Source organism: Myroides guanonis, assembly GCF_900114085.1.
Classification (GTDB): Bacteria; Bacteroidota; Bacteroidia; order Flavobacteriales; family Flavobacteriaceae; genus Flavobacterium; species Flavobacterium guanonis.
Window position 1 is genome coordinate 134,410 of the sequence record NZ_FORU01000004.1, and the last position, 107,656, is coordinate 242,065.

Annotated in this window: 86 protein-coding genes and 1 tRNA gene; 46 read left to right on the forward strand and 41 right to left on the reverse strand. The window is 32.7% G+C overall.

The features are described from left to right. Positions 1-260: 260 nt before the first annotated feature. From BM024_RS05215 to BM024_RS05225, 3 genes are all read right to left on the reverse strand, one after another. Positions 261-707: a hypothetical protein gene (locus BM024_RS05215; protein ID WP_143077723.1), complete on the reverse strand. Its 447-nt coding sequence runs from the start codon at positions 705-707 to the stop codon at positions 261-263. 158 nt (positions 708-865) lie between these two features. Next, positions 866-1,810, reverse strand: coding sequence for a YeiH family protein (locus tag BM024_RS05220; RefSeq protein ID WP_090678405.1), 945 nt, complete (start codon positions 1,808-1,810; stop codon positions 866-868). A gap of 67 nt (positions 1,811-1,877) precedes the next feature. Further along, positions 1,878-2,774 (reverse strand): LysR family transcriptional regulator, encoded by an 897-nt coding sequence (locus tag BM024_RS05225; protein WP_090678406.1) that lies wholly within the window; start codon positions 2,772-2,774, stop codon positions 1,878-1,880. A gap of 366 nt (positions 2,775-3,140) precedes the next feature. Between BM024_RS05225 and BM024_RS05230 the strand changes: the two genes are divergently transcribed. The 8 genes from BM024_RS05230 to BM024_RS05265 all read left to right on the forward strand — a co-directional run bounded on the left by BM024_RS05230 (position 3,141) and on the right by BM024_RS05265 (position 11,283). Next, complete coding sequence (locus tag BM024_RS05230) at positions 3,141-4,097, forward strand: Fic family protein (RefSeq protein ID WP_090678407.1); 957 nt, start codon at positions 3,141-3,143, stop codon at positions 4,095-4,097. 333 nt (positions 4,098-4,430) lie between these two features. After that, positions 4,431-4,955 (forward strand): hypothetical protein, encoded by a 525-nt coding sequence (locus tag BM024_RS05235; protein ID WP_090678408.1) that lies wholly within the window; start codon positions 4,431-4,433, stop codon positions 4,953-4,955. 172 nt (positions 4,956-5,127) lie between these two features. Beyond that, the gene (locus BM024_RS05240) at positions 5,128-6,036 is read left to right on the forward strand and encodes a hypothetical protein (protein WP_090678409.1); all 909 of its coding nucleotides are present in this window, start codon (positions 5,128-5,130) and stop codon (positions 6,034-6,036) included. A 178-nt stretch (positions 6,037-6,214) separates the two neighbouring features. Next, complete coding sequence (locus BM024_RS05245; RefSeq protein ID WP_090678410.1) at positions 6,215-7,270, forward strand: hypothetical protein; 1,056 nt, start codon at positions 6,215-6,217, stop codon at positions 7,268-7,270. A 339-nt stretch (positions 7,271-7,609) separates the two neighbouring features. Further along, positions 7,610-7,894, forward strand: coding sequence for a hypothetical protein (locus BM024_RS05250; RefSeq protein ID WP_090678411.1), 285 nt, complete (start codon positions 7,610-7,612; stop codon positions 7,892-7,894). A gap of 173 nt (positions 7,895-8,067) precedes the next feature. After that, entirely contained in the window at positions 8,068-9,129 is a 1,062-nt protein-coding gene (locus BM024_RS05255; RefSeq protein ID WP_090678412.1) for a linear amide C-N hydrolase, read from the forward strand. 401 nt (positions 9,130-9,530) lie between these two features. Beyond that, the gene (locus BM024_RS05260) at positions 9,531-10,334 is read left to right on the forward strand and encodes a hypothetical protein (protein ID WP_090678413.1); all 804 of its coding nucleotides are present in this window, start codon (positions 9,531-9,533) and stop codon (positions 10,332-10,334) included. A gap of 565 nt (positions 10,335-10,899) precedes the next feature. After that, positions 10,900-11,283, forward strand: a complete 384-nt coding sequence (locus BM024_RS05265) for a helix-turn-helix transcriptional regulator (protein WP_090678414.1) — start codon at positions 10,900-10,902, stop codon at positions 11,281-11,283. A 399-nt stretch (positions 11,284-11,682) separates the two neighbouring features. Here BM024_RS05265 and BM024_RS05270 read toward each other — a convergent pair whose 3' ends face one another. Beyond that, positions 11,683-12,066, reverse strand: coding sequence for a winged helix-turn-helix transcriptional regulator (locus tag BM024_RS05270; RefSeq protein WP_090678415.1), 384 nt, complete (start codon positions 12,064-12,066; stop codon positions 11,683-11,685). A gap of 146 nt (positions 12,067-12,212) precedes the next feature. On the opposite strand from BM024_RS05270, the gene BM024_RS05275 reads away from it, so the two are divergent. Further along, positions 12,213-12,890, forward strand: coding sequence for a YceI family protein (locus BM024_RS05275; protein WP_090678416.1), 678 nt, complete (start codon positions 12,213-12,215; stop codon positions 12,888-12,890). Positions 12,891-13,035: 145 nt separating this feature from the next. On the opposite strand, the gene BM024_RS05280 is transcribed toward BM024_RS05275, so the two are convergent. The 3 genes from BM024_RS05280 to BM024_RS05290 all read right to left on the reverse strand — a co-directional run bounded on the left by BM024_RS05280 (position 13,036) and on the right by BM024_RS05290 (position 15,202). Beyond that, complete coding sequence (locus BM024_RS05280; protein WP_090678417.1) at positions 13,036-13,872, reverse strand: GNAT family N-acetyltransferase; 837 nt, start codon at positions 13,870-13,872, stop codon at positions 13,036-13,038. Positions 13,873-13,972: 100 nt separating this feature from the next. Further along, positions 13,973-14,704, reverse strand: a complete 732-nt coding sequence (locus BM024_RS05285) for a beta/alpha barrel domain-containing protein (RefSeq protein WP_090678418.1) — start codon at positions 14,702-14,704, stop codon at positions 13,973-13,975. A 243-nt stretch (positions 14,705-14,947) separates the two neighbouring features. Continuing rightward, positions 14,948-15,202 carry a TFIIB-type zinc ribbon-containing protein gene (locus BM024_RS05290; protein ID WP_090678419.1) on the reverse strand — a complete coding sequence of 85 codons (255 nt, stop codon included), beginning with the start codon at positions 15,200-15,202 and terminating at the stop codon, positions 14,948-14,950. A gap of 313 nt (positions 15,203-15,515) precedes the next feature. Here BM024_RS05290 and BM024_RS05295 point away from each other — a divergent pair, with 313 nt between their 5' ends. Further along, on the forward strand, positions 15,516-16,424 hold the full coding sequence (locus BM024_RS05295) for a sterol desaturase family protein (RefSeq protein WP_090678420.1): 909 nt from the start codon (positions 15,516-15,518) through the stop codon (positions 16,422-16,424). A gap of 46 nt (positions 16,425-16,470) precedes the next feature. Here BM024_RS05295 and BM024_RS05300 read toward each other — a convergent pair whose 3' ends face one another. Further along, entirely contained in the window at positions 16,471-16,890 is a 420-nt protein-coding gene (locus tag BM024_RS05300; protein WP_090678421.1) for a PH domain-containing protein, read from the reverse strand. A 30-nt stretch (positions 16,891-16,920) separates the two neighbouring features. Continuing rightward, positions 16,921-17,829, reverse strand: coding sequence for a class A beta-lactamase, subclass A2 (gene bla, locus BM024_RS05305; RefSeq protein ID WP_090678422.1), 909 nt, complete (start codon positions 17,827-17,829; stop codon positions 16,921-16,923). A gap of 309 nt (positions 17,830-18,138) precedes the next feature. Between bla and BM024_RS05310 the strand changes: the two genes are divergently transcribed. Continuing rightward, on the forward strand, positions 18,139-18,579 hold the full coding sequence (locus BM024_RS05310; protein WP_090678423.1) for a KTSC domain-containing protein: 441 nt from the start codon (positions 18,139-18,141) through the stop codon (positions 18,577-18,579). A gap of 129 nt (positions 18,580-18,708) precedes the next feature. Here the strand turns inward: BM024_RS05310 and BM024_RS05315 are convergent, their stop codons facing one another. From BM024_RS05315 to BM024_RS05325, 3 genes are all read right to left on the reverse strand, one after another. After that, positions 18,709-21,279 carry an SEL1-like repeat protein gene (locus BM024_RS05315; protein WP_090678424.1) on the reverse strand — a complete coding sequence of 857 codons (2,571 nt, stop codon included), beginning with the start codon at positions 21,277-21,279 and terminating at the stop codon, positions 18,709-18,711. A 99-nt stretch (positions 21,280-21,378) separates the two neighbouring features. Continuing rightward, the gene (locus tag BM024_RS05320; RefSeq protein WP_090678425.1) at positions 21,379-23,685 is read right to left on the reverse strand and encodes a tetratricopeptide repeat protein; all 2,307 of its coding nucleotides are present in this window, start codon (positions 23,683-23,685) and stop codon (positions 21,379-21,381) included. A gap of 167 nt (positions 23,686-23,852) precedes the next feature. Continuing rightward, positions 23,853-24,671 carry an alpha/beta hydrolase gene (locus BM024_RS05325; RefSeq protein ID WP_090678426.1) on the reverse strand — a complete coding sequence of 273 codons (819 nt, stop codon included), beginning with the start codon at positions 24,669-24,671 and terminating at the stop codon, positions 23,853-23,855. 511 nt (positions 24,672-25,182) lie between these two features. On the opposite strand from BM024_RS05325, the gene rsgA reads away from it, so the two are divergent. After that, on the forward strand, positions 25,183-26,241 hold the full coding sequence (gene rsgA, locus BM024_RS05330) for a ribosome small subunit-dependent GTPase A (protein ID WP_090678427.1): 1,059 nt from the start codon (positions 25,183-25,185) through the stop codon (positions 26,239-26,241). Between the two features lie 66 nt (positions 26,242-26,307). Here rsgA and BM024_RS05335 read toward each other — a convergent pair whose 3' ends face one another. After that, positions 26,308-26,835, reverse strand: coding sequence for a GNAT family N-acetyltransferase (locus tag BM024_RS05335; protein WP_090678428.1), 528 nt, complete (start codon positions 26,833-26,835; stop codon positions 26,308-26,310). Between the two features lie 1,078 nt (positions 26,836-27,913). Continuing rightward, positions 27,914-27,988: transfer RNA gene (locus tag BM024_RS05340), tRNA-Pro, on the reverse strand. A 164-nt stretch (positions 27,989-28,152) separates the two neighbouring features. Between BM024_RS05340 and trxB the strand changes: the two genes are divergently transcribed. From trxB to BM024_RS05365, 5 genes are all read left to right on the forward strand, one after another. Continuing rightward, positions 28,153-29,094, forward strand: a complete 942-nt coding sequence (gene trxB / locus BM024_RS05345) for a thioredoxin-disulfide reductase (protein WP_090678429.1) — start codon at positions 28,153-28,155, stop codon at positions 29,092-29,094. Positions 29,095-29,242: 148 nt separating this feature from the next. After that, a complete protein-coding gene (locus BM024_RS05350) occupies positions 29,243-30,199 on the forward strand; it encodes an ABC transporter ATP-binding protein (RefSeq protein ID WP_090678430.1) in 957 nt (318 codons plus the stop codon). Positions 30,200-30,696: 497 nt separating this feature from the next. Next, complete coding sequence (locus tag BM024_RS05355; protein ID WP_245753862.1) at positions 30,697-31,536, forward strand: alpha/beta fold hydrolase; 840 nt, start codon at positions 30,697-30,699, stop codon at positions 31,534-31,536. Beyond that, the gene (locus tag BM024_RS05360) at positions 31,537-32,007 is read left to right on the forward strand and encodes an RNA polymerase sigma factor (RefSeq protein ID WP_090678432.1); all 471 of its coding nucleotides are present in this window, start codon (positions 31,537-31,539) and stop codon (positions 32,005-32,007) included. Continuing rightward, positions 31,997-32,599, forward strand: a complete 603-nt coding sequence (locus BM024_RS05365) for a hypothetical protein (protein ID WP_090678433.1) — start codon at positions 31,997-31,999, stop codon at positions 32,597-32,599. Before BM024_RS05360 ends, BM024_RS05365 begins: the two co-directional genes overlap by 11 nt. 100 nt (positions 32,600-32,699) lie before the next feature. Here the strand turns inward: BM024_RS05365 and BM024_RS05370 are convergent, their stop codons facing one another. Continuing rightward, the gene (locus tag BM024_RS05370) at positions 32,700-35,135 is read right to left on the reverse strand and encodes a S9 family peptidase (RefSeq protein WP_090678434.1); all 2,436 of its coding nucleotides are present in this window, start codon (positions 35,133-35,135) and stop codon (positions 32,700-32,702) included. Positions 35,136-35,275: 140 nt separating this feature from the next. On the opposite strand from BM024_RS05370, the gene BM024_RS05375 reads away from it, so the two are divergent. Together BM024_RS05375 and BM024_RS05380 are read left to right on the forward strand one after the other, a co-directional pair. Continuing rightward, the gene (locus BM024_RS05375) at positions 35,276-36,283 is read left to right on the forward strand and encodes a 3-oxoacyl-ACP synthase III family protein (RefSeq protein WP_090678435.1); all 1,008 of its coding nucleotides are present in this window, start codon (positions 35,276-35,278) and stop codon (positions 36,281-36,283) included. Positions 36,284-36,320: 37 nt separating this feature from the next. Beyond that, complete coding sequence (locus BM024_RS05380; RefSeq protein WP_090678436.1) at positions 36,321-36,998, forward strand: sterol desaturase family protein; 678 nt, start codon at positions 36,321-36,323, stop codon at positions 36,996-36,998. 68 nt (positions 36,999-37,066) lie between these two features. Here BM024_RS05380 and BM024_RS05385 read toward each other — a convergent pair whose 3' ends face one another. The 5 genes from BM024_RS05385 to BM024_RS05405 form a co-directional block, all read right to left on the reverse strand. After that, positions 37,067-38,122: an endonuclease gene (locus BM024_RS05385; protein ID WP_090678437.1), complete on the reverse strand. Its 1,056-nt coding sequence runs from the start codon at positions 38,120-38,122 to the stop codon at positions 37,067-37,069. Between the two features lie 6 nt (positions 38,123-38,128). Next, complete coding sequence (locus tag BM024_RS05390; RefSeq protein WP_090678438.1) at positions 38,129-39,343, reverse strand: RsmB/NOP family class I SAM-dependent RNA methyltransferase; 1,215 nt, start codon at positions 39,341-39,343, stop codon at positions 38,129-38,131. A 106-nt stretch (positions 39,344-39,449) separates the two neighbouring features. Then, positions 39,450-39,887 carry a hypothetical protein gene (locus tag BM024_RS05395; protein ID WP_090678439.1) on the reverse strand — a complete coding sequence of 146 codons (438 nt, stop codon included), beginning with the start codon at positions 39,885-39,887 and terminating at the stop codon, positions 39,450-39,452. 2 nt (positions 39,888-39,889) lie between these two features. Beyond that, positions 39,890-40,309, reverse strand: coding sequence for a hypothetical protein (locus BM024_RS05400; RefSeq protein ID WP_090678440.1), 420 nt, complete (start codon positions 40,307-40,309; stop codon positions 39,890-39,892). A 45-nt stretch (positions 40,310-40,354) separates the two neighbouring features. After that, positions 40,355-40,894: an RNA polymerase sigma factor gene (locus BM024_RS05405; protein WP_090678441.1), complete on the reverse strand. Its 540-nt coding sequence runs from the start codon at positions 40,892-40,894 to the stop codon at positions 40,355-40,357. Between the two features lie 100 nt (positions 40,895-40,994). Here BM024_RS05405 and BM024_RS05410 point away from each other — a divergent pair, with 100 nt between their 5' ends. Both BM024_RS05410 and BM024_RS05415 read left to right on the forward strand, forming a co-directional pair. Continuing rightward, a complete protein-coding gene (locus BM024_RS05410) occupies positions 40,995-41,654 on the forward strand; it encodes an HAD family hydrolase (protein WP_090678442.1) in 660 nt (219 codons plus the stop codon). A 104-nt stretch (positions 41,655-41,758) separates the two neighbouring features. After that, complete coding sequence (locus BM024_RS05415) at positions 41,759-42,274, forward strand: hypothetical protein (protein WP_090678443.1); 516 nt, start codon at positions 41,759-41,761, stop codon at positions 42,272-42,274. A 65-nt stretch (positions 42,275-42,339) separates the two neighbouring features. Here BM024_RS05415 and BM024_RS05420 read toward each other — a convergent pair whose 3' ends face one another. The 3 genes from BM024_RS05420 to BM024_RS05430 all read right to left on the reverse strand — a co-directional run bounded on the left by BM024_RS05420 (position 42,340) and on the right by BM024_RS05430 (position 45,375). Further along, positions 42,340-43,695 carry a DEAD/DEAH box helicase gene (locus BM024_RS05420; protein ID WP_090678444.1) on the reverse strand — a complete coding sequence of 452 codons (1,356 nt, stop codon included), beginning with the start codon at positions 43,693-43,695 and terminating at the stop codon, positions 42,340-42,342. A gap of 122 nt (positions 43,696-43,817) precedes the next feature. Further along, positions 43,818-44,714 (reverse strand): lytic transglycosylase domain-containing protein, encoded by an 897-nt coding sequence (locus BM024_RS05425; protein WP_090678445.1) that lies wholly within the window; start codon positions 44,712-44,714, stop codon positions 43,818-43,820. Next, positions 44,707-45,375, reverse strand: a complete 669-nt coding sequence (locus tag BM024_RS05430) for an alpha/beta hydrolase family protein (RefSeq protein WP_090678446.1) — start codon at positions 45,373-45,375, stop codon at positions 44,707-44,709. Before BM024_RS05430 ends, BM024_RS05425 begins: the two co-directional genes overlap by 8 nt. Before the next feature lie 178 nt (positions 45,376-45,553). Between BM024_RS05430 and BM024_RS05435 the strand changes: the two genes are divergently transcribed. Then, entirely contained in the window at positions 45,554-45,835 is a 282-nt protein-coding gene (locus BM024_RS05435) for a GNAT family N-acetyltransferase (RefSeq protein WP_090678447.1), read from the forward strand. A 207-nt stretch (positions 45,836-46,042) separates the two neighbouring features. On the opposite strand, the gene mtaB is transcribed toward BM024_RS05435, so the two are convergent. Next, positions 46,043-47,359: a tRNA (N(6)-L-threonylcarbamoyladenosine(37)-C(2))-methylthiotransferase MtaB gene (gene mtaB / locus BM024_RS05440; RefSeq protein ID WP_090678448.1), complete on the reverse strand. Its 1,317-nt coding sequence runs from the start codon at positions 47,357-47,359 to the stop codon at positions 46,043-46,045. A gap of 95 nt (positions 47,360-47,454) precedes the next feature. Here mtaB and BM024_RS05445 point away from each other — a divergent pair, with 95 nt between their 5' ends. The 3 genes from BM024_RS05445 (at position 47,455) to BM024_RS05455 (ending at position 50,979) form a co-directional block, all read left to right on the forward strand. Continuing rightward, the gene (locus BM024_RS05445; RefSeq protein WP_090678449.1) at positions 47,455-49,059 is read left to right on the forward strand and encodes an ABC transporter substrate-binding protein; all 1,605 of its coding nucleotides are present in this window, start codon (positions 47,455-47,457) and stop codon (positions 49,057-49,059) included. Between the two features lie 338 nt (positions 49,060-49,397). Continuing rightward, complete coding sequence (locus tag BM024_RS05450) at positions 49,398-50,021, forward strand: chloramphenicol acetyltransferase (protein ID WP_090678450.1); 624 nt, start codon at positions 49,398-49,400, stop codon at positions 50,019-50,021. 331 nt (positions 50,022-50,352) lie between these two features. Then, on the forward strand, positions 50,353-50,979 hold the full coding sequence (locus tag BM024_RS05455; protein WP_090678451.1) for a 2OG-Fe(II) oxygenase: 627 nt from the start codon (positions 50,353-50,355) through the stop codon (positions 50,977-50,979). 179 nt (positions 50,980-51,158) lie between these two features. On the opposite strand, the gene BM024_RS05460 is transcribed toward BM024_RS05455, so the two are convergent. Continuing rightward, entirely contained in the window at positions 51,159-52,544 is a 1,386-nt protein-coding gene (locus BM024_RS05460) for a glycosyltransferase family 2 protein (RefSeq protein WP_090678452.1), read from the reverse strand. Positions 52,545-53,043: 499 nt separating this feature from the next. Between BM024_RS05460 and BM024_RS05465 the strand changes: the two genes are divergently transcribed. Both BM024_RS05465 and BM024_RS05470 read left to right on the forward strand, forming a co-directional pair. Continuing rightward, on the forward strand, positions 53,044-58,905 hold the full coding sequence (locus BM024_RS05465) for a choice-of-anchor J domain-containing protein (RefSeq protein ID WP_090678453.1): 5,862 nt from the start codon (positions 53,044-53,046) through the stop codon (positions 58,903-58,905). A 341-nt stretch (positions 58,906-59,246) separates the two neighbouring features. After that, entirely contained in the window at positions 59,247-60,287 is a 1,041-nt protein-coding gene (locus BM024_RS05470) for a Spi family protease inhibitor (RefSeq protein WP_090678454.1), read from the forward strand. Between the two features lie 515 nt (positions 60,288-60,802). Here BM024_RS05470 and BM024_RS05475 read toward each other — a convergent pair. Continuing rightward, positions 60,803-61,027, reverse strand: coding sequence for a CDGSH iron-sulfur domain-containing protein (locus BM024_RS05475; protein ID WP_090678494.1), 225 nt, complete (start codon positions 61,025-61,027; stop codon positions 60,803-60,805). A 413-nt stretch (positions 61,028-61,440) separates the two neighbouring features. Here BM024_RS05475 and BM024_RS05480 point away from each other — a divergent pair, with 413 nt between their 5' ends. From BM024_RS05480 to BM024_RS05540, 14 genes are all read left to right on the forward strand, one after another. Then, a complete protein-coding gene (locus BM024_RS05480) occupies positions 61,441-62,337 on the forward strand; it encodes an Rpn family recombination-promoting nuclease/putative transposase (protein WP_090678455.1) in 897 nt (298 codons plus the stop codon). A 199-nt stretch (positions 62,338-62,536) separates the two neighbouring features. Next, entirely contained in the window at positions 62,537-62,659 is a 123-nt protein-coding gene (locus BM024_RS13850; RefSeq protein WP_262493021.1) for a hypothetical protein, read from the forward strand. A 532-nt stretch (positions 62,660-63,191) separates the two neighbouring features. Beyond that, positions 63,192-63,857, forward strand: coding sequence for a hypothetical protein (locus BM024_RS05485; protein WP_090678456.1), 666 nt, complete (start codon positions 63,192-63,194; stop codon positions 63,855-63,857). 400 nt (positions 63,858-64,257) lie between these two features. Further along, positions 64,258-64,977 carry an Rpn family recombination-promoting nuclease/putative transposase gene (locus BM024_RS05490; RefSeq protein ID WP_090678457.1) on the forward strand — a complete coding sequence of 240 codons (720 nt, stop codon included), beginning with the start codon at positions 64,258-64,260 and terminating at the stop codon, positions 64,975-64,977. 524 nt (positions 64,978-65,501) lie between these two features. Next, the gene (locus tag BM024_RS05495; protein WP_090678458.1) at positions 65,502-66,131 is read left to right on the forward strand and encodes a DUF6266 family protein; all 630 of its coding nucleotides are present in this window, start codon (positions 65,502-65,504) and stop codon (positions 66,129-66,131) included. A 720-nt stretch (positions 66,132-66,851) separates the two neighbouring features. After that, positions 66,852-67,139, forward strand: coding sequence for a helix-turn-helix domain-containing protein (locus BM024_RS05500; protein ID WP_090678459.1), 288 nt, complete (start codon positions 66,852-66,854; stop codon positions 67,137-67,139). Then, the gene (locus BM024_RS05505; RefSeq protein WP_090678460.1) at positions 67,132-68,325 is read left to right on the forward strand and encodes a DNA cytosine methyltransferase; all 1,194 of its coding nucleotides are present in this window, start codon (positions 67,132-67,134) and stop codon (positions 68,323-68,325) included. Before BM024_RS05500 ends, BM024_RS05505 begins: the two co-directional genes overlap by 8 nt. Then, the gene (locus BM024_RS05510) at positions 68,315-69,835 is read left to right on the forward strand and encodes a DNA cytosine methyltransferase (RefSeq protein WP_090678461.1); all 1,521 of its coding nucleotides are present in this window, start codon (positions 68,315-68,317) and stop codon (positions 69,833-69,835) included. Before BM024_RS05505 ends, BM024_RS05510 begins: the two co-directional genes overlap by 11 nt. An 11-nt stretch (positions 69,836-69,846) precedes the next feature. Next, entirely contained in the window at positions 69,847-70,530 is a 684-nt protein-coding gene (locus BM024_RS05515; RefSeq protein WP_090678462.1) for a hypothetical protein, read from the forward strand. A gap of 2 nt (positions 70,531-70,532) precedes the next feature. Then, the gene (locus BM024_RS05520) at positions 70,533-71,870 is read left to right on the forward strand and encodes an McrB family protein (protein ID WP_090678463.1); all 1,338 of its coding nucleotides are present in this window, start codon (positions 70,533-70,535) and stop codon (positions 71,868-71,870) included. A gap of 25 nt (positions 71,871-71,895) precedes the next feature. Next, positions 71,896-73,575 (forward strand): hypothetical protein, encoded by a 1,680-nt coding sequence (locus BM024_RS05525; protein ID WP_090678464.1) that lies wholly within the window; start codon positions 71,896-71,898, stop codon positions 73,573-73,575. Between the two features lie 157 nt (positions 73,576-73,732). Next, positions 73,733-74,398, forward strand: a complete 666-nt coding sequence (locus BM024_RS05530; RefSeq protein ID WP_090678465.1) for a hypothetical protein — start codon at positions 73,733-73,735, stop codon at positions 74,396-74,398. A 114-nt stretch (positions 74,399-74,512) separates the two neighbouring features. Further along, positions 74,513-77,008, forward strand: coding sequence for an AAA family ATPase (locus BM024_RS05535; protein ID WP_143077724.1), 2,496 nt, complete (start codon positions 74,513-74,515; stop codon positions 77,006-77,008). Further along, complete coding sequence (locus tag BM024_RS05540) at positions 76,995-78,053, forward strand: HNH endonuclease (RefSeq protein ID WP_090678467.1); 1,059 nt, start codon at positions 76,995-76,997, stop codon at positions 78,051-78,053. Before BM024_RS05535 ends, BM024_RS05540 begins: the two co-directional genes overlap by 14 nt. A 384-nt stretch (positions 78,054-78,437) precedes the next feature. Here BM024_RS05540 and BM024_RS05545 read toward each other — a convergent pair whose 3' ends face one another. From BM024_RS05545 to BM024_RS05600, 12 genes are all read right to left on the reverse strand, one after another. Further along, positions 78,438-79,262, reverse strand: a complete 825-nt coding sequence (locus tag BM024_RS05545; RefSeq protein WP_090678468.1) for a hypothetical protein — start codon at positions 79,260-79,262, stop codon at positions 78,438-78,440. Between the two features lie 191 nt (positions 79,263-79,453). Then, a complete protein-coding gene (locus tag BM024_RS05550; protein WP_090678469.1) occupies positions 79,454-80,113 on the reverse strand; it encodes a hypothetical protein in 660 nt (219 codons plus the stop codon). Next, positions 80,097-80,816: a hypothetical protein gene (locus tag BM024_RS05555; RefSeq protein WP_090678470.1), complete on the reverse strand. Its 720-nt coding sequence runs from the start codon at positions 80,814-80,816 to the stop codon at positions 80,097-80,099. Before BM024_RS05555 ends, BM024_RS05550 begins: the two co-directional genes overlap by 17 nt. 1 nt (position 80,817) lies before the next feature. Beyond that, positions 80,818-83,367 carry an ATP-binding protein gene (locus BM024_RS05560; protein WP_090678471.1) on the reverse strand — a complete coding sequence of 850 codons (2,550 nt, stop codon included), beginning with the start codon at positions 83,365-83,367 and terminating at the stop codon, positions 80,818-80,820. A gap of 5 nt (positions 83,368-83,372) precedes the next feature. Continuing rightward, positions 83,373-84,590, reverse strand: coding sequence for a DNA cytosine methyltransferase (locus BM024_RS05565; protein WP_090678472.1), 1,218 nt, complete (start codon positions 84,588-84,590; stop codon positions 83,373-83,375). 113 nt (positions 84,591-84,703) lie between these two features. Further along, on the reverse strand, positions 84,704-85,216 hold the full coding sequence (locus BM024_RS05570) for a hypothetical protein (RefSeq protein WP_090678473.1): 513 nt from the start codon (positions 85,214-85,216) through the stop codon (positions 84,704-84,706). Between the two features lie 63 nt (positions 85,217-85,279). Further along, positions 85,280-85,645, reverse strand: a complete 366-nt coding sequence (locus BM024_RS05575; RefSeq protein WP_090678474.1) for a hypothetical protein — start codon at positions 85,643-85,645, stop codon at positions 85,280-85,282. A 50-nt stretch (positions 85,646-85,695) separates the two neighbouring features. Continuing rightward, positions 85,696-86,169 carry a hypothetical protein gene (locus BM024_RS05580; RefSeq protein WP_143077725.1) on the reverse strand — a complete coding sequence of 158 codons (474 nt, stop codon included), beginning with the start codon at positions 86,167-86,169 and terminating at the stop codon, positions 85,696-85,698. A 755-nt stretch (positions 86,170-86,924) separates the two neighbouring features. After that, positions 86,925-89,273, reverse strand: a complete 2,349-nt coding sequence (locus BM024_RS05585) for a DGQHR domain-containing protein (RefSeq protein ID WP_090678476.1) — start codon at positions 89,271-89,273, stop codon at positions 86,925-86,927. An 11-nt stretch (positions 89,274-89,284) separates the two neighbouring features. Further along, entirely contained in the window at positions 89,285-90,094 is an 810-nt protein-coding gene (locus BM024_RS05590) for a DNA adenine methylase (RefSeq protein ID WP_090678477.1), read from the reverse strand. Between the two features lie 66 nt (positions 90,095-90,160). Then, complete coding sequence (locus BM024_RS05595; protein WP_090678478.1) at positions 90,161-90,460, reverse strand: hypothetical protein; 300 nt, start codon at positions 90,458-90,460, stop codon at positions 90,161-90,163. Between the two features lie 49 nt (positions 90,461-90,509). Next, on the reverse strand, positions 90,510-90,890 hold the full coding sequence (locus tag BM024_RS05600; RefSeq protein WP_090678479.1) for a helix-turn-helix transcriptional regulator: 381 nt from the start codon (positions 90,888-90,890) through the stop codon (positions 90,510-90,512). 2,008 nt (positions 90,891-92,898) lie between these two features. Between BM024_RS05600 and BM024_RS05610 the strand changes: the two genes are divergently transcribed. Genes BM024_RS05610 through BM024_RS05625 form a run of 4 tightly spaced genes read left to right on the forward strand, consistent with a single transcriptional unit; the run spans position 92,899 to position 100,527 of the window. Next, positions 92,899-93,579, forward strand: a complete 681-nt coding sequence (locus BM024_RS05610; RefSeq protein ID WP_090678481.1) for a carboxypeptidase regulatory-like domain-containing protein — start codon at positions 92,899-92,901, stop codon at positions 93,577-93,579. Positions 93,580-93,637: 58 nt separating this feature from the next. Continuing rightward, positions 93,638-96,637: a SusC/RagA family TonB-linked outer membrane protein gene (locus BM024_RS05615; RefSeq protein ID WP_090678482.1), complete on the forward strand. Its 3,000-nt coding sequence runs from the start codon at positions 93,638-93,640 to the stop codon at positions 96,635-96,637. 10 nt (positions 96,638-96,647) lie between these two features. After that, a complete protein-coding gene (locus BM024_RS05620; RefSeq protein WP_090678483.1) occupies positions 96,648-98,015 on the forward strand; it encodes a RagB/SusD family nutrient uptake outer membrane protein in 1,368 nt (455 codons plus the stop codon). After that, a complete protein-coding gene (locus BM024_RS05625; protein ID WP_090678484.1) occupies positions 98,005-100,527 on the forward strand; it encodes an alpha/beta hydrolase family protein in 2,523 nt (840 codons plus the stop codon). The genes BM024_RS05620 and BM024_RS05625 overlap by 11 nt, the downstream gene beginning before the upstream one ends. Before the next feature lie 47 nt (positions 100,528-100,574). Here the strand turns inward: BM024_RS05625 and BM024_RS05630 are convergent, their stop codons facing one another. The 3 genes from BM024_RS05630 to BM024_RS05640 form a co-directional block, all read right to left on the reverse strand. Continuing rightward, the gene (locus BM024_RS05630) at positions 100,575-100,928 is read right to left on the reverse strand and encodes a hypothetical protein (protein WP_090678485.1); all 354 of its coding nucleotides are present in this window, start codon (positions 100,926-100,928) and stop codon (positions 100,575-100,577) included. Positions 100,929-101,626: 698 nt separating this feature from the next. Then, the gene (locus BM024_RS05635) at positions 101,627-102,493 is read right to left on the reverse strand and encodes a helix-turn-helix domain-containing protein (protein WP_090678486.1); all 867 of its coding nucleotides are present in this window, start codon (positions 102,491-102,493) and stop codon (positions 101,627-101,629) included. Positions 102,494-102,633: 140 nt separating this feature from the next. Continuing rightward, complete coding sequence (locus BM024_RS05640) at positions 102,634-103,302, reverse strand: hypothetical protein (protein WP_143077726.1); 669 nt, start codon at positions 103,300-103,302, stop codon at positions 102,634-102,636. Between the two features lie 407 nt (positions 103,303-103,709). Here BM024_RS05640 and BM024_RS05645 point away from each other — a divergent pair. Then, positions 103,710-107,656 (forward strand): BspA family leucine-rich repeat surface protein (locus BM024_RS05645; RefSeq protein WP_143077727.1); only part of this gene is annotated, 3,947 nt, incomplete at its 3' end.

Sequence of the window (107,656 nt, forward strand, 5' to 3'; positions counted from 1 at the left end):
GATTTATATGATGAATTGATTTTTATGATTTGACAAGATGGTGAATAAGATTCTCTTACTTTACATGGTAATTTTAGACATTTTTAGATACTCTAGGAAAAGGATTAAGTATATTAGATATAAGATAGTTTGTTATGATTGATGATACCTATAAGTACTCGATTCTAACTTCTCAGATAATAGGGTGTGCTATGACGGTGCATAGAAGGCACAAGCGTGCTGCTTGCGCCAACGGGGGCTGTTCAAAGCTTTCGGCTTATTTATTCTGATAAGTCATGAGCTTTCTCATAATCATCTTGTGTGATTTCGTAAGTATATACATTCCCTTTTATAATAAATCCAGTTGGATTTTCTGAGTATAATGGACTGCCTTTAGTAGTAAAGCATAAGTTGGTAGTTTCCGTTTTGTCACAGATATACCCTTTTCCATTGTCGAAAGTTACTTGTATAAAGTCTCCATGAAAGTAACCTTTAAATTCATTGTTAATTTTGCTGTGAACATATTCAGGTGTAGTTTCATTAGGCAATATTGTTAGAGAATCTATTAGTTGTTCAAGGTTTTTGAGTTTTAGAGTTAAAGGGTGTTCAGAGTTGTTCTTAAATTTGACAACATATAAATCTTCGTCTTCAACGGATGTACAGCTGAACATAAAAAGCATTAGAAATGTTAGTAATATGGGGTACTTGTTAAAAATTAGATTTTTCATGTTAACTTGTTTAAAGCGTCTTGTATGTTGAGTTTTAGCTTAGGTAAATATACTATTGTTTCAGCTTAATAATTTTTATTTTTGGGCTAAAGTAAATTGGCGATATCGGGTTTTATATTCAATAAGTTATATAAAATATACTTGAGATTGTAAGAGAATTAATTGATGTACACTATATACAGCAAAGAGCTAAGTGAGATGAGAAGCCAAAGTCCAACTCCTTCTAAAAAGGGTCTAATGCCTACTGATTTTACTTTTTTATAGGATAATGAGGTACCTATTAAAAACAAAGTTAGTGTTAACATGGATTTGGATATTTCTACAATGTATGGACTAATTAATCCTATAATTGAAAAATACGAATTCAATATCATAGCTAATATAAAAAATCCAATAAAATAAGGGAGTTTAACCTTAGTTCCTTTATTCTTGAAAATCAAAGTTGAAAGAAATGCTACTGGAATAATCCACAATGAACGAGCAAGCTTTACGGTAGTGGCTACTTCTAATGCTTTATCGCCATATTTTGCTGCTGCTCCTACAACAGAGCTCGTGTCATGAATTGCTATAGCAGACCAAAGTCCAAAATCTACTTGACTTAATTCTAGTGCATGACCGATAATTGGGAATAATAGTAAGGCTAGTGAATTTAGTATGAATACAATTCCTAATGCCACTGATATTTGTTTTTCATCTGCTTTTATGACGGGAGATATTGCTGCGATTGCACTCCCACCACAAATTGCAGTTCCGGCAGAAATCAAGAAAGAAATCTTTTTATCTATTTTTAATTTCTTACCTATTAGGTATCCCGAAATCAATATGAATAATAGTGAGAAAACAGTTATAATAAACCCTTCTTTTCCCGCCGAAAGCGCGCTTTCTATATTCATTCCAAATCCCAATCCAACTACCGATATTTTCAATAATAGTCCAGTAGCCTTTTCAGATTGTTTGACATATGGATTTTGAAAAATTTGTGCATAAATAATACCCAATATTAGGGCAATTGCTGATGATATAAATGGAAATAAGCTAAGCAAGGCCAAACCGATAAATATTGTTTTCTCAATTGCTGTGTAATTACGTTTTTCTATTGTCATCTCTATTGTTTTAAAATACAAATGTCTCATCTATATCTAATAAATAGAAATACATAATTGTTATGACCTATAACTTTAAATTATGGGATTTTAGAAACCGAATAAATATCTCTTCAAGCGCACTTTCCTGACCTTGACGACCAACAATCGAAAATGTTCGACGAATATCGAGTCCTTCTACCTCCACGATTCTTAATTCATTGTTTTTTAGCTCTTTTAAAACAGCATGAATAGAAAGAAATGCAACACTATTAGAGTGCATCAAATACATTTTGATACTTTCTGTACTTGATAAACACATCTCGTGGTTAAGATCGTTTAAAGCTATTCCAATCTCTTTTAAGTTTGTTTCCACTACATCTAAAGTCCCAGATCCTGTTTCTCTAAATAGCAATGGTAACTCTTTTAATTCAGAAGGTGTTATAGAGTCTTTATTGATCAATGGGTTGTTGCTACCACAAACTAACACAATTTCATCTTCTATAAAATTAGTGTATTTAATTAAAGGATTCTTAGAATTACCTTCAATCAATCCAATATCTATCTTTTTTGTGAGTAAAAGATTCTCTATTACTGTAGTATTTTCAGAGACAACATCTAGGTATAAACTAGAGACTTTGTTTTTAAAAGCTGCCAATAACGGTGGTAAAACATATTGGGAAATAGTTGTACTTGCACCCACTTTTAAACTTCCGTTTACCTTCGCTTTTAGAGCGTGCATATCAAAATCTAGGTTTCTATAGACAGAAAAAATTTCTTCGGCATAGCTGTTTAGTAGTTCTCCTGCTTCTGTAAGGGATATTTTCATTCCATCTCTTGCAAAAAGTTTGGTTTGATAATGAGATTCTATTTCTTGGATATGTTTGGTTACAGCGGGTTGTGATATCATTAAATCATTCGCAGCTTTTGTAAAACTTCTTCTTTTAGCAACCGTATAGAAAACCTTTAATCGAAAATCAAACATATCATTTATTTATTAGAAATAATTTTTAAAGAAACTACTTGTCTGTTTTTTAGATAAACAGTTAGTTCTCATAAACGAAGTGTTACAAATATAATGGATGTTTAAAAGAAATTCAGGATATTAATTAGGCTATTTTTTAAAGTTATTGGATCTGTTTTTAAATTGACAGAAGGTTATATTTGGTTTTGATTGGTGATTTGTATCTTAATAATTTAAGATCGACTTGTTATTATGCCTGTAAAGATAATTGTCTAGAAAAAGAAGTGGTTTATAGGAAGTAAAAGTCTTTACTAAAATAGGAGTGCTTTTCTTTGTTAAAATTAAAAACTATATATTTGTGATAGTATCAAATGATAGTAAGGAATAATGAAACCACCCTACGAAATAACTTCAGAAATTTTAAAGTACATCGCTTCCATTTCAGAAAAAATAGGGGAGATTAGTGCGCGATATTTAATTAAGAGTGATCCAATATTAAGGAAACAAAATCAGATTAAAACAATTCATTCTTCATTGAGTATTGAGGGAAATACACTCACGGAAGAACAAATAACCGCTATTCTTGAAAACAAACGTGTTATTGGTCCGCAAAAGGATATTGTTGAGGTTTTAAATGCGCTAGAGATTTATAAAAACATTAGAAAATTGAAAGCGTCCAACGAAAAGGATTTTTTAAAAGCTCATAAATGCTTACTTAAAAACTTAATTCAAAATCCTGGAGAATATAGAAAACAGGGTGTTGGTATTGTGAAAGGTACAAAAGTTGAGCATATAGCCCCACCGTTTGAAAATGTGCCTTTTCTGATGAAAGACTTATTTGAATATTTGAAAGATAAATCAGAACTGACCTTAATTAAAAGTTGTGTCTTTCATTATGAATTGGAATTCATTCATCCTTTTATTGATGGCAATGGAAGAATGGGAAGATTATGGCAAACATTACTATTGATGGAAACCTATCCTATTTTTGAGTATTTATCTTTCGAAACGTTAATTGCCCAAAATCAAGATGCCTACTATAACGCATTAGCGTTATCTGACAAACTAGGGAAATCGACGAAGTTTATTGAATATATGTTATCTGTAATCGATAGATCTTTACAAGAAACGATAGCAAATTCTGGAAAAAAGCTTACTGTAGAAAATCGAATTGCCCTATTCTTGGAGCAAGATGTTTTCGAGTTTACAAGAAAGGATTATTTGAGTTATTTTAAAGAAATTTCTTCAGCAACAGCAAGTAGAGATTTAAAAAATGCCGTTGAGAATAATCTGATTATAAAGATTGGTGATAAAAAAACCACTATATATCAGAAATATAAATAGAGTTAAAGAAGTTCCTATGAATATTGAATGAATTGTTCAAAGAGAATTTTTAATATCTGAAAAATATAAAAATGAATAAAATAACGATAACTATATTTTATAATAGCAAAGTCTCAAGGATTTGAATATTAAAAATACTTTGAAATTCAATATGGTTTATTGAATAAAGACCCTAAAAAAAACAGAAAGGAAAGAAGGGAAGGGTAAAGGGAAATTGAAAAGCAGCACGGATTAAGTGAGTAAGATTCTCCTCTTGTAATTCTTTGAAAATTAGACTATCTTAATGAAATTATTAATTATCCTTTTCCTAGAGGGGATTTACAAGATGTGGCTATGTATAAACTATCAAATAATTATAAGCAGTTTGTTGATTATGGAAACGTCATCAACCCAATTATTAATGAAATTGAGTGTATTTTAGTGTTAGATGATTCTAAGTCACAAGATCTAAATAAGGTTCTACCTGCTGAAAGTGATATTAGAGAAATAAAAATGGAAGCGCTGGATTACTTGATTTCATATGCTAATTTCGTTTTGAAAGACAATGTTATATCAGAGGAGGAGTTGTATGATTTCACAGCCTTAAAACGCGTTTTTAGAATCGAGGAAGGGGATTTTATGAAATTTAAAAGCCTTGAAGTATTGGATGTTTTAAAACAGCAATTCTTAATGATGTATTCAGATAATTTTATTGATAAAAAAGAGGCTATTACGAACGTTAAGCTTCAAATTATGTTTGACTTGAGTTTTGATGAGTTCGAAAAACTGAAACAAGATGAAGTTATAAGTGCACTTATTGAAGGGGCTGACCCAAGGAATTTAGATATTTCAAAGCTTCCAAAGGGATTTGAATTTTAAATCAAAACGTTGTTTTAAATAGATTAAAGGAGGGACATTTTCCTGAGAAATAATAAACAACTATTTTTGAAAGCATCTATAAAATCACGTTTTTTTGATTAATTTCTGTCGATTAAAATTGGCATATTGAAAAGAATAAGTATTTTCACATTCGTGAATTAAAAACTTATTTATGAGGACTTCAATTTTTATTCTTTTTACTTTTTTATTTTTTTCGAAAGTTACCTCCCAGACACGACGAGATACTCTTGCAAATAACATCATACATTTTTATCCTGACTCTAAAGAATCATACTTTGAGTTGAAGGAGGAGATTGCAAAATTAAAATTATTAGAAGGAAAGAATAATCCTGAAATCCTATACAATAATCTAGAACGAATGTACGACTTCAAGGATTTTAATTATTTTAAAGAAATCTTGACTTTGCTTACAAAGGAATATGGTTTTAATATTTCTTATATGTCTGGTTATGAAAATTATTACAAATCGATTACTAAAGGAGATTTAGCGAAGTGGTTTAAAAAAATGTATGTTAAGAACCATTCGAAATGGTTAAGTAAGAATCTTGATAAACAAATTACTATTTATCAATTAAACGGATTGCATGCTAAGGATCAAGCAACTCATGTGGCATTGATAGATGTAATAAACAGTTTGAAGCTCAATAAGGAGCAAAGAGAAATCGCAATAGAATTGGATAAGGCTTATTTTCAAGAAAATGGAGAGATTCTATTAGAGATAGCCTCGAAAATTGGTTCTTTACCAACAGGAAACTCTTTTGCACTTATTCAAAAACCTTACAACATAGTTGAAACTCATAATCTGCAAGTAGACTTTTCTTCATTTTTAAGCAAAATATACCCTTATTACCGACAATCATATCTCAACAAGGATATATCCTCTATAAGATTTAGAAATGTAGATTCATTTAAATTTCTTGAAGATGAGAACCAAATTTTTGGATTGCTCAAACTTGAAAATATTCCCGAATATTTAAAACAAGAATATTCTGTTGATTCTATTCCATTAGAAAATCCAGAACAAACAGAAAAATTCAAAGAAGAGTTAGGATGGTTTTAAAGAATTTTATGTAGCTGTAGGAAGGGATATTGAGAGAGGCTAAGAATCAAGGTTTTATTTAAACATCTGTTCTTGAATTAAAGAGAATAAGAGATTTTAAAATATCCCTTTTTTTTGAAAAAATCTCAAAATAAATTGTCATTTTAAAAAGATTTATTATTTTCACTTTTTTTAAAATATGAAAACATTTCTTTTTACTTTCTTTTTTTTCATTGTATATCACAATACAATCTCACAATCTTTAAACTACAAGGTCTATCATGAAAAAATAAATCATGCTGAAGAACTTTATTTTGTTAAGAACGAAACCGATTCTGCATTGACAATATACGATGAGGTGTTTTTAGAGTTTAATGATTTCATCTTTTTGAAAGATTTTTTAAATGCTGCACAGATTTCTATGTTTGAAGGTCGTAATCCTGAAAATTATATTATTCCAGCTTTCAGATTTGGTTTCAAAATTAATGATTTAAAACATTTTCCTATTTTAAGTAAACTTGGAGTAGAGTACAAGAAGAACAAACTTATCATTAAAAAAGAAGAGGAATTTCGAAAGCTATATCTAGACAATATTGATGTGGATTATTTAGCTTGGATCTATACACTTGCAGAGGAAGATAATAAGGCTAAAAACAAAAGAGATAAATATTTCGATAAAGTTTTTATACCGAGAAACATTAAAGCTTTAGAAGAAAAAATTAGTACTATTGGTTTTCCTGGTGAAAAATTTTTGGGAATCGTAGAGGATTCTATTTTTAAAGAGTTAGGTAATGAACGTTATAAGGATTTCCCAGAGTCGCAAGTACTATCCAACATAATGAGCGATACTTCTTACTATGAAAAAATGGCTTCTATATTGGTATATCCGTTCTTACTTCATAATAAATGTTCCTTTGCTTATTTTAGAAAAACTTTTTTAAAGGAAATTGAAAAAGGAAATATGCACCCTAGAGATGCTGCGCATATTTTTGATGATAATCAAAGGTATCAGTCAAGAAGAACACCTAGTAAAGAATATAGCTATACTTGTAATAACAGTACGTTTAAGTATGAACTTTATTATGTAAACGACACAAGGACTATAAGAACGGATAGAACCCAAGCAGAGATTGTAAAGAGAAATAAAAATAGAGCTGCATTATATTTATGCTCTATTGAGGTAGATGAAGCTAAACAGGAATTTGTAGATAAACATAATTTTAGATTATTCACAGGTCATTGGATCACTAGATAAATGGATTTAATTTTAGATGATTTCATATAAGTGGTTGAGTTCAATGTCTCCTTTAACACAGAATACAGTAAAACTATCTGCTTTGTTAATTGTAATTCTCCTGCTTTTGATATAGAACTTATACTTTCGTTGAAATAATTATTTATAGTAGGGATATTATGATGTAAAATTTATACATAGATTTTACATTCTATTTCGTTTAAAACTAGATGATTATTTAAAGTAACGAAAAGAACGAATCAATCATCTACATGAAGTTTAAAGTCATATTAGCTACTCTGTTTTTTATTTGTAAACGCAGTTTTATTTTCATAGGAAAACTATAGAATTAAAGGTTCTGTGGTCAATTCTGATAACAGTCGTATTGATGAGGCAGAAATATATATTGTCAAGACTAAAAAGAAAGCTATTACTACCAAAGACGGTATTATCAAAATCAACGTGAAAGAATCAATTTTTGAATTCTCTCCAAATTTTATGGACCTTTTACAAAAACTTCCTAGTGTATTGGTTTCTCCAGATAAAGAAGAAGTGGTCTTGACGCTTCGTTATATTTTTAGAGGGATAAAAAATTCTAAATTCAATGATAAAGACATAAATGAAAATAGTGGGAGAATTAATTAGTAATAGGATTAGAGAGTAAAGAGGCTAAGGGGCAAAGGAGACAAGAAGTAGAGGGGTTAAGAGGTGAAGAATTTTGAGTCAACAATAGTTATAACTTATTCAGATGATTTTTTACATTGATTTATTGTTTTAACATTTGTATTTTTTATAAATTTAGAAGAAAATTATGCTTTATGAAAAAATCTAATGTTTTTAAAACCGCCATTGCTCTTACAACAATTGCTTTATTTGGTACAACAGTAGAAGCAGATGCTTGTACGAGAGTTGTCTATAAAGGTCCAAATAATACAATTATTACTGCTCGAAGTATGGATTTCTCCATAGCTATACCTTCTAATCTATGGTTGTTTCCCAGAGGAATGGAACGCAACGGTAGTACAGGTAAAAACACTGTTAAATGGACTTCTAAGTATGGTAGTATGACTACTAGCTCTTGGGATATAGCAATTTCCGATGGTATGAACGAAAAGGGGCTTGTTGCTAATATGCTCTGGTTGGTTAGTTCTAAGTATCCTGATTTTTCTAAAGATGGCAAGGGTAAGGATGGTCTTGCTGTTTCTCTTTGGGCACAATACACCTTGGATAATTTTGCTACTGTTGCGGAAGCGGTTGAAGAGTTTAAAAAAGAAAAATTTGTTATCGTAACGGATTTTATCCCTGGGACTGACAAGTATACGACAGTTCATCTTTCTATTTCTGATGCTAGTGGTGATAATGCTATTCTGGAATATATCAATGGAAAGCTCGTGATTCATCATGATCCTTCTTATACTGTAATGACCAACGATCCTGTATTTGAAGATCAATTGGCGATTAATGAATATTGGAAGGGTATTCCTGGAAATATATTCCTTCCTGGTACAAACAGAGCTGCTGACCGTTATGTTCGTGCTTCTTATTATATTAAAGCTATTCCTCAAACAGACGATACTAGAATTGCTATTGCAGGGGCTTTTAGTGTTATTAGACAGTGTTCTGTTCCATATGGTATCTCTACGGAGGGGTTTCCTAATCTTTCTACTACCAGATGGAGAACGGTTTCTGATCAAAAAAATCTAGTTTATTATTATGAAGATGCTCTTAGCCCAAATGCAATTTGGGTTGATTTGAAAAAGCTAGATTTTAGTAAAACTGGTAAAGTAAAGAAGCTTGCTTTAGATAAAAACCAGATTTATGCTGGCGAAACATCTCAACAATTTGTTGACACTAAACCATTTGTTTTTCAGGGAGTTTAAGCTGTAAAAGTTTTACTTTTAAAAAGTGTCATCGCATTGATTGAATCTTTAAAAACTTGTTTTTCTTCGTCTCAAACTTTTAGATGGTAATCTTTTAAAAATTATGTCTGATTAAGGTGTCTAGATTTTCTTGCTTAAGAGTAGTTTTAAGATTGATTATTCCATGTAGTTTTTTAATTACTTAGATGTTCTTGTGATTTAAGGAAGGGGTTTTATCAATTTTAAGATTTATAGAAATCAGAATACACAGGGTGTTTAAGGTTGTTTTGTTAGTTAAGTTGTTATTACTTATTATATTATGTGTTTATTTGATTTAAACCTATATCTTTGAATTAACATTTAATTATATTTATTTTATAATAATGTTTTAACTATAGACTAACATTTAAAACAGCTTAAGTATGCTAAGAAAATTATTACTATTTACATTTTTCGGATTAATGCCTATTTGTATTACAGCTCAGGAGAATGAAACTGATTATGAATTGCGTTCAAACGAGAAAAAAGGATGGATTATTGATAAGGACGGAAATAAGATTGAGGGAATAGTGAAGTTGATGGGAGACGAAGATTCACCTTGGGAGAATCAATTGAAAGTGAGATTTATTGCTAATTCCGACATTGACTCAAGTAAAAAAAGACAAAAATTAAAAGTACTTGATGCTAATGACTTAAAGGGGTATGCAGCTTATGATGATGATGTATTACGTGAATTTGAGCTTATCAGTTATAAGAATTTTAGAGAAGCTTCTAAAAATGACGGTGGCGGTATTGGAGGAAAGATTAAGATGATTAAAAACATATCTCAATCTAGTTATATTGCAGAAGTTCTTGTTAAAGGACCAGTAACTGTATATAGGCTTTATGCTTTACCAACCTCTGTTGCTGTTGGAGAGAAAGATATTCAACAAATGGAAAAAGATATTAGAGACATTAAAGGTAATCCAAGTATTTTGGTTTCTAAAAACGGTAGTAAAGTTGAGGAATTAAATAGTAGTGATTTTAAAAAGTTCACTGAAGATTGTGACTTTGTACGCTCTAAAATGTTGAATAAAGAATATGCTAGCTATAATCCAGAGAAAGAAGAAAAGAAAAAATCAAAACTTGGGTCTTTGATTAAAAGTGAAGCTGAGTTAAATGGGTTTAAAGTTCAAAAAATGGCTTATGAAATTTTTGCGGACTACAACGCTAATTGCAGTAAGTAGTATTTTTTATAGTTGACTAAATATTCTAGCTATGGGGCTATCAATAATTTTATTGATAGCCCCATTTTTTATATTCTTTACCATACCCTCTATAAAAGATTATTTAATGCTAGATACTAGTATAAGATGTTTTTATGTTAAAAATAATTTATAACAATTTTTGGTGATTAATATTTTTTGAGCTATTTTTGACACTATATGTATTGTGTTGCTTATTATTAATATTGTTCCTGTTTTTTATATGGAATTTTTAATTTGTAATAACTGATGGTATTTAAGTTTAATTTCAAAATTAAACGAATCTTTAGGGGAATTGAGTGATTTTTTTAAAGTTTGTTTTTGTTGAATTTATAATCTTGTTTATCGCATTCATATACCATCCTTCCTAACATTTAAATAATGGTGGTTTTATAGTTTAGAAAAAGGCTATAACTCACAATTATTACTAACGTATTACGATTTATTTTATGTATCGGTAATTCATTTTTGAATCCGATATAAATAATTAATGGTTCTAATATTAATCGAGAAATTTTAAATAAAGAAATAATTAAAAAATCAAAACATGGGAGATATAGTATTTACTAATAGATTAAGAAAAATAGCTAAGTCAAAAGGAATCAGTAATAATTTGTTAGCTATTTTAATGGATGTAGATGGTACTATGATTACTAGCTGGATGAATAATATTGTCCAACCTAATGAAAAGCAAATAAAACGGTTGACCGAACTATTAGAAGTTAGCTATCAGGACTTGATATTTGATGATAGTATAGGAAAAGCTAGATCATTAGAGGATGAGTTTGATAATCTTATTAGAAATAAAAAAATGTCATTAAAGGTTTTGGTAACCGACAAAAAAACGGGTAAAGCAGAAAAAGTTTATAACCCAAAAATTATAAAGACAATGAAAACGTTAGAAGCTGAATATAAGAAGGCAAAGAAATAGCGAAGGGGGTTGTATGTTAATTCGTAAATGCGAAGATTCGTTAATTTGTTGGATTGATCATCAAGTTTTAGTTAATGGATTAATATAGTATCGAATCCAGCAATCGGGGTAGTTTAGAGCAAAGGAGTAAAGGGGCAAAGAGGTTGGATTGAGTATGTTAATCCGTTAATGCAATGATGCGTCGAATTTGTTGGATTTATCTTCAAGTTTTAGTCAATGGATTAATATAGTATTGAATCCAGCAATCGGGGTAGTTTAGAGCAAAGGAGTAAAGGGGCAAAGAGGTTGGATTGAGTATGTTAATCCGTTAATGCAATGATGCGTCGAATTTGTTGGATTTATCTTCAAGTTTTAGTCAATGGATTAATATAGTATTGAATCCGGCGGGGTGGTTTAGCTCTAAGAGGAACTTTTTGTATCGCTTTCGGTGTATAAGTTTTTTCTGTAATCGGCTCCCCATTTTGCTATTTCGTCTATAATTGGTTTTAATGTTTCACCATATTTTGTGACTTCATATTCTACTGTAATTGGTTTGGTATTGAGTACTGTACGACTTACAAGGTGGTTTATTTCTAGACTTTGTAGTTCTTTTGATAGCATTTTTGCAGCTATACCATCGACTTCACGTAAAAGGTCCATAAAACGCATTTTACCTCCCTCCATCAATGTTCCCAATATGTGAAACTTCCATTTTCCTGATAAGATTTCCATTGCGTCATTAATAGCATTGAAGTGTGCTTTGCATGTTTCTTTGTTATTTATTTTTGGTTCTTTCTTGGCCATCTCACTTATATTTATTTCAAAGTTACGAAAATAGGAACATTCTATATAGTTTCCAAGAGGAAAGTAGTTTCCAAAGGGAAACTAATAGCAATTGTAAAGTACAAGTGTAGTAAATTTGTACCACTTAATTTTTAATTTAAAGTACAATGAATAAATTTTTGATTTTAGCGGTAATGGCTTCTGCATTATTAGCTTCATGTGGTGGATCTAACGGAGATAAGGCTCAAGTTGCAACTGAACAACAAGTTGCTGAACAAAAAGGTTCAACTTATACGGTTGATACTGCTACTAGTTCAGTGAATTGGAAAGGTTACCATAAAGGTGGTTTTGATCCAAGATTTGGTACTCTTAAAACAGAAGGTGTTGTTTCTGTTGAAAATGCTGCTATTACTGGAGGTTCATTCACTATTGATATGAATTCAATTGCGACTGACGAAAGTTCTGTTGATCCAATTACTACTGGTGGGAAAACTGCTGCTGATTTAGACGGGCATTTGAAAAATGCTGATTTCTTTGAAGTTGAAAAATACCCTACTGCTAAGTTTGAAATTACAGAAGTAAAAGCTTTTGATGCTGCTACTGAGAAAAGTGTTTTAGAGGGTGCTACTAATGTAATTAGCGGTAATCTTACTATTAAAGATAAAACTGTAAATGTTAGTTTCCCTGCGAAAGTAGCTGTTTCTGAGAATGAAGTTAGCTTACAATCAAACTTCACTATCAATAGACAAGATTGGGGATTGACTTACGGTACTGAAGGTGATGCTAAAGACTGGATGATTTCGCAAGAAGTAGATATGGAATTAAACATTGTTGCTAAACAATAATTATACAATAGACTTCTTTTCTTACTAATGAAGTATGAGACTTTAGTTTATTCTTTAGTTTTTATTAATTAAAAGCCTTTCCTATTATCTAGGAAAGGCTTTTTTATGATTCTGAATGACAGTTAGTTTTAGGTTTATTATGTATTTATAAAACCTTAATCATCTCATATTGGTTGATTCTATTAACGAGTCCTTGCTTTTCGAAGAATAGTTTTACATTTTGTGCTCGTTCGTCTATATTGTTTATTCTCGCTTCTTCTTTTAATAATCTTTTTCCAACTTGTTCCATTAGTTGTGTTCCTATTCCTCTTCTTCTGAAATTTGGGGCTACTGCTATTTGAGATATCTTTTTGCCTTTACTATTGAATATAATATATCCAACTAGTTCGTCATTGACAAACGATCCAAATGCTTCTTGTTTTACAGTTTCCATACTTTGGTTGTCATTCTGCCAACTTGGTATTACATCCCAAAAGGTTTGAAGTACATCCCATGGAAGGGTTTTCATTTCTTCGATTTTTATGGGATTAGTGCTTGCTTGAGTTTTGATTTCTCCGCCAAAACACAATAATTTTCGATTTACTACAAATCCGTTTTTTTCGTAAGAACGAATTGCGGGTAAATTATTTTCTATTACTTCTAATACTATTTTTTCTGCTTGTTCTACTTTTAAGTATGGGAGTATGTAGTCATACATTTTACCTATTAATCCTTGTCCTCTATGTTTGGGTATTATCCCAGTTCCTGCGTTATAAATGGATTTTTTACTGTTTATTTCACGTACACCGTGCATAATGAAAGCAACAAGATTTTCTTCTTCAAATACTCCTATTGACCATTCTAATTGAATGTTTTCTTGGGTTATTTTGAATTCTAATTGTTCTTCATTGAGTTTGAATGGAACTATATAATCCGCAAAAGCGTCATTGAAAGTCTTTAGTAGAGATGTTTTGTCTTGTTGTGTTAAGCGACGTATGTGCATTTTTAGAAAATTACTTTGGTAGTTCGTTGATTCGTAAATTTAGTAATTTTTAGTTTGCAAAAATTGTAATCATTAAGCAAAGGGATTTAGTAGTTATAAATTATCGTTTAAAAAGCCTATCAAACCATCTTATGTTTGTTCGATATTTCGTCATAATTTCTTTAAAAAGGAGTGAGGATGATGGGGGTGTTAATACTACGGCACTCGCATTGCTTTTTATTGTTTTATCTAAGGATTCTATAGATTGCCCTGCTGTTGATATACAGGGTGTTTTCGGATAGGTTTTGCGCAAATGGTTTAATAGTTCGTTTGTTTGGTTTCCTCCTGTTACATTGAATATATCTACTCCTGAATCAATCCTCTTTTGAAAATCAAAATCCATTGTGCTGATACTTGAGATTATCGGAATGGTTATTTGTTGTTTCATTTTTTTGATGTCTTCATTTTTGAACGGCTGATTTACTATCACAGCGCAAGCTCCTAGTTTTTCTGCTTCAACTGCCATTTGTATAGAAACCGCTCCTTGTGTTACTCCACCTCCTACACCACAAATAACTGGCTTGTTGCTAAATTTTATGATGGTTTCCATTATTTTCTCTGAAGGGGAAAATGGATAAACTGCTAAGATAGCATCGCAATTACTGTTTTCTATTAGAGCTAAGTCTGTTGAGAATAATATAGATTTTACTTTTTGTCCGTTCAAGTCTATTCCCTCACAATATTCATGTATTAGTAATGGAGCATTAAGTTTTTTAGATTTTTTCTTTCTAATACCTATTCTAGTTAATAAATCAGTTTTATTGGAAAGGTTCCATATTGATATATGATTCATAACACTTCTTCTTTTGTTAGACTTTTGGTTTCCTACAAACTTATCTTATATGAGGTATTGAAAAATAGATCATGTAGTTAATGGCTTTAATTATGGAACAAACAGTGTTTTTTTTGTATCAAAGTTTTCTTGGTTGTTGTGGTTTTGCGATTTTTTGGGAATAAAAGTTATTGATTGTATTTATTAAAAAAGCCTTTCTTATTTTTAATAAGAAAGGCTTTTGATATGATTTGCTATTATATTCTAAAGGTCGAACAAATCGCTTAGAAAAGAACTTTTTTTCTTGTAAGGAGTGTTTTTGTGAGAGTTATTATCATAAGATTGATTGTGTCCTCTTTCAAATGTGTTTTTCTGTTCATAGGGTTCCGTTGAACGCTCAATGATTTTCTCAAGTTCTCCACGATCTAACCATATGCCTCGGCAACTTGGACAGTAATCGATTTCAATACCTTTTTTTTCACTCATTAGTAGCGTTTCATTACAACTTGGACATTTCATATAATCTAAGGTTTAATTTATGGTTAAGAGTCAAATATAATGTTTTTGTATATACGCTTATTTAGATTTATTAATGATTGCCGTTATTTATGAATTAAATAACATGATTGCCTCTTCATTGGAATAAATTGGTTAAATGTGTAGTTGAAGTATTCAGTAGGAAAGGTTATTAATTGTGTTTTTAATTTCTTGTCAATTAGTTTTTTGATGTTTGTTTTCTCATTTAATGACATCATTTAACATTAATATTATATCAGTAATTGAAATTTTCTAGTAAAAAGGTCGTTGTAATTATTAATCCAAAATATTATTTATGCATAGATTATTTGGCGCACAACCCATTCCTTATGAAGATATTGATAGACTAGAACAACAATCAGGTGATTTGATAGTATATGCTATTCCTCTCATGGCTTTTTTTACACTCCTTGAAATATGGTATTCTTGGCATTCTCAAAAAAGAAATTACGATACGAAAGAAAGTTTAGGGTCTTTATTTGCGGGACTGGGTAATGTTGTAATTAATTTATTTTTCAAAGTTGGTTTGATTTATGGGTCGATTTACATTTATAATTTAGTACCGTGGAGGATGGAACTAAACTGGTGGACGATGATTCCTTGTTTGTTAATGTTTGACTTTTGTAGCTATTGGGCTCATAGGATTTCTCATTTTAATCGTTTCTTTTGGGCTACTCATGTGATTCATCACAGTGCTGATAATTACAATTTGACAGTGTCTTTTAGGTTGAGTTGGGTTCAGCATTTCAAGATTTTATTTTTTCTTCCTGTTGCTTTTTTAGGTTTTCATCCTGTGGTCTTTTTTCTTGTAAATCAGATTTCTGTTCTTTTTCAGTTTTGGCAACATACTGAGTATATTGGAAAGCTTCATCCTATTGTTGAAAGGTTTATTGTTACTCCTTCTAATCATAGGGTTCATCATGGTTCTGATGAGAAATATATAGATAAGAACTTTGGTGCTATTTTTATTTTTTGGGATAGACTCTTGGGGACTTATCAGATTGAGGAGGAAAAACCTACTTATGGTATCACGACTAAAATGGAGAATAAATTGAATCCTTTGCACTTGAATTTTCATGAGTATGAAGATATGCTAGAGGATGTAAAGCAGGCAAAATCTTTTAAGGATAAGTTGTTTTTTGTTTTTGGGAGTCCTGGAAGAATCGCACAGGTTAAAAAGAAGAAACAGTCTGATGCCGCATGATAGTTTCTTTTAACTAGTTCGCTGATTGTATTTTTAGGTTTTGTAGTTATTCTACTAATCTTATATTAGGGTTAATAGATACTAATTCATTTACTAGTTCGGTGTTGCTTTTTGGAGCGATGTATAGCTCATCGTATTTGTTGTATTTGATTATCAGTCCTTTGCCAGTTAGTGCAGGTTTGGTTCCAACCCATAGGGTTTTACCTATGATAATTTCTTCTATTTTGTGAATGTCTATTTTACCTTTTAGGAAGGCTGATTTGTAGTATAATTGGTTGTTTTTTATATAATAGCGTGTATCTAGGTATATCCAAATGAGAAGTAATACGGGTAGGAGTGCAGGAATTAATATGAAGTAATTGTCTAAAATTGCTTCTTTGTCTATGAATAGAATAATCAATGGTAATAATGCAGCTATGATTATATAGACTACGAATCCTTTTTTGTTGGCTTTAAATTTTTTCATACTTGGAATGAGTGACCAGTCTAATTAGATTTAGTTTTCTGTGCTTGAAAAATAGTCCCAAGCTGATTTTGCAATATCAGCAATTATTTTTTCATTTGTTTCGGTGTCTTCTATTGAGTTTGTAATGAAAATACTGATGTAAAAGTAGTTTCCATTTGGAAGAAAAACTATTCCAATATCATTTACAGCAGCCGAAATACCTGTTTCTTCGTTTACTCCAGACCAACCTGTTTTATGTGCTACGAGAGTTCCTTTTGGCAATTGACCTTTTAGTCGGGTTTTCCCTGTTTCGGTTTCTTTCATTATATTCCATATAAATTCATGGTTTTTATGAGAGAGCTGATTTTCTTTGTTCTCATAAAAGGCTTTAAGGATGTTATTTGCTTCTTTTGGAGTTGTCCAATTTAAGAATTGCATATCCCAATTGTTTTGCATGGTTTCTTCATTAATTTTAACTTCAAAATCATTGAATCCCCTTTTATGAAAATAGTTTTCGACAGCTATTGGACCTCCCAGTTTTCTTAATAAAACGTCACAACCAACATTGTCGCTAGACATGACTGTATATCTCAAAATATTAGCTATGCTTAAGATTCCTCCCTCGGGGTATTCCTCTCTTAGTGGACTCCAAAGGGTTGGTAAAAGTTCGTTTTTAGATATAGTTATTTTTTGGTCCAGAGAGAAGTTTCCTTTATCTATTTCTGATAACATGGTTAGTGCTATGGGAAATTTGAATACGCTTTGCATTGGAAAGTGTTCTGTGCCACGAATGCTTAAAGTATCTTCTGGATTCGTTCCTTGTATAGCTAATCCAACTATTGCATTTTTTGATTTCGTTATCGCTTCTATGTTATCGCGTAAGTTCTCAATGGTTTGAGCTTTTGCTTTATTTGAAATACACATTGTTATTATAATGGATAATACGACTAACTTTTTCATTTTTATTTGTGTTGAAGTGGTGTACTTGATTTTTATAGGACTGTTATTTAGTATAAGGATATTAAAAACCGCATTTTTAATTGGTCAAAGGTAGCAATAGTTCGATTGTTACTTAGTGTTTATATTGTTTTGTCTAGGAGAAATTGACTGTATTTTTTAATCCTTTTGATATTACAGGTGTTTAAACAGCATTATTTAGATTTTTTATAGTGTATGGAAGATTTATAAAACCTAATGTAATATGATTCATAATAATAGCTTTAGTTCTAAATATATAACGTAATTTTGTGGCCGCAAAAAAGCAAGTTTATGAAACGTATTAACGAATACAAAAAACTCTTCGGGGTTGTGAATGAGATTGATTTAAAGAGTTTAAAAACAACCTATAGAGATTTGGTTAAGGAATGGCACCCTGACAAGTTTCAAGATGGAGATGCATTAAAGGAAGAAGCTGAACTTAATAGCCGCAGGATTATTGATGGTTATCATTTTTTGATTAGTATTGCGCCGGAAACTATTGCTGCTAATTTAGAGGAATATACTAGTACTATTAATGAAGTTGGTATTGATTATCTACAGCACAAAGGTTTGGTTCTAGAAATCACTTATTTGGATGGTAATACTTATGAGTATTTCGGTATTGATAAAAAGATGTATATGAAAATGTTGAATAGTGGTAATTTAAATCGCTTTGCTAAACGTAATATCTACATCAAGCATTTATATAGAAAGTCTAAACGAGGAGAATAGATTTTAATTCTATAATTTTTCTTCGATGTATTGAATAAATTACATCAAGTAGAGGCATGAGAGATTAAACTTTTGTTTTGTTACAATGGTTTAATCTCTCATTTTTTTTACATGGTCTTCTCCATGTTGTTATTTATCTTTCTTCTTAAATAGTTTGTTGAGTAACGATTTTTTAGTTTTTTGTTCTGTTTTGTTTATCCCCAATTGCTCATAGTCTAGTTCTATTTCGTTTTCTTCAGCATAGTTTATCCATTTTTCAAATTGTTGAGTGTTTTGATATTCGCTATCGGGACGGTAATGAAAGAGCAGTTGTTGTACTGCATAAGGATAGTTATTAATTGTAAGTGCTTTCTCGTAGTGATTTATTGCTTTTGTTATATTTTCCTTTAAACCACCTAATCCTCGTTCATACATGATGCCATAATAGATAGGTGAGAATTCTTTGTCGTAGTCTTTTTTCAGTAGGGATACTGCTTTCGTGTACTCTTCTTTTTGAAAATAGATGTCCGTGAGTTGTTCTGAATAGAAGTATTTTAGTTTTTGCGCTTTTAGATAATAGTCTAATGCTTTTTCATAGTCTTGATCTACATGTTCTCCATAGTAGTATAGGTCACCTAGGTTTCCAAAGCCTAAACCATTACCCCATTGTCCCGCGTTTTGATAGGCTTCTATTGCCTTTTTAATGTCTTGCTTACGTCCTATTCCATTTTGATAGTGATAGCCTAAATTATTGCTTGCTACTTTTGATTTTAAAGCTGTTGCTCTTTCAAATAATTGGAGCCCTAAGTCTAGGTTTATTTGTGGTTCTTCTTCATTGGTATAAATAATTCCTAGTTCCGTCATCATTTCTGAGTGGTTGCGATTAGCTCCTATCTTGAAGACTTCTATTGCTTCTTCGGTATTGTCTTCACGCAGTAAATTTAATCCAAGTTGGTATAGGGTATCGTTGTCAAAATGATTGAGATATTCTTGTCCGATTTGTTTTTTCCATTTTCCATAGAAGTTTTTGAATTGTTCTTGATCGGATTTGTCTAGGTATTCTTTGTTGTTATTGAATTGTCCTATTTGAGCTGGGGTTGCTTTTTCTATTTTTGCTTCTTCATCAAGATAATACAAAGTGTCTTCTGCGTATAGTAGGAGTTCGACTTCTTCAAAATTTATTGCTTCTGATATATAGTTATATAGTGGACTTAGTTGTTGTGTTGAGCCATCCCAGTAATACATTCCTTGGTTTACTTTTATTTTTAGAAATTGTTTTCGTAGATGTGCTATTTTAAGATATTCTAGATTGGGAGGTAGTAACCAATTGTTTTGTGATGCGTCGTATATCCCATTTCCATTTTTGGTTTTTAGAATGTAGAGGTTTTGAAAGTAATTGGATAAGTAATCTATGTTGACTTTTTGAATCTCTGTGTTTTCGAGTAAGTATTGTTGTTTTACGCAATCGTATAGGTACCATTTCTCGGCTTTGTTATAAGCAAGTGTTTGGTAGTTGGATAGGGTAATAATTTGGTTTATTTCAGTTTCTAGTTTTTCACCTCTTGGGTTAATGATTGTGATTTCTTTTAGTGGTTTAAAAGGTTTTAGGTAGAAATAGTTATTGGGTAGTTGATGTAATTCATTTTCAAAATATTCACCTAAAAGAACTCCATTATCATTATAATAGTTACGTTTAGCAGTGTTTTTTTGTGATGTGAAGAAGAGGTTGACGTATTCAAATTGAAATGGAGTTTCGCTTTCAATGTCGAATGTTGTTTCTTTCGCACTATTTATGATTCTATATGTCCCGTTTTTTCTTGCGTTAAAGTAGTTTGCGAAAATGTGGTTCAATTCTTCGTATTGGGTTGGGATTAGCAACTGATTTTTTTCGATTGCTACTAGTCCTTGTTTGTTTTGAGTGGTTACGATACTTGCTTTTTGAAACTCCAATGTATCGTCTGTTGTTGGAGTTATTTCATATATGTCAAATGGTGATTGTATGTTGTCATATATGCAGGGTACTATTTCTTTTCCTAAGGTGTTTATGAATCCGAATTTATTGTTTTTTTCAACGCATGCAATGCCTTGGTCGAATGTCTCAATTTGTGCATAGGTTGGGGGTAGGATAGTTTCTCCATTCGAGTTTTTGAGTCCGTATAGATTATTTTCTTGAAAGGTTTCTACGTAGTGGTATTTATAAGTATCTGGATTCCAATATCCCAATCCGTATTCTACCCAGTCGGTTTGTAATAGATCTAGAAAGGACGTGTATCCGAATGTTTCTAGTAGGGGGTGTAATACAGCTAAGTTTTTAGTTTCAATGGCTAGTAGATATAACTGTATTTGTTCTTGAATTTCTAACTTCCAGGTTTTGCATTGACTATTATTACTTTCTTCATTCATATTGAAAACATCTGTTCCGTCAATTTGAAAGTTTTCAAATGGTAGGTCATCTAAAAATTCAAACATTTTATGTGTAGCTTGTTCGAATTTCAAATTTTCTTGTAAATGATATTCATCGACTAATAAGTTATAGAATTTTCTCAATAGTTCTATTCCACCTTGCCGATTTGCATATAACTGTGTTCTTTTAGAGTGAAGATTAATTCCGAATAGTGGAAGTAGGAGTGGTGAAATGACATAATTCCATTCACCTAAGTAGGTTGGATGGATTTCGGTTAATGAGGTATTTACGTTATAGATATAAATGCGGTGTGCCATTTCCGAGTTGTTTTGGTTGGTAGTTGTAGTTTGATTATTGCCTTAAGCATAGAGCATTGTGCTCTATGAAAAAGACAACGGGGTAATTAAGTGTTATTTTTAAAATCCTATTTTTGATAGAAAACTTGGTTTTTTCCATTTTTTCTTGAGAATATGTGCTTGTGGATCTGCGTCTGAATAAGCTAAAACTGCATCTAGAAGTTGGTGTGCTGTTTTGAGATCTCCTTGGTTGTAATAGGTTTCTGCGAGTGTTAGTGTTACGGTTTCTAAATCGTTGTCATAATCCCAATTCTCCTCGTTGTAGATGGTTTTTATTTGGTTTCCAATTTGGATTACATCATTATGTTGTTCTACTTTACTTTTAACTTTAATGGCTCTCAACAACCAAGTAATTAAATCACTTCCCGAGAGAACTTCTTGCATCATTTGGTTATAGTCATTAAACATGTTAGAAGCTTCTTCGTATTCTTCACACATTAAATGTGATTTCATAATCAAGTGTATTGACTTAGCTTGGTCGAAGTCGTTTAGTAGAAATTCGGGTTTGTTTTTGAGATATTGTTGCGCTGCTTTATTACAGGCTGCGTACATTTCTAAATCGTGATAGATTTGCATAAGCATGTATTGCGGATTCGATTCACTAGAATATTTTAGTGCTTTTTTTTCATAAATCTCTTTTTTGAATATGTCTGACTCTTGTTCAAGTATATTGTAAATCACAGTTTGTATAATTGATTTGGCTGCTTCTAAATCACGTAAATCATATTCTTCTAGTTCAGGATGTGCTTCAGCATAGTCATATATTTGTTCTAATTGTTTTTCTGCGCTATTATAGATGTCTTCATCTAAGTTTAGGTGATAATCTACTGTTATTCGATTTCCTTCGAAAATTAGGTGCTTTATGCAGGGAATGTCTTCTGTGTTATAGTATGAAAAATAGCGATTTAACGCATGTTTTGCTTCTTCAAAGTTTTCGTCTTTGATAAGGGCTTCAATTAGTGTTGAATGTATTTCCCAAAAGTTAGAATAGGTTAATCCTAATTCTGCTATTTTTGCAGCTCTAGTGAATGATGCTGTAGCTATATAAGCAATGGCTAGGTTGTTACAGTTCATAGCAAACTGATGAAGATCACAGTTGTAAAGACTAAAGTATTGGTCTTCATTAAAGTAAGCTTCAAAAGCCTCGTGTGCTTGTAGATAGAATTGTTCTCGTATTTTAATAAGTGCTGGATTAGATTCTGATTGTGCAATTTCTTGTATCAGGTCATCTATTTCGGTTCCTCTGCCGTATAATTCGAGTGGGTGACTGTTGAGTTTTGGTAATGATGTAGGTAGTTCATAGTTCAAATGCATAGCGCATTCCACATATCTCCTATAGGTAATTGCTATCGGATTTAGTTGTATTGCTTTCTCAAGGTATGGGTATGCTTTTGAATATTCTCCATTTTCAAATAGGTAGGTTCCTACAAAATGATGTGGAAAGTATTGCTCATGATCACTTTTTGTTAATTCTAATGCATGATGGTAATAAGTGTCTGCTGCTACTTCTAGTGTTTCATAGTAGTTGCGTTCAATCATAAGTAGGAAATATTGAGCATCTGCTGATTTATAACCTTGATTTAGAAGGTTGGTTAGGATTTTGTGCCATTTGCAAAATTCTTCTATTACATAGATTGAGTTGTGATTGGCGTCTAACAATTGTACTAGTGTTTTTACAGCTAGGTCTATAGCTCCTTGTTTATAGGCTATTTCTGCTAATTGTATGTATTGTGATTCGTGTTGACTTACGAATTTTGGTAGTTGTTTTTCAATTAATATGACTAAATCCTTCTTATCAAATCCTTTGTATTGCTCTAATAAGTCGATTTTCTTCATGAAGAATATGGAAGTGTTTTTATCTCTTGTTTCTCGCTCACTTGAGTTGTGGTCTTCATTGAAAATGATGGCTTTTTCGAGATTTAAGAGTTGGTGTTCAATGTCCTCTAGTCCTTCGTATATATTTATTATAAAGTTATAGCCATAAATTTCAAAGCCTTCTTGTTGTTTTAAACTCTCTGCATATCCTATGAATTCTTGCTTGTTTTCTTCTGTTATATGGAGCTTCGGTCGAGCAATGCTCCACAAATTGTGTTGATTGGTTAGTGGATAGGAGAGTATTTCATAAAGGGTTTTTTGATGGTTGGGTTCTATTTCAAGTATTCGGCGTAAATAGGGTATAGTGTATTGTTTAACTGAGTCATAGATGGCTTCATGACCGTCATAAAACACTTGGTCATGGTATGCCGTCGCCATTAGAAATAGTACTTCTGTATCTTCTGGGTTTTGTTTTAGATAGTTTTCTCCTTCAATAATTAATTGTTCGAGTTCTCCTTTATAAAAAAGTTGTTCTAATTCTATAAAATCCATAACAATGATTAGTTTGATGTAATTTTGTTTTCTTGTCTATTTTGGTTTCAAAATTACATTTTATTGCCAATGCTCTTATCCCTGAAAAAAGGGATATGATCTCATTAAGGGATTTTTATTAATTCATAGTGATTGTTGATATAACTGCTATGAGAATCGAAGTGTTTTTATTCAGTTTTGTTTAGTGTCCAAATAATGGCTTTTTCTTTTGTAGCTCTGAAAATTGTGGCGTGATTTTCATCAGGTTCGTCCGAATAGGTCCATGTTAAATTTGGTAGGTTTTGTGACTTGAAGATGTTTGCTAATTCTTTGGTATAAGTGGATATTTCAGTGGTATTTGAGCTTGTAAACCAAATTCGTTTTTCATCTGCTGATAGTTGTGTCAAATGTTCTCTTGCTGTTTTTACTAAATATTGATTGTTCCACCATAAAGAGGGGTCAAAGGCTATATAATTATCAAACATTTCAGGTGTTAGAAAAAATGTCTCCATAACAAAAAGACCCGATAATGATTCCCCAATAAGACTTTTTTCGTTTGTTGTTCTGTATCGTTTATTTATTTCAGAGAAAAGTTCTTCTTTTATGAAAGCTCTGAATTTTTCTGATTCACCTACTATAGGTGCTATTTCTTTGTCTTCTATTACGTCTGTAAATCCTGTTAAATCTTTTCTTCTTTGTGTGTTCTCAATTCCAACAAGAATGATCGGTTTGATTTTTTTTTCTTTAATGAGCTTGTCTAAAGTATTTGCAATATGAGGGAAATCTTCTTTTATTCCACCGTCTGCCATATATATAACTGGTAATAAATCAGAACTTTTTTTATAATTTGAAGGTGTCCATACATTAATGACTCTTTTTTCTCCTACTTGTTTAGATTGAATTGTAAAGGTTTCGTGTTCTGGAATTGAGTCAACGGGTTGTATAGTGTTTGAATAACCTGTAAGGAACATAATTCCAGTGAATAAAATGTAGTAGACTGATTTCATATGATTTTATTTGATGATAACTTGATTAAATAGTGTTCTAAATAATTGTATGAATATACAAAATGCTCGACTAATGTATCTTGATTGTTAATTTGCATTTTTGTTTTCTATGGGATTGCGTGTCTAGCCCGCAATGACTAGGGGAAGATTAGGAGTGTGTGGCAGGGTTGACCACCTGATGTCGGTCTTCTTTCTCTCGTCCTATCTATACGTTCATTTGCTTTAGTTTAGATTGTCGCAGTTCATTGGAACAAAAAAGCTGTATAAAGAAACAGTCAGTAGATAAAAAAAGTATTGAATTAGAATTTTTAATATCTTTATGCCTTATGCAGAAACAACTATTCACATATTATAGTTTGACGATTGAAATGATTGCCTAATTCCGGGTGTCTTGTTTCTAAAATCATCAGTTTGGTAGTACACGTATTACCAAAGGTGGTTGGTATGGAACAAACTATTCGGATGACAGAGAATTAAGTAATTTTATTTCATCATTTTAAATTATTAAGCAGTGAATAACTTATCATTATATGGTTGGAACGATACCTTGTTCCAACTCAAACAAGCTTCACAATACAAACATCTTTTTCATGGTCGTGTTGCCGCAGTAAACAAAACCAATTATGAGGTCATTGCCCAGAGTGGTCGGTTGTTGTGCGAACTGGCAGGGAATGTGCTTTATGGAAAGTCATCATTTGAACTTCCGTGTACAGGCGATTGGGTCATCTTTCAAACTTTTGACGACAACAAAGGGATAATCGTTGATATTTTACCGCGCAAGCATACATTATACCGAAGAAAGAGTGGTACACAATCTGACAGGCAGGCTATAGCATCTCATGTTGACAAGGCATTTATCGTACAAAGCCTTGATGCCAATTTCAGCGTCCGCCGAACGGAACGTTTTATGGTTCAGGCAGTAGAAGAAAATATTCAGCCGATATTGATCCTCAATAAATCTGATTTGGAGTTTAATCGCCACGAAGTAGAGGAATCGCTGAAACATATTGGACATCAAATGCCAATATTTTTCACAAGCACTCTCTCTCCTGAAACAATACTTCCTGTGCAAAAATTTATCAAGCAGGGAGAATCGATTGTATTTGTAGGATCATCTGGAGTCGGAAAAAGTTCTTTGATCAATGCACTGTGTAAACGGACAGTATTTTCCACATCTGAGATAAGTAAATCATCAGGTAAGGGACGACATACCTCGACTCGGAGAGAAATGGTGCTTATGGAGGGTAGTGGTGTTTTAATAGATACACCTGGTGTTAGAGAATTTGGTTTAGTATCAGACAATTCTGATACATTATCAAATATATTTGATGTTGCTGATTTTGCGGTATACTGTCGGTTTGAGAATTGTACGCATTTGGATGAACCTGATTGTGCTGTATTAGAAGCAATAGAGAACGGGGTATTAGATACTAAAGTTTACAAGAGCTATCTAAAACTTCAAAATGAAGCATCACACTTCACTATTTCAGAACATGAAAAAAGGAAGAAAGGTAAAAAAAATGCGAAAATATTGGAAGAAGTAAAAAAGCGCAAGTCAGATTTGCAATAGCACTATTTAAAACAGTGGAGGTATTAAAAACACCTCCATTGTACTATAAACCGTCTATTGCGGTAATTATCCATAAAACTCTTTTGGATATTCAACCATTCCATGTACATTTTCCAAAGCATTTTCAGTCAATTCAATCAACATACAGTTTTCATCAGGGACATCGAAAGGTAGTTTTATCCCGTAATTTTTGATCATTTTATAACCGAACTTGGGATAATATTTTTCATGTCCTAATAAGATTATAGATCCATAATTTAAGCTTTTGGCTACTTCATGTGCCTTCCTTATCAGATCAGATCCGATTCCCTTACCTTGAAAATTTTTCAATACAGCCACAGGAGCTAAAGCTAAGGAGGATGTTTCTTTTAAATTATTATCTATAATTTTAATTTTGGTCAGTAAAACATATCCAACGATCTGTTTGTCGACTTCAGCTACTAAAGATAACTCAGGTATGAATGATTCAGAATTTCTTAATCTTTCAACTAAAAACTGTTCTTGGTGATCAGTGAATTGTTCACCCATGAAAGCATTCTCAATTAGCTTGAATACTTCATTATAATCTTTACTCTCCTCTTTTCGAATGTTCATTCTCTATATTTATTATTTAGTTTATCTCGACCAATAAATTTATTTTTTCCATGTAGAAAACATATGGCTTTAGCGATATTTATCGTTCTGTTCTCTGGGGGCTTCAGTGAATTAATATATAGGACAACTTCTTTCCTTAAATATTAAGGGTGCAAAAATTTTATATGGTTTGTGTTTCATTTTAAATTATGATTTTAGTTTAGCTAAATTAGAACCATAATTATTTCAAGAATTGTAAAAAATCAGGAATTCTTTTCTTTTCATCAGGTCATCCTTCAATAGTCTACTCGTCTTCCTGAGTGGGGTGGTGAATACAAAAGTTTTATTGTGACTTCGAGTTTTTGTTTTCTATAAGATTGCGGATCAGGTCCTCAATGACTAGGGTTAGGTGGCAGGGTTGACCTCCTGATGTCGGTCTTCCTGAGTGGGAGGGATGAATACAAAAGCTTCATCGCCACTTCGTGTCTATGTTTTTTTTTGTTTTTTAAACTTTCACACAAGCAAGCTTGGTTCAGTTATAAACACAAAAAAAGCCCTAACTTTCGTTAGAGCTTTTGTGTCGGGGTGGCAGGGTTGACCTCCTGATGTCGGTCTTCCTGAGTGGGGGAGTGAATACAAAAGCATCATCGCCACTTCGTGTCTATGTTTTTTATACTCTTTACACTCGCTCAAGTGAACTTGACTCGTTATAGTGCATAAAAAAAGCCCTAACTTTCGTTAGAGCTTTTGTGTCGGGGTGGCAGGGTTGACCTCCTGATGTCGGTCTTCCTGAGTGGGGAGGTGACTACAAAAGCTTCATCGCCACTTCGTGTCTATGTTTTTTTATACTCTTTACACTCGCTCAAGTGAACTTGACTCGTTATAGTGCATAAAAAAAGCCCTAACTTTCGTTAGAGCTTTTGTGTCGGGGTGGCAGGATTGACCTCCTGATGTCGGTCTTCCTGAGTGGGGGGGATGAATACAAAAGCTTCATCGCCACTTCGTGCCTATGTTTTTTTGTTTTTTAAACTTTCACACAAGCAAGCTTGGTTCAGTTATAAACACAAAAAAAGCCCTAACTTTCGTTAGAGCTTTTGTGTCGGGGTGGCAGGATTCGAACCTGCGACCTCCTGGTCCCAAACCAGGCGCGATGACCGGGCTACGCTACACCCCGTTTGATTCCCGATTGCGAGTGCAAATATAGAAAAGCTTTTTGTAATACCAAACTTTAGGTGTGATAAATATTAATTATTTTGGTATTTCTATTTTTGATGTTACTTTTGGACCTACCACAAATAAAAACGGTATTTTTGTGCCAATAAAAAAAGAATTTTAATTATGTCAACTATAGAAAGAACTAAATGCTTGATTATCGGATCAGGTCCTGCTGGGTATACAGCTGCTATTTATGCTGCAAGAGCTAATATGAGTCCCATTTTATACCAAGGTATGCAACCTGGTGGTCAGTTAACTACTACTAATGATGTAGAGAACTTTCCTGGTTATCCTGAGGGTATTACTGGACCGGAAATGATGATGCAACTTCAAGCTCAGGCTCAACGTTTTGGTACTGATGTACGTGATGGTTGGGTTACTAAAGTGGATTTGTCTGGTGATGTAAAGAAGGTTTGGGTTAATGAGACTACTGAAATTCATGCTGATACTGTTATTATTAGTACTGGTGCTACGGCTAGATATTTAGGTTTACCGTCTGAACAACATTATCTACAACAAGGTGGTGGGGTTTCTGCTTGTGCGGTTTGTGATGGTTTTTTCTATAAGAAACAAGAGGTTGTTATCGTAGGTGCTGGTGACAGTGCTTGTGAGGAAGCTCATTATTTATCTCAATTGTGTTCTAAGGTTACTATGTTAGTGCGTAGTGAAACTTTCAGAGCTTCAAGAATTATGGAAGAGCGCGTTCGCAATACTCCAAATATTGAAATTCTATTGAACACGGAAACGGAAGAGGTTCTAGGAGATGGTCAGTTGGTTACTGGTGTTCGTGTTAAAAACAAAACTACTGGTGAAGTGAGCGATATTCCTGCCACTGGATTTTTTGTTGCTATTGGTCATGATCCTAATACTGCTATTTTCAAAGGTCAATTGGAAATGGATGATACAGGATATTTGATTACTGAAGGAAAAACTACTAAAACTAATGTTCCTGGAGTGTTTGCTTGCGGGGATGTTCAAGATAAAGATTATCGTCAAGCTATTACTGCTGCTGGAACAGGGTGTATTGCTGCTTTAGATGCAGAGCGTTATTTAGCTTCGAAATAATAATACTATTTAAAAGGAAATTCACTTTGTTATTAGGTGGATTATTAGTTCTAAAAGACCTATTTTGCTGTAAAGTGAAATAGGTTTTTGGTTTATAGGGGGTTTTTGGTTTTATAGATTTATATTTGTGATTCGAACTTATAGGATTATGCTCAAGATAGAAAATGCCATTTTTGGCTATACGGATTCATCCGTTTTAAAAGGAATTAACCTAGAATTTGAACGTGGTAAACATCTGGCTTTACTTGGAGAAAGTGGTTGTGGGAAAAGCACGCTTTTGAAGGTTATTTACGGCTTGTATGATTTAAAGGAGGGTGAGATTAGTTGGAATGGTAAGCGAGTTTTAGGACCTGCTTATAATTTGGTTCCGGGTGTTGATGAGATGAAATACTTGGCTCAAGATTTTGATTTAGAGCCTAATACTACGGTCGCTGAAAATGTAGGAAAGTTTTTGTCGAATTCTAATTTGGCTAAAAAACAAGCTCGTGTTGAGGAGTTGATGGATTTGGTTGAGATGGGGGCTTTTGCGTCTGTTAAAACGAAGTTCTTGAGCGGAGGTCAGCAACAGCGTGTGGCTTTGGCTAGGGTATTGGCTGCTGAGCCTGAATTGTTGTTGTTGGATGAACCTTTTAGTCATATTGACAATTTTAGACGTAGTGCGTTGAGACGTAATTTATTTGCTTACTTAAAAGCGAAGGGGATTAGTTGTATTGTTGCTACGCACGATTGTGTGGATGCTCTTGGTTTTGCTGATGAAACTGTTGTGATGCAAGAGGGGCGTATTATCGCAGCTGGTAATTCTAAGGAATTGTATGAGAATCCTGAGAGTAAGTATATTGCTTCTTTATTTGGAGAGGTAAATCAATTATGGGTTTCCGATTTTATGGAGAATGTTGAGGAGGATGAGATATTGTTGATGTATCCTCATCAATTAATGGTTTCTGCAACTAAAGGTGTTTTGGAGGTTGAGGTTAAGGATTCTTATTTTAAGGGAGATGGTTATATGATTAAGGCTGCTTTCAGGAAGAGAGCGTTGTTTTTTGATCATCCTTTTGATATTGAGGCAGGGACTATTGTGCATTTAGCATTGAAGAAATTCGCTTAGTTGCAGAATAGGGATTTAGAAATCACAAACTAATAGATACTAAAAAGCCAAGCACTAGGCTTGGCTTTACTAAAATATTAAACATTTATTTGAATACCTTACACCACTAAAGTATAAAATAAAATGATTGCTAAATGTTAAATGATAAACTTTAACATTTTGGTCTTCCTGAGTAGCATTACAAAAGTTTTCTTGTCGTTTTGCATTTTTGCATTTTACTAAGGCGCCTGCTGGACCATTCGTTAAAACAATCCACTAGACTGTTTATTGACGTTCTGCTGTATTTTCGCATTTTGATTATGGGTAACTAGAATTATGGGTCTAACCTGCAATGAACTAAAATTGTGGGGTAGCAGGGAATACAAGATCTTCATCGTCGTTACTTCTTGTCTGTTTTTTTTACTCTTTGTGTATTAGAGTGTCACTTCAAATATTCTTGAGATTTATTGTAACATTTTGAATCTTCATGTATCTAAAGACTAAACTTTAAATTTTAGATGATGAGAAATGTCCTTTTTATTTTTACACTGGTATTATTCTCTTTCAGTGCGTTTTCACAAGAATATTCATTTTCAATTGAGAAGCATGGTGAGGGAAAACAAATTCTTATTTTTATACCTGGGTTTGCTAGTTCGGGAAAGGTATGGGATGAAACAGTTCAAGTGTTAAAAGAAGATTATACTTGCTTAATTTTAACTATGCCTGGTTTTGCAGGTGTTAAACCTGAAGAAAATCCTAGTTTTGAAAAATGGAAATCAGAGATAGAAAGGTTTATTAGAGAGAAAAACCTTATGAAACCAATTGTGATTGGGCATAGTATGGGTGGCGTATTAGCGATGGCTATCGCTTCGGATTATCCTGATTTATTGAGTAAGATTGTCGTTGTAGATGCTTTACCTTGTTTAGCAGCTTTGAGTGATCCGAGTTTTGTTTCTAAAGAGAATAAGGATTGTTCATCCATGGTGTCACAAATTGAAGCCATGAAGGATGAAGAATTTTTTCAAATGCAGCAGGTTAGTGTTGCAAGTATGACAACAAGGAAGGATAAGATTGATGAGATTGTAGATTGGGGGATGAATTCAGACCGAAAGACTTTTGCTAAGGTATTTTGCGATTTTATTAATATTGATTTGAGAGATCGGATTAATTCGATTACTATACCTACGCTCGTATTACTAGAGCCTCTTTTTAAAAATATTCAAGATTCTATCGTTAGTCAATATAAGGGACTTCCACATGTTGAATTAATGTATGCAGATAAAGGGTTACATTTTTTAATGTATGATGATTCAGATTGGTACTTAGAAAATTTGAATGAATTTATTATATTAGAATAGATGGATTTCGAAACTATATATAAGACTTTTTGGGAGAAAGTATTTAGACTGTGTCTGGGCTATGTGAATGATTATGGTATGGCTCAAGATATGGCTCAAGAGACGTTCATTTCTGTATGGAAACAACTTCCAAATTTTAGGAATGAAGCTTCTGTTGGCACTTGGGTTTATAGAATTGCAACGAATACTTGTCTTCGTCAGATAGAGAAAAATAAAAGAATAAAAATAGTTGAGCTCCCCGTTCAATTTAAAGAGGAACTGCTTGTATCTATCGAACCTCAAATTCAATTACTATATAGGTTTATTTCGGAATTACCAGAATTGGATAGAATAATTATCTCTTTGGAGCTGGAAGATATTAAACAGTCAGAAATTGCTCAAATTGTCGGATTGTCGGAGAGTAATGTTCGAGTTCGAATTCATAGGATTAAGGAGCGTTTAACCAAAAAATTCAAAGAAAATGAAAACTGATCTAGATTTAAAAGAGTTGTGGAATAAACAGGATGTTCCAATGGCTGATGTAACTGTTATTTTGGGCTTGATTAAAAAATATAAAAGAACGGGATTTAGGAAGATGGTGTTTTTAAATAGTGTTTTAATGATTACTATCTTGGTTTTATTGTTGATTTGGATCAGCTATAATCCTCAATTGATCATTACAAAAATCGGAATTGTATTAGGTATTTGCTCTATTTTTTTTGTTGTTATTTCTACGAGCAAATTGATTCCCTTGTATAAGAAGTCAGATACGATGCTTTCAAATAGTGATTATTTAACGAATTTGATTGAGATTAAATCGATTGAGAATCACATACAAACAAAGGTAATGAATGTCTATTTTATTCTTTTAACTGTTGGAACTAGCTTATATATGTATGAATATACTATGTCTTTATCTTGGTATTTTGTGTGTATGATTTATGGGGTGTTTTTTATTTGGATAGGGTTTAATTGGTTCGTTTTACGACCTAGGATTGTAGAAAAAAGTAGAAAAAAGATTGATGATTTTATTTATCAGATTAAGACGCTGGAGAAACAGTGGGGTAGTTCTGATATTTATTGAGATTGGAAAATGATTTCATGGGATGTGTAGTTATATTAAATAACAAGGGACTTAAATCTGAATGATTAAGTCCCTTGTTGTTATTTGTGATTCTGCGGGTTTATTCTTTGGTATCTGTAGTTTGTTTTAGATATTTTTCCAAGAATTGGTCTTGTTCCCATAGTAGGTGTAGTATGTTTTCTTTTGCTACATAACTATGGCTTTCTTTTGGTAGTATTACCATTCTAACTGGCGCTCCTAATCCTTTTAAGGCTTGGAAATAGCGTTCTGTTTGCAGTGTAAATGTTCCTGGGTTGTTGTCTGCTTCTCCGTGTACTAAAAGCATTGGAGTTTTCATTTTATCTGCATTCATGAATGGTGACATGGTATTGTAAACTTCTGGAACTTCCCAATAGTTACGTTGTTCGTATTGGAATCCAAAAGGGGTTAGTGTTCGGTTATATGCTCCACTACGTGCGATTCCCACTGCAAATAGGTCTGAATGGGTTAATAGGTTAGCGGTCATAAATGCTCCGTATGAATGTCCTCCAACTCCAACTCGTTTGCGGTCGATATAACCTAGTGCATCTACTGCATCAATAGCTGCTTTTCCGTTTGCTACTAATTGACTTACATAGGTGTCATTTGGCTCTTCTGTTCCTTCTCCTACGATTGGGAATGCTGCATCATCTAAAACTGCGTATCCTTTTGTTACCCAATATACAAACGACCCATAATACGGAAAAGTGAATTCGTTTTGGTTTGTGGTTACTTGTCCCGCACTGTTTTTGTCTTTATATTCTGTTGGATATGCCCAAATTAATAGTGGGAGTTTCTCCTTTTTTGATTTTCTATCGTAGTTAGCTGGTAGGTATAGTGTTCCTGATAGTTCTAATCCGTCTTCTCTTTTGTATTGGATTACTTCTTTATATACATCTTTTATACTTTCAAATGGGTTTTTGAAATCGGTGATGGCTTTTAGGTCATTCTTTTTCTTGATGTTTCTAAAGTAGTAGTTTGGATACTCCGTACTTGATTGAATTGAAACGAGCACTGTTCCTTTTTTTGCGTCTAAGATCGATATGATTGATTCAACTTTATCGGTGTATTGTGATTGATAGAGTCTTTTTGTTTTTAGGGTAGTTCGGTCGAACTCATCTATAAAAGGGAATTGTCCTTCTGGTGTAAATCCTTTTCCTAATAGGTATAGTTTGTTGTTTTCTATAGACAATACGTAACGTCCAAAACTATTTTTTGTAGTTTCAAAATCTCCTGGATCTGAGTATGTGTCTTGATAGTTTCTGTCTTCTATTACATTTAGTTTCGGGTTGTTTTCCGAAGGATTTAATAGGTATGCTTTGATGTTTCTAGTGTCAAACCATTGGTCGTGAAGGATTGCTGTATTGGCATCTCCCCAAGAGATTCCCGCATATCGTTGCGGTATTTTTACTAGTGAAACTGCGTCATTTGTAAATGGGGCTTTCCATACAAAAAGTTCGTCTCTAAATGGTACTTCATTTGCTGGATCTCCTTGGTCTAAAGCTTCTACATAAAACACGGTTGCTGCTTCATCTGCTCTCCAGTTCATACTTCTTTTTCCTTCACGTACTGCCATAAATCCTTTAGGCATTATTTCGTTTAGGGGTACTTCATTTACTGTTTTGATAAATGTTCCTTTTGAGTCATAGATTGATGTTGACATTGGGAATCTTGACAAAGGAACTATGTATGAAAATGGTTTTTCTAGCGTGGTTAACATTAGGTAATTACCATCAGGAGAGAAAGATTCTCCTGCATACATTGCTGCTTCTTTGAATAGTTTTTTAGTACCATCAAGGTTTATTTGATATAATTCCGCGGTGGTAAGGTTTTCAAAGTTGTCTTCGTCTGCTTTGTTTTTTAATAGGTCTTGGTAGGTTCTGTTTTGTGAGACTGTTCCTTCCATTGCTGTAGAAACGGTTGGTCCTTTTGGCAAATCATTTTTTGGGTCAATTAAGGCAGGTCGGTTTGGTACCATTGTTTTTACCAATATGCTTGTGCCGTCTTTGAACCAGGTCATTGGGTTGCCTAAATTGGCATTTAGGTTTGCTTCTGACAGTTTGGTAGCTGTTGCCGTTTTTATATCTACTACCCATAGTTCAACTCCTTTTGGGGCTGTGTGTGTGAATGCGATTTTACTTTCGTCTGGTGACCAAGATATATTTGCAATTCTAGGGTTGCTAGGTAGATTTTTTACTTGAATTTCTTGTGGGTTTTTTCCTATTCTTACTTTTAGGTTGTTTATATAGGTAAGTGTGCTTGATATATTTACAGTAGGGTCAATACGCAAACCTCCCAACTTCATTTCGGTTAGGTTTAAGTCTTCCAGAGTTTTGTATGTGTTTCTGTAACTCAAGAGCATATTCTCTTTTTTTGTATCCATCTGAATGGTAGGGGCTCTATCGAATTCAGCGAGTTCTAGAATTTCTTTGGAAGGCTTTTGATACGTAACATTTTCTTGTGCAAACATAGATGTTGTTAGGAATAAAGCTAATAATGATGTTTTAACTATCTTCATTAGAATATTAAATATTGATTATCTAGCTAAAGTAATTGAAATATAGCTTTATATCAAGGAGAAGTATTGATTTCACGCATAGTGCTATCTTAGTGTTTTGAAAATGAGTATTTTTGTTATAGTTAATAAATGAAAAAAGTATGTTTCAATCGAAAATAACAGGGTTAGGATATTACGTGCCGGAGAATGTGGTGACGAATGAGGATTTGGCAAAACTAATGGATACGAATGATGAATGGATTGTTGAGCGCACGGGTATTCATGAAAGGAGACACAAGAAGTTAGAGGAGGATACCACAACGGGTATGGGGGTAAAAGCGGCTCGAATGGCAATGGAAAGGGCTTCTTTAAAAGCTGAGGATATTGATTTTGTCGTTTTTGCAACTTTGAGTCCTGATTATTATTTTCCTGGTCCAGGAGTATTGTTGCAAAGGGACTTAGGTTTAAAGACGGTTGGTGCTTTAGATATTCGAAATCAGTGTTCTGGTTTTGTTTATGCTTTATCAGTTGCTGATCAGTTTGTAAAAACGGGTATGTATAAGAATATATTAGTAGTTGGTTCTGAGGTACATTCTACTGGTTTGGATATGACGACTAGAGGTAGAGGTGTTTCTGTTATTTTTGGTGATGGGGCAGGAGCAGCTATTGTTTCTAGGTCTGATGTGGAAGGAGAAGGGATTTTATCAACTCATTTACACTCAGAGGGTGAACATGCAGAAGAGTTAGCATTGATTGCTCCTGGTATGGGGAAAAGATGGATTACTGATGTTATTAGGGATAATGACCCTGAGGATACGAGTTATTACCCACATATGAATGGACAGTTTGTGTTTAAGAATGCTGTTGTTCGTTTTAGCGAAGTTATTATGGAAGGTCTTGAAGCGAATCAATTGAATGTTTCGGATATTGATATGTTGATTCCGCATCAAGCTAATTTGAGAATTTCTCAGTTCATTCAGTCTAAGTTTAAGTTGACGGATGATCAGGTTTTTAATAATATTCAGAAATACGGGAATACTACAGCAGCTTCTATTCCGATTGCTTTAACAGAAGCTTGGGAGCAAGGAAAGATTAAAAAGGGTGATTTAGTGGTTTTAGCTGCTTTTGGTAGTGGTTTTACTTGGGGAAGTGTTGTAATTCGTTGGTAAATTATCATTATATTCGTAATATAAAATTGTTTATGTTATGAAATTTGATAAAATTAATAACAAAGGCCAAGCTCGGATTTTTGAAAATCCTTTCTTAGAAAGTTTGACCAAAGGTCACCCAGCAGTTATATGGGGAATGTACATACCGATTTTATCTTTCATATTGTATTGGGGTTATAATCGGTATGGACTTTCAATAAGTCAGCTATTAGGATTGTTTTTTGCAGGAATTCTTTTTTGGACTTTTTTTGAGTACATAGCTCATAGATTTCTTTTTCACCTTATAAGCGATAATCCTAATCTTCAAAGGGTTGCTTATATTTTTCATGGTAATCACCATCATTATCCTAGAGATAGGCAGCGATTGTTTATGCCTCCTATTCCTAGTATTTTTATGGCTGGATTGATGCTTGGTGTTCAATATTTATTTTTGAGACACTATGTTTTTGGTTTCTTTCCGGGGTTTATGATTGGGTATTTATTGTATGCTTCTATGCATTATGCTATTCATGCTTTTGCGCCTCCTTTTAAGTTTTTAAAACCTCTTTGGAGCAATCATCACTTACATCATTATAGAAATGATAATTTAGGGTTTGGCGTTAGTAATCTTGTGTGGGATAGAGTTTTTAATACTCGATTCGACTTGAATAAAGAAAAGGAAGACAAGGAAAAGGTTAAAGAGTTGATGTTTGAAAAGAAAGAAAGGGAGCTGTAGCATTCTTATAAAAAAAAAGGCTGTTTTCAAACATTTGAAAACAGCCTTTTTTTTTATAAGAGTAGTAGTTATAATACGATAATTTTTTGAGTTCCGGATTTATCTTCTGCTTTTATTTGCAGTTGATATACTCCTTGTGGCAAATAGTTTATGTTATAACCGTTATTTGTCTTCTCTGGTTTTGAAACTTTTTTTACTTGTTTACCGTTCATAGAATATATAATCACTTGATCTAGTCTACTTGTTGTTTGAATGTAGATTTTTTGATTATATGTTGGGTTTGGATACACAGAAAATTCTATTTGATTCTTCTTGTTAACTGATAAATTGTTCCATCGGTCTTGTGCTTCGGGTCCTCCCCATATCGTTGTTGCTAAACGCGGATTATCTATAAAAGGATTTCTGTTTCCTTGTGCATACGTATTACTTGTATTTCCGTGGTACTGGTTTCGATTTATTTCAATTTCTGAAACTGGGTCGTCTGCATTCCATTTGAGAAAGAGGTCTATCATTCCATCTGGAGTTTGTTCTGTACTTCCTATACCTACTTTACTTGGTAGGCATTGGGTTCCGTATCTCAGATACATATACATCATCATTCTCGCGACGTCTCCTTTCCATTCATCTCCTGGATACCAACCGTCTGTAACATTTCCAGAGTTACCGTTTCCAGATGCAAATTTTTGATTGCCTCTAGCTGCATTCCATTGAACGTCTGAGGATCTTAAATGGTGTGCATCAGATCCAGGTCCTGTTTCTCCTAAATTAGGAGATCCTAACGACTTTGCATAGACGTGTTCTCTGTTCCATTGACCATTGTTTCCTCCATTGTTATTAACGGATCTACTGTATGCGTGTTGCCCACTTCCGTTTTTCCAGCCGTAGATTAATACTACCTCGTTTGAATTTGAGGGTAGTAAATCTGTTGTTTTTGTAGCGTCCCAAATTTGTTTGTAACTCAGTTTTTTAGTGTGAGTACTCGTAACTCTATTTGCTAGCTCGGCTTTTAAAGCGGTACCGGTTAAAGTGAAATCAATTCCCTTATAATATTCTACTTGATCGGCTGGTTGAGCGAAAAGGCTTGCGACAGATAATAGGAAGAGTATAAAAGGAAATCGTTTCATAGTGTTTTACTTTTTACGTTGTAATAAAGCCATATAAAATCCGTCGAATCCTGATTCTGAAGAAAGGATTTTACGGTCTTCTATTAGAGTAAAGTTAGCACCAAATTCTGAATTTAAAAACTTTTCAATTTGTTTTTCGTTTTCAGAAGGTAATATTGAGCAAGTTGCATAAACCATCTTACCTCCTGGTTTCAGGATTTTAGAGTAGTCTTGTAGTACTTGTTCTTGTACTTTTTTGATGTCTTCAATAAATTGCGGTTGTAATTTCCATTTACTGTCTGGGTTTCTTTTTAAAACTCCTAAACCACTACAAGGTGCGTCAATCAAAACGCGGTCTGCTTTTTCGTGTAGTTTTTTAATGGATTTTGTTCCTTCAATAATGCGATATTCGATATTGAAAGCTCCGTTTCTCTTAGCTCTAATTTTTAATTGCTTTTGTTTACTTTCATAAATATCCATAGCAATTATTTGGCCTTTGTTCTCCATTAGAGAGGCTAAGTGTAATGTTTTTCCACCTGCTCCTGCACATGTGTCAACAACGCGCATTCCTGGTTCCACATCTAAGAATCTTGCAACTAATTGTGAAGATGCGTCTTGTACTTCAAATAGCCCTTCTTTAAAAGCGTCTGTTAAAAATACGTTCGCTCTTTCTTTTAGTATTAAAGCATCTGGATATTCTTCTGGAAGGATGGTTTCAATTTCTAAATCCATCAGTATAGCGTAAAGCTTTTGGCGTGTTGTTTTTAGTGTGTTTACACGTAAAATTACACTAGCTTGTTGGTTTTGGGCTGCAATTTCTTGAGACCATTTTTCTTCGCCTAATTCTTTTACACCTAGTTCATCCATCCAATCTGGAATAGACTCTTTGAATTTTCTGATTTTAATCAATTCATCAAAGCGACCTTTGATTCTTCTAAGTGGTGTCTCTTCAAAATATTTCCAATCGGGTAATTTGTATCCTCTTAATACTGCCCAAACGGCAAATATTCTCCAAACATCATCTCGTGTATATGGTTCTTTTACTTCTGCAATTTCTGCATAAAGTCTTTTCCAACGAACCATTTCGTAAATGGTTTCAGCAACGAATTTTCTGTCTGTGCTTCCCCAGCGTTTATCTTTTTTTAAGGCTCTTGCAACTACCTTGTCTGCATATTCTCCTTCGTTATAAATAGATAAGATAGAGTCGATTACGGTAAATACTAAATTTCTGTGTAGTCTCATTGTATATATAAAAATAGCCCGTAAAGATACAACTATTACGGGCTTTATGGTTTATTTATGTTGTTTTTTAAAATACTGAATATTAGTTAGATACTAAAATATTGTTTTATTTTTTCTTCTTGTACTGCTTTAGTAGTTTTCTATTGAAATCATCTTCTGCTTTTTTTAGAAGTATTATTTTCTTGTTTGATAATATTTTTTGGGCATCTTCATTGAATTTTTTGCGTATTGAAAAATATTCTTCTTCGTATTTTTTTATGTTGGCTAGTGCTTTTTTTGCGTCTTCTTCAGACATTTTTTTTATGTCTTCTATGTCCGTTTTATGGATGAATCTTGCTTCATCATTATGTCTTAAATCGTACATTTTATTGTCGTAAGTGGTATAGACTGGCCAAAATTTATCTGCTTCCTGTGTTGTTAAATCTAGCTCTGAAGCTAGGTGCGCAATTTTTAGCGATTTAATTTGTTCATGTGATTTATGGTCTTGAGCCAATGCAAAACTTGAAATTAATATGCTGCAAAGCAAGTAAGCTATCTTTTTCATGATTATTCAGTTATGTAATATTCTATATCAGTGCTGGTAAGTAAGTATTCTCCTATTTCAGCATTGTTTAATGAATTGTTTTGTTCTATTTCAGTTAAGTCTTGTTCTTCTAGGTATGATTCCATACTGGTTGAGATAAATACGTTTTGAGATTGTAAATAGCTTTCTATTGTTTCTGTATTTAAATTTGAGTATTGGTCTTTGGTGGTATAGAATATTGTGATCCCAAGTAGAATTGTTACACTAGCAGCGATTGAAATCCAGCGGGTATATGCAATTTTTCTAAGTTTTGGTTGTATGTTTTTATTGGGTTTGTTTTCCAATTTGCTAAACAAGCGATCGTTGAAGTCTTCAAAGTATCCATCTGGAATTTTAAAAACCTCTTTTTTAGAATGTTGGGATATGTTGGATTCTTTTCTCATAATTCAATCGCATTATTAGGTTAGACTCTTTTATTGCTAAAAGGTTTAATTTGATTTTATATAAAGTTCTATTTTTTTTACTGCGTGATGGTAAGAGGCTTTTAATCCACCTACTGAGGTATCTAGTATTTCGGATATACTTTGATAGTCTAACTCTTCAAAGTATCTCATTTTGAATACGAGTTGTTGCTTTTCTGGGAGTTGAGTTACTGCTTTTTGTAACTTTAAGTAGGCTTCGTCTCCATCAAAGAGCGGGTCAGCTCTAAGGTTTTCTATTTGCGTTTGATTGTATTCGGTTGTACTTAATTGGTTTGATTTAGCTTGTTTTTTAAGGTGTGTTAGGGCTTCATTAGTTGCAATTCTATATATCCATGAAAAGAGTTGACTTTCACCTTTGAAGTTATGGATGTTTTGATAGACCTTAATGAATGTGTTTTGTAATACATCGTCTGTGTCTTCATGATTTAAGAGCATCGAACGTATGTGTATATACAGTCGTTTCTGATAAGTAGTTACCAAAAAACGAAATGCACTTTCTCGGGTGTCATTATTCTGAAGTTGTTGTATTAGTTGTTGTTCTTCCAAAAAGGGGTAATAATTTAGGCGGAAGTTAATCAAAAGCTATGAATTATTGGGTTATTTATTGACGTTAATGGAGTAGAGAGTTATCTTTGCAATAAAAAAAATGATTCAGACGGTTATTTTTGACATGGATGGGGTAATAGTAGATACTGAACCAGTTCATAAGTATGCATATTATAAACATTTTGAAGAGTTGAAGTTGAATATTCCAGAGGAGGTTTATACTACGTTTACGGGTAATTCTACTAAAAATGTTTATCAGAAGATTAAGGATAATTATGGGATTTTAACGGAGGTTGAAGAGTTGGTTTTGAGAAAGAGGGCTTTGTTCAACGATGCTTTTGATACTAAACCAGACTTGGAGTTAATCTCTGGAGTCCGTGCTTTAATAGAGGATTTGCACAATAATGAGGTACAACTTATATTGGCGTCTTCTGCTTCTATGAGTACCATTAATAGGGTGTTTAATCGTTTTGAGCTTTTTCCATTTTTCACACATATAGTTAGTGGAGAGAATTTTCCAAAGTCTAAACCAGACCCTGCGATTTTCTTACATGCGGTCTCTTTATCTGTAGCTGCAAAAGAACATTGTGTTATTATCGAGGATAGTACAAATGGTGTGAAAGCGGCTGTTGCGGCAGATATAGATTGTATTGCTTATCACAGTAAAAATTCTAAGATGCAAGATTTGAGAGGGGCTAAATTCTTTATTTCTGATTTTGCCGATTTCAAGGCTAAGGATATTAAAGGGTTGTCTTTTTAATGTTTTCTATTACAAAATACCTTACGGTATATGGCTAATGCTTTTATACTGCTAGTATTTTTATTACATTTGCATTCAATTAAAAACTAAAAATCTAAGACCTTATGTTCCACAGATATATAAAACTTGTTATAGCAGCGTTTATTTTAGCAGCGGCAGTTTGGCAATTTACTGAGAGTAATATTGGAAACGGTATTTTTCTTTTGTTATTAATGTCTATTGTTGTTTTGTTGTATTTTAAAAACGAGTTTATTTTATTGGCTTTTTTAAAATTGAGAAAACAAGATTTTGAAGGTGCTCAGAAGTGGTTGAGTTATATCAAGAATCCTGATACAGCTTTGGTTCGCAAGCAAAATGGTTACTATAACTACTTGCAAGGAATTATGGTTTCTCAAACGAATTTAAATGCTTCTGAAAAATTCATGAAGAAGGCTATAGAGCTTGGGTTGAGTATGGATCAAGATTTAGCGATGGCTAAATTACAGTTGGCAGGTGTAGCGATGACGAAGAGAAGAAAAGTAGAGGCTACTAAGTTACTTAATGAGGCTAAGAAATTGGACAAGCAAAACATGCTTAAAGACCAAATCAAAATGATGAAGGATCAGATGAAGAGAATGTAATTTCTTTTTAATCTTTATATATAAAAAAGGGCTAACTCATCGAGTTAGCCCTTTTTTATTTGGGTCTAATTATTTTTCTTTCTTTTCTCTGCGCGTTTCTTTTCAACACCTCTGTTTGTAGGTTTTGTTTTTCTAGGATTTCGCTTTCCTGGACCACCTAAGTTGACTTTTTTGTTTTTGTCTTTCTTGTCGTGAAAGGCAGCTCCTTTTTCGTCTGTTTGTTTTGGTTTTTTAAGTAGGTGTTTTATTTTTTGCTTTACTTTTTCAAACTCCATCAGTTTTTCAGAAATCTCTACTTCTACAGGAATCTCCATTATTCGAAGTTCTTTCTCCATTAGCATTTCTGCTTCTATCTTTATTTCTGCTTCTTTTGGGTCTATGATGCTGATTGCGGTTCCTTCTTTGTCTGCACGTCCTGTTCTACCAATTCTGTGGATGTATTGTTCTGGTAATTCTGAGAACTGTAAATTGATAACGTGGCTAATGTCTGAGATATCCAATCCACGAGCCATAATATCTGTGGTTACTAATCCTCTCAATTCACTATTTTGAAAATCTGACATAGCAGTTAATCTAAAGTTCTGTGATTTGTTTGAGTGAATTACGGTAAATTGTTCTGGGAATACTTCGTTTAGTTTTTCTAGAACTAAGTCTGCAATTCGCTTGCTATTGATAAAGATAAGAACCCTATTATAGGTTTCACTGTCTTGAAGCAAATGAATTAATAAGTTTATTTTAGTATTGAAGTTTGGTACGTGATAAACTTGTTGGTCTATTTTTTCTAATGGTGTTCCTGATGGTGCTAGTGATACTTCTTCTGGATAGTCGAAATAGTCTTCTAGGATATCGTCTACTTCTTCTGTCATGGTTGCTGAAAACAAGATGTTTTGTTTCTTGTTTTTCATCATAGATAGAATTGAAGTCAATTGAAATCTAAATCCTAAATTTAAAATTTCATCAAATTCATCAATTACCAATTTTTGTAAAGCGTCAAATCGAACTACTCCGTCTAATGCCAAATCCATTGTTCTTCCTGGGGTTCCCACCAAAATGTCTACTCCATCATAAACGGCTTTTCGCTGTGTATTGATGTTTGTTCCTCCATAGATTCCTAGGGTACGAACAGACATGAATTGTGTTAGTTTTTCTACTTCTTCTACTACTTGAACTACAAGTTCTCTAGTAGGAACTAGAATCATTACTCTAGGTGTGTCGTCAGGAGTGAATTTCCACTGCTTTAATATAGGTAGTAAATAGGCATAGGTTTTTCCTGTTCCTGTTTGGGCAATTCCCATCATATCTCTACCAGATAGAATTACTGAAAAAGATTTTTCCTGAATAGGAGTAGGAGTGGTAATATTTAATTCCTTCAAAGCTTTGTCTAAAGCTTTCGGAAGATTAAACTGATCGAAAGTGCTCATAAAAAATGTATAATTTGCAACAAAGATACATTTTATTTTTTTTCGAGATTTATCTAAGGGGTAGCAATATAGATTCACCCCCTCACACTTTGTTGTGATGAGGGAGTGGGTCTGTTTTTTCCTTAATATCCTTCCGTTGGAATTTCTATGTTATAGGTTTTTCCTTCTGTTACTTTTAGTTCTGTGCCGCGCAACCAAGGGTTGTGTAGTTTTAATATTTTGTAATTGATTCCTTGGTCTTTTGAAAATTGATATAAGTTGTCAATATTGTAATTTACTGCTATCGTCTTTGTTTTTATTGGTTGATAGAGTGTGTTTTCTGGAAGTACAAAACCGTATTTTTCGGTATTAGACATTATTTCTTTTAGTGCTAATATTCTAAAGACGTAACGCGATGTTTCTTCTGCTATAAATAGGTCGTAATAGTTGTCTACCATTTGAAGCTCTAGTTGTTTGGTAACGCCAGCCATTCCGCGGTTGTAAGATGCTGCTGCAAGTGTCCAGCTACCGAATCGTTGTTTGGCCTTAAGGAAGTATTCACAGGCTTTCTGAGTAGCTATTTCAAGGTTATAGCGTTCGTCTACGTATTCGTTTACTTCCATATTGAAGTCTTTTGCTGTTCCGTCCATAAATTGCCAGAAACCGCGTGCTCCTGCTGACGATGTTGCGTTGGAAAGTGTGCTTTCAATTACTGCTAAATATTTGAAATCATCAGGAATTCCGTTTTTCTTTAATATTGGTTCTATGATTGGAAAATAGCGGTGTGCTCTTTTTAATGAAATAATTGTTGAGGCATGTAGATTGATATTAATTATCATTTCTCTGTCTAATCGCTCTCGTACATCTACGATGTGTAATGGCGTTTTTTCGCCTGCAAAGTTGATGGTGTTTGGTAAGTAGATGTGATTTTTAATATCTACGCTTTGAGTGTTGGTTCCTGTAGATGTTGAGAAAACAAATGTGCTCCCAATTAAGATAACTCCCGTTATAATTCCTAGCTTTTTTATCGTTCTATTCATAGTTTTTGTTTGATATTATTGTGGGTAAATGCTTGTTGAACCAGCGGTATCGCATTAAAATCATTGCATGTGTGCCTCCTTTAATAACGATAGCGTTTTTAATGTATTGTATGGGGAATACTTCATCTTTGTCTCCGTGTATGTGAATTACATTGGGGTTTGGATGTGGTTCTTTCCAATTGAGTATGTTTTTAAAGGCCCAATCTAAATAGGATGAGTCTCTTATTGACATATAGTTGCTATATAGATCTATTCTTCTTTTTGCTTTTTCGTTGCCGTGTTTTTTTAATATTGTTTCTATTTGGTTTACCCATCGTGTTGGGAAAAACTTATAGAGTAATAGTTTTTGTGCCCATTTCATTCGTTTGGGAAATTCGGTGTGTGATCGAACACTTGAAATAATAATTGTTTTTTTAGTAGAAATTTTCTTTGCTAATTCTTGAACAATTATTCCGCCGAAGGATACTCCAATTAATACTGGATTTTCGTGTTTTATTTCTTCTTGTATTCTAGTAGTGTAATTGCTGAGTGTTTCGTTCGAATAGGGGATAAGCCATTCTAAATAGTGAAATTCGAATTGGTCTTTTGGTAAATCTATCTTTTCAAATATTCTGGAACTGGCCCCCATTCCAGGCATGAAATAGATGTGTATTTTGTTCATAATAAATAAATTAACTAATAATAGGGGCTGATTGTCAAATTAATTCTCGAAATTTGCTAAAGATAGACGATTTAGTTCTTAGTGCTACTTTCTAATGTTTAAATATATCTTAAATATTGGGGAGTATAAATCTGCACTTTGTCTATGTTACTAATTGAAACTTTAAACTATATTATAAATGGAAATCAAAAACAACGAGCTACTTCGTCAGTTTGAATATCAGACAGAAGAAGGTATGCTCAGTGTGGAGTATTCGTTGCAAGAGAGAAAGATTTTCTTGACGAAGCTTAAAGGATTTGAGACTTCAGTTCAGGAGCAAGCATCAGACTTTTTAAAGGCTGTTTTAAGTTTTGCTGAAGATAATCGTTTAAGAGTGGTTCCTACACATCCAAAGATTGTGTCGTTCTTTAGAAAGAACCCTGTGTATAAAGAGTTATTACCTCCAGGAATTAGAATCTAGTTATAGCTAGATATGAGTTAGATTATTAACCAAAAAAGAGGATAGAACACTTGATGTTTTATCCTCTTTTTTTGTGTTTTTGTTTTTGCGCAGTTTGCGGATGCGTAAATTCGTAAATAGCTATAGAGATGAGATTGCGGGTCAGACCCGCAATGACTTTTAGGATTAAATGGGTAATCCTTTAATACAATCTTTTGATGGTGCTATCTACACAAATTCCAATCGCACACTTCCGTCTTCATCTATCTTAGTCAATGCTATTTTGTGTAGTGTATTGGCTAACTCTGGATTCCATGGTGTTTTTACCTTTACGTAGTTCTCCGTAAATCCGTGTATGTATCCTTCTTTGTTTTCGCTTTCAAACAACACTGTTCGTTCTGTTCCAATCTGACTTTCATAGAACGCTCGGCGTTTTTTCACAGAGAGCCCACGCAACATTTTACTGCGCTTGTTTCGAACGTTCATTGGAACTGCTCCTTCCATATTGGTTGCTTCTGTATTGTCTCTTTCAGAGTACGTGAAAACGTGTAAGTAAGAGATGTCTAAGTCGTTTAAGAAATGGTAGGTATCTAAGAAGTGTTCTTCTGTTTCTCCTGGAAAACCTACTATAACATCGACTCCAATACAGGCGTCTGGCATTACTTCTCTAATTTTTGCTACGCGTTCTACATAGAGTTCTCGTAGGTAACGGCGTTTCATTTTTTTGAGTATGTCGTTACTTCCAGATTGCAATGGTATGTGAAAGTGGGGAACGAATGTCCTACTTTTTGATACGAATTCTATAGTTTCGTTTTTTAGTAAATTTGGTTCGATTGAAGATATACGCAAACGTTCAATTCCCGGTACTTCATCTAAAGCTTGTACTAATTCTAAAAAGGTGTGTTCGTGTTTTTTATTTCCAAACTCTCCTTTTCCGTAATCTCCAATATTTACACCTGTTAAGACGATTTCTTTGATGTCTTGAGCTGATATTTCTGCTGCATTTTTCAATACGTTTTCCATGGTGTCGCTACGTGAAATACCGCGGGCTAATGGAATGGTACAATAGGTGCATTTGTAATCACAACCGTCTTGTACTTTTAAAAAGGCTCTTGTTCTATCACCAATGGAATAACTTCCCACATAGAAATCAGCGTTTTCAATTTCGCAGGAATGTATTTCTCCCATGTCGTTTTTTGACAGGTCGTTGATGTAGTCCATTATTTTGAACTTTTCTGTAGCTCCTAACACTAGGTCTACTCCATCTACTGCGGCCAATTCTTCTGGTTTTAGTTGGGCATAGCATCCTATTGCTGCTACAAAAGCTTTATCGTTTTTCTTTTGAGCTTTTTTTACAATCTGTTTAAATTGCTTGTCTGCATTTTCGGTAACTGAACATGTATTGATTACATATATGTCTGCTACTTCCTCAAAGTCAACACGATCGAAACCTTCATCGGTGAAATCACGTGCAATTGTTGAGGTTTCTGAGAAGTTGAGCTTACAGCCCAATGTATAAAAAGCTACTTTTTTTCTGTTTTCCATAATAATTAGCTACTCCTAAGTAGTAATTTTGAATTATATTTACTTTTTCTATAATGTAAAAAAGAACTGCAAATTTACATACAAAAAACGATTTCATGAAATCATTACTCTGTTATACGTCAGTATTTTGGATTGTTTTAACGTTGACCTCTTGTCAGAATAAAGCGGGGACGGTTAACGAAGATTTGGTTTTCAGGTATAATGAGAGTGCCAATATTCAAACTTTAGATCCTGCATTTGCAAGAAATCAGGCTATTATATGGCCATGCAATCAGCTTTTTAATGGCTTGGTGCAGTTGGATGATTCTCTTTTGATTCAACCTGATATTGCTAAGAATTGGAGTATTAGCGAGGATGGGAAACAGTATCGCTTTACTTTGCGCAAGGATGTTTTCTTTCATAAACATATTAATTTCGGCAGTGATAGTACGCGTGCTGTTACCGCTTCGGATTTTGAATATAGTTTTAAACGATTGACCAGTGGTCAATTGGCTTCTCCTGGTGCTTGGATTATGCAGAAGGTTGATAGTTTTAAGGCTGAAAATGACAGTGTTTTTGTTATTGATCTTCAAGAACCTTTTCCTGCTTTTCTGGGATTGCTTTCTATGAAATATGCTTCTGTGGTGCCTAAAGAGGTTACTGAGGATATGCATCATAATTTCAGGTCTCATCCTATCGGTACTGGACCTTTTTATTTTAAGTTTTGGGAAGAAAATGTGAAAATGGTTTTGCGTAAAAATCCTTTGTATTTTGAAAAAGATGCTAATGGGGTTTCTCTCCCTTATTTAGAGGCTGTTGCTGTTACATTTTTACCTGATAAACAGAGTTCTTTTTTACAATTCATTCAAGGTAACCTGGATTTTATATCAGGTTTGGATCCTTCTTATAAAGACGAGATCATTACAGAGGATGGAGTTCTTCGCGAGAAGTATCAGGATAGGTTTAAGCAGATATCGGGACCGTATTTGAACACGGAATATTTGGGTTTTAATTTGGAGGATCAAGGTATTGCACAAGATATCCGTATTCGTAGGGCTTTGGACATGGGCTTTGATAGGAAGAAAATGTTGATGTATTTGCGCAATGGTATGGGGAGTGCGAATGTTGGAGGAATGATACCTAAAGGTCTGGCTGGAAATATTGAATTGAACTCTAAGTTTAATCCATCTTTAGCTAGGGAGTTGATTGCTGAGTATAAGAAAGAGACGGGAAATATTCGTCCAACTATAACTTTATCGACTAATGCTTCTTATATTGATATTGCGGAGTTTTTACAAAGGGAATGGCAGAAATTGGGGATTGATGTTCAGGTTGATGTTTCTCCTCCTTCTACTCTAAGGCAAGAGATAGCAACTGGTAAGGTTACTTTCTTCAGAGGTAGTTGGATTGCAGATTATCCAGATGCTGAAAATTATTTATCGCTTTTTTATTCTAAAAACATTCCTCCTAATGGTCCTAATTATACACGTTTTAAAAACGAAAATTATGATGTGCTTTATAAATTGGCTTATCGTACTGTTTCAGATAGTGAACGTACAGCTATTTATAAAGAAATGGATAGTATTATAGCTGCTGAATTGCCTGTGATAGTATTGTTTTATGATCGTGCTGTTAGGTTTACTCATAAGAATGTCGAGAATCTTGGGATTAACCCTATGAATAATTTGTTTTTGAAAAGGGTGAAGAAGCAAAGGGGGTAATTTGTTGATTTGGTTATTCGTGAATTTGTAAAGGAGCAAAGAGGCGAAGGAGCAAAGGGGCAAAGAGGCAAAGAGGCAAAGAGGCAAAGAGGCAAAGAGGCAAAGAGGCAAAGAGGCAAAGAGGCAAAGAGGCGAAGGAGCAAAGAGGCGAAGGAGCAAAGAGGCGAAGGAGCAAAGAGGCAAGCGTTAAGTTTTAGTCTGGTAGACTAAAATAGCGATGCAGCCAGCAGACGAGATGGTTAAGAAAATAGTTGACGCAAAGTGATTAATGGGCTCTTGTTGGCTTCTTAATACTCAAAATATATTATTGTTATTTTTTAAATTATTTGATTTTACTAATGAAAACTAAAGTAAATATAGAAGAATGGGTGAGAAAGGATCATTTTCTCTTCTTTTCTAAGTTTGAAGAACCTTTTTTTGGTGTTACTGTAAACATCGATTGTACTATTGCTTATGAACAGGCAAAATTAAAGGAAACGTCTTTCTTTTTATATTATTTATATAGGGCTTTAAAGGCTGCTAATGAAATTGAGAATTTGCGCTATCGAATTATTGATAAGGATGTATATCTTTTTAATCAAAATAATGCGTCTCCTACTATTAGTAGAGCGAATGGTACTTTTGGATTTGCTTATATGGATTATTACAATGATGAATCTACTTTTTATAAAATGGCTTTGGAAGAGAAACAGCGTGTCGAGTGTTCAACGGATTTAATGCCTTCTGGTTCTGGAGAAAATGTAATTCATTTTTCTGCTGTTCCATGGTTGGATTTTACTTCTATTTCTCATGCTAGGTCTTTTTCTTTTCCGGATAGTTGTCCCAAAATTTCTTTCGGAAAAGTCACAGTAAATAATGGTGTTAGATCTATGCCTGTTTCTATTCATGTTCACCATGCTTTGGCTGACGGTTATCATGTAGGGCTCTTTGTGGAGGAGTTTCAAAGATTGATGAATTCTTGATTTGGATTTTCGTTAATTTGAAAATAAGCGAAGGAGCATTTTTGTTTTTTCGCTTTTTTGTTTTTAGGATGAGGATGAGAATTTGAAAAGGGCAAAGGAGCAAAGGAGCTAATCTGTTGATTTGGTTATTCGTGAATTTGAAAAGAGGCTTTGTGTTGATAATTTGTTTGAAATTGGTTCTTAATATAGTGTTATTTTAGTGATAATCAATATTTTATATTTGTTTTTGTTGGTTTAATGGAGTGTTTATATTTTTTAAAAAAATAATCGTTTTTAAAAATTGATTTTTCTCAATCAACTCTATATTTGCATGTGTTTTTTAAAACGATATATGCTAAAAGATAAGGTTAATGTATTTTATGAGTCTATTATTGAGGATTTATTAAAATGTAACTTTGCTATTTGTGATGATTTTTTCTCAAATGATGAAGTGAGTGCTCTCAGAGATAATTTATTACTAAAAACGGAGGAGGAAAATTTTCGTAGAGCTGCTATTGGTAATCTTTTTAATGAGAAAGTGGTTAAGTCTATTCGTGGTGATTCTATTCTTTGGATTGATGAAGATCGTATGGATTTGGTTGAGGAAATGTATTTTAATAAGGTGAATCACTTTATTGATTATCTCAACAGTACTTGTTTTTTAGGGATTGAAGAGAGTGAGTTTCATTATGCTGTGTATCCTGAGGGTACTTTTTATAAGAGACATTTAGATGTGTTCCAGAATGATGATCGACGAACGCTTTCTTTAGTTTTTTATTTGAATCAGGAGGACTGGCAAGCTGATTATGGTGGTGAACTGGCCTTGTATTTGCCAGATGATGATGGAGGTGAGGTTTGCAAGTTAATTCAGCCTCTTGCTGGACGTTTGGTAGTGTTTGAGAGTAAGTTGTTGGAACATGAGGTAAAACAGGTTAAACATCCGCGTTATAGTATTACTGGATGGTTAAAAACTCGATAGTTTAGTGGATTAATATTAGATGGAATAATATGGGGATTGAAATGATGCTCTCATATTTATAAAAACAAAAAACCTGCATGGTATTCCATGCAGGTTTTTTAATGAGCAATTTTAAATCAACAAATTGTTGTATTTTCTTTTTCGTTTATGTTTTGTTTGCTGATTCGAATCTTGAAAATCTATCTGGTTAACCAACCTCTTCTACTTGCTGTTGCAATTGCATAAGGGGTAATCCAAAATAGAGTGAATGTATAAAAAATGCTATATGGATATGCCCAAATAGAGTCTAATATGCTTCTTTGACTCTTGTTGTAAAAGAGTACTTGAAGGCTTGAAAATACAAATACACTTATTAGTATTGTACAAACAAACATGATTGGGTTTGCTACTATAAACAACAGCATCAATAGTAAAAATGGGTAAGCCATTATTACTTTTAACCATTGATTTAATAGAAATACACGTGTTCCAACTTTAGATCCTTCTCTGAAGTCTTTAAACGCAAATTTACTCATCATGATGTTTTCACGTACATTGCTGCGCTCCCATCTAATGAACATCTTATACAATCCTTTGAATTTTTCTGGTGTATTTGTAAGAACGTATGCGTTTCGTTGAAATAGCACGTGATATCCTTGTTTCAAGATCATGTTTGTCATCGCACGATCTTCACCTATGTCTGATGGTTTTCCCATAAAAGTTTGGTTAATCCATTGTGGTAGACAATTTAGTACGGCTTCTCTTCTATATGCTGCTAGTGCTCCTGGTGTACATAATACAGATCCTAGTGCGCTTTGTGCTGAGCGAATGAATTCAAAACTAAATACAAAACTCACGTTCAGCATTTTGGGAATCATAGCGCTTTGATTGTTTAATACTTTTACATTTCCTGCTACAGCTCCACATTTTTCATTGTTTACAAATGGACTTGCCATGTTGCGCAGGGTGTCTCTTTCTACGATTGAATCACTGTCTATGGTAATGAATATTTCTCCCTTTCCTTTATTGAAACCATAGTAAAGAGCGTGTCTTTTTCCTTTGTTTTCTGGTTGTTTGTGAATGGTAACTCGACTACCTAATTCTTCTTTTGCTTTCAACATCCAATTCCAAGTATCGTCTTTACTACCGTCGTCTACCGCAATTATTTCTAATTTTTCTGCCGGATAATCGCTGTTAGCAATACTCCACAGTGTTTGGTGAACTAATTGACCTTCGTTATATGCAGGTACTATAATTGTACAGGTTGGTAGATCGTCGTCTGATACTGAGGTTATTGGTTTATAGCGTAAGTATAGGTATAAGACATACAGCAAAAATGCTATTTGAATTATAAACAATACCATAGTTACATTCATTAATGACGGTCCCCAAAATGTTTTCATTCGGTCTAAATGAATTTTTTGGAATTGGTCTTGGAATTTATAAACCATGAATATAGCGCCAAACATTAAAGCGAAAGTTCCTAGTAGAACAAAAACGTCTAATTTTCGCAGAGGATTTTTAGTTCGTTTTTTAAAATCTAATAAGGGACTTCTTTTTTGAGGAGAATTTATTGGATTTGACATTTTTAGTTATTTTGAGAGTTAACGCAATAGGCGTTGTATGGTTCTTTAAGCGGTTTGCAAAAGTACAGTTAATAACTTCCAATAGTTATGCCATTTGGTTTTTTGGCTGTATTTAATAGTTTTAGGGGGTTTGGGAAAATAGATAATGTGGAATTTGGTACAGATTGTGGAGGTTTTGACACTTATTGTCAATTAGTTGAATAAATAAGACTAATTATAGTGTTGGTATTTGATATATTTAGGTTATCCATATGTTTTTCTACAAGATTATTTTTTATTTAGTTTATGCGTTTTTTCTTTAAGTAGGTATTTATATGGATGTCCTAGTTTATTAATTAAAGTTTTTGGAATTAACGTGTTTTTTAGTTCTTTAGGTTTTAATAGTGTTATATTATCTAAAATTGGTTGTTTATTGTTTGAATGTTTCAGATTATACTAAAGTTTTTAATTAAAAAACAAGGTATATATTTACATCCTAAAATATTTTAACTTTATTTTTATGAAAATATATATATGGTTTCAACTCAGCCTAACTGTGTTGTTATTATTTATGTTGACTGCTAGTACTCATGCTTTTTCTAAAGCGTCTTCAGTTGATTCTAGTAATTGGCAATCTGATTCTTATTCTCCGCAATTGTATTTATTGCCTTATTTTTCTTTTGGGGAATTAGTTGTGGAAGACTCTAAAACAGTTTTATCCGCAGATTGTTCTATTACTACTTTTCCTTTTATTGAATCGTTTAATAGTAATTCAACAACTAAAAATTGTTGGACTATTCTAGATGTGGATAATGATGGTGCATATTCTAATTGGTTAAAAGGGATGGAGAATGTTTGGAGCTCTGTTAAGACAGAGTATTTCGAACCAGATGGTGCAATGCGATTCGTTGGTGGATGGGCTAATCACGATGATTGGTTGATTTCTCCTACTTTTACTTTGAATGGAGGTAATTATGCTTTAACGTACTACTATAAGGTAGATGATATTGTGATAAATGAGTTTGAGGTCCTATTATCTACTTCTGGTATTTCTCCTGCTGATTTTAAAAATACTTTAGTGGCTAAAGCTTTTTATAAGAACAAAGAGTATGTCAAAAAGACGGTTAATATAAGTGGTTATACTGGAGATATTAATATCGCATGGCATGTTACTACGCAGGACGAAACGTATATTTATCTTGATTTAGTTTCCTTAGTTGAGGTTGATTGTATTGCGCCTAGTGATGATGTTTTAATTAGTAACATAAAGAAGAATGAAGCTACTTTTAAGTGGAACGACTCTAATAATAAACAGTGGGAAACGTATGTGAAAGAATTTGATGGTATTACTGGAGATCCTGTTGGTAGTGGTACTTTGCGCAATTCTAATTCCGCTACGATTACTTCTACAAATGGCACTTCTACTGTTCCTGCGGCTCCTCTGAAACCGAATACTGAGTATGAGTTTTATGTTCGTTCTAGTTGTAATGGTGGGAAAAATAGTCCGTGGATTGGACCTATAAAGTTTACTACTTTATGTGATGAAATGACGATTCCTTTTTGGGAAGGTTTTAATGATGAGAAAAGTCTTTCTCCATCTCCAACTATAGATTGCTGGAGAATTGTGGATAACAATGGTGATAGTACTGGTTATGCAAATTTATGGAGAGCTTTTGGTTCGGGTGCTTTTGAAGGTGGAGGGGCTATGAATATAAATGGTATTGACACAACGAATGATGATTGGCTGATTTCTCCTACTTTTAATTTAGATGCGACGAAGAGTTATAGGTTAAAATATCATTATAAGACTAATACATCTGACGATAATGAGTTTGAGGTTTTATTGTCTAAAAACGGAATTGATATTTCTAATTTTAAGCAAACAGTACTTCCTAAGAAGATTTATAAAAATGGAGGATATGTTCAAGAGATTACGTTTATACAAAATGTAGGTGGACTTGTGAATCTAGCTTGGCATGTTACTAGCGATGGAAATACCAATGTTTTTTTGGATAATGTTTTTCTTGAAGAAGTGGTTGGCTGTCCTGAGCCTTTAAAATTGGGGGCTAAAGATGAAGGTAAGACAAAAGCAACTATTTACTGGACGGATGATTTCAACAAGGGTAAATGGGAATATTCAGTAAGGAAAACTGGTAGTGGTGCTCCAAGTGGTATTGGGGTTAGTACTGACTTAAAGGAGGCAGTGGTTACCGTTGATGGTTTGGGGAAAAATCTACTTCCAAACACGGAATACGAGTTTTATGTTAGAGCGGACTGTGGTGATGGTTCTTTTAGTGTTTGGTCTGGTCCATTTAAGTTTAGAACTCTTTGCGATGTTATTGACTTGCCTTTATGGGAGGGTTTTAATTACAATTCTAATACTATTTATTGTTGGGAGTTCTTAGATGAGAATAAGGATGGTACTACAGCTGGAGGTAAATGGAAAACTCAGGTTTCTAATGCTTTCGAAGGGGGTACTTGTATGTACTTTAATGTGAATGATTATAGCAATATTATTCAGACAAACGATTATTTGATTTCTCCTACGTTTGTTTTTAAACCAAATACGATGTATCGTCTTAGGTATCATTATAGAACGGATGCATTTGCTAATTTCAGTAATTTCGAGGTAGTTGCTTCTAATAAAGGGGTTAACGCAGCTGACTTTGATTTTACTATTATAGCTGATTCAACTTATAAAACCGCTGTTTATCAAGAGAAAAGAGTTTTTATAGAGGGGTTGTCTGGTGATGTTAATATTGCATGGCATACAAAGGGGACTGGTTCTAAAGTTATTTATATTGACAATGTTTTTGTTGAAGAGGTGCTTACTTGTCCAGAACCGTTGAATGGTTTAGTAAAGGATATTGAAGCTAATAAGGCTACTATTGAATGGTCTGATGAATTTGGAGCTACTGATTGGGAGTATTACGTTCAAGAGGAGGGATTAGGTACTCCAAAGTCTAAAGGAACAGCTACAACTTCTAAAGTGAATGTTGTTTCAAAATTGCAATCTGGAACCGCTTTAAATTCTAATTCAGATTATGAGTTTTATGTGCGTACTATTTGTGCAGATGGTGGCTATAGTATTTGGTTAGGTCCTTATTTGTTTACTACTGAATGTGATTTGTATGATATTCCTTTTTGGGAAGGTTTTAATAAGGATTCTAATGTGGTCAGATGTTGGGTTGTGAAGGATGAGAACAAGGATGCATCAACTTATAATGGTATTTGGAAATTAGATGATTTTAAGCCTTTTGAAGGAAACCAAATGATGCATTTTGTGGGATTGAGTAATAATGATGATTGGTTGATTACTCCTACTTTTAATTTAGATGGAGGTAAGTATGTTTTAAAGTATCATTATAAAACGGAAAGTAAAGAGAACACGGAATTTGAGGTTTTGCTTTCTAACGGTGGTTTGGATGTTTCCAAGTTTACCAAGGAGGTTGTTGCTAAGAAGGTTTACAAAAATGACAACTTTATTGAAGAGGTTGTTTATATCGATGGTGTTGTTGGAGATGTAAATATTGGATGGCATGTTACCGGGAAGGGTAGAAATGTAATAGACCTTGACAATATAAGTTTGAGAAAGGTTGAAAATTGTGAGCAGCCTTATCATGTAGAAATTGTGGGTCAAACAACAACTAGCTTAGATGTTGAATGGCAACAAGATGGTGGAAGTACAAGTTGGGAAGTTATAGTTGTTGATTATGGGAATGATGAGACTTCGACGCCTATTAAAAAAGAGACAGTTACTGGAAGCAGTAAAGTTACTATATCTGGTTTACCTGCTGGAAGGGCAGTATCAGTTTTTGTTCGAGTTTTGTGTGGAGATGGAAAAACGTATAGTGATTGGTCTAGTCCTGCAAATGGAGGTCTGAGTATCTCAAATAATGATTGTTCTAATGCATTGAATATTCCAGTAAATAGTGGAACGGATTGTGTTAAAACGCTTCCTGTATCTAATATAGGGGCTACTTTTTCGAATGCTGTTAAGTCTCCTTGCTTCAGAAGCAATGAGGAACTTGACAGAGATATGTGGTTTGAGTTTACAGCTACATCTGTGAATCACTTGTTCAGTATTCAGAATATTAAAATGCTTAACGACGATACATTTCAATCGATGAGCATGGCTGTTTATAGTCAAAACTGTGCTGTAATAAGTATGCCGAGTACTCAACCTTTTCTTTGTAGATCTTTACAGGATGATTTTTCGTTTAGACAGCTGCTTCCAGATTTAGTTCCTGGACAAAAGTATTATGTGAGATTAGAAATGCCTAAAGATGTTGTTTTGTTTGAGATTTGTATCTCGAGTACGGATGCTGAATATTTGATTGTAGATGAGGATAAGTATACAGCCGAAGAGTTGGTTAAAGACATTTTAATTCAATCACAATGTGATGTGGTTTCTAATGTGAAATATCAAGCGGGTGATGGTACAGGAACTATTAACACATTGGCTTATTTTAATCGCGGTAATTCTGATTTTCCTTTTGAAGAGGGGCTTGTTTTGTCTACAAATTCTATAGATCAAATTACAGGACCTTATAAAGGATTTGGAGAGTTTAAGGAGCGAATTCCTTTTTGGGATGGTGATGCCGAATTGAATAGGGTTATTGATGATCTTGGAGGTAGTGGTTTTGGAAAGAAAAAGGCAATTGCTGTTTTAGAGTTCGATTTTATTCCAATTAACGACTCTATCAAGTTTGAGTATTTGTTTGCTTCTGATAGTTATCACAAAAAATGTAATGGGTCTTGTAAAAATGCGGGTGCCTTATTTGCGGCTTGGCTGACGGATCTTGAAACGGATGAAGGGCGAAATTTAGCCTTGGTTTCTGGTACGAATGATGCAATATCTTCATCAACTGTTAGAAATATTAAAAAATCTGGGGTAATTGGATGTAGCAGTGTTAATCCTGAATTTTACGATAAGCATTATGACAATTACCAAGACAATCCATTGGAGGCTGCTATTAATTATGCTGGATTGCTGAAACCTATGAGTTCGGATTTTGTTGCGGTTACTCCTGGAAAGAAATACCGTATTAAGCTTGCGATTGCAGATTTTTGTAACTTTTTGGAGGATGCATCGTCTGTGTTTTTTAATGTAGGTAGTTTTAATTTAGGTAGGGTTGATTTGGGTGCGGATATGTTGGTTGAAACTGAAAATGCTTTATGTCATGATGAGACTAGAATTATTAAAACTGGTATTAAAGCAACGGAGTATTTAAAGGTTGATTTCGAATGGAGTAAAGATGGTGTTGTGATTCCTGGTGAGAATGGTTCCGAATTAGAGATTAGTGATAGTGGTACCTATGATGTTAGAGTTAGTTATCCTGAGTTAAAGTGCGAAACGTATGGCAGTGTGAAAGCAGAGGTCTATCCATTGATTTCGACTGTTGTTCCTCAACCTAAAGCTATTTCTATTTGTAAGAATAGTTTAGAGAGTCTTATTGTAGATTTAAGCACTGTTGAGCTTGATATGTTTGCGAAAGTTGGTAGCGATAATTATACTACGAGTTATCACGCGACTCTAGATGATGCTAAACTTAATGTTAATCCAATGGACACTGATTTTGTTGTTGAGGTTTTTGGTGCTACTTATCAGTTCTTTATTCGTGTTGTGGATGTAAAAACGGGGTGTACAGAGGTTTTTTCAATGTATTTAAGACCTCAAGTTGGTGAATTGCCTGTGGAACGAGAAAGTGTTTCTGTTTGTGCTTCTTATGTTTTTCCTGCGCTTGAAGTGAATCAACATTATTATACTGAGTCGGGTGCTAAAGGTATTGAGTATAAAGCAGGCGATGTTTTAGATATTCCGGGTAGACATCTAATCTATGTTCTTCAAAGAAATGGAGAGGATGGTTGTTATGAAGAATCTTCATTCGTTGTTTCTGTAACCGAGGGTGTTGTTGCAGATGTTTTTGAGGATTTGGTATTGCGTTGCTCGGTTCATGATTTAAAACCTTTGTCTAAAAACAATAAATATTTTACTGAACCGGGTGGAAAAGGAGATGAGTTGGTTGTTGGTTCTTATATTATCAAGGATCAGGTTATTTATATCTATGCTTCCTCAGAGGATGGTTTGTGTGTCGACGAGAGTAGTTATTCTGTTTCTTATGAAGAATGCCCTATTCAAAAGGGGATTTCTCCTAATGGTGATGGTTTGAATGATTCATTCGATTTGAGTAATCATGGTGTAGAGGATTTAAAGATTTTTAATCGCTATGGTTCGGAGGTTTATTCATACGGTTTTGGCTATACTAACCAATGGATGGGGCAGAACAAGAATGGTAAGTTACTCCCAGATGGTACTTATTACTACGTAGTTATTTCACGCGGTGTAACCAGAACGGGTTGGATTCAAATTAATAAATAGGTTTGTTTGTTACTATATAAAAAAGACCGATAGTGTATTCTATCGGTCTTTTGCTTTTATAGATAAATTGTTACTCGCTTGTGTAAATTTATGCTGTGATAATGTGGGTAGTATATTTTTTTTACGTTAATTTATATTACATTTTTTTAAGAATTATTTTATTTTACATTATATTCGTGTAATCCTATTGAAAGTGATGTTGTTAACCATTCTTATTGGTAGATGACGTTTTTGTTTTTGGTGGAAGTTTAATATTGGATTTTTACCTAGCTGAGTGTCTTGATTATACGTTATAACGATTGAAGAACCACTATACTTTATAAATTTTAAAACTAGTAATTATGAAACAAAAAATGATTTTTTATGGGTTACTTATCTTTTTGATTGCGGGTTTTTCTGCTTGTGAGAAAAATGAAGATATTGAAATTACAGATACTCAAAAGAAAACTCTTGACACGAATGAGTTTATTGCTGAATTACCGCTATTTGTAACGGAGACTCAAGCTAAAGAGGTGGGTATTAACTTCTTGAATTTGAGTAAGTATTCAAGTGTTGTTGGACAGTATAACGTGCAAGATATCGAAGAGTTTTTAACGGTTAAAAACGATATGAATGAGCCTATTCTTTACGTTATGAACTTGGTTTATAATAGAGGATTTGTTGTTTTATCTGCATCGACGGTTGAGAAACCTATTTTGGCGTATAGTTATGAGGGTAGTTTTGATGTTGGAAATATTGAGTCGTATGACGGGCTAAACGACTGGGCTGCAATGAAGTTTGTAAGAATTAATTATCTTCTTAGCAATTTAGGGGGTGTTGATAGTGAGATTGATAGTGAGGTTGCTAATCAATGGGTTGTTTTAAAACCGAATTTAGATGTTCAGATTGCTCGTGAACCGGGTATCTATACATTTCTTGATGTTATTACTCATTCTTTTGGAGCAGCTGAGAGTGCTACGAGTAATCAAGGTATTTTAGACGGTTCGAATGGTTATACTACTTCTGATTTTAATTTTAATACTGTTGCTGATGAGCATCAAGAGTCTAGAGTTGTTTACATTAATGGTTGCTCTCAATCGAAATTAGGATCTACAGCTACTGGACCAAAGTCGTTTGGTTGGGGGATTACTACCGAGAGTGCACCTGAGACGAATTGTTATGAATTAGCTGCTAGAAGAACTAGAAAAATGCGAATCAAGTATAGAGTTAGAAGTGGTTCTTATTTTGCTACTTTCCCTGATTATCTATATATAGATTGGATTGCAAGTGGTAATAATAATGGTTGGTATGATTATGAGGATTGGAATGAGGTGAAGCATGCTAACTATAGTGGTTTATATTTGTATTCTCAGTATATAGTTTCAAGTCTAAATGCTGAGTAATTATTGTTTTAATTGAGGATTTACTTGATGTTTAAAAAAGACTGCCTTATTAAGGCAGTCTTTTTTTGTTGATAAAGAGGCTGATTTGTTGATTTGTGAATGCGCTAATAAGTAAAGGAGCAAAGGAGCTGATTTGTGGATGCGTGAATGTGTGAATTTGGGTATTCGTAAATGCGTGAAGGAAAAAAGAAGCAAAGAAGTGATAGACTTACTGATTTCTGATTACTAATCACATTCCCGTCTCCCATCTCCTAGTTTCAGTCTCCATTAAGAAAGTTCCCTAGTTGCTCATTATATAATCATTATAAGTCATGGTGAATAAAGGGATTTAAGATATTGTTTAGGTAGATAGTAAAGCAAAATGCCCTAAAAAACACTTTGTTTTTTAGGGCATTTTTTATCCATTATAAAGAAATAAGTATTGTTCTCTAACGACGTTTTTGTCTACATCACTAGAGAATGTTTGTAGAAAACTAATTGTAAATACTATTTCTAAAAATGCGTTTTTATACTAGTTATACCTTTTTTGGAGGAAGATCGAAGGCTACAGCATTGTGCTCGAAATGTCCTTTGTGTGCACCGTCACAAAAAGGTTTGTTTTGGGATAACCCACATCGACAGATTGAAAGTACTGTTCTCTCTTGTAAGCCATAAGCGTTACCATGTTTATCTACGATTTCGAAATCTCCTTCAATTTTTACCGATCCATTGTCATTAATGGTAAGTTTTGTTTTTGACATATCTTTATTTGTAATGAGTTTGAAAGCAAAACTAAGGATAATGTAGGCGTTTTTTACTATTGTAAACCTATTTAGAAACGTTCCTTTTAAGGGGGGATTTGTTGATTCGTGAATTTGTAAATACGCTAAGGGGTAAAGGAGCAAAGAAGCAAAGAAGCAAAGAAGTGGTAGAACTACTGATTTCTGATTACTAATCACATTTTTGTCTCCTGTCTCCTTGTCACAATCTCGAATTGAAAAGTGACATAATCCTTCTTCAACCTCCCAACTCCACAATCCATCTAGGTTTTCGAATAACTGTTCCAACCCCTTTAGTGACATAATTATTTCTATTCATTTTGCTATAATTTCTAACAAGCTAAATTGAAATTATGTTGATAAGATGCTTATTTTTAATAGTTTAAATATTAAATATGAGTAAATCTAAAAACAATCTAGGTAAATATGTTGGCTTTAGTACCGACTGGAGTTTTAAATTCTATTTTGGGCGTGAAGAAAACAAGACTGTGTTAATAAGCTTCTTAAATGGTTTGTTTGCAGGTCAAAAGGTTATCAAAGATTTGAATTATCGATCTGTGGAGCACGATGGAGATATAGAGGAAGACCGCAGGGTTGTCTTCGATCTTTATTGTATTTGTGAAAACGGAGAGCATATCATTATCGAGATGCAACAAGTCTCCCAAGACTTTTTTAAAGACCGAACTGTTTTTTACACATCACGATTGATTAATAGATTGGTTTCTAAAGGTTATAAAGGCAATTCATATGAACTGCCAGAAGTGTATTTCATAGGTGTTTTAGAATTTAAATTTGAAGATGCAGAACCCGATAAATATCTCTATGACGTTGCGTTATGCGACAAGGAGAATAATAGTGTTTTCTATGAAAAGCTAGGCTATAAACTATTGGTTCTGCCAAATTTTAACAAGGAAGGTGCTGACATCAAGACAGATATGGATCAATGGTTGTATCTATTAAAAAACCTGAGTAAGCTCGATAAAATACCAAGCTTCTTGGATAAACGGATATTTGGTCTTATCTTTGATATAGGTGAAGTGGCGAAACTAAAAACAGAAGACAAGATGAACTACGAAGCAAGTTTAAAACGAAAACGCGATGCGGAAAGCATTCGTCTAACCCAAGAGCGAATCGCACGTGAACGGGAGCAAAACGCACTTGAGAAAGGAATGGAGAAAGGAATGGAACTCGAAAAACGTGCTTTAGCAATTAAATTTAAAGGGATGGGAATTTCAATTAAGGATATTGCAAAGGGCACAGGTTTGTCTATCGAAGAAATCGAGAAACTGTAATACAATTTATTATACGAAGCTGTTTGAACCTTTCAAATGGCTTTTTTTATAATACTGAATAGGTGAAGTGGCGAAACTAAAAACAGAAGACAAGATGAACTACGAAGCAAGTTTAAAATGAAAACGCGATGCAGAAAGCATTCGTCTAACCCAAGAGCGAATCGCACGTGAACGGGAGCAAAATGCACTTGAGAAAGGAATGGAGAAAGGAATGGAACTCGAAAAACGTGCTATGGTCATTAAATTAAAATCTATGGGAATGACTCTTGATAATATTTCAGAAGTTACTAGCCTATCTATTGAAGAAATCGAGAAACTATAGTATGATTTCGTAACTAGTAATACAAGCTATTTGAGTCTTTCAAATGGCTTTTTTTATGTCTTCATTTTTCGATGTACTTTCAGTCTCCTGTCTCCTTTATAGCCATCACGCCACCTGGCTCGTTCACTAAAAATGTCTACTAGACATTTTCTTAACGCTCCGCCCCCTAATGTAAATCAAAGAAATCCTCAAATCACAAAAATCACAGTTCAGACAATTCCAGTCTCCTGTCTCCTTGTCACAATCTCGAATTGAAAAGTGACATAATCTTCTTCAAATCTCTCAACTCGATAAACTATAATGGCTTGAAGGGCCCCGTTTCCAAACCTCTTTCGGAATATTTATATTTTTCTAGATTTGATTAGTTTAGCATGACTTATTTTTCTAAGTTTAACTTATAATTTAAGAAATCACCTGCCAACGAACTACACTTTTTTTAGTGACATCTATTTAATTAGATTAGCAAAAGTTTTAATGTATTATTTTTTAAAGAAATGATGTTAGCAGATTTTTTTTCAAAATTGAGCATAGTATGAAATCAATTAAGCTAAACCAATTTGAAATTGAAGACATTGAAGACTGTTTACCAATGTTCGAAGAAGCTTTTAAAATAAAGTTTAAAAATGAAGAAACTGAAGGATTAAAGAACTTTGATGAGTTTTGTGATTTAATTATTTCGAAGTTTAAGTTTGAAAACGATAATCTATGTACAAGCCAAAGAGCTTTTTATCAATTTAGAAAAGCAGTAGAGGTTGAAAACATAACAAAATCAACGAATATATCTCCAAATACAGAATTGAAAAGTGTTTTCCCTAAAAGGAACCGAATAAAAAATGTAAGAAAAGTAGAAAAACAGTTAGGTTATAAATTGAACGTATTACAAGCTAGTCAAATAGCAATAAATGTTTTGTTCTATATTCTTATCATATCCTTTATAGGTTTATTTTTTGTTTGGAAAATAGCTATCTATGGAATATTAGTTTCTATTTTAGGCTTTTACTTAACGAAATATACGAACAGATTAGATAAAAAAAGTGTTAGAGAATTAATTGAAAAAAATACAGCACAGAATTATTTTAAAATCAGAAACAGTGAAGATTCAATAAATAAATCTGAATTTAAATCTGTCATTTTGGAATGGTTTTCTGAAAAAGCGGGAATAGAAAAAGAAAAGCTCAAATACGGAACTTTTTCTTAAAACACTTCAACTAAGGAGGATTTAGCAAAGGGGCAAAGAAGCAAAGGGGCAAAGAAGCAAAGGGGCTAATTCGTGAATTTGTTGATTTGTAAATACGCAGAAGAAGCTAAGAAGCAGGGCCGAGTGTTAAGTTTTATTCTAGTAGACTAAAATAGCGACGGAGCCAGCAGGCGGGCTGGAGTAAGAAGCTGAGCCGATCATAAAGCGAAGAAGTTATTATCTAAGACAACCAAGTACAAAAATAACAAAATGTAGAAATACTGATTTCTCTCTCCTAGTTTTAGTGCCCAGATTCATTTTTCTTGACAATTTTGAGCATAGAGTCTTCTGAAAAAATAAGACAAGACTTTAGTCATTTTTACTTTTTATAATTTCTTAAAGGTTTAAAGTAGGCCAACCTATGTTAGGGAATGACAAAGCAGTATTTGATTTATATTGCACAGGAGAGGATGGCGAACATTTTATCATTGAGATGCAGCAAATCAGTCAAGACTTTTTTAAGGACCGCACTGTCTTCTATACCTCACGGTTGATTAATAGACTAGTGAGACGAGGAGTAAAAGGCAATACTTATGAACTTCCAGAGGTATATTTCATTGGAGTATTGGAATTTGAATTAGATGAATTTCACTCAGAAAAATACTATTATGATGTAGCCTTATTAGAAAAGGAAACCAAAGAAGTCTTTTACGATAAGTTGGGATTTAAGTTTCTGATTATACCGAATTTTAAGAAAGAAGAAGCTGAAGTTACGAGTTATATGGATCAGTGGATGTATACATTAAAAAATTTAAGCAAGTTCGATAAAATACCTTCCTGTTTGGATATCAGGGTATTTGGTCTTATCTGTGATATAGGAAAAGTTGCTAATTTAAATAAGGAAGATATGATTTCATATGAAGCAAGTTTAAAGCGGAAGCGCGATGCTGAGAGCATTCGTTTAACTCAAGAGCGGATAGGATTCCAAAAGGGAATTGAAGAAGGTATGGAGAAAGGACGTGAAGAAGGAATTGAACTTGAGAAACGTGCCGTGGCTATTAAATTAAAAGCTAAGGGAATGGCTCTTGCGAATATTTCAGAAGTTACTAGCCTATCTATTGAAGAAATCGAGAAACTATAGTATGATTTCGTAACTAGTAATACAAGCTATTTGAGTCTTTCAAATGGCTTTTTTTATGTCTTCATTTTTCGATGTACTTTCAGTCTCCTAATATAAATCAAAGAAATCCTCAAATCACAAAAATCACAGTTCAGACAATTTCAGTCCCCTGTCCCCAAATTCCTGTCCCCAAATTCCTGTCCCCAACTCACAGTCTCCAGTCCCCCAGTTTCTGTCACCTAATTAAAGTTTCCTTCGAGTCTCCTTCGAGTCTCCTTCGAGTCTTGTTCGGAAAATGAGCTTCTAGCCCAAGTAAACACTAGAAATCTCCGAAGAGTCCCCGAACAAAGTACTTTTTTAATAAAATTAGACATTGATATACAGTGGTTTATAAAATGTTTTAAATCATTATATATCAAATGATATCAAAATAATCACAATACAAAACGAGCTTTGTATTTCCCTCTAGTTTTGCGATAGAAAGAACAGGTAAAGTAGCTACACCGATACGTTCTAAAATTGTTTCATTTTTAAAAACTAGCATTATGGCAGTAATTTCAAAAGGAATCCTGGGAGGATTCAGTGGTAAAGTAGGGACGGTAGTGGGAGCAAATTGGAGAGGAAAGGATATCATTCGCAGCATACCGACAAAGAAGAATCGAAAAGCGTCGGACTTACAAATGATTCAGCGCATGAAGTTTAAGTTGGTATCTCAGTTCATAGCTCCTTTGAACCAATTGACGAGCAAGTATTTTGGAGAATATCAAGGGGCTAAATCCCGAACGAATTTAGCGATGTCTCACCATCTAACAGATGCGATAGAGGAAATCAACGATCAGTTGGTAATCAATTATTCAAAGGTGGTAATCACCAAAGGAGTGTTACCATCAGTGAATATCGACAGTAGCGATATCCAAAATGACACACTTGAAATCGCATGGACGTCGAGTGCAGGAGTGGGGTTAGCAAAAGCAACGGATAGACTAATTGTTATTATCTATTCTAAGACACATAACCTTTTCCATGTGGTAGAAGATAGCGCTACGCGCGCCGATGGAGCCGTTTCAACACCGATGCCAAACGCATGGCCAGTGGGCGATAACTCGGTTTGGATTTGCTTGATCGATGAAAAGGGTAAGCTTTGTAGCACAAGTGAGTATTTAGGAGATCTTTAGTTTAGATGACAGTAAACAAGGGGACAAGGGGACAGTAGACGGGTGACTGAATAAATACTAAATACAGTTACTAATCTAGCAACCTTAGTACACTACTAGAACACTTAGAGGAGTTGTAAAGACTCAATTATAAAGCAATGTTTAATTTTAAAGTAAAAGAGTTCTCGAGAGGGAACTCTTTTTTGTTTATTACAGATATCAACCTCGGATTAATTTTCACTTCTTTTACTTCGTCAGTTCGCTATGCTCGTGTCGCATCACTGTTTATTTCTCACGCATTTCCTAATCACTGTCTTATAGTTTCATTTTTAAAGACCTAATAAATTTCTGTAAGGAAAAAAATACTAGTATGTTTTTTCATAATAATGGAGAAAATCACAGATTCTACTCAAATCAAACCGAATCGGTTTAATAAAATCTTTATATCAAGAACTACTAGGTGAAAATGCCATTTAGACAGACCACTTTTTTGTTTAAATTTTCGTTCTAGATCAAAATCATTATTTTATATATATATAGTTTTCTTAAAAAGATAAGATTAAAATAGAAGTAATCTATTTCGATTTTTGGTCTTTAAGATCATTTTTATTAATCACTCTTTTATTTGTTATTTTAAGTTTTTGATATGAGATATTTTAAAACTTTTTTCACCAATAGTTATTTGTCAAAACTGATATAATTTGTATTTTTGACCTCTTTGGTCAATTTTATAAATACGGTATGACAATAGGTGAAACTATTAAAATAAACAGATTAGAGAAAGATATTTCTCAAAAGGATTTAGCTAAAAAAATTGGAGTAGATGTGTCTTTTTTATGTAAAGTTGAAAAGAATGAGAAGAAGTTAAGTTTAGATAAACTTGAACTAATTTCAGAGATGTTGTCTTTAGAATTAAATGAGTTAAAATATCTATATTATTTAGAAAAAGTTACTGCATCTTTTGTTAATGAAAAAGATGCTTTTATAGTTGAAATATTAGAGAAAATTATAAAATCATATCATGTATAATTTTATTGATTTATTCGCTGGTTGTGGTGGATTGAGTGAGGGTTTTTATAAAGAAAATTTTAAGGCATTAGCACATGTTGAAATTAACAAAGAGGCTTGTGAAACATTAAAAACTAGAATGCGATATTATGGATATGAGAATGTTGATAATGAGGTTTTTAATGTAGATATTACAAGTGAGAATATCAATGATATAATTGATCAAGCGGTTGTTAATAGGGATGTGGATTTGATTATCGGTGGTCCTCCATGTCAAGCATATTCTACATTGGGAAGAGCTAAAGATGATAATGCTATGGTGGATGATCCTCGAAATTTTTTATTTGAGAGTTATATAAAAGTTTTACACCATTACAATCCTAAAATTTTTGTTTTTGAAAATGTTACTGGCCTTTTAAGTGCAAAAGTTGAGGGAAAACTCATTGTAAATACAATTTTAAAGAGTTTAGGGGAAAGATATGATTTAATTGAGAATCCAAAAGAGATGGTACTTAATTCGGTTGAATATGGGGTGCCCCAAGTTAGAAAAAGGATCATTATAATCGGTGTTAGGAAGGATTTACCTTTTAAGGCTAAAGAGATTTACGACAATATTATAAAAACTCATGGGGAAGTCAAGACTAAAGATGGAAAGATTAAAAAATATGTAACTGTTGGTGAGGCTATTTCCGATTTACCTAGCTTAATCCCTGGAGGAGGTAAAGATTTAACTGAATTTACTTCTGAAGTTGAGAATGATTTTTTAGTAAAAGTACTTGATAGGGAATCCGGGATTATCAGACATCATGTGGCAAGAAAGCACAATGATTTAGACGTAGCAAGATATAAAGCTATGAGTGAAAATAAATGGACATTTACTGAATTACTTAACTATAGAGCTGATTTGAGACACGAGAAACAAAGGGTATTTAATAATAGTTATTGTGTTCAATTTGCCGACAATCCTGCTCGCACAATCATAGCTCATCTATATAAAGATGGAAATCAATTTATTCATCCAGATCACCAACAAGGAAGAACATTAACTCCAAGAGAGGCTGCAAGATTACAATCATTTCCAGATGATTTTGTGTTTGAAGGATCACGTACGGAGATTTACAAACAAATAGGTAATGCGGTTCCTGTATTACTTGCTCAAGCAATAGCCAAAAGTTGTAAAACTATTTTAAAGAAATATGATTTTTAAAAATATAGATACAGTTGTAATTGATAAAAAAGAAAAAGCATCTTTTTTAGAGAAGGTACAATTGCATATACGAATCACTCAGAGTATTGCTGAGATTAATAATATAGATTCAAGTCTTGTAGATAAGGAGGTTAGTAATAAGACTATAAAAAAAATGGTTGAGCTAGGCGTTATTAATGGTCCTGATCAAATAGAATTTTTTAAAAAGACATTAGGTAAGCTTTACATAGAATTTATTCAAAGCGTTAACTTCTCAATTTCTTTTAGAAGCCTAGTTGGCAACCATCTTGATAAGTTAAACAATACAATACGAGCTAAATATCAACAAATAGAAGAAACTTCTAGTAAGCCAACTATTGTTGATTTTTTCTGTGGAGCTGGAGGATTAAGTTATGGTTTTGTGAAGGAAGGGTACAAGGTCATTTTAGCAAATGACTATGAAGATGTTTGTATTGATACTTATACTTATAATCATCCTGAGGTTCCTTCAAGCAAAATTATTAAAGGTGATATTAGACAAATAGTTGAACATGTGGATGATTATGTGAATCAATCTGTTGATCTAGTTGTTGGAGGGCCTCCATGTCAAGGGTTTAGTTCTGCAAATCAGCAAAGAATTATTGATGATCCAAGGAATGAGTTATATAGATACTTTCTTCAGGCTGTGGGTAGGTTAGCTCCTAAGTTCGTAGTGATGGAAAATGTAAGAGGAATGCTTCCATATGCAGATCAAGTAATTGAAGATTATCATAATATTAGAGTAAGCTTAGACAATAGGGAATTAAGTTATACCGTTGGATGTAGAATATTGGTGTCAGACGATTTTGGAGTTGCTCAGAAAAGGCAAAGGCTAATTTTTATAGCCATTAGAGAAGATATTCAAGAAATGCATACTATAACTCCAGAGCTATTATTTGATAATATCTCAGCAAGTTCTGAAGGAGTAAAAAGACACACATTGCAAGATGCTCTCGATTATATTCAGGAGTTAGACGCAAATAGAATAAAAAACACGAATGAGATAGATTGTGAAGAATCGGGAAAGAAAGTAGCGGTTAATGCATTCAAAGGTAATGATAGTAGCTATATGAAATTAATAAATAGCGATAGGATAATACCTATACTATATAATCATAAAGCTAGATTTGTGAATGATATAAATTATGACATTTACAGATTACTTGATCAAGGGGACGATGCAACAAATGAGAAAATCACACATTTAATGCCTTACTCCCATAGAAACGATGTTTTTAAAGATAAATACTTTAAATTAGTAGCAAATAGACCTTCAAGAACAATTACTGCTCATATGCGTATGGATTGCCATTCACATATACATCCGTATCAAGTTAGAAGTCTAACACCGAGAGAGGCCGCTAGAGTGCAATCTTTTCCAGATGATTATGTTTTTTTAGGTGCTTACTTAAAAACCTATATGCAAATTGGAAATGCTGTGCCTCCTGTAATGGCCTCTTATATAGCTAAAGAAATAAAACAGTATTTATAAATACCTTAGATATGAGTCAGATTATAGAGAAATTTATTAGAAAATTAAATAATACAGAACTTAATGTTCAAAGTACAAATGATGCCTATATTAGGGTGTCTACTGAAATTCAGACTGTACTACCTAGTGATTTTTTAAGTAATCTAGATTCAAAAAAGGAAGTTGTTCAAATAAAAAAAACAGGAAAAAAGGAGCTTTTTCCTTCTAATAAATGGTTGAGATATCAACACTATCCATCTAATGATGAATATAGAATAGTTAGTATAGCTGAACTACTTAATCGATATAAGGCTACTGCAGGCGATTTTGTAATTATCGAAAAGATTACAGATGGTAGTGATTTTCATTATGAGGTCTCAATGCGAGTGTACGAAAAGATTTCGATGAAGTATAATAAAGGTAAAAATGCTTTCGAAATATTAAATTTGCATCAAGTTAGTAATAGAGGAATATTAGAAGAGGATATTGATATACTATTTGAAGGAAAAAGTATTAACAGTAAAATATCTTTGGTGAGTAAAGAGAAAAAGAAAGCCAATTCGCCAACAGAGACAAGTTATTACAAAATAGAAAATCTTCCTGATGATTTTCAAGATAAACTAGAAAGGGATTCTTTTATTGAAATTGTTGAAAAGGGAGGAAAGTTTTATTTGAGCATTGAAAAATCTTGGGAATTTAATAAAATAGAAATTTAATCATGAATTATTTTTTATATAAAATATATGGAGGAGACACTCTTTTTTCAGAGGCTCCAATAGGAGAAGTGTTTACATGGGGAATAGATAATATTGTACCTAATAAAACTTTTTCTGAGGGTGATGTTATTATTGGATATAGTTCACCAAGTGTGTTTTATCTTTTAAAAGTACACGATGTTTCATCCACTAGAATAAAATTGATAAAAGAGCTTGAATTAACAAATGATAAACATATAGACTTTAGTTCGGGAGAAAATATTAAAGTATTATCAGAATCGGATTATAAAAAGTTACTATCAGAGTTGTTATCTACTTATGTTTTATCAGGTTCTGTAGGCGCTACAATAGCACCTATCACTTCAGATATGAAACCTAAAAACATTATCTATTTTGGTGCGCCGGGTACTGGGAAATCTTATACTGTTGACCAGATTATTAAAGATCAAGATAAAAAGTATTATGAACGTGTTTCTTTTCACCCAGATTATGACCATGCTTCTTTTGTTGGAGGGTATAAGCCTATTACAGAAAAAATCGTTTATGAGAAAGACGGTGAAGAAATTAAAGAAGATCAAATTAGATATAAATTTGTTCCACAAGCATTTGCTACTATTTACAAACGAGCTTGGCAGGATTTAGATAATAAGTACTATTTAGTTATTGAAGAAATAAACCGTGGAAACTGTGCCGAGATTTTCGGAGATATATTTCAATTATTAGATCGCACATCTAATTATAATGTTTCTCCTTCTACGGAGTTATATAGATATTTATTAGAAGAATTTGGTGGTGATGAAAATCATCCAGGAATAAAAAATGGATTAAGACTTCCACTTAATTTAGATATTTATGCCACTATGAACACTTCAGATCAATCTCTATATCCGATGGATTCTGCATTTAAAAGAAGATGGGATTGGGAGTATATTCCTATTTGTTATAATGAATATACAGAAGAAGGACAAGAAAATGCTTCATTTAAGTACTTAGTTAAGGTTGAAGATAAGGAGTATAGTTGGATTAAGTTTATTGAGATTATAAATAATAATCATATCAAAAACAATCCTTCTTTGGGGATGGATAAGTGTATTGGGAATTATTTTATTAAACCAGAAGATGGCTATTTTATTACATTAAAACAGTTTGTTAATAAAGTGATTTTTTACTTATGGAATGATGTTTTTAAAGAAGAAGATAATATTGTTTTTGAACAGGACGGCTCCTATGAGGATTTCTTTCCGATAGGTTATAATGGACTTAGCAAAGTAAAGGAGCTGTTTGAAAGAATTGAATTAGAAGCAGAACAGAGTACTTCAGTTGGTGAGGAAGTTGAATAAGAACTATAAAGCTAAGGATTAAGTAATGTATATTCTAATAGAAGGGGAGCGATATAAACTTGAATTATTGGAGAGTTTATTTACAGATCCTAAATTTTACAAAGTAAATGGTTTAGAGGCTACGGTTACTTCTGTGGGATACTATCATTGTTTTGAGAACAATAAATTAGTTTTCATGTTGCCTAAAGTATTTATGCGTGATGGCGAAAAAACGGTGTTGGATGTAACTAAAGATGAGTTGGTAGCATTAGCATTCGGCACGTCGATTAAACATAAAATAGAGTTTAATTGGGTACGTCAATTGTCTATTTACTTTTATAATAGTTTATTGGAATATCGTAAAAGATGTATAGATTCGAAGTTAATAAATGATTCTGCTGCGTTTGATTTAAATACAAACCTACAAGAAAAAGAATATTCCTTTTTAGATATACTACTTAGTATTATCAATTTTTATAAAAAGAACAAGCAACAGATTTTATATAAACACATTGAACTTACTTCTAGACATTTGAACAAAGTAAAATGGGAGAGAACTATAAGAAAGTCTTTACCTATCGTTATAGGTGTGGGCACTCCTGTTTATCAAGAACCTATTGCTAAGAAAAAGTTAGTTGATAACGAAGAAGAACTTATAACGTATTTTTTTTCAATTGTTAGTTATTTAAACTCGGAGTATAACCTAAGTATTAAATTTGATCCCACTTATAAAATAATAAAAGGAAGGAACTTTGACCTCTTATGTAAAAACGGATTAAAGAAGTTAAAGAATATAAAGTACCGCTACTTTAGTGACGTACTTATAAAAATGTATAAGCTTTGTGAGCTCTATTTTTCTCAGTTTGATCAAAGTAACGTTAAGAAAAAAAGAGAAGATTTTTTATCTATTTCAAATTATAATATTGTGTTTGAAGATATGATAGACAAGTTGTTTTCGGATGATTTAAATGATGTTGAAGTCGATGGTATTTCAATAGACCAATTAAAAAATAACGATGATGGAAAGATTATAGATCATATATATAGCTATGAGTCTTTGATCGATACTAGTGATATTTTCTATATTGGGGACTCTAAGTACTATAAGTCTAATAGTGAGGCAGGTAAAGTATCTAAATACAAGCAGTTTACCTATGCAAAAAATGTGATTCAGTTTAATATTGACTTGCTAAATAGCAACAATGCGAACTCGATAGAAAAAGTGCGTTACAGAGATTCGTTAACTGAGGGATATAATGTGTCTCCTAACTTTTTTATCTATGGATATATTGATGACATAGGTAACTATAATAATCCATCTATAGAACAAAAGGGTTCTGTTATTAGATCTTTTCATTTTAATGATAGACTTTTTGATCGGGACACCTTGTTTGTGCATCAATATAAAATAAATTTTTTATATGTATTAAAGGCCTATACAAGCCATAGAGATCATAATACACAAGAATTTAGAAGACAAGCAAAGCAAAAATTCAGGGATAATTTCATTGAGTTTTTTAATGATGCAGATAGAAGTGGTTTTACGATTTACAATTTCAAACACGGTAAAGATAAGATAGAACAGTTTGTAAATGATAATTTTAGATTATTAAATGGAAAATGCTTCTTAACCAATCAAAATGAACTAGTAATTGCTGTTTATAAGGAGGATAAAAGTATAAAGGATTTAGTTGACAATAATTTTGAACTAAAAGAACTGAATTAAAAAGTATTTAATTATAATGTAAATCAATGACTTAGAATGCTGATTCTAAGTCATTTTTATTTTTAGTAAATAATGATAATAGTTTAGAATATTGAATATATTGCCGTGCTATTATAAAATATCTTATTGTAGAGTTTTTAATAGAATTTAGTAGATAATGTTTAGAAAGAATACTGTGAAAATAGAACGTTTTATTAAGGTTTTAAATAATACTGAACTTGGGTTAGGAAATACCAAGGAAACTTATATACATATTAGAAAAGAGATAGACATAGATTTTATGTTCATTGGATATTCGGATCAATTTAAGTCTAAAACAGACTCTACTGAATCTTATCCCTTAAAGCTTACAAAGAATAGAGAGATTAGAATTGTAGGATTGGGTACTTATTACCGTAAATATGGACTTGAAGGTGGAGATGTTATTATTTTGGAACGAGTAGAGGATAATGGTAAAACTAGCTTTTTCATAAGCCACGTTAAGAAAGTTGATACAATAACTCTTAGTAAAGTTGGAAACAAAGGATTTGAAATTCTAACTAAGAATTCAACAATAGAAAAACATAAGCTTTCGAGTGTTTGTAAATATAATGGAGTAAAATATAGTTTTGATTTAAAGTTTGACACTTCTGGAAAAAAGAGAATAGATTCTCCAGATATAACAGATTTTTATTCATTGGAATTGAAGAGTTTGGAAGATAATAGTGTTCTCTCTTTATTACAAGAAGTTGTTGATGGGGAAATGTTAGAAATTATTAAAGTAGAGAGTGATTATTACTTGTCTGAAATAAAATCTTCTTTCAAACAAGAAATAGAATTGTAAGAGTTATTATGAACTTTAATAATTAATGTTGTTCCAAATTGGAGCAATTTTCTATCCTTAACCTTAAATAAATAGATAGCCAAAGCTGTCATGATTAAAAAAAAAAAATTAAACATGAGTTTTCGAATACTTGCCATAAGACCTTTAAAAGAAACTTCTTTTGAGCTTTTAAAAGCTCTGAAAATTAATTGTCTTTATCGTTTTTATAATGAATATGATTTTTTTAATTCTGAAGAACAGAGTCTTAATGGATTTCTTAATTCTGAGATAGAAGATAAAGAAATTACTAGTGTTACATATAATGATAAGGTTCCTAATGATTTTTATGGAGCAAATCGCTCGATAAGCGCTATTGTTGGAGAGAACGGGAGTGGTAAGAGTAGTCTATTAGAGCTATATTATTATTTTACTTTAATATTAAGTGATTATAATAATATAATAACCTTAGATAAAAGTAGTAGAGAGTTAATTATTAATTGTGAGGTTTACTTTCAAGAATACGATGATGAATTAAATAAAATTAGTATTAGAAAAATAATTTTAAAATCTAGTAATTCCTCAATTGAGCATACGGTTGTTAAGAAACTTGCTACGATTGATTTAAATGCTGAATATAAAGACAAGAAATTTGATTTTAAACTTGATACAGAAAGTGATTTCTCAGTATATAATTGTGTTTTAAATTATTCTCTTTACGGCCTGAATTCTGAAACAATACCCTGGGTAGAAGAAATTTTCTATAAAAATGACGGCTATCAAACTCCTATTGTTATCAACCCATTTAGAGAATATGGAAATATTGATATAAATAGTGAACACCTCTTAGCCCAAGCTAGGATGATTCTTTATGTCTATATCTTAAAGCAGAAGGTGTTTTTAGATAACTTGTATTTACATGATTTTAAAGTTGTCATTGACTTTAAAAAACATCAATATTTAGACAAATCTGGGATAGATATTTTTGTTTTAGATGTTTTTTTTAAGTTTCTAAAGAGTGTGGATATTAAATATCATCAAACGGATAATACGGAACGAATATTAAATGATTTATTTAGAGTCATTGATCTTACAGATACCTCTGTAGTTGATGGACTTTTGGAAATTTTAGGACAATCAGAGATAAAAGAGTACACTAACTGGGATTTTAATAATAGTGAAGCGGAAGAAAAAATAAAGAGTGTAAAATACTTGGGTTTATTATATGCTTTTAAAAAGCTACAAAAGATTACAAAGGTTTACGAAGCGTATGGAAAATATGAGTTTCTTTTTAATGAAGAAATTGAAAAACAATTGGTATGGGATGTAAAAATGGATACTACATTGGAAGTGATTTATCCACAGATAAAACAAAAGTATTTAGATGAAAAAATAACAAGTAAGGAGGATGTTTTTAGTGAAATAATAATCATACTAACAGAAGAATTAGTAAGACAAAATCAAGAAATTAAAGAGGATACTGATTTTTTCACTCAATATGTCCGAGATAATTTAGATAATTTAGTTTCAGAAGCTATTTTTTGGACGGAAGAGGCATTCGATTTTGACAGTAGTGGGGAATGGTATGATATAACATTAAATTTTAAAAACTCTTCTTTTTTCAATTATCTTATAGATACTATAAGCCATGTGTTACGACCTAAATTGTATGCTTTTTATAGATATCGTTATTTTAAAGAGTATTTAAAAGAAATTGAAGAAGATAAAAGTCATATAACCTTTAAATTAAAGCAAGCACTGAGTTATTTTAAGATTGGATTGTTTGATGAACTTATATTCTCTAATGATAAGGCTAGAGGTTCTGAGGTTAAACTTGAAATACCGATGAAGTTTTACACGGAGAGTAAAAGTATAACAGATATACCCATTGCTTTTTTCCAACACGATATGAATGTGGTAAAAACAACAGAAGAGGATGAATCAGAGAGAGAAAAATTAGTTGCTAAAGGGGAACTAGTGCCATATTCATTTAAACAATTAAGTTCTGGTGAACAGCAAAGTATACATACCATTCTGAACGTTGTCTATCATACGTATAATTTACTTTCAGTAAAAAAAATTCCGAAAAATAGGAAATACACCAATGTGTCTATCATTTTTGATGAACTAGAATTATACTTACATCCTGAATACCAACGTAGTTTTATGAACAATATTTTAAAAGTACTTGAAATATTTGAAAATGAAGAAAGTTTTGAATATTACAACAAAAATTTAAAATTCAGTATTTTATTGTCTACACACTCGCCTTTTATTTTGTCAGATATTCCAACAGAAAATATACTGAAATTAAAGAAAGGAATTCCTTTTGAAGAAGGTGATGGAATAAATTCGTTTGGAGCTAACATTCATGACTTATTAGCCGATGAGTTCTTTCTTGACAAGGGAAGTAAAGGAGCTTTTGTAGATTCAATAATTAATGAGTTTATGGTGTTTTACCATCAATCGCAATTGCAATTATTAAAGAAAGAAAAGGATCGTTATTTTCAAATAAATTTAAAATTACTAAAATACGAGAAAATATTTATGTCAATCGGAGATCCAATCATAAAAAAAATTCTTGAAAACAATTTATCTAATTTAAAAAGCTTAATTTCAAATGAGAAAGTTTAACTATATCTTAAAAGATAAAACTAAAACTATTAAGGAAGTTGAACGAGATTATATTAAAGTAATTAATGCTGGTTTAATAAATAAGAAAATAGCTGACGCTAGTATTCTAAAAGAAATATTACTTTGTCCTCCAAATACAATGAATGATGAGCTACATTTAGATTTTATTAAGAGATTACGTCCAATAACTTACAACTTAGTTGATAAAAAATTTATTTTATTTGATTTTTTTTTTGGAAAAGAATACTCACAGTTACAACCAATTATTTCAAAATTTATTTCTGAGAATTTTAGTTTTAAAATTTGTCCATATTGCGGTATAGATTATGTAAACTCCTTTAAAGAATGTCTTTCTTATTATATGAATTTTAGTGATTTTTTAATAAACTCAACGCATAAAGAGTTGAAGAGATTGAAAAGAATAGGAGATGGAAAAGCAAAAGAAATTCTTTTAAATAGGTCTTCGTTAGCTCAGAAAGATTTTGAAAAAAAATACTCAAAATATGAAAGTTCTTTTAAGCAATTGAAATTAAAACCACAATTTCATAACCATTATACTTTAGACCATATTATCCCTAAAGCTAAGTACCCTTTATTTCAGATATCTTTATATAACTTAATCCCTGTTTGCTACTCATGTAATACTAAATTTAAAGGAGAATACGAGTTAGAGAATTGCGTTATTCCCAATTCTGATGGTTATGTACTTGAAAGTGGGCTAAAATTTTGCTTGTTAAAAGAAGAGGATAGTTTCAAAATTAATTATAAATTGATTCATTCATCAGACTCTAAGTCTATTAATGACTATATGAAGGAATTCAAAATTATTGGAAGATATAATGAACATTTGGATATAGTTTTAAGTTTAAAAGAAAAAGCAGAGAAATATAATGACGTGAAAATTTTAGAAATATCAAGGCAGACTGGAATATCAGTTGAAGAATTAAAAGAAATGATTTTTGGTGTAGATGTTATAAATGGGGAACCAGATTCACAGTTATTTAAATTGAAGAATGATATTTCTAAAGATTTCGGGATTTTATAAATATTTAACAAAGTAGGGGTGATACTTAGTTTTCGTAGAAAACATATTAATTAAAACCAAAATTTGAACTTATATTTAGGTTTAAGTGTATTCTTTTTAAAGGCTTCTAGCAACTTTTTTAAAATAAAATTAAGATGATTCAAGAACACTTCAATAGTTTCTTGAATAGCTCTTATCTACCTAGACGTTTGTATCTATACTCTTAACTATACCTATCGCTTTTACAATAATAAGAAAAAATAACGAATTGCGATCGAGTCTTTAGCCGAATAGGCAAAGTAAATGTACGTGATAGTTTTTTTTTATACTTTACCCCAAAGTGTATAAATATGTATGTAGGCTTGCCCAATTTTGAAAACCTTTACTAAAGTAATCTGTACATATTTATAAACTTATGTATTCTAATAATTTTGCGATGAATTGATATGGAGCCCCCCCTTTGTTATAAGAATCTATTATTTTCGTCAAATTTCCAGTTAAAGAAGTTCCGTTTAGAACATACTTTCCGAATTTATCTAAAGAATTTTTCGCTTGTTTTTTGTTCCCTGCCTTTAAGGCGTTTAAAACTTCATTTATTGATTCTTTTACATCATCTAAATCACTCGCGTTTAGAGTTGTATTTATGATTTTCAAATCATCATTAGAAATGGTTTCAATATTAAGAAGCTCCGTATTAATAATAACATCAAAAAAATCGTCGGCATCAATACTTTCGTTTATAGGAAATTCGTTATCGTTTATTTTCTTAGCACTACATTTAAACCCGAAACAAACATTTTGATGTATATTAAAAACAATTGCACTTCGTTTGGCTAATTTATTATATAAAATTTGAAATTGGCCTTGTGTATTGGATACAAATTGACCATTTAGTCCTATAGGGATAATAGGTTTGTCTTTAAATTTTATAATGCGTGGTACAAAATTTTCAGGGAATAATATTGCTATTGTAAAACCAGCTGGAACAGCATAATCATCTGCAAATGTAATTTCCGATTCTTTAACTGAGATTTTGGTCTCAGCCCCAGGTTTATTCGTTGTAATTTTTATATCATCACTGTCAATTACAAAAGGAAAAAAAACAGAATCCGTTTTTAATTCAGTTTTTCTATTTTCAAAGTGCCATTGAATATAATCAGATTTTAAAAGATGAAAATTGGCATCTCCATTTTCTTCTATTTTTTGGACTAAAAGAAATTTTGTTAACATAAAATTTAAATATTTCAGATAAATTTATTTTATAGGTTTTTCCAATTCCGTACTAAGTATTAATCTAAGCTTCTTTTAGCAACCTTTTAATGATCTTAATACTTGTTTATAATCTCAACTTAACCAATTGATTAATCTATGATAATAGAAACTCATGGATTGTAAATCTTCGAGATCAGGTAACAGTGTCTTTAATGATTAGACTTATACACCATTTCATTTCTAAATTCAAAAAGTAAACGCGCAATCTCAATTCTATTATTTATCTTTTTATTCATAAGAATATTATTTATCTCTTTGTTTATAAGATAATAATAGTATTTATATGCTTGACTAAAATTAATTGTATTATTCAAAATCATTTTAATTATGGAAATTGAAACTTTCACATAAGCTGCATTAAAGATGTCAATATCTGTATTAGACAAAGTTTTCTTAATTTCATTACGTTCATTATGCTGCTTTATTTCATGAGCTGAGCTGATTATATTACCAAACCCTATTGCAGAATTATACTTATATATTCGTTCCAATAATTCATTTGATCTGCAACTTAACAATAGAATATCGTGATTTTCAAAATATATGTTACTCCATTTGGCATCCAAAAAAAGATTTGCATATTCAAAATTTTCATTAGGAAGGAATAATCCTTCTGAGCTTCCATGACCTATGTATATTACGAAGGAAGTTTCATCAAGGTCACTTAATATTGTTTTTACACTTTGTACCGAGTTATCAGAATCATCAACGGAAATGTAATAATCAGGAAAATGATCTTCAAATGGTTTTAAGAATTTAGTTGACTCATCAAGAGAATGCAGTATTAAAACTTTATGATACATCATCATTAATTTTAGTATAATGAGCTAAAGACAAATCCATTAATTCCTTAACGAAGTATAGGCCAATACCATTTTCTTCGGGATTATTGAATATTTCACTGATTGTTTTTCCATCAAAATTTGCATTACCAAAATTAACGACTTCCTTCTTTTCTAAGCTTAGAATTGAATTTAAAACAATATTTGAAATAGTCTTAGACTCTTTTTTTAATAATGTAATTATTTCATCGTATTGAGTCCCATCTCTTTTCCAAAACTTTATTTTTAAATCTAAAATATTGGAAACAAAATTATTTAAAGATAAATCATCAATTGAATTTGGCTTTTTACATACTTCATTTGAAATTTTTTCTAGTATATATTTTGAGGCATTTTTGATGTCCGAAGAATAAATTAAAAATTGTTTATCTTTAAGTTTATCTTTAGCTGAAATACTCATAGAAATAATATCCCAACCAAAGATATTTGGCAAACTCATATTCCAATCTGATAATACAAGTGTTATGTTTTTTCCTTGCGTTTTTAATATAATCTCATCTTTAAAACCTTTTTCATCAAATTCACCGGTGCTTGGATCAAGAAAATTTGTTGGATTTATATGAATAGGATTACAATCGTAACCTTTTATTTTTACATTTATATTGTATTGCTTTAATGTGTCCTCGTCGTCGTCGAAAACTAGATAATCTGCAGGTATTTTTTTAGGCATATTATATAATTATTTCAAAACCAGCACCTCTTAGTTTTGTACTGTTACCAATAAAAGTTATTGTTCCTTTTAAATTTTTCAATCTATTTTTAACATCAAACATTCCGATTCCAGAACCTCTTTCGTTTGATTCTCTAACTCCCAACTCAAAAATTGAATTAGGATTTCTTACTAGTTTAGAATCCATACCAATACCATCATCATAATAACGTATAATAGTTTTGTTTTCAATACGATCTAAATTCACCAATATATTTTTCGCTTTAGCCTTATAAGAGTTTGAAACAAGATTATCTAATATTATATCTATTTCAATTGGATTAATAAGATAAAATTTATCAAAGACACCATCTATTTTAAAGCTTAGTTTAGGTCTGGATAAAGCTATATCTTCGAAATATTCTTTTATATAAATAGGCAAGTTTATTCTCTGCTTAGTATGTTTATAATCAAAATTTGACTTAATAATAATTTGTGAAACTTTTATAGCTTTATCAATATTATTTTTAATAGAATAAATTTTATTTTTGGTCTCGATGTCTATGTTAGAAGATAATAAATCGTTTACATAAGTGGCTGCATTTCCAACATAAAGATCAATAGAATGTATCAACTGTTCAGCATCGTCACTTAAAGTTTTTCTAGTAGCATTTAGATATTGGTTTTTTTGAGTTTCAATATTTAATTTCTCAGTAATTAATTTTCCCTTTTCTTCTTCCTCCTTAGCCTTTTGTTCTGCTAACTGTCTTAACTCTTCCTCTTCCTTAGCTCTCATTTCAGCCTTAAGCTTGGCTACTTGTGCTAAGGCTCTCTCTTTTTCTTTTCTCTCAAGATCTAATTCTGCATTTTTTCTTTTTTCTGCTTCTTCTCTTTGTTTTCTTTCTGCTTCCTCTCTTTTTTGCTTTTCTAACTCTGCTCGTTTTTCTGCCTCAATTCTCCTTTTTCTTTCTACTTCTTCTCTATTTTCTGCTTCTTCTCTTTTCTGCTTTTCTTTAAGAATTTCAGTAGTTAATTTAGTTACCTCTGATTTTAATACTTTATCATTGGTTTTTAAGGCAATCTCATTTAAGTCTTTAAGAATATCTAACTTAACAACATTTAATTCCTCTGCGAGGAATTGTGTCATTTCTTTATTAAAGTCTAATATCTCAATTGATTCATCTTGGACTAATCCCTTTATTATTTGAGTATAATCTACTCTACTTCCAACATTACTAAGTGCTACTTGGTTACTCTCATAGTTATCTTGATCTGACTTTAATTCTTTTCTAAATAATCCTACATAATTTTCGTCATTAAAATAGCCTTCTTGTAGAAAGTTACCTCCCCACAAAACGCCTACAACATACCTTTCTAACTTACGAGAGGTATCTTTGAACAAATTTTTAATTTCTTTAGCACCTGCTGTATTAATCAGTCCTCCATCACGACTTGATGTCTCTTTGAACTGTTCATGATTATTTGTTACAATTGAAATTTGCCCCAAAATATCACGTGTTCCTAAATATCTTGAATGACCTTGTTGCTTTCGTCTATCTAATTCCCAACTATCATCGCCATTCTCACCATATGGCAAAACTCTTACGCCATTTTTATATAAAAAGAGAGAGCCATACTCTACAGACCTAATTCCCATTCTTCTAGTAAATATATTTTTAGCAGAAGTGTTTAAAAATAAGATAGAAACGTTAAAATCATCTAACAAATCATATTGATTTATTTCCCTAATTTTATACATCAAAGTTCCTCTATCATAAATTTGGGTATAGATATACTCTCCTTCAGTATACTGATCTAACCTCGTTGTTCTTAATGATAAAACCTCAATGACAGTATTTTTAACCAGGCCATTTACTTTTTTATTATCCTCTTTCTCCCTGGAATCAGATAGAGCCTCCCTTTCACACTCTATTTCTATTGAGAAATTATTAAGATCCCCAAACGGATTAATAAGTTTCTCTAAAAATCTACGAAGTGTAATTAACTCATCTCTAGTCCATAATTTATGTAAACCACTAATTTCAATAATAGTTCCGTGATTTTTTAATAAAGGAAATTGAAAGCCAAATTCAGCTTTACTGTGTTCAACGTCAATACTGGTAAACGTAGCATTTTGATTCACATCAAATAGACTCCAGTCAATTGAAATAACTTCACAATTAGATGCTTTAACTGTCTTTGTTGTCATTTTAAGGTATCTACCGAGTCTATCAGCCGAAAACCTTCCTACTCCTTTTGCTCCCGCAAAGTGTTGTCTATCTTTAACTATGTCTCTAAAAAGATCATCTATATCTTCATCTTCTGAATCATCTTTCTTCGCTGAATAAGCTAAGAATAACCATTTATCCCTAATATCATTTAAATCCATTCCTTTACCATTGTCGGATATGATTATCGAATCTGACTTGATATTTATAATGACATTCCTAGCCCTAGCATCATATGAATTTTTGACTAACTCAAAAACAGCAACATTATCATTTTCAATTAAATCTCGTCCAACAATATTCTTTAATGCTGAACTAACTTTAAATTCTAATTTTTCAGACATAATATTTAGAAGAATGATTTTAAAATTAAACCTGCTTGCTCAGCAAATAGGGGAGGTATAGCGTTTCCTACTTGTGTATAACGAGGAACTTCTTTTACGCGAAGTTTTCCTCCAGTGGTGTATTTTCCACGGAATTCATACCAATCTGGAAAACTTTGAATACGAGCATATTCTCTTACCGTTAAAATACGTGGTTCTTTATAGTGAATATAATCATCCGGTAAGGTGGTGATTGTAGGACTTTTACTATCAGAACACAAAGGAATTATAGTGTGCTTTTTTAACCCGTATTGATCTTTTATCTGTTGACTTAAGTCAAAGTTTCTTCTATTTAATGATAAGTCTAAAATAATTTTAAAACGATTGGATGTCTCTACAAAATGTTTGGCATAACGATGACTATCTGCAACGGTTCTTTTAATATTCTTCCTCATTAACTTTTGATAAGCACTTTCCTTTTTACCATATATTCCTGCTTGAAAACTAGGAGTATCAGGTGACGCCTCCGTTCCATGTGATCTAAACAAATCTGATATAGCATCTCCTAAGGTTGTGGTTTTATTGAGACCTTTAGTTTTTAAGAAAGAAAAAGAATTTTCTTCTAGTTGAGTAAAGAAAGATTCTACTCTTTCTTGAGAAGCATTATCAAGGTTGTTTTTCATTCCCACCAATATAAATCTTGTTCTCTTTTGAGGAACCCCATATTCACCAAAATCAACTAATTGTCCCTTTACAAAATAGCCTAAGTCTTTTAGTTTTTGAGTTACTAAAGCAGAGTAAGCAATTCCTTTCTCTTTATTCTTTTTAAACTCCATGGTAAACCCCTTAACATTCTCAAAGAATATCAAGTCGGGCTGAACACAGTCAACAAACTTAATGTAGGAATTTACCAGGTCATTTCTGAGGTCTGTTTCATTTCTCCTACCTGCCATAGAGAACCCCTGACATGGAGGTCCACCTGCAACGATTGATATTGTTCCGCGAAGTGCTTTTAAATTATCTTCATAATTTTCAAGAACTTCATTGATATCGTGATTTTCAATGGGAAGCCAAGCTGGCCAATCAAAGTGCTGCTTTTTATCTATCAGATTATGTTCCAAAGTTTCGAAAGCATCTGAGTTCTTTTCAATAGCAAAAAGTCCTTGAATTCCTGCATTGTGAAGACCTAAAGACAAGCCACCACATCCGGCAAACAGATCAATATATTTTTTATTAGTAGGCATTTTGTTTATTTAAAATATTCCTGGTGTACGAAAATACATAATATATAACTTTTTCTGATTATATAATTAAGAAATATCTTCATTTCATTAGGTCTTAGAGACAAAATCTTAATCTATATTTCTTTTAATACTAGATTTTTAGAATATGTTTTTGTTTTATACTTATTTAATGGATTTGCTGTGCCCCTTAAGATAGATTCGAATTGATCAATTTGTTTAGCATTCTCCATGTTGATAAGAATTAAACTATAATGTTCAAAAGCATATAAAGAGGCTTCTTTGAATGATTCCGTTTTATCTAAAGTTGTTTTAAAATTATCACCTAAAATTTGTCTGCTTTTTACATACATCAAGCGATTAAACCAAGCATCAGGCCTTATATCTAAATGTTTTGCAATACGCTCAGTGAACGAAACATTCCTCGCTTTACCAACCAATATAATGGCATCATCTTCTTTAAAAATATACACTCCATGCCCCGGTGTGATCAACTGATTATTGAAGTAAGTCAGATCCTTTACTTTTAGATCGTTTAAATGTCTTCCTTTTTTCCTTCTAAGTATTTCGATAAATTCACCGACAGTAAATTCCTTATAATCATCAAACTCTACTAGATAGTCATCCATAGTTTTAATTTTAAAATAGTTTTCTTTTTATTCATAGGTGATATTTAAAAAGCGAATGCCCCCTTAGTATTCAGACCAGTTCTCATATGTGTTTACTGATGTCGCATTTAACTTATCAATTAAATACTTCGCAATTAATCTATTAGCCTCTAATAGTGTATGGGGCATTTTTGTTATATCTGTCATACCCCCGCTTAAATTAAAAATGTTTTTTTCTCTACAGTTTAGGTAAGGTATGAATTTAGGGCCGTCAACGAAGGGTACCGAATTAAAAGAAACTATACCGTATTTTAAAAGAAAATCATCAAAAAAGCCATAATAACTATTTCTATTACTTTTTCTATATTCTTTAGCTAAAAATACTTTAAGAGGTGTATTGAGTTCTTTAAAATATTCTTTGAATTCTTTCTCAAATGATAATATACTCATAACTTGTTTTTTTTAAATGAATTTATATGCAGAATAGTTTAGATCATTGTTTATTCAATGATTTTAAATATTTTATCTGCAATTTCTTTTCCCTGTTCGTAATTATTATTGAAATGAATTTCATTTTGATATGTTGGCCATTTACCAGTTTTTGTTCTTATAAGAAAAGCTAGTTCTGCCTCAATGTTTTCAATTTTAACTTTGTTTAATGTTTCAAAACACCAAACGTATATATCTACGCATTCTTTATTTTTCCACTTATAACCATGGTAACCTTTACTTCCATCTGCTTTTAAACCATATCTAAACCTAGCGGTTAGTGACTGAACGGTAGTGCCAACATACAGTACCTCATTATTCTCTTTTATTACATATATCTTAGGTATTCTCTTTTTGACTAATCTCTTATGAAATGATTTCATTGATTGTTGGGTACTCATATCTATGAAAGAGTTAATCCTATTCTCTAACAAGGTTATTTTTAATTTATCAAAATCATGTAAATCATTCACTAGCATACTCATATAATTATTTCTTTTTCTAGCCTTTTACGGTTCTATTCCCCTTTCCTTCTCAATTCCCTAAGCTGTCGTTTAATTTCATAGATCTCTTCGTTCACTTTCTTTAAATGAAAGTAGATAGAGACAGCTATAATAATAGCAAACATAACAAAGTAGTCTATCACATCAACTTAATAAGCTCTAGCTGATGAATTGCCACCTCTTTTAGGTATAAAAGGCAATAGAAATGGAGCTGTTATTTCTAGCGTAATTGAACTTATAATCTTGTATTTCTGTCAAGGTAGTTTTCTCAAAACGATCTTCGAGTTCCTTTTACTTTGATGATTCTGCTTTACTATCAGTCATTTTAATTATATAATCTATTCTCCTTATCTAAACAAATACCTTAACTATTCGTGATTATGCTTATTTAATAATTAAAATAAGTCGTTACCTATTTCGTTAAATCCATCCCAATTTACTCAAATTAATGATATAAAAAAACCAACCTTACATTATTACTTGTAAAATTGGTTATTTATATTTCAACTGATTAAATAAGGAGGAAATAGAGGAGGGAATCTCCTCCCAAAGCTCAAACTATCGGATTTTCTTATTTCTAAATCAAAGAAATCCTTAAATCATAAAAATCACAGATCAGACAATTTCAGTCTCCTATCTCCAAGTCTCTGTCTTCTAATTTAGATCACAGTTCAGACAAGAAACGAAGTAAATCGGAGAGAACGGAAAAGGATGATTCTTCTGGTGATATTTTTCAATTATGATTTCAGTAAAATATTGCTAAAGTGATTGAAAATCTTTTCAATATTACGAACCTCCTCTTTATTCAAACGTTTCTCTTTAGTTCCTTCGTGTGCCCATAAATTACGATAAGAATTAAAATATGAAAGCCATTTTAGAGCTTTTGATTTACTATTTATACCATCTCCCATATCAATTGTAAACTGTTTATCGAAAGTAATAAATTCACTACCTACTTCAGGCTTTTTACTCCAATACTTCTCAATAATAGTTTTATAATCATTAATATTAAACATCTCCGTCCATTGTATATCTCTAGATCCTAAACCATCTTTATAATGCTTTTCTTTTTCTTGTTCGGCCCTATTAAGACATTCTCTTTTAATGGTGTTAATCTCTAATTCCCAGTTACTACCAAACAAATATTGAATTTTTTCTAAAACTAAAGACTTTATTTTTTTCTCAATTTCAATTCCCATTGCTCTACCTTTATCTTGTAACTCTTCATCTTGTCTTTCTAAATAGTCAATCAGTTCTAAAGGGAGAAAATCTTTATGTTCTTTATGTATAATATTTTGAAAATAACGGAGCCATTTTTTATCTGCTCCAGATCCTAATAGACTTAATTGATTTTTCTTATCCTCCTCCTCTATATCATTTTGAAGAAAACTCAATAACGTGTGTAAATATGGTCTCATTGCCTCAAATCTCTCAACATCTGAAGAGGTTGAAGTAATTCTTCCTTTATCAACAAGATATTTATTTAAACTATCAGCGGTACTTATAAAAGCGTAAGTACCTCTATTAGAAATAATGAAAGATTTATCTTCTAAAAAAAGAGAATTAAACTCTTCTTCAACCAAATTATAAATTTGAAAAATTATTTTTACAACACGAGATCGACAATCCATCATTGCCTTATTATTACTAATCTCGTCAAGATTATATAATGAATATTTTCTAGAATCTTCAGAGTACACATTGCCTTTAGCTTTAGGTAAAAAAGATGAAGAGGTTAAAGCAGTATAGAAGGGCTTAAATGTAAGTAATGATTTATCCTCTCCTACAGAAATTTTTTCGTATAAAGGACTGTTCATATTGTTAGCTAATTCTTTAACAATTGAAGAACGTAAGGCTTTAATTCTTGAATCAGCTCTATCAGCTTCCCAATAAAGATCTTCTTCTAAATCTAATTTTAAACTTGGACTTACGGCCTTTTGATTTTCATTAATATCCATAAAAATCTTTAATTGATCACTTGTCTCTAAGTTTTCAAATGCAACTACTGGTATCGTATTTACGCTTTGATACTTGCTGTTAGCATATCCATAAACCCTATGTTGTCCATCTATAATATATGCAATTGCGTAACTATTAGGTATCTTTAAAGTACCAAAGCAAGAATTACTTCCTTCTAACTTAGAATTTTGTTCAAATTGAATCTTATGCTTCTTCGTATTGAAGTTAAGAATTATTGAGTTTGGAAAATACCCGCCCTCATCTATAAATTTTGTAATACCAGGTAGTCTAGTTGGGACTAACAATCTTTGATAAGTAGGGAGTTCAGATTCATTTGCTTTTGTTCTGTGTAGAACAAAGCCCATTTTCAATAAAGTTTTAGGTTCAATAGAAAACATATAATAGTTCCTTCCCCCCATTTCTCCTCTAACAGCCGGTATTTCAATCTTTTGTTTACTAATAATCTCATTCTTAAAAAGTAAACCTAAGAATTGATATAAAGCCGCATTCTTGTAATTTTTTATTAATTCATTTATATAGTTGTATGTTTTATCATTATAATAAAAAGAATTGCTAGAGATAAATTCTTTAAAATATGGCTGATCAATGTCAGTCCTAACATTTCTTGTTGCGAAGATATACTTTACTCTCAAATTTTTGCCGTACAAACTCTGAATGGACTTCCTTATTTTTTCAAGTTTAATCGAAAAGTTTATAAATCTTCCTTCAACTTCTAATGATTTACCTAATTCTTCATTAGCCAAACAATCAATGATTAAAACCGAATCTTCATTTATAGCTAAAATGTCAAAATTGAACCTTTCCAAATCGTCAGATTCTATAAAACATGTATCTTCTGAATTTAATTTCCGATATCCTAGTTCATATAGTTGACACCAAACATCATCAACAAATTGCTTAAAGTAATTTTTGGTTTTCCTGATTTTAGTTTTGGTTTTCAAAGGTTTTGAGAAAGTTTCCCAACCTAATTCAATATACTTCTCAACTATATTATGGTCAACACTTAATAAATCATATTGAACTTTTTTAGCTTTATATATCTTAGTTAACACCTTAGTATCCTCCGTAATTTGGGATTTACACACTACAATATTATCTTTTATCATATTTTTTATATTTACAATAAATTAGTAATAATCAATTCGGCATATCGCCCTCTAATTGCGTTTTTACCACCAATTAAACTAGCTCGTTCCAACTCAAAAGTTCTATCCCCATTGTTAAATATTTCCTTTATTGATTCATGGGCTGCATTAGTCATTAAATAAAAAGCTCCAACATCTTTAATTTTTTTTATAGATTTTTCTAAAAGATATTGATCTTCAAGAGAAAATATCTTTTGATTATATTGAATAAAACCATTATTATTATGTGCAACAGTGTAGGGTGGGTCTAAAAAAACAAAATCTCCTTCTTTCACTTTTTCAATTGAATCAACAAAGTCACTTTCTTTAATATCAATGCCTGACAAAATACAACTAATTTTTCTTAAATTATCATAATCGAATTGATGATTTAGACGATGTCCATAAGGTACGTTATACTCTCCTTTGGAGTTAACTCTAAAAATCCCATTAAAAGAAGTTTGATTTAAGTAAATAAACTTTGAGGCTTCCTCAATATTACTTTCAAACCTCATTTTTCTAATAGAATAATAAAATTCTTCAGTATTTTCTAATTTTTTTAAAAAACTTATAACATCTTCTACATTATCTCGTACTTGAATATAAGTATTTATTAAGTCCTTATTAGAATCTGAAATTATTGCATTTGATGGTTTTAAATGAATAAAAACCGAACCTCCTCCTACGAAAGGTTCATGATAAGTATTAAAGTTATTAATATTAACTATCGTATCTAATTCCTTTAAAAACCATCGTTTACCGCCTGCCCACCTTAAGAATGGTTTGATTACCTTGTTTTCCAAATTAAATTTTTTATATAATGAACTTGGCTATTGCACTTTCTATTCTCAATATTACAAACATATTATTTAACTTTTAAATTTTCCTATATAACGGTTATTTTGATTGTAATAATCCGTAATGTATCTAAGATAATCCACCAACATTTGATTAACGCATGCTACATCCAAATTATATGTTGTGCTTAGTTGTTCAATTTCCTCTTTGTGTCCTTCTACAAAACTTTCGTTTTCGAAATTTAAATAGGTGACATACTCATAATTAGGGTTATCATTGAGCTCATCGAAGTTTATTGCGCTATCATTTGTTTCTTGTCTATCTTGACAAGAAATTAACAGTAGAAGAAATATTAGATACTTGTATAGCATACTTTTTTAATTATAATATGAACTCATTTCTTATATCATTGCAAAGTCTTTAAGAGCTTGAATCATCACCAATTAATTCCTTTTCATACTTTTTTATTGCAATTATTACCTTAGGATGTATAAGCTTAGGATTTCCTTCTTCTTTTCTTAGTTGACTTATTTCTGGCGCTAATTCTTTTCTTATTTTGTCATATTCTACTTGTAACTTTTGAATAGTTCCCTTTTTCACTAAGGGAGAGTCTTCGATAATGATTTCATCATATCTTAGTTCAAGTAGACGCATAAGCTTTACAATATTGATCATAGAAGGCTGCTGTCTATTACTTTTCCACTGACTAATGGTAGTTTCATGAACTTCAAGTAGAATCGCTAACATTGTACTGCTTAAACCAGTATTTTCTATAATTTTTTTTAGCCTATTTTTAATCATAGTTATATTTTTATAATATTTTAATCAATAAAGTTTGTGACTAACGCAATCTTTGTTATATTTGTATTAATAATTATTGACAGCGAAAATGAATACATCTATAGATGTATTTCATTAATGATGTATCTCATGAAAGAAAATCGCAAATAATCCACATGAGTTTACCACAGTTCGCCACCATCTATTAGATTTTACTATTTTTGTAATACTCTAATAGGGCGGACTTCGTGTAAAGCTTAGTGGAAACATGACCTAGTCATGTAGGCGATTGCGATGCCTCTTTCAAAAGCAACGGAGTTCCCTTATTAGTTTTAATATATACTCTATCGTCTTAAAATGAGAAACATCGTTCCATAATTTCAAATTGTGAGAACGATTTTTTGTTTCTAGCCAGTAGTTCTCCGCTACATTTTTCCAAACCCAAAAGGGGAGGAGAGGCTTCAAAAAATCGGTTTCATGTCGGATGTTGTAGAACTAGGGCTCTAATCCTCTTTCTACTTGTCCACTCTCTTTTTTAAGCTTCCTTTTTGGAGAAAGCTATAGTCAGTGCTTTATTTTTATTTTTGACAGCTTAAAAGTAGCATCTTTCTTAACACTTTCCAAATAAAGGATTAAAATATCCTTTGATAGGGAGTCTAAATGGAGATTTTGATAGTCTGTTTTTCGAAATAGACTATCTGTGAAGGTTTTTGAGCTATGGCTCTTATAGTATATTGTTCTCCCTTTTTTTCGCTAATTGCTAATTGCTAATTGCTAATTGCTAACCGCCAATCGCTTTTGTTGTAACGTGAATGCTAGATGTGAATATTGGAGTCCAAAAGGTAAAAATGCGATTGGCGAAAATGCAGAAACGCCTTTCTCAAGCAATTGACGTTCGCCTCCTAAGCGATATGCCGTTTGTTGGAGCGTGAAGACTAGATGTGAATATTGGAATGGAAGAAATGCAGTAATGCAAAAACGCAGTTAGCGATTGACAAAAATGCAGTTAGCGATTAGCAGAAAAGCAGTTAGCGATTAGCAAAAACGCAGTTAGCGATTGACAAAAATGCAGTTAGCGATTGACAAAAATGCAGTTAGCGATTAGCAGAAAAGCAGTTAGCGATTGGCAGAAATGCAGTTAGCGATTAGCAGAAATGCAGTTAACGATTGGCGAAAAAGCAATTAGCGATTGGCAAAAAGCAGTTAGCGATTAGCAAAAACGCAGTTAGCGATTAGCAGAAATGCAGTTAGCGATTGGCAAAAAAGCAGTTAGCGATTGGCAAAAAAGCAGTTAGCGATTGGCAGAAATGCAAAAACATTTCTCCCCAAGAGGAATGTCTACCATAAAAAACAGATACTCCATGGCTCCCTCTAGTCAACCCCTAGTCTCCCTCTACTCTAAAGCGTAGTGTCAGCCAGTTGTGGCCGTAGTCCTAGCGGTGTGTGAGCGATTTTATATGGGAAAAGATGGGAAACACACCGGTGGTAAGTAAGTGTCTTAGTATGTATGACATAAAGTTAATATACTGTCACCATTCTCCCTTAGCTTCTTTGCTCATTAGCCTCTTAGCTATAAAAAAATGACTTTCAATTACTCAAATTATAACTAACTCCTGATTTGGATTCTCGTTTCTCGAACATCTAAAATCTATCAACTAGGGCGGAGCGTTAAGGAAATGTCTAGTAGACATTTATAGCGAACGAGCCAGTAGGCGGAGGTGGCAATAATCAAAAATTAAACACCTAATAAATATGAAAAACAACTTGTAAAGGCTTTATTTTTAAATTGTTAATCACACCTTATGTTGCCCTAACAATCCGTATTACTAATAAGGTTTTGCGACCTCAGATTGGAATTCTACACACTTGTTTACGGATATCTACAAGTAAAAATACACTATAATTTACGATGCTTTCAACGGGAAGTTGGAACGCGTGCAGCCCTTGCTATGCCTTTTTCCTATAAAAAGGGAAGAGGCTTAGTATCTAAAAAAAGCCATTCGGCACAAGAAACTAAAAAATTAATGAAATGAGAAAAGCACTATATACTAGTATTTTAGTACTGTTAGCACTTACTATATACGCACAAGAAAAAGTAACTATTAGTGGGAAGATAACCGTGAAAGACACAGGGAAACCACCGATAGGAATCATAACCGTAATCGAAAAGGGAGTAGTGGAATATTGGTCTGATGAAACTAAGGAAGAAATTGGAACCAACAGACACACCTTTGTGGAAAAAGACGGGACTTTCAAGTTCACAATCAAAAAAGGGGGAACTATTATTATTCAAGACGGGTATAATAGATATATGCCTAGAACACTAATTAAACTTGATAAGACTCAGACGATGGATGTTGTTTTAAGTCCGACTAAAAGAACAAATCCACCGGCATATCCAGCAAACGAATTATTACCACATGAAAAGAAAGTCGACATCCATAAGCGTATAAAAATATCAGGAAGGGTAACTTTTCCGGGAGGTAAAGGTATGCGAAACGCTACCATATCTCAACTAGAAGTATATAATGAAGCAACACCAGGCCCTTGTGCATATACCACTTCGGGTAAGGATGGTGTTTATGAATACACAGTAGTTAAAGGAGGAAGAGTGACAATTGGGTCATATGACTATATAAAACAAGTGTTTACACCTACTAAGGATACTGTTATTAATGTGAAACTAAAACCTTATAATCCATTTAATTAAGGGCAGAGCGTTTAATCGCATTCACAAATCAACAAATCAACAAATCAACTTTTAAATTATGAAAAACAAATACAACACAGGCTGTATCGGCTTGCTGTGGTTATTCTTTTGTTTGTCTGCTTCACTCTATGCACAGGAGATTATTTCTGTGCAGGGGAGAGTAGATGGAGAAGAAGGACCATTAGTGGGTGTGACGGTTCTAATTAAAGGAACGCAGTCCGCTACAGTAACAGATAGTAATGGAGCTTTTAAGATTAAAGCACCCAAAGGAGCGAGTTTGCTCTTTGAATTTATGGGATACACTTCTCAAGAAAAGGAGGTGAACTCCAACGTGATGATTGTAAAACTCAACCAAAACACCGAGTCTTTAAATGAGATTACGATCAACACGGGCTATTACACCGTAAAGGAACGAGAACGCACGGGGAGTATCGCTAAAATTAGCGCTAAGGATATAGAATTGAGCCCTGTAGTGAATCCATTGCAAGCTATTCAAGGACGACTAGCGGGGGTTCATATTACCCAAAACACGGGATTAGCTGGAGGAGGGTTTGATATTGAAATAAGAGGGAGAAATAGTTTTCGTTCAAGTGGAACAGGAGCAAACATTCCTTTATATATTATTGATGGAGTGCCTGTTTCTGAGAATTTAGTGACTAATAACTCCTTGCTTTCAGATAACCTTTTCCAAAATAAGATAAGTGTTCTAAACGGTATAAACCCAAAAGACATTGAGAGTATCGAGATACTGAAAGACGCAGATGCAACTGCTATTTATGGATCGAGAGGGGCGAATGGAGTGGTGTTGATTACCACCAAGAAAGGGCAAGCTGGTAAAACCCGTTTTACAATTAATAGTTCTACTAGTTTTTCAAAGGTAGGAAAATTCATGGAGATGATGAATACCGAACAGTTCAACCAAATGAGGGACGAAGCTTTCGAAAATGATGGGATTACTTATTATCCTTTTTATGAGTATGATATGGTTGGAACTTGGGACAGAAATCGCTATACCGATTGGCAAAGGGAATTGATTGGTGGAACAGCGATTAGTAAAGATATTGGGTTGGGGGTTTCGGGGGGTAATGATTTTACAAGGTTTAATGTCAACTTAGCGCATGGAGAGAATGGAACGGTGTTCCCACAGTCAGGTAAGGGTTTTGTTAGAAATTCAGCCTTGATTAATTTAAATCACAGAAGTCAAGATGATAAATGGAACATAAACGTGATGGCGAATTATTCCGTTTCTACCAATGATTTACCTTCAGCGGATTTAACGACCCCCGCTTTAAAACTACCACCAAACGCACCTGCTTTGTATCAAGCAGATGGAAAGTTAAACTGGCAAAACAATACCTTTTTGAATCCTTTAGCAGGTTTAGGGAAAACCTATGATAGTGAAACTCGAATGTTGGTGTTGAATACTCAAATCGGTTATAAGATTACACCTTCAACAAGTGTAAAAATCAACGCAGGGGTAACAACTAATAGTATAGAAGATAGAGTATTGGAACCACATACGATTTGGCCTTCTTCTTTAAATAGGACGAGCGATTTATGGTCAGTTTCTCAAAAGGGAACGAATAATTCGGATTCCTTTATCATAGAACCTCAAATTCATTGGGAAAAGAAATTCAGAGACCATAGTGTGAAAGCCTTGATTGGTGGAACTTTTCAATCGAATTCTAATGATTTGTTTCGAATTACTGGTATTGGCTTTAGTTCCAATGCTTTTATAACGAATATTGGTTTAGCAAAAACAAAGATAATCAATCAAATTAAAGGAAACGAATATAAATATGCTGCGTTCTTTGCGCGTTTGAACTATGCTTATAAAGATAAATATATTGTGAATCTAACAGGACGTAGAGACGGTTCTAGTCGTTTTGGTGATAACAATAAGTTTGGAAACTTTGGGGCGGTGGGTGCTGCTTGGATTTTCTCTGAAGAGTTTTTTGCTAAAAATTGGTCTTGGTTGAGCTTTGGTAAGTTGAGAGGGAGTTATGGAACTACGGGTTCTGACAATGTAGGAGATTATATGTATTTAGATACTTATACAGCTAACACCGCTCTTTATGATGGACTTTCGGGTTTATATCCCTCTCGTCTTTTCAATCCTAACTATAGTTGGGAGAAAACGACCAAATTGGAGGTGGCTTTGGAACTGGGACTTTTTAACGATAAAATCAATGTAAGTTTAGCTTGGTATCAAAATCGATCTTCCAATCAATTACTAGCCATTAAACTACCTGAGATAACAGGTTTTCCTTCAATATCAGACAATTTCGGAGCTACTATTCAGAATAGAGGTTTGGAGTTAACATTGAACACGATCAATATTCGAAAGAAAGATTGGAATTGGTCAACGAACTTTAATATTTCACTTCCTGAAAATAAACTAATTGCTTTTCCTGGGTTAGAGAGTTCTACGTATAAGAATAGTTACGTTGTTGGTAAATCTATCAATCTAGTTTCGACCTATAATTATGAAGGAGTTGACCCTGCCACAGGGCTTTATAAATTTACAGACTACGACAATAATAATATTATAAATACTTCGGATAAAAGAGTATTTGTAGAGCGAGAAATGAAGTTTCATGGAGGTCTACAAAACACTATTTCCTACAAAAAATTTAGTCTAGACTTTCTCTTTCAATTCGTGAAACAAACGAATTTCAATTTTGATAATATAGTAACTGTTCCGGGGTTGTTATCTACTAATTATCCTGTAGAAATTACAAATCGTTGGACGGCTACGAATCCAAATGCTCAATATACAGCAGCTACTACGAGTAATAGTGATGCTTTTAATCAGGTAGTAACTTTTCAAGAAAGCAATCGTGCTATTTCAGATGCCTCTTTTGTACGTTTAAAGAATGTGTCTTTAGGTTATCAAATGACATTTCCTAAACTGGGTATAGAACTATTGAATTTATATGTACAAGGACAGAACCTGTGGACATTAACTAATTATTACGGAATAGATCCTGAGTTTACAGTTATGGGTAATCTGCCACCCTTGCGCACTATCGCTTTCGGTATGCAACTAACCTTTTAATTTTATTATTATGAACAACTTATATAACTTACTGAAAAAGGGAATAGGCTTATTGGTTTTGAGTCTATGCCTAATCGCCTGCGAAGAGTTGGTGGAAATTGAACTGCCCGACAATCAATTAAACACTCCAGCTGTGTTTTCTGATAAACATACTATCAATGCAGCGCTTTCGAATTTATATTCAAACTTTAGAGATGCTCCTTTACCTATGGGAGGAAATAGTGGTGGACTGAGTAGATATACAGATGAATTAGAATCTTTCTTTACTGATGATTATTTTTATACAAATAGTATAACAACTTCTGACCCTACAATCAGTCAGCTTTGGGGTAGTTCCTATTCAAATATTTATCACATCAATGCATTTATTGAAGGATTGCAAGCTTCGAATGTTTTAGATGAAAATGAAAAGAAAGTGTTGCTGGGAGAAGTTCATTTTCTAAGAGGACTGTATTACCACTACCTAACTCAACTTTTTGGTGATATTCCTTATATCACCACTACCGATTACAAGTTAAACAGTCGAATGGGTAAAACTCCCTATTTAGAAGTTTTAGATTTGGTCGAGAAAGACTTGAAAACTGCCTTAGAGTCTATTGATAATATATATAGACACCAAGATCGTATTTATCCCAATAAGGCGGTGGTTGAACTTGTTTTGGCTAAAAACTATTTATTACAAAAGCGCTTTGATTTAGCGGAGCAATATGCACAAAACATAATGGATAATCCGCTTTATGCATTAGAAACTGATTTGAATAAGGTTTTTAAAAGGAGTGCACATTCTACCTTGTGGCAGAGAAGTCCTTATGATATAAACTTAACAGAGTCAAATACTGTAGAAGCGGCTGATTATATTTTTACAACGCTACCACCTACACGAATAGCTTTATCAAATTCCCTGATGCATGCATTTGAACTCAATGATTTGAGATTGCAACTCTGGACTAAAACTTTGACAGATGGGGAACTAACTTATTCTCATGCCTATAAGTATGGAAAATCTTTTGGGGAGATAGAATATTCAATAGTATTTCGTTTGGAAGAGGCTTACTTTATTAAAGCAGAAGCTTTGACCTATCAAGAAAAAGTTGCTGATGCCGTGAATGTTTTAAATGAAATTCGAACTAAAAGAGGTTTAATAAGCTTACCGACTGCTTTGAGTAAAACTGATTTTATAACCGAGCTACTCACTGAATACCAAAGGGAGTTTTTTACAGAAGGTGGTCACCGATTCTTGGATTTAAAGAGAAATAACCGATTGCAAAATTTAGAAACAGTTAAACCAAATTGGGAAGCAAAACATGATTTATTACCAATTCCGGAATCGGAACTCTTATTAAATGAAAACTTAAAACCTCAGAATTATGGATATTAGAAAATGGTATTTATTAGTAATTATGTTTTATTCTACTATCACCTTGGCAAATGTTGAACGTGATAGTATTTCTATAGACCCTAGATGGAATTATTGGAATGTTGAGAAGATTTCTAATAACGGAAATTGGGTATTTGTATATAAAAGTTATCCTAATGATTATAGTAAAAATAAAGCTTTTGTAGTAAGTGTCAACGATAAAAAGAGGATGGAGGTGACAGGAATTGATTATTACTCTTTTACAGCGACAGATTTTCTAATTGGAAAAAGAAGAATGGAAACCATAGAGTTAGATTTAAAGACTCAAAAAGAAATTTCTTTAGGAATATTGCAACAGCAAGATTGGATAGAAACTAACCAATTGTTGTGTTTCATTAATGAGAAGAATCAATTGGTGTTACGAAAGTATGAGAAGAAGGAAGTGAAAGATATTTTGAAAATTGATAGAATAGCGACTTATACTATGAGTCCTATGAAAAACGAACTGCTATATCAGAAGGAGGGAGAAAACATCCTTTATCACTTAGATTTAAAATCTTTGAAAGAAAATAGTCTGTTAGATTTAAAAGAAAGTTTCAGCGGAGCTACATGGAGTTTTAATGAAGATGTTATAAGCACTGTTCTACAAAACAAAAATATTGTTTTGATAGATTTAAAAAAGAGAAGTTATAAAACCATAGAACTACCAAAAGAAGAAGAATTTATAGACAATGTTTGGACTAGCTTTTTTTCTAACAACGACCTCTTTATTAATTACCAAGTTTTAAACTCTATTAAAGTTCCTGTAAATGATTATTTAGAAATCTGGAATGGAAATGATAGAGAATTGAAATATAAGACAAGTGGTGCAGGATGGGGAGAATCGAGTATTTATCCTGCAAGAATGGGAGGAATAACTAAAACAGTTGTTTATAAAAGTTTGAAAGAGCATCTTGTTGTTTTACCTTACAGCGATAAACTAAAATACCTTAATATAGGAGTACCCGATTATCTCTTGGTATATGAACCTTTAGAATTGCAAGATTATTCTGAGAATTTTGAAAAGGTGCGTTATCGCCTGTTTCAGATTGATATTGGAAAAGAAATGGGAGATTTAACCACTACAAGCTTATTTGGAAGTTACTTGAATCGTTCTCCTAATAGTAGATATATAGTATATCCAAGAGGTGATATCTGGGAGGTTTATGATTTTGAACTTCAAGATCGTATTCCTATTCCTCAAAAAGAAATGTATTATAGACCTCTTTGGTCTGATGATTCTAAGTATATATATTATCAAGATGGTGAAAACTTGTTAGAATATAATTTACAAACAGGAAAAACCAAGAGATTGACCAACTTGAAAGGTGAGAACAGATTTTCTGTAGAAAATGCAATAGGATCTATAGATTGTAAATACATTAATTCGACCTATCCTATTATCTTTTTTGTTAGTCATCCAAATAATAAAACTTCCTATTATAGTTGGTATAAAAGCAAGCTAACAAATATAGTAGATGTTACTTTGAATCGGTTGAGTACTTTTTATTTAAAAAGAGGAATAGCAAACAATGGACAAACTCTTATTTGGACAGAAGAGAATTTTAATCAACCGCATACTGTAAAAGTATTTCGAAAAGGAAAAGTGAGTACACTTTTGGAGGCTGAGGTACCTAAAGAACTCTACAATTGGAGAAAGCAAAAAGTGATTCATTATAAAGATAAATACGGAGTAAATTTAACGGGAGTGCTATGGTATCCAAAAGATTTCAATTCCTCTAAAAAATATCCTATGGTAACTTGGATTTATGAAAATCAAGGTGCAATACGTTCTTATTTTGAGATTCCTAATGTTTATAGTGAATATGGATTTAATAGAACGGTTCTAAATGAACAAGGCTATTTTGTTTTTCAACCAGATACCTATGCTTCAGAAGAAGGTGCTGGACTCTCAGCATTAGAATGTGTTACTAAAGGAATTGAAAGCATCACCGCGTTAGAACCTGCGATAGACAAAACCAAACTAGGGTTAATGGGGCATTCTTTTGGAGGTTATGAGACGAGTTTTATTTTGGGAAATTCCAAATTGTTTGCAGCAGGGATAAGTGGAGCAGGAATGCACGATTTAGTAAACTACTATTATGAATATAATTATATGTTGAAAATACCAAACTACTTTAGGGCAGAAGAAGCACAAATAAAAATGAAGGATACTTATGGGGCTAATCCAACCAAATATCACAATAATTCACCGATTCACTTTGCTCAGAATTACAAAACGCCTGTTTTACTTTGGACTGGAATGAAAGACGACAACGTTCATTGGGAACAAACACGACATATGTACAATGCTTTAAAACGTTATCGAAAACCGGTGATTGCCTTATTCTATGAAAAGGAAGGCCATAGTTTTAATAAGAAAAAGGAACAACTTGATTTGACTTACAGGGTCTTAGATTGGTTTAATTATTATTTGAAAGGAGAAACAAATAAAGAGTGGATTGACAAAGGAATAGACTATGAAAACTATTAAAAAAGACGCCCTTTTGGGCGTCTCATCTTTTTGAAAATGTAATTAGTTTATGAGAGAGGTTGCCTAATCAAATCTCCACAGATCCAAGGTGATATTGCGGTTGCACGTGTAAATTGATGTAAAGGGTATGCTACTCCACCTATAGTTATTGTACATGCAGGTCCTGGGTTATTAACTGAACAACCTGTCGGAGGATTTCCAGGCATAAGGAAAAAACAGTTTCCAAAAGCGTCTTTAAATCCATAGCCAACTAAAACTTGTTGAGGTGCTTCTTCAGCTACTTCCATTTCTACAGTTGTTTTAACAGGTTCTGCTGGTGGATTGTTGTCCATTGCAAAACCACTTCCGATTGTCATAGTAAATACTCCTAGAGCAACTATGAACTTAAATAAATGTTTCATAACATAAAAAATTAAATGGCTAACCCTACTAAAATGGTAGGAGAGGACTAGCGTTCTCCTGTTAATGGCTGCCTATTCTTGATCAGGAAATAGTTCCATTAGTCTCGCAACAGTTCTATGCTGTTGGTATTGAAAGAAGTGGCAATTTGAAGTTTTCTAGAATTTCGTCTTAATGCTCCGTTCTTTCAAAGGTCGGTGAACTCCTATATTTTGCTGAAAACGCTAATTTCATATGCCTTAGGAACTTTTTCCTGTGCTATTAATTTTAGTAAATAGGTTTTCGCTTATATAGTGTTAATTGTTTTTTTAATCTGTTTTCTTTGCGTATCTTTATAAGACTAAAATGAACTAGTATGAATCTCATATTAATAATTTTAGCAATAGTTCATATTACATTTTAAGGTTATACATCTTTTTTTGTGAGATCAAGAGGCTTTTGGAAATATAATATTTTCAAAAGCTTTTTTTTATGTTAATTTTGATATTGTAAAACTCTAAATTATTTTACAGAAAAAGAGTGACAGAAAAGACAAAAACGGTGACGAAATTCACAAAATGAGTGACGAAATTGTTTTGAGTTTCTAATTGACTTGTAATAATGACAGAAGTACTACTTTTATTACCCAGGTGCTAAAGGTGTTTTCTCAAAATTGAAGTGTAGATTTTTGTATGTTTATACATCGTGTTCTATTTGTAATCTATGGTTTGTTGGAGCCTTGCTTTTTTACGTTGTCTATTAATCGCATTATATGTGTATAGCTTTTTTGAAAGTGTGTTTTAAATGCTTTGTAATAGCTGTTTCGTGAATTAAATCCTATACTGTCTGAGATTTCATTTTTTCTCAAATTACTAAAAATGTGTAAGTAGAGTCCTTCTAACAGCCGGTTGTGTTTGTGATATTTATCTATAGAAAACCCCGCATAATATTTGAAATTTTCTTCTAATTCGTTTTGACTTAAACCTGTTTCTTCAGCTAGTTTTTCGAGATTAACTTCAATTTGATTCATTGGGATCTTTGAATAAGCTTTTTCAAATTCTTTTCTATTGGGAAGGGAATGATATTTCAGTACTTCTTTGTGACTGTATTTTTCTTTTTGATCGAGGTTGTATAAAAATACCCAACACCGTTGAAGTGTGTTATCATAGATGTAAAAACCTAGTAGTCCTATTACTCGATTTCTTGAAAGAGGTAATAAACTTTGAATAGGGGTGAGGACTTGACTTTCTTTAGTCCACCTTGTGTGCCTGTCTTTCAGATATTGTAAACTGAGTTTCTGAAAATCGGTTTCTTCTTCTGTGTTTCTAGACTCTAGGTGTATCTCATTTTCATAGATACTGTAACAAATGTGTTCATTGTGGATGGAATTACTTGATAGGTTTAAGCTCCTAAACCATGGTATTCCTATAAATACCTCCAATAGTAATCCTATAAATTGAGATCCGTTCTTAGATAGTAGTTGGATTCGCTTGGGAAGTAATTCGTCTGGAGGAATGAATTTGCTTGTATATGCAATCCAAAACCTAAAGAGAATCTTTCGCAAATATTCGTATAGTATTGTTTTCATATTTAATAGGATTGGTAATAATATGTTGCTGAGGTTCTTTCTTCTTTAAAAATTCGTGTTTGATGGCATGTGATACATCGCTTTAATTTTTCCTCAGGATTCTTTTATATAGAGCAAGCTTATCTATTGTGTTTCCTAGGTCAGAATATTTTTTTTAAATCTCTGTAGAAATCTCTGTCGTATTTGTAGTGACATACTATTTGTAGGTAATCATATTCTGTATAGAGTGGTAGTTCTAATTCATATATGAATCGTTGGGATTTGTATTGACCAAGCAGTGTGTTACTATAGTTTTTTTTAAAAACGCTAGTGATTTCACTTTTGTCTTTTTCATCTTTGTAGTAAATTCCAAAAACAGGAGTGTTGGTCTTAGCTGGAGTTAATTGAAAATAAAATGTCTTATAGGTTTCAGAACTTGTTTGTAAGCTCGTTTCAAGGAGTTTTTGAAGTTTGTTCTGAATTTTTAAGAGGGTTTTGCTAGCTGTGATTGGTTGAGCGCTAATATTCTTTACTTTCCTTTCTAGATTCTGATAACTCATATAACCACTAAAGGTGTGAATGGTTTCTATGCCCTGTATAGTAGTGTTTAGAAACTGTTTCCTGCAACAAAAGTCAAGTAGAATGCAGTAGTGAAACTCTAGAAGTTTAAAGAAAATAGCATCGCTTCGTCTTGTCCGAAAGCGGGGAGGGGTTTTGGTTTTATTGAATTTTTCGAAAAAGTGTTTGCTCGTATCCAATAGGTTCTTGTGAATATAGGTATGCATAGTGTTCTTGATATTTACTGTAGAGAATGTATACCCAAAGCTCATTTACAGTTGTTATTTTATTTTGTCTTATATAGTAGATTTGTGTTTTATTTGTAAAATAGCTATAAAATAAATAAATTATTTTCAATTATAATATGATATTTATCATGTTTGAAATATTTTTTATTATAATTTTTGCTTTTTATTAGGGATGATAGGTCGCATTTTTGCATTTCTGCATTTTCGCATTTGCAAATCAACGAATTCACGCATTTGCCCATTAACTTCTTCACATTTACAAATAACCAAATTCACGTATTCCCGTAAGACAGGAGACAGGTTTTTTAATCTACTTATAATTAGATTATTGAAAAATGTCCACCCCTTTGTCCACCCCCTTTAATTATTGAGTTTTATAGTATTTTAACTATTTTTACCACAAGATTTTCAATTTATTATACAAAAAGTTTATGAGAAAATATTATTTATTATTTGTTGTTTTACTGTCTATACTATCAAAAGGTATAGCACAGACACCCCCCAAGGACTTTATAACCGTTTGGGATTTGTCTAAAGAAGGGAGTGCAGCAAATGATAATAAAACCCAATTGGAGTTTTTTGTAGAAACTGCTCCTGGACAATCGATTAATTATAAATGGAAAACTAATACGGGTGAAAGTGGATCTGGTACTATACAAGCAGACTCAACTCTAGCAACTATTCCAAACTTACCAATAGGAACTTTTGTTTACTTAAGTTTGGAACCTCAAAATCTGAAAAGGTTTTATACTTTCAATGATTCTATTTGGAAGTACTCATTAGATCCTCAGCGGCTAATATCCGTTCAACAATGGGGTACTGTCAATTGGAGTTCTATGGCTTTTATGTTTGATAATTGTAGAAATCTTAATGTTTTCAGTGCTAGTGATATTCCAAATTTGTCTGGAGTTACTAGTATGAGGGATATGTTCTATGTGGCTACTGCCTTCAATTATGATATTGGAAACTGGGACACGTCTAACGTAACTGATATGAGACTTATGTTTTATAATGCTGTTTCTTTTAATAAAGATATTGGTGGTTGGGATATGTCTTCGGTTACTCAAACAGAAGGTATGTTTTATCATGCTATCTCTTTTAATCAAGATATTGGAGATTGGGATATGTCTTCGGTTATCAATATGGCGGGTATGTTTCTTAATGCTAAGGAGTTTAATCAAGACATTAGTGGTTGGAATACGTCGTCCGTTAATACTATGCAGGGAATGTTTAATAAAGCAAGCTCCTTTAACCAAGACATCGGAGCTTGGAACACTTCTAGAGTAACTAACATGGGCTCTATGTTCTCTAATGCCGTTGCTTTTGATAAAGATATTAGCGGTTGGAACACGTCTCTGGTAAATGATATGAGTTTTATGTTTCATAATGCTAATGTTTTTAATCAAAATATTAGTAATTGGAATACATCTTCGGTTATAAATATGAGTCATATGCTCTTTATCGCCTCGAATTTTAATCAAAATATAGGTAGTTGGATCTTAAATCAGAATGTTAATTTAAGCAACATGCTTAATCGTTCTGGTCTAGATTGTTTCAATTATTCAGAAACTCTTGAAGGCTGGGCAAACAACCCCAATATACCCATAGGAAGAAATTTAGGAGCAGAAGCTAAAAAATATGCTAGTGATGGAGCTGTATCGCGTAATATTTTAATTAATTCTAAAGGTTGGACTTTTACCGGTGATAAGGAAGTTAGAAGTTGTGAGTCTATTGATTATACTCCTAATTCTGGCAATATTGTCTACGTAAACCAAGCCGTAGATCAATTTGCTGCGAACTATACAGGTGATGGTTCATCTTGGGTGAACGCGATGCCCGAGTTGGCAGATGCCTTGAAATGGGCAAGTGAGAATGAAGCTAAATGGAACACAACCCCTTTGCAAATATGGGTAGCGGGCGGAGTTTATAAACCAAAATATACTCCAGAAAACGGTAGGAATTTTTCAGATACTCCTCCAAATCCAAGAGATGTTAGTTTTTTAATGGTGAAAAACGTCCAACTCTATGGTGGATTTAAGGGTGACGAAATTTCATTAGCACATCGAGATTTAAAAAATGAAGGAAATAAGAGTGTATTAAGTGGTGATATAGGTCTGTTAAATAATAAAAGTGATAACACCTACCACGTAGTAATATGTGTACATGATGTTGGTACGGCTTTGTTAGATGGTTTTACCATTACGAGAGCAGAAACAGGTGGGGGAGAACCAAATAGAACAATTGGAGTTAAAGACAAAAATATAAACATACGTCTTGGTGGTGGAATGTTTATTGATGACTCTTCTCCAAGAATATCTAATAGTGTTTTTAGTGAAAATAAAGCGTATAGGGGTGGTGGAATATACAATCTTGTCGGCTCACCAGTGATATCTAATTCTGTTTTTATTAAAAATGAAGCGCAGCATGGTGGTGGAATGTATAATGAAGCATCTAAGAGTAGGGTAATCAATACTCTTTTTGCGGAGAATGAAGCCGGTGAAGGAGGGGGGATTTTTAATGCCAATTCTTCAAAAGTGGTTTTTACCAATGTAACCATAACAAATAATAAGGGGTCTCAAGGTGGTGGTCTTCGTAATTATGTTGATAGTTCTTTTAAAGTATATAATAGTATTATTTGGGGAAATACTAATAAAAGTGATAATGGGTTGAATAATGTTCTCAATGCTTTTACTGGAGGTAATCTAGAGTTTTACAATAGTATAATACAGGGAAGTGGAGGAAGTGGTCCTAATTGGGGTAAGAATTTTAAAGATAATGATTTAGGCTACGATAAAGGGGGGAATATGGATAAAAACCCATTATTTACTAACGATTATAATTTGGGAACTAATAGTCCTGCAATTGATGCTGCGAATAACAGTTATTATACCGACAGTGATAAAGGAAATGGGAAGTTACAGACCGATACAGATGTCGCGAGTGATAGACGCTTTTCTAATTGTAAGTTAGATTTGGGAGCATTTGAGAGACAAACAGGTTTGATAATTACACCTACCCAAAAGAACGTTACTTGTTACGGAGGAAATGACGGTACAGCGACTGTGAATGTAACGGGTGGAAATGCACCTTTTACCTATACGTGGTCGCCTAATGTAGGAAACAGCGCTACTGTTACTGGTTTATCTGCGGGTGATTATATTGTAACTATTTCCAATGCAAATAATTGTGTGGTAACTCAAAGTTTTACGATAACAGAATCTTCTGTCGTTGAACCACCAATTGCGATTGATCAATTTTTTTGTAATCCTAGAGAAATAAAAGTTGATGATTTAGAAGTGCTTGTAGGTGATGATATAAAATGGTACGATGTTGAAACGGGAGGTTTACCTCTTGATAGAACAAAGCTCTTGGAAAATGGTGCTACGTATTACGCTACACAAACCTTGGATGGATGTGAAAGTGTTGAAAGAGCAGCAGTAATTGTAACTATTCAAATTCCAACAGCTCCAACAGTAATTCCTATTATTGAATATGCTTATGGAGATAATGCAGTAGCTCTAAGCGTAACTGCAAATACGAATAATACATTGTTATGGTACACGACAGAAAGTGGAGGAGGAGCAACCACTACGGCACCTGTTCCAACTACGAATGTATTAGGGGATCAAGAATTTTGGGTGAGTCAAATTACAGCCGAAAACTGTGAAAGTAAGCGTTCTAAAATTGTTGTTAAAGTGTTGAAAGCTACACTTACGGTAACAACTGATATGGATCAAACCAAAGTGTACGGTGATGTAGATCCTACGTTTGGGTATACGGTTTCAGGTTTTAAAAACGGAGATACAGCTACTGTTTTATCTGGCGTATTAGGTCGTGTAGCAGGGGAAAATGCTGGGGCATATCCATTTCAACAAGGTACTTTAGATGCTGGTGCTAATTACATTATAGAAATTATTCCGGCTAACTTCACAATTACCAAGGTCTCCCTTACCGTTACAACTGATGCAAATCAAAATAAAGTTTATGGAGATGTAGATCCTATATTTGGTTATACTACTTCTGAATTTAAAAATTGGGATACAGCTGCTGTTCTAACTGGGGCTTTGAGTCGTGCGGTTGGAGAGAACGTGGATATATATGCGATTCATCAAGGTTCTTTAAGTGCAGGGATTAATTATGATATCATATTCGTAAGTGAAAATTTTGCTATCAATAAGACTATGCTTACAATAACCGTAAATGAAGATCAGTCTAAAGTTTATGGAGATATAGATCCTGTGTTAACGTATACAGTTTCAGGGTTGAAAAATTCTGATACAACTGCTGTTTTAACAGGTACTTTGAGTCGTGATACGGGTGAAAATGTGGGTATGTATTCTATTAATCAAGGTTCTTTAAGTGCAGGAATTAATTATGA

Coding starts and splice junctions, on each gene's coding strand:
- BM024_RS05350 (WP_090678430.1), top strand. CDS start 29,243: ATGCTCAAGATAGAAAATGCCATTTTTGGCTATACGGATTCATCCGTT.
- BM024_RS05300 (WP_090678421.1), bottom strand. CDS start 16,890: ATGAAAAAATTTAAAGCCAACAAAAAAGGATTCGTAGTCTATATAATC.
- BM024_RS05600 (WP_090678479.1), bottom strand. CDS start 90,890: ATGATTAAAAATAGGCTAAAAAAAATTATAGAAAATACTGGTTTAAGC.
- BM024_RS05490 (WP_090678457.1), top strand. CDS start 64,258: ATGTTAGGGAATGACAAAGCAGTATTTGATTTATATTGCACAGGAGAG.
- BM024_RS05530 (WP_090678465.1), top strand. CDS start 73,733: ATGTTTAGAAAGAATACTGTGAAAATAGAACGTTTTATTAAGGTTTTA.
- BM024_RS05535 (WP_143077724.1), top strand. CDS start 74,513: ATGAGTTTTCGAATACTTGCCATAAGACCTTTAAAAGAAACTTCTTTT.
- BM024_RS05270 (WP_090678415.1), bottom strand. CDS start 12,066: ATGGCCAAGAAAGAACCAAAAATAAATAACAAAGAAACATGCAAAGCA.
- BM024_RS05610 (WP_090678481.1), top strand. CDS start 92,899: ATGAGAAAAGCACTATATACTAGTATTTTAGTACTGTTAGCACTTACT.
- BM024_RS05505 (WP_090678460.1), top strand. CDS start 67,132: ATGTATAATTTTATTGATTTATTCGCTGGTTGTGGTGGATTGAGTGAG.
- BM024_RS05470 (WP_090678454.1), top strand. CDS start 59,247: ATGAAACAAAAAATGATTTTTTATGGGTTACTTATCTTTTTGATTGCG.
- mtaB (WP_090678448.1), bottom strand. CDS start 47,359: ATGGAAAACAGAAAAAAAGTAGCTTTTTATACATTGGGCTGTAAGCTC.
- BM024_RS05420 (WP_090678444.1), bottom strand. CDS start 43,695: ATGAGCACTTTCGATCAGTTTAATCTTCCGAAAGCTTTAGACAAAGCT.
- BM024_RS05550 (WP_090678469.1), bottom strand. CDS start 80,113: ATGATGATGTATCATAAAGTTTTAATACTGCATTCTCTTGATGAGTCA.
- BM024_RS05595 (WP_090678478.1), bottom strand. CDS start 90,460: ATGCTATACAAGTATCTAATATTTCTTCTACTGTTAATTTCTTGTCAA.
- BM024_RS05425 (WP_090678445.1), bottom strand. CDS start 44,714: ATGAATAGAACGATAAAAAAGCTAGGAATTATAACGGGAGTTATCTTA.
- BM024_RS05360 (WP_090678432.1), top strand. CDS start 31,537: ATGGATTTCGAAACTATATATAAGACTTTTTGGGAGAAAGTATTTAGA.
- BM024_RS05275 (WP_090678416.1), top strand. CDS start 12,213: ATGAATAAATTTTTGATTTTAGCGGTAATGGCTTCTGCATTATTAGCT.
- BM024_RS05415 (WP_090678443.1), top strand. CDS start 41,759: ATGTTCCACAGATATATAAAACTTGTTATAGCAGCGTTTATTTTAGCA.
- BM024_RS05455 (WP_090678451.1), top strand. CDS start 50,353: ATGCTAAAAGATAAGGTTAATGTATTTTATGAGTCTATTATTGAGGAT.
- BM024_RS05225 (WP_090678406.1), bottom strand. CDS start 2,774: ATGTTTGATTTTCGATTAAAGGTTTTCTATACGGTTGCTAAAAGAAGA.
- BM024_RS05445 (WP_090678449.1), top strand. CDS start 47,455: ATGAAATCATTACTCTGTTATACGTCAGTATTTTGGATTGTTTTAACG.
- BM024_RS05630 (WP_090678485.1), bottom strand. CDS start 100,928: ATGAAACATTTATTTAAGTTCATAGTTGCTCTAGGAGTATTTACTATG.
- BM024_RS05410 (WP_090678442.1), top strand. CDS start 40,995: ATGATTCAGACGGTTATTTTTGACATGGATGGGGTAATAGTAGATACT.
- BM024_RS05480 (WP_090678455.1), top strand. CDS start 61,441: ATGAGTAAATCTAAAAACAATCTAGGTAAATATGTTGGCTTTAGTACC.
- BM024_RS05280 (WP_090678417.1), bottom strand. CDS start 13,872: ATGCACATACGTCGCTTAACACAACAAGACAAAACATCTCTACTAAAG.
- BM024_RS05240 (WP_090678409.1), top strand. CDS start 5,128: ATGAGGACTTCAATTTTTATTCTTTTTACTTTTTTATTTTTTTCGAAA.
- BM024_RS05515 (WP_090678462.1), top strand. CDS start 69,847: ATGAGTCAGATTATAGAGAAATTTATTAGAAAATTAAATAATACAGAA.
- BM024_RS05390 (WP_090678438.1), bottom strand. CDS start 39,343: ATGAGACTACACAGAAATTTAGTATTTACCGTAATCGACTCTATCTTA.
- BM024_RS05220 (WP_090678405.1), bottom strand. CDS start 1,810: ATGACAATAGAAAAACGTAATTACACAGCAATTGAGAAAACAATATTT.
- BM024_RS05255 (WP_090678412.1), top strand. CDS start 8,068: ATGAAAAAATCTAATGTTTTTAAAACCGCCATTGCTCTTACAACAATT.
- BM024_RS05620 (WP_090678483.1), top strand. CDS start 96,648: ATGAACAACTTATATAACTTACTGAAAAAGGGAATAGGCTTATTGGTT.
- BM024_RS05235 (WP_090678408.1), top strand. CDS start 4,431: ATGTATAAACTATCAAATAATTATAAGCAGTTTGTTGATTATGGAAAC.
- BM024_RS05290 (WP_090678419.1), bottom strand. CDS start 15,202: ATGAAATGTCCAAGTTGTAATGAAACGCTACTAATGAGTGAAAAAAAA.
- BM024_RS05295 (WP_090678420.1), top strand. CDS start 15,516: ATGCATAGATTATTTGGCGCACAACCCATTCCTTATGAAGATATTGAT.
- BM024_RS05555 (WP_090678470.1), bottom strand. CDS start 80,816: ATGCCTAAAAAAATACCTGCAGATTATCTAGTTTTCGACGACGACGAG.
- BM024_RS05585 (WP_090678476.1), bottom strand. CDS start 89,273: ATGATAAAAGATAATATTGTAGTGTGTAAATCCCAAATTACGGAGGAT.
- BM024_RS05380 (WP_090678436.1), top strand. CDS start 36,321: ATGAAATTTGATAAAATTAATAACAAAGGCCAAGCTCGGATTTTTGAA.
- BM024_RS05430 (WP_090678446.1), bottom strand. CDS start 45,375: ATGAACAAAATACACATCTATTTCATGCCTGGAATGGGGGCCAGTTCC.
- BM024_RS05260 (WP_090678413.1), top strand. CDS start 9,531: ATGCTAAGAAAATTATTACTATTTACATTTTTCGGATTAATGCCTATT.
- BM024_RS05615 (WP_090678482.1), top strand. CDS start 93,638: ATGAAAAACAAATACAACACAGGCTGTATCGGCTTGCTGTGGTTATTC.
- BM024_RS05400 (WP_090678440.1), bottom strand. CDS start 40,309: ATGAGAAAAGAATCCAACATATCCCAACATTCTAAAAAAGAGGTTTTT.
- BM024_RS05265 (WP_090678414.1), top strand. CDS start 10,900: ATGGGAGATATAGTATTTACTAATAGATTAAGAAAAATAGCTAAGTCA.
- BM024_RS05635 (WP_090678486.1), bottom strand. CDS start 102,493: ATGAAAACAATACTATACGAATATTTGCGAAAGATTCTCTTTAGGTTT.
- BM024_RS05465 (WP_090678453.1), top strand. CDS start 53,044: ATGAAAATATATATATGGTTTCAACTCAGCCTAACTGTGTTGTTATTA.
- BM024_RS05365 (WP_090678433.1), top strand. CDS start 31,997: ATGAAAACTGATCTAGATTTAAAAGAGTTGTGGAATAAACAGGATGTT.
- BM024_RS05310 (WP_090678423.1), top strand. CDS start 18,139: ATGAAACGTATTAACGAATACAAAAAACTCTTCGGGGTTGTGAATGAG.
- BM024_RS05315 (WP_090678424.1), bottom strand. CDS start 21,279: ATGGCACACCGCATTTATATCTATAACGTAAATACCTCATTAACCGAA.
- BM024_RS05385 (WP_090678437.1), bottom strand. CDS start 38,122: ATGAAACGATTTCCTTTTATACTCTTCCTATTATCTGTCGCAAGCCTT.
- BM024_RS05285 (WP_090678418.1), bottom strand. CDS start 14,704: ATGAATCATATATCAATATGGAACCTTTCCAATAAAACTGATTTATTA.
- BM024_RS05215 (WP_143077723.1), bottom strand. CDS start 707: ATGAAAAATCTAATTTTTAACAAGTACCCCATATTACTAACATTTCTA.
- BM024_RS05640 (WP_143077726.1), bottom strand. CDS start 103,302: ATGAGCTTTGGGTATACATTCTCTACAGTAAATATCAAGAACACTATG.
- BM024_RS05520 (WP_090678463.1), top strand. CDS start 70,533: ATGAATTATTTTTTATATAAAATATATGGAGGAGACACTCTTTTTTCA.
- BM024_RS05570 (WP_090678473.1), bottom strand. CDS start 85,216: ATGGATGACTATCTAGTAGAGTTTGATGATTATAAGGAATTTACTGTC.
- BM024_RS05375 (WP_090678435.1), top strand. CDS start 35,276: ATGTTTCAATCGAAAATAACAGGGTTAGGATATTACGTGCCGGAGAAT.
- BM024_RS05475 (WP_090678494.1), bottom strand. CDS start 61,027: ATGTCAAAAACAAAACTTACCATTAATGACAATGGATCGGTAAAAATT.
- BM024_RS05510 (WP_090678461.1), top strand. CDS start 68,315: ATGATTTTTAAAAATATAGATACAGTTGTAATTGATAAAAAAGAAAAA.
- BM024_RS05580 (WP_143077725.1), bottom strand. CDS start 86,169: ATGAGTATGCTAGTGAATGATTTACATGATTTTGATAAATTAAAAATA.
- BM024_RS05560 (WP_090678471.1), bottom strand. CDS start 83,367: ATGTCTGAAAAATTAGAATTTAAAGTTAGTTCAGCATTAAAGAATATT.
- BM024_RS05495 (WP_090678458.1), top strand. CDS start 65,502: ATGGCAGTAATTTCAAAAGGAATCCTGGGAGGATTCAGTGGTAAAGTA.
- BM024_RS05460 (WP_090678452.1), bottom strand. CDS start 52,544: ATGTCAAATCCAATAAATTCTCCTCAAAAAAGAAGTCCCTTATTAGAT.
- BM024_RS05370 (WP_090678434.1), bottom strand. CDS start 35,135: ATGAAGATAGTTAAAACATCATTATTAGCTTTATTCCTAACAACATCT.
- BM024_RS05575 (WP_090678474.1), bottom strand. CDS start 85,645: ATGAGTATATTATCATTTGAGAAAGAATTCAAAGAATATTTTAAAGAA.
- BM024_RS05355 (WP_245753862.1), top strand. CDS start 30,697: ATGATGAGAAATGTCCTTTTTATTTTTACACTGGTATTATTCTCTTTC.
- BM024_RS13850 (WP_262493021.1), top strand. CDS start 62,537: ATGGAGAAAGGAATGGAACTCGAAAAACGTGCTATGGTCATTAAATTA.
- BM024_RS05500 (WP_090678459.1), top strand. CDS start 66,852: ATGACAATAGGTGAAACTATTAAAATAAACAGATTAGAGAAAGATATT.
- BM024_RS05395 (WP_090678439.1), bottom strand. CDS start 39,887: ATGAAAAAGATAGCTTACTTGCTTTGCAGCATATTAATTTCAAGTTTT.
- BM024_RS05230 (WP_090678407.1), top strand. CDS start 3,141: ATGAAACCACCCTACGAAATAACTTCAGAAATTTTAAAGTACATCGCT.
- trxB (WP_090678429.1), top strand. CDS start 28,153: ATGTCAACTATAGAAAGAACTAAATGCTTGATTATCGGATCAGGTCCT.
- BM024_RS05320 (WP_090678425.1), bottom strand. CDS start 23,685: ATGGATTTTATAGAATTAGAACAACTTTTTTATAAAGGAGAACTCGAA.
- BM024_RS05325 (WP_090678426.1), bottom strand. CDS start 24,671: ATGAAATCAGTCTACTACATTTTATTCACTGGAATTATGTTCCTTACA.
- BM024_RS05565 (WP_090678472.1), bottom strand. CDS start 84,590: ATGCCTACTAATAAAAAATATATTGATCTGTTTGCCGGATGTGGTGGC.
- BM024_RS05525 (WP_090678464.1), top strand. CDS start 71,896: ATGTATATTCTAATAGAAGGGGAGCGATATAAACTTGAATTATTGGAG.
- BM024_RS05245 (WP_090678410.1), top strand. CDS start 6,215: ATGAAAACATTTCTTTTTACTTTCTTTTTTTTCATTGTATATCACAAT.
- BM024_RS05540 (WP_090678467.1), top strand. CDS start 76,995: ATGAGAAAGTTTAACTATATCTTAAAAGATAAAACTAAAACTATTAAG.
- BM024_RS05450 (WP_090678450.1), top strand. CDS start 49,398: ATGAAAACTAAAGTAAATATAGAAGAATGGGTGAGAAAGGATCATTTT.
- BM024_RS05435 (WP_090678447.1), top strand. CDS start 45,554: ATGGAAATCAAAAACAACGAGCTACTTCGTCAGTTTGAATATCAGACA.
- BM024_RS05335 (WP_090678428.1), bottom strand. CDS start 26,835: ATGAACATTCGAAAAGAGGAGAGTAAAGATTATAATGAAGTATTCAAG.
- BM024_RS05485 (WP_090678456.1), top strand. CDS start 63,192: ATGAAATCAATTAAGCTAAACCAATTTGAAATTGAAGACATTGAAGAC.
- BM024_RS05625 (WP_090678484.1), top strand. CDS start 98,005: ATGGATATTAGAAAATGGTATTTATTAGTAATTATGTTTTATTCTACT.
- BM024_RS05545 (WP_090678468.1), bottom strand. CDS start 79,262: ATGTTAACAAAATTTCTTTTAGTCCAAAAAATAGAAGAAAATGGAGAT.
- bla (WP_090678422.1), bottom strand. CDS start 17,829: ATGAAAAAGTTAGTCGTATTATCCATTATAATAACAATGTGTATTTCA.